General features: G+C 62.1%; 94 protein-coding genes and 5 pseudogenes. 58 read left to right on the top strand and 41 right to left on the bottom strand.

Annotated features, from left to right (window positions below):
* Nucleotides 1–107: 107 nt before the first annotated feature.
* Both VCJ09_RS05775 and yiaY read left to right on the top strand, forming a co-directional pair.
* A protein-coding gene (locus VCJ09_RS05775; RefSeq protein WP_324730598.1) for an IS3 family transposase occupies nt 108–1660 on the top strand; the annotation gives its coding sequence in 2 pieces (ribosomal slippage) (nt 108–570 and nt 570–1660; 1554 coding nt in all).
* 104 nt (nt 1661–1764) lie between these two features.
* Nucleotides 1765–2913 (top strand): L-threonine dehydrogenase, encoded by a 1149-nt coding sequence (yiaY, locus tag VCJ09_RS05770; RefSeq protein ID WP_324733508.1) that lies wholly within the window; start codon nt 1765–1767, stop codon nt 2911–2913.
* A gap of 113 nt (nt 2914–3026) precedes the next feature.
* On the opposite strand, the gene VCJ09_RS05765 is transcribed toward yiaY, so the two are convergent.
* Nucleotides 3027–3170, bottom strand: a complete 144-nt coding sequence (locus VCJ09_RS05765; protein ID WP_324733507.1) for a bacteriocin immunity protein — start codon at nt 3168–3170, stop codon at nt 3027–3029.
* Nucleotides 3171–3631: 461 nt separating this feature from the next.
* Nucleotides 3632–4258: a cysteine hydrolase family protein gene (locus VCJ09_RS05760; protein ID WP_324733506.1), complete on the bottom strand. Its 627-nt coding sequence runs from the start codon at nt 4256–4258 to the stop codon at nt 3632–3634.
* 120 nt (nt 4259–4378) lie between these two features.
* Here VCJ09_RS05760 and VCJ09_RS05755 point away from each other — a divergent pair, with 120 nt between their 5' ends.
* A complete protein-coding gene (locus VCJ09_RS05755) occupies nt 4379–5329 on the top strand; it encodes a helix-turn-helix domain-containing protein (RefSeq protein WP_324733505.1) in 951 nt (316 codons plus the stop codon).
* Between the two features lie 274 nt (nt 5330–5603).
* On the opposite strand, the gene VCJ09_RS05750 is transcribed toward VCJ09_RS05755, so the two are convergent.
* Both VCJ09_RS05750 and VCJ09_RS05745 read right to left on the bottom strand, forming a co-directional pair.
* Nucleotides 5604–6188, bottom strand: a complete 585-nt coding sequence (locus tag VCJ09_RS05750) for an HD domain-containing protein (RefSeq protein ID WP_324733504.1) — start codon at nt 6186–6188, stop codon at nt 5604–5606.
* A 1-nt stretch (nt 6189) separates the two neighbouring features.
* The gene (locus VCJ09_RS05745) at nt 6190–7317 is read right to left on the bottom strand and encodes a TauD/TfdA family dioxygenase (RefSeq protein ID WP_324733503.1); all 1128 of its coding nucleotides are present in this window, start codon (nt 7315–7317) and stop codon (nt 6190–6192) included.
* A 399-nt stretch (nt 7318–7716) separates the two neighbouring features.
* Here VCJ09_RS05745 and VCJ09_RS05740 point away from each other — a divergent pair, with 399 nt between their 5' ends.
* From VCJ09_RS05740 to betA, 3 genes are all read left to right on the top strand, one after another.
* Nucleotides 7717–8643 (top strand): LysR substrate-binding domain-containing protein, encoded by a 927-nt coding sequence (locus VCJ09_RS05740; protein WP_324733502.1) that lies wholly within the window; start codon nt 7717–7719, stop codon nt 8641–8643.
* A 649-nt stretch (nt 8644–9292) separates the two neighbouring features.
* The gene (gene betT, locus VCJ09_RS05735) at nt 9293–11371 is read left to right on the top strand and encodes a choline BCCT transporter BetT (RefSeq protein ID WP_324733501.1); all 2079 of its coding nucleotides are present in this window, start codon (nt 9293–9295) and stop codon (nt 11369–11371) included.
* Nucleotides 11372–11388: 17 nt separating this feature from the next.
* Nucleotides 11389–13080, top strand: a complete 1692-nt coding sequence (betA, locus tag VCJ09_RS05730; protein ID WP_324733500.1) for a choline dehydrogenase — start codon at nt 11389–11391, stop codon at nt 13078–13080.
* 844 nt (nt 13081–13924) lie between these two features.
* Here betA and VCJ09_RS05725 read toward each other — a convergent pair.
* The gene (locus VCJ09_RS05725; protein WP_324733499.1) at nt 13925–14839 is read right to left on the bottom strand and encodes a LysR family transcriptional regulator; all 915 of its coding nucleotides are present in this window, start codon (nt 14837–14839) and stop codon (nt 13925–13927) included.
* 236 nt (nt 14840–15075) lie between these two features.
* Here VCJ09_RS05725 and VCJ09_RS05720 point away from each other — a divergent pair, with 236 nt between their 5' ends.
* Entirely contained in the window at nt 15076–16458 is a 1383-nt protein-coding gene (locus VCJ09_RS05720) for an MFS transporter (protein ID WP_324734604.1), read from the top strand.
* A gap of 356 nt (nt 16459–16814) precedes the next feature.
* A complete protein-coding gene (locus VCJ09_RS05715; protein WP_324733498.1) occupies nt 16815–17549 on the top strand; it encodes a TFIIB-type zinc ribbon-containing protein in 735 nt (244 codons plus the stop codon).
* A 373-nt stretch (nt 17550–17922) separates the two neighbouring features.
* Here VCJ09_RS05715 and VCJ09_RS05710 read toward each other — a convergent pair whose 3' ends face one another.
* From VCJ09_RS05710 to VCJ09_RS05675, 8 genes are all read right to left on the bottom strand, one after another.
* Nucleotides 17923–18264, bottom strand: coding sequence for an FKBP-type peptidyl-prolyl cis-trans isomerase (locus tag VCJ09_RS05710; RefSeq protein ID WP_324733497.1), 342 nt, complete (start codon nt 18262–18264; stop codon nt 17923–17925).
* A gap of 326 nt (nt 18265–18590) precedes the next feature.
* Nucleotides 18591–18806 (bottom strand): hypothetical protein, encoded by a 216-nt coding sequence (locus VCJ09_RS05705; RefSeq protein ID WP_407693011.1) that lies wholly within the window; start codon nt 18804–18806, stop codon nt 18591–18593.
* A gap of 20 nt (nt 18807–18826) precedes the next feature.
* Nucleotides 18827–19126, bottom strand: a complete 300-nt coding sequence (locus tag VCJ09_RS05700; protein WP_324733496.1) for a ribbon-helix-helix domain-containing protein — start codon at nt 19124–19126, stop codon at nt 18827–18829.
* Between the two features lie 79 nt (nt 19127–19205).
* Nucleotides 19206–19787 (bottom strand): DJ-1/PfpI family protein, encoded by a 582-nt coding sequence (locus tag VCJ09_RS05695; RefSeq protein ID WP_079200976.1) that lies wholly within the window; start codon nt 19785–19787, stop codon nt 19206–19208.
* A gap of 135 nt (nt 19788–19922) precedes the next feature.
* Entirely contained in the window at nt 19923–21080 is a 1158-nt protein-coding gene (locus VCJ09_RS05690; RefSeq protein WP_324733495.1) for a phospholipase D-like domain-containing protein, read from the bottom strand.
* 123 nt (nt 21081–21203) lie between these two features.
* Nucleotides 21204–21542, bottom strand: coding sequence for an amidase (locus VCJ09_RS05685; protein ID WP_324733494.1), 339 nt, complete (start codon nt 21540–21542; stop codon nt 21204–21206).
* Nucleotides 21539–22657, bottom strand: coding sequence for a serine hydrolase domain-containing protein (locus VCJ09_RS05680; protein WP_324733493.1), 1119 nt, complete (start codon nt 22655–22657; stop codon nt 21539–21541). Before VCJ09_RS05680 ends, VCJ09_RS05685 begins: the two co-directional genes overlap by 4 nt.
* A gap of 214 nt (nt 22658–22871) precedes the next feature.
* Nucleotides 22872–23762 carry an acyl-CoA dehydrogenase middle domain-containing protein gene (locus VCJ09_RS05675; RefSeq protein WP_324733492.1) on the bottom strand — a complete coding sequence of 297 codons (891 nt, stop codon included), beginning with the start codon at nt 23760–23762 and terminating at the stop codon, nt 22872–22874.
* A gap of 151 nt (nt 23763–23913) precedes the next feature.
* Here VCJ09_RS05675 and olsB point away from each other — a divergent pair, with 151 nt between their 5' ends.
* The 3 genes from olsB to VCJ09_RS05660 all read left to right on the top strand — a co-directional run bounded on the left by olsB (nt 23914) and on the right by VCJ09_RS05660 (nt 28585).
* Nucleotides 23914–24672 carry an L-ornithine N(alpha)-acyltransferase gene (gene olsB / locus VCJ09_RS05670; protein WP_324733491.1) on the top strand — a complete coding sequence of 253 codons (759 nt, stop codon included), beginning with the start codon at nt 23914–23916 and terminating at the stop codon, nt 24670–24672.
* A gap of 78 nt (nt 24673–24750) precedes the next feature.
* A complete protein-coding gene (locus tag VCJ09_RS05665) occupies nt 24751–25521 on the top strand; it encodes a lysophospholipid acyltransferase family protein (protein ID WP_324733490.1) in 771 nt (256 codons plus the stop codon).
* Between the two features lie 340 nt (nt 25522–25861).
* Nucleotides 25862–28585 carry a cation-transporting P-type ATPase gene (locus tag VCJ09_RS05660; RefSeq protein ID WP_324733489.1) on the top strand — a complete coding sequence of 908 codons (2724 nt, stop codon included), beginning with the start codon at nt 25862–25864 and terminating at the stop codon, nt 28583–28585.
* 112 nt (nt 28586–28697) lie between these two features.
* Here the strand turns inward: VCJ09_RS05660 and VCJ09_RS05655 are convergent, their stop codons facing one another.
* Nucleotides 28698–29285, bottom strand: a complete 588-nt coding sequence (locus tag VCJ09_RS05655; RefSeq protein ID WP_324733488.1) for an acyl carrier protein phosphodiesterase — start codon at nt 29283–29285, stop codon at nt 28698–28700.
* Between the two features lie 129 nt (nt 29286–29414).
* Between VCJ09_RS05655 and VCJ09_RS05650 the strand changes: the two genes are divergently transcribed.
* Nucleotides 29415–29717, top strand: coding sequence for an ArsR/SmtB family transcription factor (locus VCJ09_RS05650; protein WP_324733487.1), 303 nt, complete (start codon nt 29415–29417; stop codon nt 29715–29717).
* Nucleotides 29718–29758: 41 nt separating this feature from the next.
* Complete coding sequence (locus tag VCJ09_RS05645; protein ID WP_324733486.1) at nt 29759–30808, top strand: alkene reductase; 1050 nt, start codon at nt 29759–29761, stop codon at nt 30806–30808.
* Between the two features lie 79 nt (nt 30809–30887).
* On the opposite strand, the gene VCJ09_RS05640 is transcribed toward VCJ09_RS05645, so the two are convergent.
* The 4 genes from VCJ09_RS05640 to VCJ09_RS05625 form a co-directional block, all read right to left on the bottom strand.
* On the bottom strand, nt 30888–31649 hold the full coding sequence (locus VCJ09_RS05640) for an amino acid ABC transporter ATP-binding protein (protein WP_079200967.1): 762 nt from the start codon (nt 31647–31649) through the stop codon (nt 30888–30890).
* Between the two features lie 11 nt (nt 31650–31660).
* Nucleotides 31661–32758, bottom strand: coding sequence for an amino acid ABC transporter permease (locus tag VCJ09_RS05635; RefSeq protein ID WP_324733485.1), 1098 nt, complete (start codon nt 32756–32758; stop codon nt 31661–31663).
* Nucleotides 32759–32768: 10 nt separating this feature from the next.
* A complete protein-coding gene (locus VCJ09_RS05630) occupies nt 32769–33953 on the bottom strand; it encodes an amino acid ABC transporter permease (protein WP_324733484.1) in 1185 nt (394 codons plus the stop codon).
* A gap of 99 nt (nt 33954–34052) precedes the next feature.
* A complete protein-coding gene (locus VCJ09_RS05625) occupies nt 34053–35081 on the bottom strand; it encodes an amino acid ABC transporter substrate-binding protein (RefSeq protein ID WP_324733483.1) in 1029 nt (342 codons plus the stop codon).
* 483 nt (nt 35082–35564) lie between these two features.
* Between VCJ09_RS05625 and VCJ09_RS05620 the strand changes: the two genes are divergently transcribed.
* The 5 genes from VCJ09_RS05620 (at nt 35565) to rhlB (ending at nt 41221) form a co-directional block, all read left to right on the top strand.
* The gene (locus VCJ09_RS05620) at nt 35565–36251 is read left to right on the top strand and encodes an alpha/beta hydrolase (protein WP_324733482.1); all 687 of its coding nucleotides are present in this window, start codon (nt 35565–35567) and stop codon (nt 36249–36251) included.
* Nucleotides 36248–38149, top strand: a complete 1902-nt coding sequence (locus VCJ09_RS05615; RefSeq protein WP_324733481.1) for an acyl-CoA synthetase — start codon at nt 36248–36250, stop codon at nt 38147–38149. The genes VCJ09_RS05620 and VCJ09_RS05615 overlap by 4 nt, the downstream gene beginning before the upstream one ends.
* A 77-nt stretch (nt 38150–38226) precedes the next feature.
* Nucleotides 38227–38445, top strand: a complete 219-nt coding sequence (locus VCJ09_RS05610; protein WP_324733480.1) for a GGDEF domain-containing protein — start codon at nt 38227–38229, stop codon at nt 38443–38445.
* Between the two features lie 35 nt (nt 38446–38480).
* Nucleotides 38481–39650 (top strand): dipeptidase, encoded by a 1170-nt coding sequence (locus VCJ09_RS05605; protein ID WP_324733479.1) that lies wholly within the window; start codon nt 38481–38483, stop codon nt 39648–39650.
* A gap of 104 nt (nt 39651–39754) precedes the next feature.
* Nucleotides 39755–41221, top strand: a complete 1467-nt coding sequence (gene rhlB / locus VCJ09_RS05600; RefSeq protein ID WP_407693010.1) for an ATP-dependent RNA helicase RhlB — start codon at nt 39755–39757, stop codon at nt 41219–41221.
* Nucleotides 41222–41441: 220 nt separating this feature from the next.
* Here the strand turns inward: rhlB and moaE are convergent, their stop codons facing one another.
* The 5 genes from moaE to dmeF form a co-directional block, all read right to left on the bottom strand.
* The gene (moaE, locus tag VCJ09_RS05595) at nt 41442–41897 is read right to left on the bottom strand and encodes a molybdopterin synthase catalytic subunit MoaE (protein ID WP_324733477.1); all 456 of its coding nucleotides are present in this window, start codon (nt 41895–41897) and stop codon (nt 41442–41444) included.
* A gap of 157 nt (nt 41898–42054) precedes the next feature.
* Nucleotides 42055–42303, bottom strand: a complete 249-nt coding sequence (gene moaD / locus VCJ09_RS05590) for a molybdopterin converting factor subunit 1 (protein ID WP_324733476.1) — start codon at nt 42301–42303, stop codon at nt 42055–42057.
* Nucleotides 42300–42776 (bottom strand): cyclic pyranopterin monophosphate synthase MoaC, encoded by a 477-nt coding sequence (gene moaC / locus VCJ09_RS05585; RefSeq protein WP_079200951.1) that lies wholly within the window; start codon nt 42774–42776, stop codon nt 42300–42302. The genes moaD and moaC overlap by 4 nt, the downstream gene beginning before the upstream one ends.
* Nucleotides 42777–42906: 130 nt before the next feature.
* On the bottom strand, nt 42907–44298 hold the full coding sequence (locus VCJ09_RS05580; protein WP_324733475.1) for a PhoH family protein: 1392 nt from the start codon (nt 44296–44298) through the stop codon (nt 42907–42909).
* A 307-nt stretch (nt 44299–44605) separates the two neighbouring features.
* Nucleotides 44606–45559 (bottom strand): CDF family Co(II)/Ni(II) efflux transporter DmeF, encoded by a 954-nt coding sequence (dmeF, locus tag VCJ09_RS05575; protein WP_324733474.1) that lies wholly within the window; start codon nt 45557–45559, stop codon nt 44606–44608.
* A 189-nt stretch (nt 45560–45748) separates the two neighbouring features.
* Here dmeF and yaaA point away from each other — a divergent pair, with 189 nt between their 5' ends.
* The 17 genes from yaaA (at nt 45749) to VCJ09_RS05490 (ending at nt 68225) form a co-directional block, all read left to right on the top strand.
* Nucleotides 45749–46528, top strand: a complete 780-nt coding sequence (gene yaaA, locus VCJ09_RS05570; RefSeq protein WP_324733473.1) for a peroxide stress protein YaaA — start codon at nt 45749–45751, stop codon at nt 46526–46528.
* 628 nt (nt 46529–47156) lie between these two features.
* Entirely contained in the window at nt 47157–48467 is a 1311-nt protein-coding gene (locus VCJ09_RS05565; RefSeq protein ID WP_324733472.1) for a nucleotide sugar dehydrogenase, read from the top strand.
* A gap of 98 nt (nt 48468–48565) precedes the next feature.
* Nucleotides 48566–50053 carry a mannuronan synthase gene (gene alg8 / locus VCJ09_RS05560; protein ID WP_324733471.1) on the top strand — a complete coding sequence of 496 codons (1488 nt, stop codon included), beginning with the start codon at nt 48566–48568 and terminating at the stop codon, nt 50051–50053.
* 43 nt (nt 50054–50096) lie between these two features.
* Nucleotides 50097–51263: an alginate biosynthesis protein Alg44 gene (locus VCJ09_RS05555; RefSeq protein ID WP_324733470.1), complete on the top strand. Its 1167-nt coding sequence runs from the start codon at nt 50097–50099 to the stop codon at nt 51261–51263.
* A 13-nt stretch (nt 51264–51276) separates the two neighbouring features.
* Nucleotides 51277–52665 (top strand): alginate biosynthesis TPR repeat lipoprotein AlgK, encoded by a 1389-nt coding sequence (algK, locus tag VCJ09_RS05550; protein ID WP_324733469.1) that lies wholly within the window; start codon nt 51277–51279, stop codon nt 52663–52665.
* Nucleotides 52666–52679: 14 nt separating this feature from the next.
* A complete protein-coding gene (locus VCJ09_RS05545) occupies nt 52680–54179 on the top strand; it encodes an alginate export family protein (protein ID WP_324734603.1) in 1500 nt (499 codons plus the stop codon).
* Nucleotides 54180–54189: 10 nt separating this feature from the next.
* Nucleotides 54190–55791 (top strand): mannuronan 5-epimerase AlgG, encoded by a 1602-nt coding sequence (gene algG / locus VCJ09_RS05540; RefSeq protein WP_324733468.1) that lies wholly within the window; start codon nt 54190–54192, stop codon nt 55789–55791.
* An 11-nt stretch (nt 55792–55802) separates the two neighbouring features.
* Complete coding sequence (locus VCJ09_RS05535; protein WP_407693009.1) at nt 55803–57227, top strand: alginate O-acetyltransferase; 1425 nt, start codon at nt 55803–55805, stop codon at nt 57225–57227.
* A 17-nt stretch (nt 57228–57244) separates the two neighbouring features.
* Entirely contained in the window at nt 57245–58345 is a 1101-nt protein-coding gene (locus VCJ09_RS05530) for a mannuronate-specific alginate lyase (protein ID WP_324733467.1), read from the top strand.
* A gap of 156 nt (nt 58346–58501) precedes the next feature.
* The gene (locus VCJ09_RS05525) at nt 58502–60046 is read left to right on the top strand and encodes an MBOAT family O-acyltransferase (protein ID WP_324733466.1); all 1545 of its coding nucleotides are present in this window, start codon (nt 58502–58504) and stop codon (nt 60044–60046) included.
* 12 nt (nt 60047–60058) lie between these two features.
* Entirely contained in the window at nt 60059–61201 is a 1143-nt protein-coding gene (locus VCJ09_RS05520; protein WP_324733465.1) for an alginate O-acetyltransferase, read from the top strand.
* 75 nt (nt 61202–61276) lie between these two features.
* Nucleotides 61277–61924, top strand: coding sequence for an alginate O-acetyltransferase AlgF (locus VCJ09_RS05515; protein ID WP_324733464.1), 648 nt, complete (start codon nt 61277–61279; stop codon nt 61922–61924).
* Between the two features lie 174 nt (nt 61925–62098).
* Nucleotides 62099–63538 (top strand): mannose-1-phosphate guanylyltransferase/mannose-6-phosphate isomerase, encoded by a 1440-nt coding sequence (locus VCJ09_RS05510; RefSeq protein WP_324733463.1) that lies wholly within the window; start codon nt 62099–62101, stop codon nt 63536–63538.
* Between the two features lie 145 nt (nt 63539–63683).
* On the top strand, nt 63684–64148 hold the full coding sequence (locus VCJ09_RS05505) for a multidrug transporter (protein ID WP_324733462.1): 465 nt from the start codon (nt 63684–63686) through the stop codon (nt 64146–64148).
* 326 nt (nt 64149–64474) lie between these two features.
* The gene (locus tag VCJ09_RS05500) at nt 64475–65305 is read left to right on the top strand and encodes an SDR family oxidoreductase (RefSeq protein ID WP_324733461.1); all 831 of its coding nucleotides are present in this window, start codon (nt 64475–64477) and stop codon (nt 65303–65305) included.
* A complete protein-coding gene (locus VCJ09_RS05495; protein ID WP_324733460.1) occupies nt 65306–65710 on the top strand; it encodes a hypothetical protein in 405 nt (134 codons plus the stop codon).
* Between the two features lie 292 nt (nt 65711–66002).
* The gene (locus VCJ09_RS05490; RefSeq protein ID WP_324733459.1) at nt 66003–68225 is read left to right on the top strand and encodes a sensor domain-containing phosphodiesterase; all 2223 of its coding nucleotides are present in this window, start codon (nt 66003–66005) and stop codon (nt 68223–68225) included.
* Nucleotides 68226–68426: 201 nt separating this feature from the next.
* Here VCJ09_RS05490 and VCJ09_RS05485 read toward each other — a convergent pair whose 3' ends face one another.
* Nucleotides 68427–69326, bottom strand: coding sequence for a DMT family transporter (locus tag VCJ09_RS05485; protein ID WP_324733458.1), 900 nt, complete (start codon nt 69324–69326; stop codon nt 68427–68429).
* A gap of 268 nt (nt 69327–69594) precedes the next feature.
* On the opposite strand from VCJ09_RS05485, the gene VCJ09_RS05480 reads away from it, so the two are divergent.
* Both VCJ09_RS05480 and VCJ09_RS05475 read left to right on the top strand, forming a co-directional pair.
* Entirely contained in the window at nt 69595–70083 is a 489-nt protein-coding gene (locus VCJ09_RS05480) for an outer membrane lipoprotein (RefSeq protein WP_324733457.1), read from the top strand.
* A gap of 174 nt (nt 70084–70257) precedes the next feature.
* Nucleotides 70258–70728, top strand: coding sequence for a hemerythrin domain-containing protein (locus VCJ09_RS05475; protein WP_324733456.1), 471 nt, complete (start codon nt 70258–70260; stop codon nt 70726–70728).
* Nucleotides 70729–71034: 306 nt separating this feature from the next.
* Here the strand turns inward: VCJ09_RS05475 and VCJ09_RS05470 are convergent, their stop codons facing one another.
* Nucleotides 71035–71514 (bottom strand): VOC family protein, encoded by a 480-nt coding sequence (locus VCJ09_RS05470; RefSeq protein WP_324733455.1) that lies wholly within the window; start codon nt 71512–71514, stop codon nt 71035–71037.
* Nucleotides 71515–71699: 185 nt separating this feature from the next.
* The gene (locus VCJ09_RS05465) at nt 71700–72320 is read right to left on the bottom strand and encodes an FMN-dependent NADH-azoreductase (RefSeq protein WP_324733454.1); all 621 of its coding nucleotides are present in this window, start codon (nt 72318–72320) and stop codon (nt 71700–71702) included.
* A 151-nt stretch (nt 72321–72471) separates the two neighbouring features.
* Between VCJ09_RS05465 and VCJ09_RS05460 the strand changes: the two genes are divergently transcribed.
* Nucleotides 72472–73371, top strand: a complete 900-nt coding sequence (locus VCJ09_RS05460; protein ID WP_324733453.1) for a LysR family transcriptional regulator — start codon at nt 72472–72474, stop codon at nt 73369–73371.
* Between the two features lie 118 nt (nt 73372–73489).
* On the opposite strand, the pseudogene VCJ09_RS05455 reads toward VCJ09_RS05460, so the two are convergent.
* Nucleotides 73490–73984, bottom strand: a pseudogene (locus tag VCJ09_RS05455) (transposase); the annotation flags it as partial.
* A gap of 51 nt (nt 73985–74035) precedes the next feature.
* A complete protein-coding gene (locus tag VCJ09_RS05450) occupies nt 74036–75142 on the bottom strand; it encodes an alcohol dehydrogenase family protein (protein WP_324733452.1) in 1107 nt (368 codons plus the stop codon).
* A 179-nt stretch (nt 75143–75321) separates the two neighbouring features.
* Between VCJ09_RS05450 and VCJ09_RS05445 the strand changes: the two genes are divergently transcribed.
* Complete coding sequence (locus VCJ09_RS05445) at nt 75322–76191, top strand: LysR family transcriptional regulator (protein WP_324733451.1); 870 nt, start codon at nt 75322–75324, stop codon at nt 76189–76191.
* Between the two features lie 409 nt (nt 76192–76600).
* Here VCJ09_RS05445 and VCJ09_RS05440 read toward each other — a convergent pair whose 3' ends face one another.
* Nucleotides 76601–77221, bottom strand: a complete 621-nt coding sequence (locus VCJ09_RS05440; protein ID WP_324733450.1) for a cell wall hydrolase — start codon at nt 77219–77221, stop codon at nt 76601–76603.
* A gap of 579 nt (nt 77222–77800) precedes the next feature.
* Between VCJ09_RS05440 and VCJ09_RS05435 the strand changes: the two genes are divergently transcribed.
* The 3 genes from VCJ09_RS05435 to VCJ09_RS05425 all read left to right on the top strand — a co-directional run bounded on the left by VCJ09_RS05435 (nt 77801) and on the right by VCJ09_RS05425 (nt 82734).
* The gene (locus VCJ09_RS05435; RefSeq protein ID WP_324733449.1) at nt 77801–78676 is read left to right on the top strand and encodes an AraC family transcriptional regulator; all 876 of its coding nucleotides are present in this window, start codon (nt 77801–77803) and stop codon (nt 78674–78676) included.
* 210 nt (nt 78677–78886) lie between these two features.
* Complete coding sequence (locus VCJ09_RS05430; RefSeq protein WP_324734601.1) at nt 78887–81520, top strand: DEAD/DEAH box helicase; 2634 nt, start codon at nt 78887–78889, stop codon at nt 81518–81520.
* 158 nt (nt 81521–81678) lie between these two features.
* Nucleotides 81679–82734 carry an Lnb N-terminal periplasmic domain-containing protein gene (locus VCJ09_RS05425; RefSeq protein ID WP_324733448.1) on the top strand — a complete coding sequence of 352 codons (1056 nt, stop codon included), beginning with the start codon at nt 81679–81681 and terminating at the stop codon, nt 82732–82734.
* A gap of 118 nt (nt 82735–82852) precedes the next feature.
* Here VCJ09_RS05425 and VCJ09_RS05420 read toward each other — a convergent pair whose 3' ends face one another.
* On the bottom strand, nt 82853–83356 hold the full coding sequence (locus VCJ09_RS05420; RefSeq protein ID WP_324733447.1) for a phosphate-starvation-inducible protein PsiE: 504 nt from the start codon (nt 83354–83356) through the stop codon (nt 82853–82855).
* A 250-nt stretch (nt 83357–83606) separates the two neighbouring features.
* On the opposite strand from VCJ09_RS05420, the gene VCJ09_RS05415 reads away from it, so the two are divergent.
* The 3 genes and pseudogenes from VCJ09_RS05415 to VCJ09_RS05405 all read left to right on the top strand — a co-directional run bounded on the left by VCJ09_RS05415 (nt 83607) and on the right by VCJ09_RS05405 (nt 85647).
* Nucleotides 83607–83783, top strand: coding sequence for a hypothetical protein (locus VCJ09_RS05415; protein WP_324733446.1), 177 nt, complete (start codon nt 83607–83609; stop codon nt 83781–83783).
* Nucleotides 83784–84131: 348 nt separating this feature from the next.
* Nucleotides 84132–84392, top strand: a complete 261-nt coding sequence (locus VCJ09_RS05410) for a YebG family protein (protein ID WP_324733445.1) — start codon at nt 84132–84134, stop codon at nt 84390–84392.
* Between the two features lie 221 nt (nt 84393–84613).
* Nucleotides 84614–85647, top strand: a pseudogene (locus VCJ09_RS05405) (IS110 family RNA-guided transposase).
* An 817-nt stretch (nt 85648–86464) separates the two neighbouring features.
* Here VCJ09_RS05405 and VCJ09_RS05400 read toward each other — a convergent pair.
* The gene (locus VCJ09_RS05400) at nt 86465–86761 is read right to left on the bottom strand and encodes an ArsR/SmtB family transcription factor (protein ID WP_324733444.1); all 297 of its coding nucleotides are present in this window, start codon (nt 86759–86761) and stop codon (nt 86465–86467) included.
* Between the two features lie 106 nt (nt 86762–86867).
* Between VCJ09_RS05400 and soxC the strand changes: the two genes are divergently transcribed.
* Nucleotides 86868–88151 (top strand): sulfite dehydrogenase, encoded by a 1284-nt coding sequence (gene soxC / locus VCJ09_RS05395; RefSeq protein ID WP_324733443.1) that lies wholly within the window; start codon nt 86868–86870, stop codon nt 88149–88151.
* A complete protein-coding gene (locus VCJ09_RS05390) occupies nt 88144–88704 on the top strand; it encodes a c-type cytochrome (RefSeq protein WP_324733442.1) in 561 nt (186 codons plus the stop codon). Before soxC ends, VCJ09_RS05390 begins: the two co-directional genes overlap by 8 nt.
* 75 nt (nt 88705–88779) lie before the next feature.
* On the opposite strand, the pseudogene VCJ09_RS05385 reads toward VCJ09_RS05390, so the two are convergent.
* Both VCJ09_RS05385 and folD read right to left on the bottom strand, forming a co-directional pair.
* Nucleotides 88780–89421: pseudogene (locus VCJ09_RS05385) on the bottom strand (2-oxo acid dehydrogenase subunit E2); the annotation flags it as partial.
* 60 nt (nt 89422–89481) lie between these two features.
* Nucleotides 89482–90396 carry a bifunctional methylenetetrahydrofolate dehydrogenase/methenyltetrahydrofolate cyclohydrolase FolD gene (gene folD / locus VCJ09_RS05380; protein ID WP_324733440.1) on the bottom strand — a complete coding sequence of 305 codons (915 nt, stop codon included), beginning with the start codon at nt 90394–90396 and terminating at the stop codon, nt 89482–89484.
* A 336-nt stretch (nt 90397–90732) separates the two neighbouring features.
* Here folD and VCJ09_RS05375 point away from each other — a divergent pair, with 336 nt between their 5' ends.
* From VCJ09_RS05375 to VCJ09_RS05365, 3 genes are all read left to right on the top strand, one after another.
* Nucleotides 90733–91017: a hypothetical protein gene (locus VCJ09_RS05375; RefSeq protein WP_324733439.1), complete on the top strand. Its 285-nt coding sequence runs from the start codon at nt 90733–90735 to the stop codon at nt 91015–91017.
* An 84-nt stretch (nt 91018–91101) separates the two neighbouring features.
* The gene (locus VCJ09_RS05370; protein ID WP_324733438.1) at nt 91102–91230 is read left to right on the top strand and encodes a hypothetical protein; all 129 of its coding nucleotides are present in this window, start codon (nt 91102–91104) and stop codon (nt 91228–91230) included.
* A gap of 202 nt (nt 91231–91432) precedes the next feature.
* Entirely contained in the window at nt 91433–92563 is a 1131-nt protein-coding gene (locus VCJ09_RS05365) for an aminotransferase class V-fold PLP-dependent enzyme (RefSeq protein WP_324733437.1), read from the top strand.
* Nucleotides 92564–92593: 30 nt separating this feature from the next.
* On the opposite strand, the gene VCJ09_RS05360 is transcribed toward VCJ09_RS05365, so the two are convergent.
* The 4 genes from VCJ09_RS05360 to VCJ09_RS05345 form a co-directional block, all read right to left on the bottom strand.
* Nucleotides 92594–93703 (bottom strand): dihydrolipoamide acetyltransferase family protein, encoded by a 1110-nt coding sequence (locus VCJ09_RS05360; RefSeq protein ID WP_324733436.1) that lies wholly within the window; start codon nt 93701–93703, stop codon nt 92594–92596.
* Between the two features lie 80 nt (nt 93704–93783).
* Nucleotides 93784–94770, bottom strand: coding sequence for an alpha-ketoacid dehydrogenase subunit beta (locus VCJ09_RS05355; RefSeq protein WP_324733435.1), 987 nt, complete (start codon nt 94768–94770; stop codon nt 93784–93786).
* Nucleotides 94763–95857 (bottom strand): pyruvate dehydrogenase (acetyl-transferring) E1 component subunit alpha, encoded by a 1095-nt coding sequence (pdhA, locus tag VCJ09_RS05350; RefSeq protein WP_324733434.1) that lies wholly within the window; start codon nt 95855–95857, stop codon nt 94763–94765. The genes VCJ09_RS05355 and pdhA overlap by 8 nt, the downstream gene beginning before the upstream one ends.
* A gap of 99 nt (nt 95858–95956) precedes the next feature.
* Complete coding sequence (locus VCJ09_RS05345) at nt 95957–96976, bottom strand: Leu/Phe/Val dehydrogenase (RefSeq protein ID WP_079200911.1); 1020 nt, start codon at nt 96974–96976, stop codon at nt 95957–95959.
* 179 nt (nt 96977–97155) lie between these two features.
* Here VCJ09_RS05345 and VCJ09_RS05340 point away from each other — a divergent pair, with 179 nt between their 5' ends.
* The gene (locus VCJ09_RS05340; protein ID WP_324733433.1) at nt 97156–97956 is read left to right on the top strand and encodes a SirB1 family protein; all 801 of its coding nucleotides are present in this window, start codon (nt 97156–97158) and stop codon (nt 97954–97956) included.
* A gap of 313 nt (nt 97957–98269) precedes the next feature.
* Here the strand turns inward: VCJ09_RS05340 and VCJ09_RS24710 are convergent.
* The 4 genes and pseudogenes from VCJ09_RS24710 to VCJ09_RS05325 all read right to left on the bottom strand — a co-directional run.
* Nucleotides 98270–98458: pseudogene (locus VCJ09_RS24710) on the bottom strand (response regulator transcription factor); the annotation flags it as partial.
* Nucleotides 98459–98656: 198 nt separating this feature from the next.
* Nucleotides 98657–100441: pseudogene (locus VCJ09_RS05335) on the bottom strand (hypothetical protein); the annotation flags it as partial.
* A 510-nt stretch (nt 100442–100951) separates the two neighbouring features.
* Nucleotides 100952–102322: a DUF1329 domain-containing protein gene (locus VCJ09_RS05330; protein WP_324733431.1), complete on the bottom strand. Its 1371-nt coding sequence runs from the start codon at nt 102320–102322 to the stop codon at nt 100952–100954.
* A gap of 28 nt (nt 102323–102350) precedes the next feature.
* Nucleotides 102351–104120, bottom strand: a complete 1770-nt coding sequence (locus VCJ09_RS05325) for a DUF1302 domain-containing protein (protein WP_324733430.1) — start codon at nt 104118–104120, stop codon at nt 102351–102353.
* Nucleotides 104121–104382: 262 nt separating this feature from the next.
* Between VCJ09_RS05325 and VCJ09_RS05320 the strand changes: the two genes are divergently transcribed.
* The 7 genes from VCJ09_RS05320 (at nt 104383) to gcvT (ending at nt 115156) form a co-directional block, all read left to right on the top strand.
* Nucleotides 104383–105789, top strand: a complete 1407-nt coding sequence (locus VCJ09_RS05320) for an NAD(P)/FAD-dependent oxidoreductase (protein WP_324733429.1) — start codon at nt 104383–104385, stop codon at nt 105787–105789.
* Between the two features lie 455 nt (nt 105790–106244).
* A complete protein-coding gene (gcvH, locus tag VCJ09_RS05315; RefSeq protein ID WP_079200905.1) occupies nt 106245–106628 on the top strand; it encodes a glycine cleavage system protein GcvH in 384 nt (127 codons plus the stop codon).
* A 10-nt stretch (nt 106629–106638) separates the two neighbouring features.
* Complete coding sequence (gene gcvP / locus VCJ09_RS05310; RefSeq protein ID WP_324733428.1) at nt 106639–109500, top strand: aminomethyl-transferring glycine dehydrogenase; 2862 nt, start codon at nt 106639–106641, stop codon at nt 109498–109500.
* Between the two features lie 233 nt (nt 109501–109733).
* Nucleotides 109734–111110 (top strand): alanine/glycine:cation symporter family protein, encoded by a 1377-nt coding sequence (locus tag VCJ09_RS05305; protein ID WP_324733427.1) that lies wholly within the window; start codon nt 109734–109736, stop codon nt 111108–111110.
* 60 nt (nt 111111–111170) lie between these two features.
* Nucleotides 111171–112424 carry a serine hydroxymethyltransferase gene (glyA, locus tag VCJ09_RS05300; protein ID WP_324733426.1) on the top strand — a complete coding sequence of 418 codons (1254 nt, stop codon included), beginning with the start codon at nt 111171–111173 and terminating at the stop codon, nt 112422–112424.
* Between the two features lie 116 nt (nt 112425–112540).
* On the top strand, nt 112541–113917 hold the full coding sequence (locus tag VCJ09_RS05295) for an L-serine ammonia-lyase (protein ID WP_324734600.1): 1377 nt from the start codon (nt 112541–112543) through the stop codon (nt 113915–113917).
* 117 nt (nt 113918–114034) lie between these two features.
* Nucleotides 114035–115156, top strand: a complete 1122-nt coding sequence (gene gcvT, locus VCJ09_RS05290) for a glycine cleavage system aminomethyltransferase GcvT (protein ID WP_324733425.1) — start codon at nt 114035–114037, stop codon at nt 115154–115156.
* Nucleotides 115157–115343 lie beyond the last annotated feature (187 nt).

The following is a 115343-nucleotide window of genomic DNA, read 5'->3' as shown; positions in this document are numbered from 1 at the left end:
GTCAATGATGACAATCAGACGAGCCTCACAGCCCCCCGGTGTCAGGCTAGTTGTCGCCTGAGCTGATTTATCAAAACGATAGATCGGGGGCGTCAAAGAGAGCTGTAATGTCGAGCTATTCACCTGAGCGTAAAGCTGCCCTTATCCGTAAATTACTGCCGCCGCAAAACATGTCCGTGGCCGAGTTGTCGCGTCAAGAAGGTATCTCCCAAGCCACCCTGTATGCTTGGCGCACGAAGCTCAAAGCGGGAGGCGCGGTAGTGCCCGGAGACAAGAAAAACGCCGATGACTGGCCGGCTGAAGCCAAGTTCGCAGCGGTATTGCACGCGGCCACCCTGAGCGAGATCGAGCTCAGCGAATACTGTCGTAGCAAGGGCTTGTACCCTGAACAACTCAACGCGTGGCGCCAAGCCTGCATCAGTGGCCAGCTGTCTGCCCAGGCACAGCGTCAGGCTGATCGAGAGCAGGCGCGCGCCGACAAGAAACGCATCGCCGAGTTGGAGCGTGAACTGCGACGCAAGGACAAGGCGTTGGCGGAAACCGCCGCCATCCTGGTGCTGCGAAAAAAGATGAATGCCTTCTGGGGAAACGACAGCGAGGACGTTTGACCTCTCTGCCAGAACGGCAACAACTCGTTGAACGCTTTAACCATGCCGTTGCTTCTGGTGCACGCAAGGCAATTGCCTGTGCAGAGATCGGGCTGTCGCTGCGCAGCCTGCAACGCTGGGCGCTGACACCTGTCATACAGGCCGATGTGCGTACGACCACACTACGTCCGCGACCGAGCAATGCCCTGAGTGCTGAGGAGCGCCGCACCATCCTGGATGCCTGCAACAGCCCGCCATTCGCCAGCTTGCCGCCGAGTCAGATCGTGCCAAGGCTGGCCGATCAAGGTCGCTACCTAGCCTCAGAAGCCACCTTTTACCGCGTGCTGAAAGCCGCTGATCAGCTGCACCAACGTGGCCGCAGCCATGCGCCGCACAAGCACGCCGCGCCGACCACGCACAGTGCGAGGAAGAGCAATCAGGTCTGGTCATGGGACATTACCTACCTGCAATCGCCGGTGCGCGGGCAGTATTACTACCTGTACTTGATCGAGGATATCTACAGCCGCAAGGCCGTGGGCTGGGAGGTTTACGAGCAAGAAAGCGGCGAGCGTGCGGCCGAACTGATGCAGCGTACCGTGCTCGGCGAGCGCTGCGCGGGCCAACCCTTGGTGCTGCACTCGGACAACGGCGCGCCGATGAAATCGGTGACGCTGCTGAGTAAGTTGTACGACCTGGGCATCACCCCATCGCGCGGACGACCGCGGGTGAGCAACGACAATCCCTACTCAGAGTCGCTGTTTAGAACCCTGAAATACTGCCCGCAATGGCCGCAGGATGGCTTTGCCGATTTGGACGCAGCACGCAGCTGGGTGCGCGATTTTATCCGCTGGTACAACCATGAGCACCGCCACAGCCGCATCCGCTTCGTGACCCCGGCACAGCGCCATCGTGGAGAGGATCAAGAAGTGCTAGCCAAGCGTCATGCGCTGTACCAGCAAGCCCGTCATAAACACCCGCATCGCTGGTCAGGTGCAACGCGAAATTGGCAACCTATCGGCGCCGTCACACTCAACCCGGAAAGGGAGCAGCCGGCACTGAAAATAGCAGCTTAAAAACACGGCTGACGCGACAACTACCTTGCAAAACGCCGCAGCCTGCGATATGAGTAGAAGACCTCACCTGATTTCCGGGTTTCCAGAATAAAAGAGGATTTATCATGAGCAGCACCTTCTTCATTCCATCCGTGAACATGATGGGCATTGGCAGTCTCGATGACGCGATGCTCGCAATCCGCAAATATGGTTTCCGTAAAGCCTTGATCGTCACTGATGCGGGCCTGGCCAAAGCCGGCGTGGCCGCCAAGGTAGCCAGCCTTCTGGCTCAGCAGGACATCAACTCCACCCTGTTTGACGGCGCCAAACCGAATCCGACGGTCAGCAATGTCGAGAAAGGCCTTGAGCTGCTTAGTCGCAGCGACTGTGATTTCATTATTTCCCTGGGCGGCGGCTCACCCCATGACTGCGCCAAGGGCATTGCCCTGTGCGCCGCCAACGGTGGGCACATCAGTGATTACGAAGGCGTGGATCAATCCGCCAAGCCACAGATGCCGTTGATCGCGATCAATACCACCGCTGGCACGGCGAGTGAAATGACCCGTTTTTGCATCATTACCGACGAAGTCCGGCACGTAAAAATGGCCATCGTCGACCGTAACGTCACCCCACTGTTGTCGGTCAACGATCCTTCGCTCATGGCAGGCATGCCAAAAGGCCTGACCGCCGCCACCGGCATGGACGCGCTGACCCATGCTATCGAAGCCTACGTGTCGACTGCCGCAACGCCGATCACCGATGCCTGTGCACTCAAGGCCGTGGAATTGATCTCGGCCAACCTGCGCACTGCCGTTGCCCAGGGTGACGACATGACCGCCCGGGAAAATATGGCCTACGCGCAATTTCTTGCCGGCATGGCCTTCAACAATGCTTCGCTGGGCTATGTCCACGCCATGGCGCACCAACTGGGTGGGTTCTACGACCTGCCCCACGGTGTCTGTAATGCGATCCTGCTGCCCCATGTCGCCAGCTTCAACGCCAGCGTATGCCCGGCCCGGTTTAAAGACATCGCCAACGCAATGGGCGTCGACACCCAGCATCTGGATGCGGAAAAAGGCGCCGCCGCGGCCATCACCGCCATCCGTAAACTGTCTTCGGATGTCGGTATTCCGAGCGGCCTCGCCGAACTGGGCGCCAAGGCCGACGATATCCCGATCCTGGCAACCAACGCCATGAAGGATGCCTGCGGCTTTACCAATCCGCGTCCTGCCAACCAGGACGAGATCGAGCAGATTTTCCATACCGCGATGTAACCGATGTGAAGTGACGCCAGCCAGATCAAAAGCCCCGCCTTCGGTTGAAGTGCGGGGCTTTTTTTGGTTCTTCACGGGTTACTCGACTTTGAACCCCGGCAAGCCCTAGTAGCTCACCATTCGATACCTTCGTCTGAATCGTCTTCTGTGCAGAAGATCAAGTCGGAGCCTGCTGGATGCTCACAGATACTGTTGAAGTGGTGCACAAGCTTGGTCGGTCTGCGCCTTGGACTCAAAGGCCGCTCTTGGCCGATCACTGTCGATCGTCACTGACAGCTATGGGTCCGGAGTGTGTAAAAACGCTTCGACAAAATTGAAGTGTGCGCGTCTACGTTAAACCTGAAATTTATCGGCAGGTGAGCAGATGTAGATTTTGCGTAGACGCGTGATTTTCAGCCTGGTTTTGGATAGCAGTCGCGCTGAAAAACGTTTTTACACCGCCTGGGTCGGTGGCTGGCAGTCACGAATGACAGTAGTCGACCCGAAGCGACCTGTAGTGATGGCCAGAAATCGATCAGGATCGGACGATAGGATACGAAAATAAATTTGTCCCCTTTTCCGCAATCCCGCGCTTCGCCGGGCAAGGCCTGGGTATCCATGCCAGCTAGAAGGCCGAGTCGGCCGAACTGGAAGCGTTGCAGGCGCGGCTGGCCCGGTCAGGCGCCTCGCCGGCTGAAGCAAGACCGCGCCCGGAACGTGCGCGGCCCGAGGATATGGCTCAGCGGTCGCGGATGGCGCGCTGGTTGGACAGGTAAATGTTGTCCGATTGCAGGATTTCGCCGCTGTCCAGGGCGGCCAGCCACTCATCGGTGCTGACCACTGCGGCGAAGCCGGTGTGCATGACGATGCTGAATACCCGGTGGATTTCCTCGGCGCTGGCCGCGCCCAGGTTGTTGCGGTAGGGCGGCGAGCCGGTGGCGTCGTGCAGCAGTTCAACCTGCCAGCCTTCGTGGTGGGCCTGGCGCACGGTCGAGTCGTCGCAGTGCTGGGTCATGTAGCCGACCACGCTCAGGGTGTCGATCTCATGCTCGCGCAGCCATTGGCCGAGATCGGTACCGACGAAGGAGCTGGCCATGGCCTTCTGGATCAGGTGGTCGCGCGGCCGTTCGGCCACCAGCGGGTGTAGCTCGGCGGCCTGGCTGCCGCGGGCGAATACCGGCGAGTCGGCGGCGGCGAAGTGCTGCACCACTATTACCGGAATGTTGGCGGCGTGGGCGGCGTCCATGGCCTTGGCGATGTTGCCCAGGGACAGCTCGATGTTCGGGTATTCGATACGCAGGTTGCCGCTGACGTATTCGTTCTGCACGTCGATTACGATCAGTGCGCGTTTCGGCTGTTGCTTCATGTCGCGATTCCTTAGTGGGTGGGCTGCGACGGATTGTTCTCCGGCGCCGGCACCGACCGTGAGTGGCCCGATAGTCAAACTGCGCTAAGATCGGGCCAAGTCTCTATCAGTGCCCCAGCCATGCAGCCCCATCGCGTCGCCGTGATCGCGTTCGACCAGATCAGCCCGTTCCACTTGTCTGTGCCTTGCCTGGTGTTCGGCGAGTCCTTGCCCGGCGAGCACCACTACCAGCTGTTGGTGTGTGCGACCGAGCCGGGCCGGCTGCGCACTACCGCTGGTTTCGAGCTGGCCGTCGAGCATGGTTTGGAGGTCTTGTGTGATGCGCAGACGATCATAGTACCGAGCTGGCACGACCCGGCCGTGCGTCCACCGCAGGCGTTACTCGATGCGCTGGTCGCCGCCCATGAGCGCGGCGCTCAGTTGGCGGGGCTATGCCTGGGCGCCTTCGTACTGGCCGAGGCTGGCTTGCTCGATGGCCGCCAGGCCACCACCCACTGGGCCTGGGCGCAGCAGTTCGCCGAGCGCTTCCCGGCGGTGCATCTGGATGCCGACGTGCTCTACGTCGACGATGGCAAGCTATTGACCTCGGCCGGCACCGCCGCCGGCATCGATTGCTGCCTGCATCTGTTGCGTCAGCACTATGGGGCCAAAGCGGCGAACAGGGTGGCGCGGCACTTGGTGGTGCCGCCCCATCGCCAGGGCGGTCAGGCACAGTTCATCGAGCAGCCGCTGCCAGCGACGGCCCGCGATGACCGCCTCAGCGATCTGCTTGACTGGGTGCGGGCCAATCTAGATCAGGCGCACAGTCTGGACAGCTTGGCGGACAAGGTGCTGATGAGTCGGCGCAGCTTCACTCGGCATTTCCGTCAACTCACCGGGGGCACGGTAGGCGACTGGCTGCTGGCCGAGCGACTGGCCCTGAGTCAACGCCTGCTGGAGAGCACCGAGCAGTCCATAGACCACATCGCCGCGTTGGCCGGTTTCGGTTCGCCAGTGTCCTTGCGCCATCATTTCGGCCGCTGCCTGGGTGTCTCCCCCAGCCGTTACCGGCAGAGCTTTAGGGAACGCTAAATCGACTTGCGCGTTTGGAAAAGCCGCGTTCTGCTGCTGTACAGAGTGGACAGGGTCCATGGATCTGCAGTAGTTGACGCATTCAACTTAGATAAAGGGGGCAAAATTATTTTTCTTACCGAATGCTCACTTTGGGTCGATCCCTGCCGGTATTCACCGGCAGCTTAGGGTCAGTAGAGCGACCATCATCGACTAAGCCAGTCAATTGCAGCCCTTACAAATTGAAGCCCTTCGGAAAAACGCTGCCGACACACTTGTCAGCAGCACTCCTCTCCTACTCCAACGAAAACTCCGTCATCAAGACTTCGGGGGCGAAAGGCTTACGAGCGAAAATACGCCTAAGCATAGGAGCGAAATACTCCAGAGGGGGGGTGGGGTAATCTGGATCGAAAGACGCCTGATCCCAGCGCTCACAGAAGTCCACGCACAGCTGAAAACAAGGATGATCTCTGTACTGATCTCGCTCATTTGGATCACCACCGAAATGGTGCGCATAGTAAAAATTTTGAAACAACCCGTGGTGATGCAACACCCACGAGACCTCTCCGCGTACATAGGGCCGGATAATCGAGGCGGCGTACTGGGAATGATTGTAAGGAGCCAGATCATCACCCAGGTCATGGATGAGAGCCCCAACGATCATGTCCTCATCGGCGCCATCAGCCTCAGCGCGAGCAGCTGTTTGTAACGAGTGCTCCAGCCGATTGACCTTGTAGCCGCTAAGCGTTCCGGCCAACCCCTGCAATGCATTCAAAATACGATCAGCCAGCCCTTTATTGAATTCACTCTCAAGATGTTCGAGGAAGTGATATTCCTCGAAAGTCCCATCTTTCATACGGATAAAATCGACCTGTTGCATCTTAAGCAGCCTCCTCGATTGACTTTAGTCGTTTAGCGATCTCGCTGAAGCGTTCACGCGGCCCATCTAGATCGATGTAGCACCCTTGCAGGTGACGGTGTCCTTCGGTGGGGTCGTAGCACGTCCGGCCGTGCAGGACTCGACTGTTGTCGAACAGCATCAGCTCACCGGCTTGCAGACGGAATTTGAGTTCGTAGTCCGGGTGATTGAACAACTCGGCAAGTCGCTTGCGAGCTTTGTGAAATGTTTTCACGTCACGCTCACCCAGCAGTGGCAAGCTATCGAGACGAGGACTGTAGTGCACCCCTAATGTTTTCCCCGCCTCATCGGTGTTGATCATTGGCCGTCGGGTTGTTAACTCAACGCCTTTGTCGACAAAGCGAAACCGGACAGGCGTGTTTTTAAGCAACAGGTAACCAGCCAAGTCTTCGCGCATCAGTGCATCAACGACCTTCACGCTGTCGACCAACGTGGATAGTCCACCCGTTGTCTCATTGACAAGGCAATGCAATAGCTGAATCCCAGGCACCGGGTCTCGATAAGGATTATCCGTATGCGGGCCTAATCGAACGCTGCTGTAGGCAAGATCAATAGCCAGTGGCTTTGAATAGACCTCGAAATATTTCCCGAAATTGGTTTCCTTTACATAACCAAACTTAGCGCCGACATCAAGCACCTGCTCAGGGGTGTTAGGCACGTTGTTTAGTATAATAAAACCGTACTTCAAGTACGCTGTAAGCGCCGCTTCGAACGCGCTATCGCTATCGAGCCCACGCCAATCATGCCGCACCAAGCGTTGATCAAGCCCACTGTCCCAACTGACGAGTTCTGGACAGTGATCATCGTCGTGGATTTCAGCCAACAGAACCGCAGTTGAATAAGTGGCGCTGTGGCCGTCACTGAACACTAGGCGCACTAATTCAAGTGAGATTTTCTCTAGGCTCACCAATTCGACCTCAGGATCAATGAGGTGGGAGTCAAAAAGGCGTTGTTTCGTGACCGCATCCGTTGAATCCACGTGCTGAGTTTTTTCTCGGAGCCATAACGCGGGAATGTCGAATTCGCTCGAGTCAGTTAAGAGCTTTACGGACGGAGGCGTTTGCTGGAATTTCAGTTCTGAGCGTTGCATGTCGGGTGTCCTGCGCGTTTGTATGCAGCCATTTTTGGAAAAAATGCAGTGGCCGGGAACGCCCCGAATAGGTATTCCAAGCATGAATTTTTCTAATACCGGTTACCTCAAATATCGAAGTGACCACGGGATGCGTGGCCCGGCATCACGAGCCGGAAAGGCACTGAAAGACGAGACAGTCAGTCCAGAAAACGCTAAACAAAGCAGGGCCTTATGCATGATTTTTCTCCGCGTACCGGTTAAATCGACGGTTGTTTGTTGGGGCGTGGCAGCGAACAAAATTGTGTGTGAGGATGACCGCACAGTTATTGTATTGGGTGTCGGTTCGAGCCCAAGACTAGCCAGCTACAGGGCTGGGGGATACGTACTAGAATCTTATGCGGGGCATGCAAAAAACTTATGAGCAGCGAGAAAAAAAGGGTTCCTGCAATGAAGTCGTTGCTCGCATTTGAGGCAGCGGTAAGGCTGGGTTCAATGACCGCTGCGGCAAAGGAAACAGGAACCACCCAGCCCGCAATTTCGCAGCAAATACGGAGCCTGGAGGAGTCTGTGGGCGGTGCGTTGCTGGATCGATCCGGCAATCAACTCAGGCCCACCGAAGGCGGCCAGCGTCTGTATCACGACATCTCGCCCTTGTTATCGAATCTGCATTCGGCGTTAGAGCGCGTCCAGTCCGGGTTCTCCAATCATGTGCCCTTGATCACGATTGCGGCTAATTTTGGTTTTTCACACCTCTGGTTGCTGCCTCGGCTACAAACACTAAAAGAGACCTTCCCTGGTTTGCGTTTCCAGGTGCTGCCGATAGACCAGCACGACAGCTCCAATCTTCACGATGTGGACATTGCTATCAGCTTCGGTAAGCGAAATTCGCATATGGGTACTGAGATCACACTTGCGCCCGAGTTAGTCTTTCCAGTCTGCAGTCCAGCGTTTGCCAGACGACATGGCTTGGGCCAGATTATTACCCGAAAGGACTTGGGGTCAGTCGTGCTGCTGCATATGGATGAACGCAATCCTCGATGGCTGGATTGGACAAGGTGGGCGGAGTCGGCTGGCTTTGGGATCATTGATGAGAAGAGCAGCTTCACTTTTAACAATTATCCCTTGTTATTAAACGCCGCCATACAAGGCCAAGGACTCACGCTCGCGTGGGGTGCATTGGTGGAACAAGCGGTAAATGATGGACTGCTACTGCGGTTGGGGCCCACGGTTTTGCGAGAGGATCACGGATATATCCTCCGCACACGCCACCAACAAAACTCGGTTATAAGGCCCGTAATTGAATGGTTCAAATCCTCATTGGAGGATTCGAACTCTACGGACTGATGCTGTTTGATCACCTGCGATTGCTTCTCCAATGCACGCACGGAACGCAGATAGTTAATAAGTTCATCCACACAGTATTGCTCTTGTTGACCGACCACCTACCGCCGGGTCGTTTCCGCTCATTGGTGACCGGGACTAACTCCGGATGCACCCTGGTAGATTGCTTCTGAGGCGATGGTTTCGTTATCGCGCTGCAGGATTGCTGAGCTGCGCCATACAGACGTCCCGCACGCATTCGCGCAGCCAGCGATGCGCTGTCCTTGTCTGGTTTCTGCACGAAGCGCAGCCGACATGTTTCCCCATGCTGTGCACCGATGCCGGGAGGTGCTGGCTTACAACCAAGGGCCAGCGTGGGTCACATGACTAAGGCGCTCCCGGTTTGAGCAGGGCGAGCTCTTCGTGTCTGCACAAGCTCTTGGCTCATGTTCTGGGTCGAAAATTTGCCGGCTTTCTAACTGCGAGTAGTACAAGCAACCCGCACGTGCCCGCGAGTCATTCGCCATGGCTGGATAATGTTGACTATCGTTAGGTCTGTTACCGGGCTGTCGTCCGGGGCGTTTTTCCGAGTGCCAGCGTGAGCCGATTTGACCTGACAACCGTTGGTCATGCCTAGGCTGCAGGGCACGGGCTGCTGCTTAGGGAGACTGGCATGTCGAACGAATCCGAGAGCACGCAAGCGACACCAGCTGAACCAAAGGACCGCATCAATCCGATCGTCTTCTATGGCTCTGCCATCGGGATCGTGGCCTTTGCCCTCTGGACCATGATGTTCACCCAGTCGGCCAATGCGGTGATCAATACCATCCTGGCCTGGATATCCGACACCTTTGGCTGGTTCTATTTCGTTTCGGTGGTGGCGTATTTGCTGTTCGTCATCTGTATTGGTCTGTCGCGCTTCGGTAATCTGAGGCTCGGCCCGGCCCACTCGACCCCTGACTTCAATGTGGTCACCTGGGCGGCCATGTTGTTCTCCGCGGGCATCGGCATCGATCTGCTGTTCTTCTGCATCGCCGAGCCGGTGACGCAATTTTTGGCGCCGCCAGTGGGTGAAGGCGGTACTGTCGAAGCCGCTCGCCATGCCATGGAGCTGACGTTCCTGCATTGGGGGGTTTCGGGGTGGGGTGTTTACACGCTGGTCGGTATGTCGCTGGCCTTCTTCAGCTATCGACATGGCCTGCCGCTGACCATCCGCTCGGCGCTATACCCGATCTTCGGTAAACGCATCAATGGTGTCATCGGCCACACGGTGGATATCGCCGCCGTGTTGGGTACGGTCTTCGGTATCGCGACCAGCCTGGGCATCGGCATCATTCAGCTCAATTTTGGCCTCAACTACATGTTCGATGTTCCCGAGGGCACGCTCACCCAGGCGGTGCTAGCGGTGCTGATCGTGGTGTTTTCCGCCATCTCGGCGGTAACCGGGGTCGATAAGGGCATTCGCCGCCTGTCCGAGTTCAACATGCTGCTGGCCATGCTACTGCTGCTGTTTGTACTGTTCTCCGGTAAAACCCTGTTCCTGCTCAACACCCTGGTGTTGAACGTTGGTGATTACATCAGTCACTTTGCCAGCCTGTCGCTGAACACCTACGCCTTCAATCCGCCAACCGACTGGTTGAATGCCTGGACGGTATTTTTCTGGGCCTGGTGGATCGCCTGGGGGCCTTTTGTGGGATTGTTTTTGGCCCGCATTTCCCGCGGTCGGACCATCCGCCAGTTTGTCGCCGGCACCCTGATCCTGCCGCTGACGTTCATGATGGCGTGGATGTCGATCATGGGTAATAGCGCTCTCGATCTGGTGATGACCGGTAGCGGCGTCGCGGAGTTTGGTGTGCAGGCGATGAACAATCCGGGCTCGTCGATTTATCTGTTTCTGCAGAGTTTCCCCTGGGCGGGTTTGACCACGGTGGTGGTGACCATTCTGGCCATCGTCTTCTTCGTCACCTCGGGCGACTCCGGCTCGCTGGTGTTGTCCAACCTGACCTCGGTGCTGCGCGACCCTAACAGCGATGCGCCGGCCTGGATGCGGGTGCTCTGGGCCGCGATCATTGGTGTGTTGACCCTGGCCTTGTTGATGGCCGGCGGCCTCGGCGCGCTGCAAGGCACCGTAGTGATCATGGGCCTGCCCTTTGCGCTGACGCTGTTTTTGATGATGCTGGGGCTGTACAAGGCCTTGAAGATCGAAGGGCTCAAGGAAGACAGTTTTCGCGGCAGCATGGCCGGTTACCTGTCTGGACGCACCATGCTCGATGAAGGCGGCGCGCATAACTGGCGGCAGCGACTGGCCCGGGCGATGAGCTTCCCTAGTCACGAACAGGTGCAACGTTTCCTGCGCGAGGTCGGCAAGCCGGCGATGGAGTCAATCCATGAGGTGCTGGCCGAGAAAGGCTTCAAGGTGGAGGTCGTCGAGGTGACGGGCGAAGACGAGCACCTTGAACTGAACGTGGACCTGGGCGGCGAGCAGGATTTCACCTACCAGATCTGGCCGCGGCGGTGTGCCATGCCGGCATTTGCCATGCGCGCGACCCGTGCCGGCTCGCACTATTACCGCCAGGAAGTACACATTGGCGAGGGTGGCCAAGGCTACGATCTGGCCGGTTATACCAAGGAGCAGGTGATCGGCGACATTCTCGATCAATACGAGCGGCACATGTTCTTCCTGCATACCCAGCGGGAGATGCCGGGCCGCGAGACCAGGATGCCCGACGATCCCGCCACTGCCGGTCGCTAACGCCAAGGAGCCAAGTCATGAGTGAGCAAGCCTTCGATCAGGTCTTCGATTACGTCATCGTCGGATCCGGTTCCGCCGGCTCGGTGCTGGCAGACCGCTTGAGCGCCGATGGCACCCACCAGGTGCTGGTGCTCGAGTTCGGCGGCAAGGACAACTCGATCTTCATTCAGATGCCCACGGCCTTTTCCATCCCACTGAATAAACCGCGCTTCGACTGGGAGCTGTACACCGAGGCCGAACCGGGCCTCAAGGGGCGCAAGATTCACCAGGCGCGTGGCAAGGTGATCGGCGGCTCTTCCTCGATCAATGGCATGGCCTACGTCCGCGGCTGCGCCGGGGATTACGAGGAATGGCTGGAGCTGGGCGCCGAAGGTTGGGGTTACGCCGACGTACTGCCTTACTTCAAGCGGGCCGAAGACTGTCTGTATGGCGCCGATCAGTACCGCTCCAGTGGCGGGCCGGTGGGGGTGTGCAACGGCAACAATATGCAGAACCCGCTGTATCGCGCCTTCATCGAGGCGGGTCGTCAGGCAGGCTATGGCCAGACCGAGGATTACAACGGCTACCGCCAGGAAGGCTTCTGCCGGATGGACATGAGCGTGCGGGACGGGGTGCGCAGCTCGACCGCCAATGCCTATCTGAAACCGGCCTTGAATCGGGGCAACCTGCACCTGCAGATGCATGCCCTGACCACTCGGGTGTTGCTGGAAGGCAAGCGGGCGGTTGGGGTCGAATATCGCCAGCAGGGCAAGACACTTCGGGTCCAGGCGCGGCGCGAGGTGATCCTCTGCGCCAGCGCCTTCAATTCGCCGAAGCTGCTGATGCTGTCTGGCATCGGCCCCGCCGAACAACTGCAGAAACATGGCATCGAGGTGGTTCACGACCTGCCTGGCGTCGGCGAGAACCTGCACGATCACCTGGAGGTCTGGGTTCAGCAAGCTTGTACCCAGAAGATCACCCTCAATGGTTGGCTCAACCCGTTCGGCCAACTGCTGATCGGTGCCCGTTGGTTCTTCTTCAAGAGTGGCCTGGGCGCGAGTAACCAGTTTGAGTCCAACGGCTATATCCGCAGCCGCTCCGGTCTCAAGTATCCAGACCTGCAATATCACTTCCTCGCCGGGGCCATCGCCTACGACGGTTCCAGCGCCGCCGAGGGTCACGGTTTTCAGGTGCATATGGGCGCCAACAAGCCGAAGAGCCGGGGCTACGTGCGATTGAAGTCCAGCGACCCGGCTGCCGCGCCGGAGATATTCCTCAATTACCTGGCTGAAGAGGAAGACAAGCAGGCCTTTCGCGCGGGCTTGCGCCTGACCCGGGAGATATTCGCCCAACCGGCTTTCAGGCCTTTCCTCGGCGAGGAGCTTTCGCCGGGCAAGCAGGTGCAGAGCGACGACGAGATTGACGACTGGCTGGCCAAGAGCGCCGAAACGGCTTATCACCCTTGCGGCTCCTGCCGGATGGGCACCGACCCGATGGCGGTGGTCGATCCCCAGTGCCGCGTCCACGGTATCGACAATCTGCGCGTGGTGGACTCATCCATCATGCCCGCCATCACCAACGGCAACCTCAACGCACCGACCATCATGATCGGCGAGAAGGCCGCAGATCACATTCTCGGCAGAGCGCTGCTCAAACCTTCGGATGCACCGGTATTCGTTGTTCCTGGGTGGCAAGAGAATCAGCGCGAACGAGGGCCGGTTGGCGGTTAGCCCGCAGGGCAAACTGATGTACTGGCCCAGGCAGGATCTCCCCGCCGATCATGCGCTGGCTTAACCGGGAATAGCCCTTGGGGTCAGTGTTATGCCCGGGCAGCGGCGTATGGGCTGACCGCGCCTGGGCTCCTCTGAGGGAGGCAACTTCAATCACAGCGGAGCTTTTCAGTCGTACTCAAGCAGGGCAGTCACAGGCGGATTTGGGCCGTTTAGTGACGGTCGCGAACATCGCTTTTTTCCAGGGTGTGTGACAACGCCTACGAGTAGCCGTCTGTGTTCGTTAACAGACAGACAGGCGCCAGCACGGCCTCCACATTTGAATACAACAGCAATCGAATCACGAGGTCACTATGGACATCCCATCCCCGAGGGGCACCCGCGATACGAAACGCCTGGAGCCGACCTCTACACTGAACTCATGCTTGAACTTGCTTGCCGTCGACGCGAGAACAGGGTGCGCCCAAGTGCCAGTCATACCGGCAAGGCAACCGCAAGCTTGCAAAGTGCACGAATACACACAGCAGCAGGTCAGTACCACTGGTCAGCTGGAGGCCGAAGCGCAACATACCTTCGAGCGACTAATCGTAGGCCGATCGGTATTCAGAAAAAGCTGGCGACTTGGGGTCATGCGAGAGCTTTTCAAGATCAAGGACGAACTGTTGAGCGCCCAGGTGAGGGGCAAACTCATCACCTTCCTCAAGGAAACTGAAAAACGAGGACAGATTTATTTATAGGACAGGCAAGCCACTTTTGGCCGGTTTCGCTCATTCGTGACCGGCTGCGACCGGCCAGACTAACTCTGGATGCGCCCTGGTAGACCCCTTCTGAGGCAATGGTTTCGTTATCGCGCCGCAGGCTTACTGAGCTGCGCCGTACAGACGTCCCGCACGCATTCGCGCAGCCAGCGATGCGCTGGATCGGCATTCATGCGCGGGTGCCAGAGCAGGGCAACCGTGATTTCCGGTGTGCTGAACGGCAAGGGAAAACTGAACATGCCGCCGCTCAGATTGCCGCTATGCCGTTCGGGGACGGTGGCGATCAGGTCGCTGGCGCGTGCCAGGGACAGCGCGGCGGACAGGCCAGCGACGATGCTGACGATCTGCCGCTGCAGGCCAAGCGCCGCTAGCGCTTCGGCAACCGGGCCGAGGTCCTGGCCGCGCCGCGAGACCAGCACATGACGACCCGCCGCGTAGCGGGCCGGCGTGATATCGCCCTGGCTCAGCGCGTGCCCCATGCGCACCACACCAATGAAACGGTCGCGAAACAGCGCCCGCGTGTGCAGTTCCGGGCTGGTCGCGGCGCCGACCACACCGGTATCCAGGTCAACGCTGCCTTCGCGCAGCAACGCGCTGTCCTTGTCTGGTTTCTGCACGAAGCGCAGTTGCACGCAGGGCGCCTCGGTCGCGATGCGGGCAATCAGGCGCGCCCCGAAGTTTTCCACGAAGCCGTCGCTGGTGCGCAAGGTGAATGTCCGTTCGAGCTGCTGCAGATCGAGTAACTCCACGGGGCGCAGCACCGCCTGCGCGTCCTGCACCAGCTGACTGACCCGCTCGCGCAGTTCGAGCGCCCGCGGCGTCGGCACCAGGCCGCGTCCAGCCCTGACCAGCAGCGGATCACCGGTGGTTTCACGTAGCCGCGCCAGGGCACGGCTCATGGCCGAGGGGCTCAGCCGCAGGCGTTGCGCGGCGCGCGCAACGCTGCCTTCTGCGAGCAGCACATCCAGGGTGATCAGCAAGTTGAGATCTGGCGACGACATAGATATCCCCCGGCACGCTTTCATTCTGACAAGGCGTCAAATGCACTAATTAACTGCAAATGCTGCGCCTTCCGCCACCCCAAATAGCGCATTAGACTCCTGACAGCAAGCTATCGGGAGTCGTCAGCATGAAATTCATAGCGAAGTCAGTCGCTGCGGGAACGGCTGAGACGGTCACTGAACATGGGCAACCCAGGGCGTCGGCGAGGTGGGCGCTGGTCAGCCTGTCACTCACCATGTTGCTGTCCTCGTTGGCCAGCAGCATCACCAATATCAGCTTGCCGACCCTGGCCCAGGCATTCGACGCAAGTTTTCACAGCGTCCAGTGGGTCGTCCTCGCCTATCTCCTGGCTATCACCAGCCTGATCGTCAGTGTCGGGCGGCTCGGCGACATGCTCGGCCGCCGACGGCTGATGCTGGCGGGAATACTCGTGTTTACGCTCGCCTCTGCCTTGTGCGGCGTAGCCCCCACGCTTTGGCTGCTGATCGCCGCCCGTGCGCTGCAGGGCCTCGGGGCGGCGATCATGATGGCCCTGACCATGGCGTTGATTGGCGAGACGGTGGCCAAGGAGAAAACCGGCAGCGCCATGGGCCTGCTCGGCACCCTGTCGGCGATCGGCACCGCACTTGGCCCGACCCTTGGCGGTGTGCTGATCGCCGGTCCCGGTTGGCGGGCCATCTTCCTCATCAACCTGCCGCTAGGTCTGCTGGCATTGATCCTGGCCGCTCGCCACCTGCCCGCCGATCGGCCGCTAGCGCTGGCCGAGCGTGTCCGTTTCGACCACCTGGGCACGCTGCTGCTCGTCCTGACACTCGCCGCCTACGCGCTGGCCATGACGCTGGGGCGCGGCAGTTTCGGCCTGCTCAATGCGGCGCTGCTGGCCGCGGCGGCGGTGGGCGCCGGCCTCTTTCTGCGGGTCGAAAGCAAAGCGGCTTCACCGCTGATCCGCCTGGCGATGTTCCGCGACTCGACGCTCGGAGCGAGCTTTGCGATGAGCGCCCTGGTCATGACGGTGATGATGGCAACGCTGGTGGTCGGTCCGTTCTACCTCTGCGCTGCGCTTGGGCTCGATGCGGCCCGGGTCGGACTGGCCATGTCATTCGGCCCGATCATCTCGGCGCTGACGGGCGTGCCCGCCGGGCGCATCGTCGACCGGTTCGGCGCACCGCGCATGAGCATAACCGGGCTCAGCATCATGGCGGCCGGCGCACTCATCCTGCCCGTACTGCCCATGAGTCTCGGTGTCCCGGGTTACATCGCCGCACTTATCGTCCTGACTGCCGGCTATGCGCTATTCCAGGCGGCCAACAACACCGCGGTCATGGCGAATGTGCATCCAGACCGGCGCGGCGTGGTCTCCGGCTTGCTCAACCTGTCGCGCAATCTCGGTTTGATCACCGGCGCTTCCGTGATGGGCTCGGTGTTCGCGTTCGGCGCGGCAACGACCGACATCAGCACCGCGCATCCCGAGGCTGTTGCACTCGGCATGCGCACCACCTTCGCCGTCGCCGCGATCCTGATTGTCATCGCTCTCGCCATCGCCATTGCCAGCCATGTCCTGGCGCCGCACATCGCTGCGGCAAAAGAGGGACAGGAACAGGGGCGCAGCGCTGGCTGAGCGCTGAGCAATTTGCGGCCGTTGACTGCATTAGCTGACTATCTGCAAGAGTTCGATAGTGGTCATTCCGGGCCGGCAGCCAGCGGCCAGGAGTAGGCGCTCTGATCCATAACTAGAACTGTGCCCTTTGCCGCTTTTCCCACGGTGTTAGCGTTGCACGCGGCAGATGAGGGGGACAGAGTCCGTGCCCTTCTTCGGGAAATGTCTTTCGCGGCGCCCGGCCCATACGAGCTACTTGCAGCCTTGGTCAGTCTGGTGCTTGGATACTTGCAGTCCTTCGCCCTGGGTTGATCGACTCGAGAGAAACCGCAACCATGCAGACAGAAACAACACTCAGCCAATAGACCCGTGAAGCCATGAACGAATGCCCCAAATGCGGTTACCTGCGCACCGCCAAAGATGCGCCCATTCACCGTGATATCTGCCCAGGTTGCGGTATTGCGATCAACAAGTGGTTGGCACGTGCCGACAGTGCAGCGGCGGATACGAGCGCCCTATCCATCGGCGAGCCACAGCGCATGGGTGCGCGCGAGCACTTCATGCAGCTGCCGGGGCGTGTCGATACAGCCAGTCTGTATGGCCGCGGCCTGTTGTCCGTGGCGTTGTCACTCTGGGCGCTGTGGTTCATGGCGCACGGTATCGATTGGGCAATTATCGGCGGCTCGTTCATGCACAACATCAATCTGCCGTTCCATGAGTTTGGCCATGTGCTGTTTTCGCCGCTGGGGCGATTCATGGCCATCCTCGGCGGTAGCCTGTTTCAGGTGCTGCTGCCGTTGATCCTGTTGGTTGCCTTCAGCTTCTTTCACCAGGACAACTACGCGGCCAGCGTGACGCTCTGGTGGTGCGGGCAGAGCTTGGTCGACCTGGCCCCGTATATTGCCGATGCGCCTTACCGGGCAATGCCGCTGGTGGGCGGTGGTGGGAAGGAGTCGCATGACTGGGGCAACCTGCTGAGCATGACGGGCACCCTGGATTGCGCCCAGACATTCGCCCGAATCAGCTTCGTATTGGGCATCGGCATCATGTTCGCTGCGCTGGTGTGGGGCGCGCGCTTGTTGCTCAAGCAACGCCGACAGCTGTCGGCGTAGGGGCTAAACGGGGCCGATTCATTCTGCGATCTAGCCGGCGGCTGATGGCCGAACCCTGCCAGTCAAAAGCAACGCCAGGTGTCCCAAGCAGACAGGCATAACGCCCAACGGCAACGCCTGCCTAGCCCAGTCTGTCTGTCCATCATCCCATTGCCGCGATCCATGCCAGGCTGGCGTTTACTTGCTCGCCGCCTCTAACCGCGTCGCGGCAAGCATTGCTCTGTGCATGGATTCTGGGGCGGCGGTTAGCCGTGATGGGTAGCGCTGCGCTCAATGCCATCCTGCATAGCTGGCGTCTTCGCCGGCTGGCTGGGCGAAGCTCGCCAGGCCGGGGATTGCTCACACCGGCAGAACGGAGCAGCGCAGGCGCCTATCAACCATCCCGCGTCAGCACTTCCAGCAGTTCGATCTCGAAGATCAGGTTGGAGTTGGGCTTGATATGGGGGCCGAACTCTCTTTCGCCGTAGCCGAGATGGGCCGGGACGAAGAGTTTGCGTTTGCCGCCGACTTTCATGCCCATCAGGCCTTGGTCCCAGCCTTTGATCACCCGTCCGGTGCCGATCACGCACTGGAAGGGTTTGCCGCGATCGTAGGAGGAGTCGAACTTGCTGCCGTTTTCGAGAAAACCGTTGTATTGGGTGGTGATCAAGGCACCCTTGACCACTGCCTTGCCCTCGCCCACTTGAATATCTTCGATTTGCAATTCGCCGCTCATCACCTGCCCTCCTCATTCGCCAGCCCGGCTAACCAGCCTGGGTTTACCCAGAAGTTGTGCTGCCTGGTAAACGAGTTTAATCCAGTCGGCGCCCGAGCGCTGTTGCCAGGTCGGTCCGTATCCGCTCGACAGGGGCGACAGGCCAAAGCATCGCGCCGGGTTCGGCACCGTGGATTGCCGGACGATGCGGGCAGCTGACTGATTATTGGGCATCGGAGCGATTTTTCTTGGTTGCGGAAGTCGCGTTAGCCTGCGCCCAGCAGCTCTGCCGCGACCTTACTCAGCATGCAGGTTTCGCGCTGGATGGACTGGCCCATGCTGCTTTCCTAGCGCGGCATCACCGCCTGGTTGTGGCCAATGGCCTCGTGCAGGTTGACCCAGCGCGGGCGCATGCCGTTGGCCAGTTCAGGGCTCTGCATCCTGACAGGCTGCAATTGCGCGGCGATGTCGCAGACAAACAAGTGCGGGGTCATGTGCATCAGGTCGTAGCCGGGCTTCCAGCAAGGCCGGTATTCCTCGATAACCCCATAGTTACGCCACACCTTGATCGCGCCGGCGCCCGCTACTTCTGTAGCCGTGGCAGCAGCTCGCGCACATTGCTCGGCCGCTGGCTGAGAAAACGCGTGCAGCTGACGCGCAGGAAGGAGGCGAAATTTACCACCTCGCCTCGGTAGTCCATGACTTCGTCGTAGAGCTTGCTGATCAACTGGTTGGTGCTCATGCCATCGACCGCCGCGATCTCGGCGAGGATGTCCCAGAACTGGTTTTCCAGGCGCAGGGTGGTGACCACACCGCGGATGCGCAGCGAGCGCGAGCGCGATTCGTAGAGAATCGGGTCGGCTTTGACGTAGAGCTCGCACATAGGGCGTCTTGCCTCGATCGGGGGACGGGTAATAGCGCCGGGCAGGCGCCAGTGCAGAGACGCCTGTCCGGGCGGCAGTCTACAGGCTGATCTGGGTGCCCAGCAGCTTGAGGAAACCGGCCAGCCAGGCCGGATGCGCAGGCCAGGCCGGGGCGGTGACCAGGTTACCCTGAACATGGGCCTGGTCTACGGCGATCTCCATGTAGCGGCCACCCGCCAGCTGCACTTCCGGCCCGCAGGCCGGGTAAGCACTGCATTCACGGCCGTCGAGCACACCGGCGGCGGCCAGCAGTTGGGCGCCATGGCACACCGCGGCGATGGGCTTGTTGGCTGCATTGAAGGCCTGCACCAGGGCCAGTACCTCGGCATTCAAGCGCAGGTATTCCGGGGCGCGGCCGCCGGGAATCAGCAGGGCATCGTAATCACCAGCCTTGACCTGGCTGAAGTCGAAGTTCAGGCCAAAGTTGTGCCCGGGCTTTTCACTGTAGGTCTGGTCGCCTTCGAAGTCGTGGATGGCGGTACGCACCGATTGCCCGGCGCTCTTGCCCGGACAGACCGCATGCACGGTATGGCCAACCATCTGCAGCGCCTGGAACGGCACCATCACTTCGTAGTCTTCGACGTAGTCGCCGACCAGCATCAGAATCTTTTTCGCAGCCATGAATTTTCTCCTGTAACGGGTTGAGGGAGCGATACAAGTATCCGCCCCGCATCCAGCGCGCAGGTAATAGCCTAGAACTACATCGCCAGGAAACACACCCGCACGTCGGGCTGCTGCATCCGGGCGAAAGGCGGCTTAGCGACGGCGGTCGAGCAGGTTCACCACCAGCCGATCCAGCCAACCCCACAGGCGTTCCTGCACGCGCCGCCACCAGGGCCGGGCGTGCCAGAGTTCCTGACTGATCTCGAGGCTATCGGCGAAATCCGCCTGGAAGCTGGCGGCCACGGCGGCAGTCAACTCCGGGTCGAGTGCTTCGAGGTTGGCGTCGAGATTAAAGCGCAGGTTCCAGTGGTCGAAGTTGCACGAGCCGACGCTGACCCAGTCGTCCACCAGCACCATTTTTAGGTGCAAAAAACGTGGTTGGTATTCGAATATCTGCACCCCGGCCCTGAGCAGCTTCGGGTAGTAGCGCTGGCCGGCAAAGCGCACCGGCTGGTTGTCGGTGTGGCGGCCGCTGAGCAGCAGACGCACCTCGACCCCGCGCTCAGCCGCCTTGCGCAAGGCGCGGCGGACTTTCCAGGTCGGCAGAAAATACGGCGTGGCCAGCCAGATGCGTTGCTTGGCGCCGTGCAACGCACGCACCAGCGACTGCAGGATGTCGCGATGCTGGCGGGCATCGGCGTAGGCCACCCGGCCCAGGCCCTGGCCCACTGGCGGCGATAGCGGCAAGCGTTTCAGCCCAGGCGTCGCTCTCGGCCGCCAGGCAAAACGGGTCTGCAGGGCATGCCACTGACGGTCGAATAACGCCTGCCAGTCCGTCACCAGCGGCCCGCCGATCTCCACCATGACCTCACGCCAGGTGCTATCCGCTTCGCCCGGCATCCAGAACTGATCGGTCGCACCGGTGCCACCGATGAAGGCCAGCCGACCATCGACCAGCAACAGCTTGCGGTGGTCACGATAGAAATTACGCATACCACGGCGCCAGCGCAGCGGGTTGTAGCGCCGTAGTTGCACGCCCGCAGCGCTCAGGCGCTGGCGGTCGGCCTGGTGCAGGGCCTGGGAACCGTAATCGTCGAACAGGCAACGCACCGCGACGCCGCGCTGCGCCGCCGCGCACAATGCTTGCAACAGGGCGTCCGTGCAGGCGCCACTGGTCACCAGGTACAACTCCAGCGCGACCAACTGGCGCGCAGCGTCGATGGCCTCGATCATCCGCGGGAAGAAGGTCGGGCCATCGTTGAGCAAGGCAAATTGGTTGCCGCTACTCCAGGGAAAGACCATTCCTGGCATCAGTGCGCAGCCGGCAACAAGGAGCAGGTAAGGCGGATTCGCATAAGGCCCCGTAGGTTGAGCGTCGAGGTCGCCACGATAGTCGCCCGTGGCGGCCTTGCAAAGCCCGCTGCATCTGGTCACTCACGGCGCTGACGGAATTGACGCCGCGGGTAGCAACTGACACCCCTGCCGCGGACCGAGCCAGACGGCGCTGTGGCTGCGACCCAGGCCACTGGCGCTGACCCGTTTGCGGCTCTCGTCATCGAGCAACTGGCTGACCGGCACATACTGGCTCACATAGCCTTCACAGTAGGCCGCGGGGTTGTTCATCACATAGCGGCAGGAACAATATTCCTTGGCCGTATAGGCGCTGATGATGTCGGGGAAGGCCTGCAGGTGCGCACGGTTCTGCCAGCCGAGCCCCACCAGCAGCAGGACGATCACCAGCAGCAGCGTGCGCAACGGACGACGACGGATCATGGCTGCACCTCGCGGGCAAAGGCGGCGGTCACCCGCTTGAGCAACTGGTTGTGCTGGAAACTGGCGTCACGATCATCGGCGTAGCGCACGATCACCAGTTTTTCCGCTGGCAACACATACAGCCCCTGGCCCCAGTGACCGAGGGCGGCGAAGGCATCAGCCGGGGCATCCGCCCAGGGTCTGGCCGCGCCTGGCAACTCGGCGTTCAACCACCAGTGCCCGCCCGGCACGGCGTCCCCCGCGTTGGCGGCATGCGCCTGGTAAGTGGCCAACGGCGTGCGGTTGAATGCGACCCAGGCCGGCGGCAGCAACTGCTGCTCGCCCCAGCGGCCATCGCGCAGCATCAGCAGGCCAACCCGCGCCAGATCACTAGCGCTCATGTAGGCGTAGGACGAGGCGACGAAGGTGCCGACGGGGTCGGTTTCCCAGACCGCCGAGGTGATGCCGAGCGGCTCGAACAGCGCGCTCCAGGGATAGTCCGCATAGGCCTCGGTACCGACCATGCCCTTGAGGGCGGCAGACAGCACGTTGCTGTCGCCGCTGGAATAACGAAAGCGTGTGCCCGGCGCGGCAGCGGCGGCGTGCGCGGCGGTGAAGGCGGCCATATCCGCGCGGCCGTGGGTATAGAGCATGGCCACCACCGAGGATTTCAGCGGTGCGTATTCGTAGTCTTCGCGCCAGTCCAGACCCGAGGCCCAGTTGAGCAGGTGGCCGACCTTGATCGCCGGATGCCTGGCGAACGGCGGGTAATACTGCGCCACTGGTGCATCGAGCTTGAAGCGGCCCTGGCCATAGGCGACTCCCAGGGTGGTGGCGAGCAGGCTCTTGCTCATCGACCAGGTCAGGTGCGGCGTAGCGGCTCGCGTCGGCCCGGCGTAGCGCTGGTAAACCACCCGCCCATCGCGGATGACCAGCAAGGCATCGGTGCGCACCCCGGCGCGCTTTTCATCGTCGCGGGCGGGAAAGGCATAGGCCTCCAGCGCGGCGATGGCCGGACTCGCAGGCACGACTTCCCGCGCCCACTCGACAGCCGGCCAGCTTTCGGCCTGGACGAGGCCAGCGCCGCTCGTAATGGCGAGGATCAAAGCGAACCGATGCAGCAGGGATACGGGCATTGCAGAGCCTCCGCGGATGACCACGTGGCACCCTAGCATGCCGTCGATGACGCTAAAAAGCGTGCGACCGCAAGCGTCCCCGACCGACTATTCGTTGCATTTCTGAGCGGGCGGCGCCCTACGCCCAGGCATTGATTTTCGCCTGGCGAGCGTGCGCAGCAGTACAGCGCAGGGTTGCAGCCGCGCCGCCTGCTGGTCGTATCCGATCGCGCCCCTACGAACCCAGGCCCAAGGCGGTCTGGGCTTTAGCCAGGCGCTTGCCGCGCGCGGAGGCGGCAAGCGCCAGCAGGCTGCGGTCGCGCTGCCACAAGGCCGCCCAATCCGCCGGCCCGGCAGCGAAGGCCGCGTGCAACTCGGCGTCGAGTGCGGCGAACTGGGCGAACAACCCAGCCAGCAGCAGGTGCGTGGCGGGTTGCGCCGGGCCTTGCCGGGCCACTTCGGCGCAGCCGGCGAGCAGGCCGAGCAGGCGCAACTGCAATGCCTGCGGCCAGTCCGAGTCCTGCCCCACGCCATACAGCCAGGCGCCCACGGCGGTCAGCACGTGCAGATCTTCGATGCTGCGAAACGGCTTCACGTAGTCGTCCCAACCATCGCCGGCCAGGCGCTCGCAGTGGGCGCCATCCAGATGCAGGCGGGCGTGGCCGATATCGGGCATCAGGGGCAAGCTCGGCAGCACCTCGACGCGCACCCCGGGATCGCCATTGCGCACCACGCCCAGGGCCAAGCGCACCGGTTGCGCCGGCGGCCCTTCGCGGGCGGCGACCAGCAGCCAGTCGGCGGCATCGCCTGCCGTGACGAAATCCTTGCGGCCATGCAACAGCAGGTCGCTTAGTCGGGTCTGCATATCCGCCGGGCGCACGCTTTTATTCTCGGTGACACAGAGCGCGCCCAGCGACCAGGGTGCGGACGGCCAGAGCCCCCGCAGGGCGCCTTGATAACCGGCGAGGAAGGCCAGCCCCGGCGTCGCCGCCAAACGCCCGCCGAGCAAGGCCAACGCGAAGGGCGATGGCCTGCCCAGCCGCGTCAAGAGCGCGGCATACCAGGCCTCCAGGCTGCTGGCGGCCGGCAGGCGTTGATGGGTTTGCAACAGGGTTTGCCAGGGCATACGCAGTTCCTCAACCGAGTGGGAGTCGCAGCGGCTGTCACACAAGCATCACCAAAACTTCACAGGGGTGACACCGCCGCTACCTAGCCTGAGCTTGCCCAACAAGATCGACCGGCTGCAAGACAATAAGCCGGCCAACGGAGATGACGGCATGACCCAGATGGCAATCACCCGCGACCGCACCACCCCAGCACGTCGCTTGCAGGCCGAGCGTCTAGTCGGCCCCGCTGCCCTGCGTGAAGCCCAGGCCCTGCGCTTTCGCGTATTCAGCGCCGAGTTCGATGCCAAGCTCAAGGGTGCCGAACTCGGTCTGGATATGGATGACTACGACATTCACTGCCAGCACATCGGCGTGCGTGACCTGAACAGCGGCCTGCTGGTAGCCACCACCCGTCTGCTCGATCATCAGGCCGCCGCCGGCTTGGGCCGGTTCTACAGTGAAGAGGAGTTCAGCCTGCACGGCCTGCCGCACCTGCAAGGCCCGGTGCTGGAAATCGGCCGCACCTGCGTCGATAGCGCCTACCGCAACGGCGCCACCATCGCCGTGCTCTGGGGCGAACTGGCCGAAGTCCTCAACCAGGGCGATTACCGCTACCTGATGGGCTGCGCCAGCATCTCCATGCAGGACGGCGGCATCCAGGCCCAGGCGATCATGCAGCGCCTGCGCGAACGCTACCTGTGCACCGAACACCTGCGGGCCGAGCCGAAGACCCCGCTGCCGGCCCTGGAGGTGCCGAGCAACGTCATCGCCGAGATGCCACCCCTGCTCAAGGCCTACATGCGCCTGGGTGCAAAAATATGCGGCGAACCGTGCTGGGATCCCGATTTTCAGGTGGCCGACGTGTTCATCCTGCTCAAGCGCGACGAACTCTGTCCACGCTACGCCCGCCACTTCAAGGCGGCAGTCTGAACCAGCATGACTTGCAGGAGCGCCCGGGTCTGTGTAGACAGGGCTGGGCGATGTCGTCCGCCCTGTCTGGAGTACCCGATGAACAAGCTGCGCCTGTACCTGCGAATGCTGCGCCTGCTCGCCATCATCGGCCTGGTCACCCCGCTGGCCGGGATGCTGAGTCTACTGGAGCGTTTGCTGGGGCATGAGCTGATGGGCCTGCGCCAGCGCATGAGCCGCTGGTTCTTTGCGCGCATGAGCAAGGCCCTGCCATTTCGCCTGAGCGTGCACGGCGAACTGCCGCAGGAACCGATGCTGTGGGTCAGTAACCACATCTCCTGGACCGATATCCCGCTGCTCGGCATGCTCGCGCCGCTGTCGTTCCTGTCCAAGGCCGAGGTGCGCTCCTGGCCGCTGGCCGGCTGGCTGGCACACCAGGCCGGCACCCTGTTCATCCGCCGCGGCGCGGGCGACAGCAATTTGCTCAACCAACAACTCGGCCACCACCTGGGACAAGGCCGACCGTTGCTGATCTTCCCGGAAGGCACCACCACCGACGGCCTGGCCCTGCGTACCTTCCACGGCCGCCTGCTGAGCAGCGCCATCGATACCGGGGTGGCGCTGCAACCGGTCGCCATCCGCTACCTGCGCGACGGCCAGCCCTGCATGACCACGCCCTTTATCGGTGACGACGACATGCTCTCGCACCTGTTGCGCCTGCTCGCCAGTGACCCGATCGACGTGCAGATTCGTCTGCTGCAACCGATTGCCAGCGCCACGCTGAATCGCAACCAACTGGCACGCCGTGCCCACGCCGCCGTGGCCAGCGCCCTGGCGGCGGACAGCGAGGCGCCAGCTCAGGCCGCATGAATAACGCCCTGCGACCGACTACGGGTCTGTTCGCCAGTTGTTGCGTTTGCTCATTGAGCAAGGTCGCGTGGGCGACGAAGTCCTCGGCCGCGTCGTCGACTACTTGGCTCAAGGCCCAGCCGCCGCCCCTGTTTTCCTAGCCACTCGATGGCACGCTGCACGGCCTGTGCCGAAGGCGGGGAAAGGGCGGTTGCCACCAGAAGCTTGATCATCTCGCTGACTTCACCAACCCATGCTGGTGCGGTTATTCAACCGCGAGCAGGCCCTATGGTTTTGATCCAGATCAGACCACGTTCGGCGAATAAGACTACTGTGCCTCCACACGTATGGAGATGCCCGAATGGACACACCGCCACCTGTCCACGCCGAAACGGCCTGGCACACCCTCGACGCGCAGCAGGCCCTGGATGCCCTGCACAGTAGCCAAAGCGGCCTCGCCGAGGGTGAGGCGGCGCAACGCTTGCAACGCTACGGGGCCAATCGCCTGCCACCGCCCAAACGGCGCAGCGCGCTGCTACGTCTGTTGCTGCAATTCCACAACCTGTTGCTGTACATGATGATCGCGGCGTCTGCGGTCACCGCCCTGCTCGGCCACTGGATAGACACCGCGGTGATTCTCTCAGTGGTTTTGATCAATGCGCTGATCGGCTTCATCCAGGAGGGCAAGGCGGAGCACGCCCTGGATGCCATTCGCGACATGCTGTCGCTGCATGCCATGGTCGTGCGCGCTGGCGAACGCCGGGAAATACCTGCCGAACAACTGGTGCTGGGGGATATCGTCAGCCTGGTTTCCGGGGACAAGGTACCGGCCGACCTGCGCCTGCTCAGGGTAAAAAACTTCAACGTCGAGGAAGCCGCGCTGACCGGCGAGTCGGTGCCAGTGGAGAAATCCATCGACCCCAACAAAGCCGACGCGGTGCTCGGCGACCGCCGCTGCATGGCCTACTCGGGCACCCTGGTGAGCAGCGGCCAGGCCCTCGGCCTGGTGGTTGCCACCGCCAGCGCCACCGAACTGGGGCGCATCGGCAGCATGCTGCAACAGGTGCAGACGGTATCCACGCCACTACTGCGGCAGATCGACGGTTTCAGCCGCTGGTTGACCGTGGCCCTACTGGTCTTCGCCATCGGCACCTTCGCCCTCGGCACGCTGTGGCGCGGCCAGGATCCGGCCGAGATGTTCATGATGGTAGTGGCGCTGACCGTCGCCGCGATTCCAGAAGGGCTGCCGGCGATCATGACGGTTATTCTCGCCCTCGGTGTGCAACGCATGGCCCGCCACAATGCCATCGTACGGCGCCTGCCGGCGGTGGAAACCCTTGGTTCGGTCACAGTAATCTGCTCAGACAAGACCGGCACCCTGACCCGCAACGAGATGACCGTGCAGCGCCTGGTCAGCGCCCAGCGGATCGTCGATGTGAGCGGTGTCGGCTACGCCCCCGAGGGCGGATTTCATCTCGCTGGCCAGCCCCTGGCAACCGATCAGGCCCTGCTCGACATCGGCCGCGCAGCCCTGTTATGCAACGATGCTCGCCTTGAGGAAGACGCCGCCGGCAACTGGGTGCTGCATGGCGACCCCACCGAGGGCGCGCTCGCCACCCTGGCCTTGAAATGCGGCCTGGACCCTCTGACCCTGCAGGCAGAACTGCCACGTAGCGACGCCATTCCCTTCGAGTCGGAACACCGCTTCATGGCCACCCTGCACCATGACCACAGTGGCCATGGCGTGATCTACCTGAAAGGCGCGCCCGAGCGGCTGCTGGAAATATGCAGTAAACAGCGCACTGGCGACGGCGACCAGCCGCTCGACCCGGATTTCTGGCGTCGCCAGGCCACTGACCTGGCCGCCCACGGCCTGCGCCTGCTGGCCATTGCCAGCCGCCCGGCCGACGCCGAGCAACGCAACCTGAGTTTTGCCGATGTCGAGCAAGGCTTCACCCTGCTGGCCCTGTTCGGCATTATCGACCCGCCGCGCGCAGAGGCGATCGCCGCAGTGGCCGAGTGTCGGCGCGCCGGCATCTCGGTGAAGATGATCACCGGCGACCACGTCGAAACCGCCCGCGCCATCGGTGCGCAACTGGGCATCGGCATCGACCGCCCGGCCCTGACCGGCGCCGAAATCGAGCTGCTCGACGAGCGCAGCCTGCGCGAACTACTGCCCAGCATCGAGGTGTTCGCCCGCGCCAGCCCGGAACACAAGCTGCGCTTGGTGCAGGCCATGCAAGCCAACGGCGAAGTGGTGGCAATGACCGGTGACGGGGTCAATGATGCGCCAGCACTGAAGCGCGCGGATGTCGGCGTGGCCATGGGCCACAAGGGCACCGAGGCGGCCAAGGAAGCCGCGGCAGTAGTACTCACCGACGACAACTTCGCCACTATCGCCAATGCCGTGCGCGAAGGCCGCTCGATCTACGACAACCTGAAGAAATTCATCCTGTTCGTCCTGCCGACCAACGGCGGCGAAGCCTTGATCGTGATCGCCGCGATCCTGTTCCAGTTGACCCTGCCACTGACCCCGGCCCAGGTGCTGTGGATCAACATGGTCACCTCCATCACCCTGGCCCTGGCACTGGCCTTCGAACCGTCCGAACAGGGACTGATGACGCGCCCGCCGCGCCCCCCAGGCGAACCGCTGCTCTCGGGCTTTTTCGTCTGGCGCGTGCTGATGGTGTCACTACTGATGATGGCCGGCGCCCTCGGTTTATTTCTCTGGGAACTGCAGCACGGGAACAGCCTGGAAGGTGCCCGGACCATGGCGGTGAACACCGTGGTGATGTGCGAGATGTTCTACCTGCTGAACAGCCGGCATATCTTCGACTCGGTGCTCAATCGTCAGGGGTTGCTGGGCAATCCCAAGGTGTTGTTGGCCATCGCCGTGTGTCTGCTGCTGCAACTGCTGTTCACCTATGCAGCGCCCCTGCAGCGAGTATTCGGCTCCATCGGCCTGACTGCCGCTGAATGGTTGCGGGTGCTGCTGGCCGGTTTGCTGCTGTTCAGCGTGGCGGAGCTGGAGAAAGCCGTGATCCGCCGTTTTCGCTTGCATCCCCAGGCGTTGAAGCGCCAGTAGGCTGATGGGGGCGCTTAACGGGAGCGCCTGGGCGACGTTCCGCTGCAGCTGCGAATTTTGCGATGCACAGCAAAAGCTTCGCGGCTGCAGCCGCTCCTAACTCGGCGGCAGGCTATCTGCCTGCCGCCGTCAACTGTGTACCCACGAACTCGAGCAACTCGGGGTAGAAGGCGCGAAAGTCCGCACTCAGCGGCACATACAGACGCTCCAGCTCGAGCAGGCTGCCATCCAGCACACCGGGCCGTGACAGCCGCCGGCCCATACCGGCAATCACCTGCTCCAGCACGGCGAAATCGCGGTAGCTGCCGAGCCAGTCCTGGGCCGCCATGCGCGGCGCAATCAGGGCCAGGCGCTCGGGCAAAATCGGCTCGTCGGCCAAGATCTGATACACCCGCCCGGTGAATTGCGCCAGCGGCTCGTCGGCGTAATCCGGCCAATTCAGCGCCAAGCAGTGGTCGAAGAACAGGTCCAGGAGGATTCCGGCATAGCGTCGCCGCTCGGCGGGAAAGCGCGCCCGGGCCTGGGCCAGCAGCGCATGGCTGTCGGTAAAGGCATCGATGCGCCGGTGCAGGACGATCGCGGCTTCGATATCCGCGGGCCACTGCCCGGCCAGCCGGCCTTTGACGAAATCGCCATACAGGCTGCCAAGCAGTTGCGCCGGCGCGTCGCCGCCAAGATGCAGATGAGCGAGGTAGTTCATAGCTCAGAGCTTACACATCAGTGCGGGCAATGAGCACTATCGGCGTAAACGATCTGTGTATCGCCGCGCACCGATATACAGTTCGTCCCATCGCGATTTGGCGCTACAGCAACCCTGGAAACTGCACACATGCCCATCGACATCGATGACGTGATCAAAGCCCTGGCCCACCCGGTGCGCCGCGACATCCTGCACTGGCTGAAGGACCCACAGGCGTACTTCGCCGACCAGGACCACCCGCTGGAGAACGGCGTGTGTGCCGGCAAGATCGACCAACGCACCGGATTGTCGCAATCGACGGTATCGGTCCATCTGGCGACCCTGCAACGGGCCGGCCTGGTGACCAGCAAGAAGGTTGGCCAGTGGCACTTCTTCAAACGCAACGAAGAAACCATTCAGGCGTTTCTGCGCCATCTCAGCCAAGAGCTCTAACCACTCCTACATTTCTGCTCCCCACGACCGAGGAATACTCAATGCCTACGCTTTTCGACCCGATCAAGATCGGCGAGCTGGAGCTCGCCAACCGCATCATCATGGCGCCGCTGACCCGCACTCGCGCCGACGCAGGGCGCGTGCCCAACGCGCTGATGGCCGAGTACTACGTGCAGCGCGCCTCCGCCGGTCTGATCATCAGCGAGGCCACCGCGGTCACGCCGATGGGCGTTGGCTACCCGGACACCCCCGGCATCTGGTCCGATGCGCAGGTACGCGGCTGGAGCAATATCACCAAGGCAGTGCATGCCAATGGCGGCAAGATCGTCCTGCAGCTGTGGCATGTCGGGCGCATCTCCCACCCCAGTTACCTGAATGGCGCCGCCCCGGTTGCGCCCAGCGCCATCGCACCGGCCGGCCATGTCAGCCTGGTGCGTCCAATCACTGAATACGTCACCCCGCGCGCCCTGGAGACCGAGGAAATCGCCGATATCGTCGAGGCTTATCGCCAGGGTGCGGAGAACGCCAAGGCCGCCGGGTTTGACGGTGTGGAAATCCACGGCGCCAACGGCTACCTGCTCGACCAGTTCCTCCAGGACAGCACCAACCAGCGCAGCGACCGCTACGGCGGCTCCCTGGAAAACCGCGCGCGACTGATGCTGGAAGTCACCGATGCGGTGATTTCGGTGTGGGGCGCCGGCCGGGTCGGCATGCACCTGGCGCCGCGCGCAGACAGCCACGACATGGGCGACAGCCAGCGCGCCGAAACCTTCACCTACATTGCCCGCGAACTGGGCAAGCGCGGCATCGCCTTTATCTGTGCCCGCGAGAAGGAAGCCGATGACAGCCTGGCTTCGAGTCTCAAGCAAGCCTTCGGGGGCGTGTTCATCGCCAACGAGCGCTTCACCAAGGCGCAGGCCAACGCCTGGCTGGAAAGCGGCAAGGCCGATGCCGTGGCCTTCGGCATTCCCTTTATCGCCAACCCGGACCTGCCCGCCCGCCTCGCCGAGGACGCCGAATTAAATGAACCGCAGCCGGCAACCTTTTATGGTTCCGGGCCGGTTGGCTATATCGATTACCCACGGTTGTAACGATGTCGGGCGCGTGATGCCTGACCCACTGAATGAAAAAAGGAGCCCGAGGGCTCCTTTTTTTATTGCCGCGGGTTCTTCAGTGCAGGATCTGGCTGAGGAACAACTTGGTACGCTCGTTCTGCGGGCTGTTGAAGAAAGTTTCGGGGTCGGCCTCTTCGACAACCTCGCCCTTGTCGAGGAACAGCACGCGGTTCGCTACGGTGCGGGCAAAGCCCATCTCGTGGGTTACGCAGAGCATGGTCATGCCGTCTTCGGCCAGACCGACCATGGTGTCCAGAACCTCCTTGACCATTTCCGGGTCGAGTGCCGAGGTCGGCTCATCGAACAACATGATTTTCGGCTTCATGCACAGCGCACGAGCGATGGCTACCCGCTGCTGCTGACCACCGGAGAGTTGCCCCGGAAATTTATTGGCCTGCTCGGGAATCCGCACACGCTCGAGGAAGTGCATGGCAACCTCTTCGGCCTGACGTTTGGACATCTTGCGCACCCACATCGGCGCCAACGTGCAGTTCTGCAGCACGGTGAGGTGCGGGAACAGGTTGAAGTGCTGGAACACCATGCCCACTTCGCGCCGAACCATCTCGATGTGCTTGAGGTCATGGGTCAGTTCGGTGCCATCGACCACGATACGCCCTTGCTGGTGCTCTTCCAGGCGATTGATACAGCGAATGGCCGTCGACTTGCCGGAGCCGGATGGACCGCAGAGGACGATACGTTCACCCGGTTTGACACTCAGATTGATGTCCTTGAGCACATGGAACTCGCCGTACCACTTGTGCACGCCTTCCATCAGGATCATCGCTTCAGCGCTGGTTTGTTTGTTTGCTACAGACATTGAAAGGGCTCCTAACGCTTATGGCCAGTCTCGAGCTTGCGCTCCAGGTGCATGGAGTAACGGGACATACCAAAACAGAAAATCCAGAAAACCAGGGCGGCGAACACATAGCCTTCTGTGGCCATACCCAGCCAGACCGGGTCGGTGGTGGCTTGTTTGATACTGTTGAGCAGGTCGAACAGGCCGATGATGATCACCAGGCTGGTGTCCTTGAACAAGGCGATAAAGGTGTTGACGATACCTGGAATCACCAGTTTCAACGCCTGCGGCAGAATCACCAGGCCCATCATCCGCCAGTAGCCCAGGCCCATGGCCGCAGCCGCCTCGTACTGGCCTTTGGGGATGGCTTGCAAGCCGCCACGCACCACTTCGGCTACATAAGCCGACTGGAACAGGATCACCCCGATCAGTGCCCGCATCAGCTTGTCGAAGTTCATCCCTTCCGGGAGAAACAGCGGCAGCATCACCGAAGACATGAACAACACGGTGATCAACGGCACACCACGCCAGAACTCGATGAAGGTCACGCAGATCACCCGGATCGCCGGCATATCCGAACGCCGGCCAAGCGCCAGCAGGATGCCCAGCGGCAAGGCGCCAGCGATGCCGACAGAGGCAATCACCAGCGTCAGCATCAGGCCACCCCAACGGGTGGTAGATACCGTGCTCAGACCGAAGTAACCACCATGCAGCAGCCAGTAGGCCAGCAATGGGTACAGCACCAGGAAAGCCAAGCCGTACAGCGCCTTGCGTGGCATTTGCGGGATGAACAGAGGCGACGCACCAATCACCGCCATCCATAGCGTCAGGTCGACACGCCAGCGCAACTCGGTCGGATAGAAGCCATACATGAACTGGCCGAACCGCTGCTGAATGAACACCCAGCAGGCACCTTCACCGGTGCAATCTGAACGGGTGGTGCCGACCCAGTTGGCATCGATTAAAGCCCACTGGATCATCGGCGGAATAATCAACCAGACCAGGTAAGCGGAAAACAGGGTTAACAGGGTATTGAACCAGCTGGAGAACAGGTTGGCGCGCAGCCAACCGAGCACACCAACGCTGAGCAGCGGTGGTGGTAGATCGGGTTTGAACGTATGGGTTTGCATGGGCTGCTCCTTACCGCTCGATCAGCGCAATGCGCTTGTTGTACCAGTTCATCAGCATGGAAATGCTGATACTGATGGCCAGGTAGACGCTCATGGTGATGGCGACCACCTCGATGGCCTGGCCAGTCTGATTGAGCACTGTGCCGGCGAACAACGAGACCATGTCCGGATAGCCGATACCGGCCGCCAGCGAAGAGTTCTTCGCCAGGTTGAGGTATTGGCTGGTCAATGGCGGAATGATTACTCGCAGTGCTTGCGGGATGATCACCAGACGCAGGGTCTTGCCGGCGGGCAAGCCTAGGGAGCGAGCGGCTTCGGTCTGACCATGGCTGACCGAAAGAATCCCGGCACGCACGGTCTCGGCGATAAAGGCCGCGGTATAGATAGTCAGTGCCAGGGTCAGCGCCATCAGCTCGGGGATCATCACCCAGCCACCGCGGAAGTTGAAACCGCTCAGCTCCGGCGTAGTCCATTGCAGCGGATTACCCGTCAGCAGCACGGCCAGCGCGGGCAGCCCAAGCAGTAAAGGCACAGCCCCCAGCGACACGGGAAAGTACTTACCGGTCGCCTCGAACCGCGCCTTCGACCAACGCGACAACAGCACGATACCGATGACCGCCACCACTACGGCGCCGAAAAAGGGCATGAAGCTGTCGGTGGCGCTGGGTGACGGCATGTACAGGCCGCGGCTATTGAGGAAGAACGTCTGGCCAATATCCAGGCTCTGCCTCGGCCCGGGAAGCGAGAGCATCACCGCGAAGTACCAGAAGAAGATTTGCAGCAATGGTGGAATATTGCGGAACGTCTCGATATAGACGGTGGCCAGTTTGCTCATCAACCAGTTGGGCGACAACCGCGCCACGCCGATAATGAAGCCAAGAATAGTCGCACCGATGATACCGATCACCGACACCAGCAGGGTATTGAGCAGACCGACGAAGAAAACCCGTCCGTAGGTATCGCTCTCGCTGTAATCGATCAGGTGCTGGGCAATGCCGAAGCCGGCACTGTTATCGAGAAAGGCGAAACCGGAGGTGATCCCGCGTTTCTCCAGGTTGGTCTGGGTGTTGTCGAACAGATACCAGCCGAGCGCCACGACGACGATAACGGCAAGAATTTGGAATAGCCAGGCACGCAACTTGGGGTCGGTCCAAACCGAACCACTTGGGCGCGAGGCATGTTCAGGAGTTTGCATAGAAGCCCTCTAGGAACCCCCATGCCCATGTGGGCGGGCATGGGGTTCACGTCATCTAGAACATGCCGAAACCCCAGGACAGGGTTCCGGCAAAGACGATCAGCGCACCGGCGGTGCGTATTGCAGACCACCTTTGTTCCACAGGGCGTTAAGGCCGCGTTCGATCTTCAGATCACTGCCGGCGCCGACGTTGCGGTCGAAGCTCTCGCCGTAGTTGCCCACTTGCTTGACGATCTGTACCGCCCAGTCTTTCGGCAGTTTCAGGTCCTTGCCGAACTCACCCTCGCCACCCAGCAGTCGGGCGACATCCGGGTTCTTGGTGGATTTAGCCAGATCTTCGACGTTAGCCGAGGTGAGACCCAGCTCTTCGGCGTTGACCATGGCGAACAGGCTCCAACGCACGATGTTGAACCACTCGTCATCACCCTGACGCACAACCGGGCCCAGCGGCTCTTTCGAGATCACTTCCGGCAGTACCACATATTCCAGCGGCGCAGACAGCTTGATGCGCTGAGCATAGAGCTGCGACTGGTCGGAAGTCAGCACGTCGCAACGGCCGGCTTCCAGCGAGGTAGCGCTCTCGTCGGAGGTATCGTAAGTGATTGGGGTGTACTTCAGGCCGTTCGAGCGGAAGTAGTCGGACAGGTTCAGCTCGGTGGTGGTACCGGCCTGGATGCACACGGTAGCGCCGTCGAGTTCCTTGGCGCTGGTAACGCCGAGCTTCTTGTTAACCAGGAAGCCCTGACCGTCGTAATAATTGACGCCGGCAAAGTTCAAGCCCAGACCGGAGTCGCGCGAGCTGGTCCAGGTGGTGTTACGCGACAGCACATCGATTTCGCCGGATTGCAGCGCGGTGAAGCGCTCCTTGGCAGTCAACGGGCTGAATTTGACCTTGGTCGCATCACCAAACAGGGCAGCTGCCACTGCGCGGCATACATCGACGTCGAGGCCGAAATAATTGCCTTTTTCATCGGCATAGGAGAAGCCAGGCAGACCATCGCTGATACCGCACTGAACAAAACCTTTCTTCTGTACCGCGTCCAGGGTGGCGCCAGCATGCACGAAGCCGCTGATGCCTAGAACGGTTGCGGTAGTCAGAATAGCCAGGGTGGATTTCACCATCTTCATTAAAACCTCCAGTTGCTTTTGTTGTGTTTGGAGTCTCGGCCCTACATCCGTACCCTTATGGGGCACGTCGATCGTGTCGGCAGCAACGCGATCAACCGGGGATCAGACCTCAGCGAGAGTCTAGTAGCCGATTGTTTCATCGGCCATAAAAAACGCTCGCTCGCCCATTGGTCAAATGGGCTAGAGACGGAGAGCGATTCGCTTATCGTCAAACATGCAGCGTTTGACGAGTCTTGTGGAAACCCCCATCAAATGGCTTCCCGTCTGTTCCGTACCCGGTTTAGTAGCAGTGTTACCGTCCCGGGCGACAGCATCAGTCCCGGTTAGTTATAGCAAAGCCCGTACCAAAACTTCGCTCTTAGTACGATACGGACAGGTCAAGAGCAAAACTTGTAACCTTGCGACATCTTATTCACAGAATAGCCACTCACTGAAATTTCAGGTGCACTAAAAGATGCGCACTGCACCACTCTGGAGCTACCCATGAGCGACCCGTTGATTCTTCAGCCCACACTCGCCGCCGACGCCTGCGTCATTTGGTTGCACGGCCTGGGGGCTGATCGCTATGACTTTCTGCCCGTGGCCGAGGCCCTGCAAGAACAACTGCGCAGTACGCGCTTTGTCATGCCGCAGGCACCAACCCAGCCGGTGACCATCAATGGTGGCATGGCCATGCCCAGTTGGTACGACATCCTGGCCATGAGCCCGGCACGGGCAATCAACCGCGACCAACTGGAAGCCTCGGCCCAGCAGGTGATCACGTTGATCGAAGCACAGCGCGACAGCGGTATCGACCCTGCGCGGATATTTCTCGTCGGCTTCTCCCAGGGCGGCGCCGTGGTGCTGCATACAGCCTTCCTGCGCTGGCAATGGCCGCTCGGCGGGGTCATCGCACTGTCTACCTATGCGCCAACCTTCAGTGACGAAATGCAACTGGCGGACACACAAAAACAACTGCCGGTACTCTGCTTGCATGGCCGATTCGACGATGTTGTGCAGCCCGCCATGGGCCGCACGGCTCACGACCAACTGACCGCCTGTGGCGTCGCCGTGCAGTGGCGCGATTATCCGATGGCCCATGAGGTGCTGCCGGAAGAGATCCGCGACATCGCCGACTGGCTCGCGCAGCGGCTCAGCACGCCAATGCCACGAGCCGAGAACAATCAATGACCAACCAACCCATCATTCGCGGTTTAGCCGATATCGAGCAGATCGAAGCCACCCCACTGGCCGAACGCAATCTGCCGCCCAGCACCTACGAGCTGATCCAGCGCACGGCCCAGGCGCAACCGCAGGCACCGGCACTGTCCTTTATCCTCCAGGGCACAGCCGACGAGCCGGCCTATCGGCTTAATTACCAGGAACTGCTGGGCAAGATCACCCAAACCGCCAACGCCTTTCACCGTCTCGGCCTGCGTCCGGGCAAGGCGGTGTCGTTCCTGCTGCCCAACCTGCCGCAAACCCACTTCACCATCTGGGGCGGCGAAGCGGCCGGCATCGTCAACGCGATCAATCCGCTGCTCGACCCCGAGCATATTGCCGAGCTGATCCAGGCCTCCGACTCCGAGTTTCTGGTGACCCTGGCGCCCTTCCCCGGCACCGACCTGTGGGCCAAGGTCGAGTCGCTGCGTGGCCAGCTCCCCGGCCTCAAGGCAGTGATCTGCGTGGACATGGCCAACCTGCTGCCCGAGCCGCAGCGCAGTGCGCTCAAGGCGCAACGCGGACCGCTGCCGGACGGCGTGCTCGACTTCGACGAACTGATCGGCGCCTGCCCGGCCGAGCAACTGGAGAGCGGCCGCCAGTTCCACCCCGATGACATCGCCAGTTATTTCCACACCGGCGGCACCACCGGCACGCCCAAGCTGGCCCCGCATAGCCACGCCAACGAAGTGGCCATGGCCTACAGCATGAATCTGGTGACCCGCTTCGCGCCAGGCGACGTGACCCTCTGCGGCCTGCCACTGTTCCACGTCAATGGCGTCATCGTCACCGGCCTGACAGCCTTCGGCGGTGGTGCCGAAGTCCTGCTGGCCACCCCGCAGGGCTATCGCAACAGCGCACTGATCGAGAATTTCTGGAGCATCATCGAGCGCCACAAGGTCAGCTTCTTCAGCGGCGTGCCGACCATCTATGCCGGCCTGCTGCAAGTGCCCAGCGAGGGCCACGACCTCAGTTCGCTGAAATATGCCCTGTGCGGCGCCGCGCCCATGCCAGTGGAGCTGATCCGCCAGTTCGAGGCCAAGACCGGCCTGACCCTGATTGAAGGTTATGGCCTCACCGAAGGCACGTGCGGCACCTGCGCCAATCCGCCAGCTGGCGAGCGCCGCCCCGGCTCGATCGGTCTGCGCATGCCCTACTGCGAGGTGAGCATCAAGCTGCTCGACGAACAGGGCCGCTATCTGCGCGATGCCGCAGCAAATGAAATCGGCAACCTGTGCATCCGTGGCGCCACCGTGTTCAAGGGCTACCTGCAAGCCAGCAAGAACGTCGGCATCTGGGTCGATGGCAACTGGTTCAACAGCGGCGACTTGGGACGCATCGACGCCGACGGCTACATCTGGCTGACCGGGCGCAGCAAGGACCTGATCATCCGCGGCGGTCACAACATCGACCCGCAGATGATCGAGGAGGCCCTGCACAGCCACCCTGCCGTGGCCTTGGCCGCCGCAGTCGGCAAGCCCGACGAGAAGGCCGGCGAACTGCCAGTGGTCTATGTCCAGCTCAAGCCCGGCAGCCAGGCCAGCGAAGCGGAACTGCTGGCCCATGCCGCCGCGCATATCCCCGAACGCGCCGCCGTGCCCAAGGACGCCTGGATCATCGACGCCATCCCGGTCACCGCGGTTGGCAAGACCTTCAAACCGACCCTGCGCTTCGATGCCATTCGGCGTGTCTATCAGGCGGCAATGGCCGAACTGGATAGCGCTATCCGCGTCGAGGTACTCAGCGACGAGCACCTCGGCCAGCTCGCCCATATCCATCTACCGTGCCGCGACAGCCAACTGGAGCAGACTGTGAACACGCGCCTGGCAGGGTTCGCGGTGCCCATCCAACTGCACTGCAGCGACTGATTAACCCCATGAGCGCCAGGGTAATCCGGAGCGAGCCTCCCGGATTGCGCCTGGGCGAACCAGGCTAAAAAGCTGCTTTGCAGGAAGCCCGCCAACTGCGACTGTTCAAAAATGTCGCAACCAGCAGCGTCAACCAGGTGCTCAAGGCATTTCGCGCCTGCGACCTGGAGCATGACGTCACGGTGTCCATAGGCCTGGCACCAATGGACCCGAAAGCCAGCCTGCAGAGCCTGATTGCCCGGGGCGACAGCACGCTCTACAGAGCCAAGCAACAAGGCCGCAACTGCCTCTGCTAGAGTCGTTGCCTGACGACAGCCGGATATCGCCACACATGCGCACACGCACGTTACTGCTTGCCCTGCCGCTGCTTGCGCTGATCGGCGCGGGGATTTTCTTCAGCTTGCCCAACCTGCTCGACCGGCGCATGAACAGCGTCGAGGCGCCCGCGCCCTATCCCGCCAGCGCAACCGCCCTACAGGTGCATGACAAGCTGTTTATCGCCGATCTGCATGACGATGTGCTGCTCTGGCAGCGTGACCTGCTTGAACGCCATAGCTACGGCCACTCGGACCTGCCGCGCATGCTCGAAGCGCAGGTCGGCTTGCAGGTGTTTTCCACCGTAACCAAGACCCCGCGCGGCATGAACACCCAGCGCAATGGCGCCGACAGCGACAACATCACCCTGCTGGCGATGGCCCAGCGCTGGCCGCGCGCGACCTGGGACAGCCTGCTGCAACGCGCCCTGTATCAAGCCGAAAAGCTGCGCCTGGCTGCCGCCAACAGCGACGGCAGGCTAGTACTGATCAGAACACGGGGCGATTTGGCCGCCTTTCTCCAGGCCTGGCAGCAAGATCCACAGCGCGTTGCGGCCCTGCTCTCGACCGAGGGCCTGCACCCACTCGAAGGCCAGCTGAGTAACCTGGACCGCCTGTATGACGCCGGTTTTCGCATCACCGGCCTGACCCACTTCTTCGACAACGAAGTCGGAGGCTCGGCCCACGGCCTGACGAAGGGCGGCCTTACCCCGTTCGGTCGTCAGGTGATCAAACGCCTGCAAGAAAAATCCATGCTGATCGACCTGGCCCATGCCTCGCGGCCGCTGATCGACGACGTGCTGGCCATGGCCACGCGCCCGCTGCTGGTCACCCATACCGGCGTCGAAGGTACCTGTCCGGGCCCGCGCAACCTTAGCGACAAGCACCTGCAAGGCATCGCCGCCACCGGCGGAGTGATCGGCATCGGTTACTGGGATACGGCCGTGTGCGCCACCTCGGTCGCGGCCATCGTCAAGGCCATTCGCTACACCGCCGACAAAGTCGGAGTCGACCACGTCGCCCTCGGCTCGGACTTCAACGGCACGGTCCACACCCCTTTCGATGTCACCGGCTTGGGCCAATTGACCGAGGCGCTGCTCGAGGCCGGCTTCAGCCGCAGCGAGATTGCCGCGATCATGGGTGGCAACGTTCAGCGCCTGCTACTCGCCAGCCTGCCGCGAGACTGAACACCCCGGATCCGGCGGCCGCGGACAAGGCCAGCCACGGCACTTCGCCGCGCCAGCTTCTTGCTTTACACTGGCAACCGTTCACTCCTTAACCAATTGATGAGATGACCGTGCTCAAAGCACTCAAGAAAATGTTCGGCAAAGCCGAGGGCGAGCAGCCCAGCCCAACCAGCACGTCTGCTTCGCCAACCACGCCGCGTAGCGGCGACACCAACCACGAGCAACCCAACCGCACGGCCAAGATGCACCACCCGGCCAGCGATAGCGGCAGCGCATCTGCGGTGCTGGTTAACCAAGAACAACCAGCCGTCAAGGCCGAAAAACCCCGGCGCCAGCGTGCAGCCAAGCCGGTGGACACCTGGAAATTGGAAGACTTCGCGGTCGAACCGGCCGAAGGCAAGACCCGCTTCCATGACTTCAAGCTCTCCCCCGAGCTGATGCATGCGATCCACGACCTGGGATTCCCCTACTGCACGCCGATCCAGGCTCAGGTGCTCGGCTTCACCCTCAGAGGCCAGGATGCTATTGGCCGCGCCCAGACCGGTACCGGCAAGACCGCCGCCTTCCTGGTCTCGATCATCACCCAGCTGCTGCAGACCCCGCCGCCGAAAGAACGCTACATGGGTGAACCGCGCGCACTGATCATCGCGCCGACCCGCGAACTGGTAGTGCAGATCGCCAAGGATGCCGCAGACCTGACCAAATACACCGGGCTCAATGTGATGAGCTTCGTCGGCGGCATGGACTTCGACAAACAGCTGAAGCTGCTCGAGTCGCGCCATTGCGACATTCTGGTGGCCACCCCGGGCCGTTTGCTCGACTTCAACCAGCGCGGCGAAGTGCACCTGGACATGGTCGAGGTGATGGTGCTCGATGAGGCCGACCGTATGCTCGACATGGGCTTTATCCCCCAGGTGCGGCAGATCATCCGCCAGACCCCGCCGAAGAACGAGCGCCAGACCCTGCTGTTCTCGGCGACCTTCACCGAAGACGTGATGAACCTGGCCAAGCAGTGGACCACTGAACCCGCCATCGTCGAGATCGAATCGGAAAACGTCGCCAGCGATACCGTCGAGCAGCATGTCTACATGGTCGCCTCCAGCGACAAGTACAAGCTGTTGTACAACCTGATCGCGCAGAACGACTGGATCCGGGTGATGGTCTTCGCCAATCGCAAGGACGAAGTGCGGCGCATCGAAGAACGCCTGACCCGTGATGGCATCAGCGCCGCGCAAATGTCTGGCGACGTGCCGCAGCACAAGCGGATCAAGACCCTCGAAGGCTTCCGCGAAGGCAAGATTCGGGTAATGGTCGCCACCGATGTAGCCGGCCGCGGGATTCACGTCGAGGCCATCAGCCACGTGATCAACTACACCTTGCCGGAAGTACCGGACGACTACGTGCACCGCATCGGTCGTACCGGTCGTGCTGGCGCCAGCGGCACCTCGATCAGCTTCGCCAGCGAAAACGACGCCTACGCCCTGCCACCGATCGAACAACTGCTGGGGCGCAAGATCAACTGCGAAATGCCACCGGAAGTGTTGCTCACGCCGGTACCGCACAAGCGCTAGGCGCAGCGCTGCAGGCAACATGAAAAAGGCGAAGCCAAGCGGCTTCGCCTTTTTTATTGGCGAGGTCCCCGTTATGCGCTGCTAGCGGCCCCGGTCAGTGGATAGGCCGGACCGGGACGTCGGTCGCTCAGGGGCGTCGCGACGAACAGTCCGCCGTTTACTGGAAGGCGAAGGACTGCTTTGCGGGTACGCATTAACCGCAAAATGGATCGCCAGCAAGCTACGGCTTGTGCCAGCGCTCGGCGGCGCTCCGATCGCTTTGCCGGCCCTCGACCCAGCAGGAGCCCTCGGCCGTGTCTTCCTTCTTCCAGAACGGCGCGCGGGTCTTCAGGTAGTCCATGACGAAGGCACACGCCTCGAACGCCGCCTCACGGTGGGCGCTGGTGGTGCCGACAAAGACTATCGGCTCGCCCGGTTCCAGGCGGCCAATGCGGTGAATGACCTGCAGGTTCAGCAGCGGCCAGCGCTGCCCGGCCTCGACCGCGATTTTGGCCAGGGATTTCTCGGTCATGCCGGGGAAGTGCTCGAGGAACATACCGCCGACTTCGCGGCCCTCGTTGAAATCGCGCACATAGCCGATGAAGCTGACCACCGCACCTACACCGACGTTCGCCGCATGCAGCGCGTTGACTTCAACCCCCGGATCGAAGGTCTCGATCTGCACTCGAATGGTCATAAAAAATTGTCCTCAAAGCGTAAACGGGGAAGACGTAGGCCGGGTTAATGATGCAGATCCGTAGCCAGAGCCATGGACACGGCCTGTCGCGGCTAAAGCCCCTCGCACAAATGTGTGGCCACTTGTGGGAGGGGCTTTAGCCGCGATGGCAGCGAACTCAGCCGCCGGTCACGGTGGGAAAGAAGGCCACTTCATCGCCCTCCTCCAGCGGCTCGTCGAGGCTGCACAGCTCCTGATTGCGCGCGCACATCAGGTTCTGCTCGGCCAACACCTGCCACACCCCACCACGAGCCAGCAGGTGCTGGCGCAGGTCATCAAGGGTGGCGAGTTCCAGGGTATGGCTCAGTTGCTCACCATCCAGGCCCAGCGCCTCGCGGTAACGGGCGAAATACTGCACATGAATCATTGCTCGTCCTCGGCCTTGTAGTGACCACTCTTGCCGCCCAGCTTCTCCAGCAGGCGCACGCTTTCGATGACCATGCCGCGATCCACCGCCTTGCACATATCGTAGATGGTCAGGGCGGCGACACTGGCGGCGGTCAGGGCTTCCATTTCCACCCCGGTCTGCCCGCTCAGCTTGCAGCGCGCGGTGATCTGCACGGCATCATCGCCATGGGCGAGCAATTCGACCTTGACGCTGCTCAACATCAGCGAATGACAGAGCGGGATCAGGTCAGCGGTCTTCTTGGCGGCCTGGATGCCGGCGATACGCGCCACGGCGAACACATCACCCTTGGGATGCGCGCCATCGACGATCATCTGCAGGGTCTGCGGGCGCATACGCACTAGGGCTTGAGCCACGGCCTCACGGACGGTCAGCGCTTTATCGCTGACATCGACCATAGTGGCGTGACCTTGGGAATCGAGATGGGTTAGCACAGGTTTACTCCAGGCAGGGATCGGCCGATTGTAAACCCAGCAGTCCAGATATGGCAGCAGCAAGCTGCAAGCCTTGCTGCTACGCGTTCAACTCGCAGCTTAGGGCTTGCAGCTTGCCGCTTACCGCCTCCTACATATGGGTTTCGGCAAATTCCGCCAGGATCGAGCGCGGCACCCCTTGCAGGGTGATGTGCACGCCGTGGGAGAAGTCCTTGAAGCGTTCGGTGAGGTAGGTCAGGCCCGAGCTGGGCGCCGACAGGTAGGGCGTATCGATCTGCGCCAGGTTACCCAGGCAGATCACCTTGGAGCCAGTGCCGGCACGGGTGATGATGGTCTTCATCTGATGCGGAGTGAGGTTCTGACACTCGTCGATCAGGATCAGACTCTGCTGGAAGCTGCGCCCACGGATGTAGTTAAGCGATTTGAACTGCAGCGGCACCTTCTGCAGGATGTAGTCGACGCTGCCGTGGGTGTTCTCGTCATCCATGTGCAGCGCTTCCAGGTTGTCGGTAATGGCGCCGAGCCAGGGCTCCATCTTCTCCGCCTCGGTGCCGGGCAGGAAGCCGATCTCCTGGTCCAGCCCCTGTACGCTGCGCGTGGCGATAATCCTCCGATAGCGCTTGCTGACCATGGTCTGCTCGATGGCCGCAGCCAGGGCCAGGATGGTCTTGCCCGAACCGGCGGCACCGGTCAGGTTGACCAGGTGGATGTCTGGGTCGAGCAAGGCGAACAGCGCCAGCGCCTGGTGAATATCTCGTGGGCGCAGACCCCAGGCCTCCTGATGCAGCAAAGGCTCCTGATGCAGATCGAGGATCAGTAATTCATCGGCCTCGATGCCCTTGATCCAGCCGACGAAGCCCTGCTCGTCGATGATGAACTCGTTGATATGGACTGCCGGCAGGTTATCGATCAGTTGCACCCGGTGCCAGGTTCGGCCGTGATCCTGACGGGTGTCGACCTTACTGACCCGGTCCCAGAACGAGCCACTGAGGTTGTGATAACCCTTGGGCAGCAGCGAGATATCGTCGACCAACTGGTCGGTGTGGTAGTCCTCCGAGTCGATACCGCAGGCGCGCGCCTTCAGGCGCATGTTGATGTCCTTGGTCACCAGCACCACGGACATGTCCGGGCGGCGAGCTTTCAGCTCGACCAGCTGGTTGATGATCTTGTTGTCGTTGAGATCCTCTGGCAGCCAGGTAATGGGCGAGGCACTTTTAGTCATGAGAATCGAGAGAAAACCACAGGGCCCGCTCTTCTCACGCTGGATCGCGACACCATGCTCCACTTCCTCGGGCGTGGCACTACCCAGGATCTTGTCGATCAAACGAATAGCCTGCCGGCACTCGGCGGCGACGCCTTGCTTGCCGGTTTTCAGCTTGTCCAACTCCTCCAGCACGGTCATCGGGATGGCGACGTGGTGCTCCTGAAAATTCAGCAGCGCATTGGGATCGTGGATCAACACATTGGTGTCGAGGGCGTAGAGGGTTGGAGCGGTGGGCTTGAAGCTTCCGTGGTCATCCATACTCGGTCACCTTCTTATAGGAGCCAAGCGACGGAATGCCTGAGCAGCGCTCCGCCGCGGGGACCACCGACCGCTCAGATGGGGACTGAGCTGATGCAAGCAAGGTGAAGGGTCGCCACCTGTCTGCAGGGTTCGGCGGTCTGTCTTTTAGATACTCCAAAAACCATGACAGGCGAATGTTTTTTTTATTTATTTCAGTTTATTCGTCGCCGCGACGAATAGCGCTTGGCGACCCGCAAAAGCGCCGCTAAAGTCAGGAGTTCTACCCGCACTCGCGGCGAAAAAAAATCCCGCATCAGTAGCGCCATCACCACTCGTTTTCAACACAACGATTGACTTCAATAGTCACGTGCACCAACTCGCCGATCCCCGCTAGTCGGGCCTTATAGCGATCCGCAGAGATATCGCCATGGGTCACCACGCTGATAATGCAGGCGTACTGCGCGCGGCCGACTCGCCACAGGTGCAAATCCGCCAGTTCGGTGTCCGCTTCCTGCGCCAGGGCGCTGCGCACACGCACCACCACGGGGCTGTCCATCTCCCGATCGAGCAACACCGTGGCGGTGTCGATCAACAAGCCCTTGGCCCATACCGCGATGATCAGCGCACCGATCACGCCCATCAGCGGATCGAGCCAGCTCCAGCCGAACAGCAGGCCACCGAGCAGGGCAATGATCGCCGCCACCGAGGTCAGCGCATCGGCCAGCACATGGATAAAAGCGGCATGCCGATTGAGGTCTTTTCCGGCAATCAGGGCCGAGTGATCGTGATCGGCATGAGCATGCCCGTGGCCATGCGCGTGCTCATGTTGGTCGCGCAGCAGCCAGGCCGACAGCAGGTTGACCAGTAGACCGACCACCGCCACCCACAGCGCCACGTCAAAGGCGATCACCTGCGGCTGCCACAGTCGCCACAACGACTCGAACGCCAGCATCGCCACCACCACCAGCAACAGCAGCGAACTGGCGAAACCAGCCAGCACCTCGATCTTCCAGGTGCCGAAGGCGAAGCGCGGATCATCGGCGTAACGCCGCGCCAACAAATAGGCCAGGGCCGTCAGGCCGATGGCGAGCATGTGCGACGCCATGTGCCAGCCATCGGCGAGCAGGGCCATGGAGTTGAAGGCATAACCGGCGGCGATTTCCACCAGCATGGTCACCCCGGTCAGCGCGGCCACCAGCCAGGCTTGGCGTTCGGTGCGGGTTTCCAGCGGTCGGTAATCGTGGGCGGGTTGCCAGCGCGAATGATTGCAGGCAGTCATGGTGGCTCCTTGAAGGATTCGACCTGGGCAAACTACAACCCCGTGGCGGCCCCCAGGTCAAGCGCAGCGGTATCCGGGTCGGGATGCCCACCCTCACTAAGCAATTTCATGGGTAGTCTGGCCGTCCTAAGCGTCTGGAAGCCTGGCGGGCTGCTAGAATCGCGGCCAAGACTTTCAGGAGCAGACTTTATGCTGATGGTTATTTCCCCGGCCAAGACCCTCGATTACCAGACGCCGCCGGTGACCCAGCGCTATACCCAGCCCGAGCATCTCGACCACGCCCAGGATCTGATCGCCCAACTGCGCGACTTTACGCCCCTGCAGATTGCCGAACTGATGCACCTGTCGGACAAGCTCGCCGGCCTGAATGCCTCACGCTTCGGCAGCTGGACGAAAAATTTCACCCCGGAAAATGCCAAGCAGGCACTGCTGGCGTTCAAGGGCGATGTCTACACCGGGCTGAACGCCGAAGACTTCAGCGAAGCCGACTTCGATTTCGCCCAGACCCACCTGCGCATGCTCTCTGGCCTCTACGGCGTGTTGCGGCCACTGGACCTGATGCAACCCTATCGCCTGGAGATGGGCACCAAGTTGGCCAATCCGCGCGGTAACAACCTCTACGACTTCTGGAGTGAGCGCATCAGTGGCTGGCTGAATGACGCGCTGGTCGCCCAGGGTGACAACGTACTGCTCAACCTGGCCTCCAACGAGTATTTCAGTGCGGTGAAACGCAAGGTGCTCAACGCGCGAATCATCGACACCGAGTTCAAGGACCTGAAAAACGGTCAGTACAAGATCATCAGCTTCTACGCCAAGAAGGCCCGCGGCCTGATGGCGCGCTATGTGATCAAAGAGCGCCTGAGCAATGCCGAGGATCTCAAGGACTTCGCCGCACAGGGTTACCGCTACTCGGCAGAGCACTCGAAAACCGACAAACTGGTGTTTCTGCGCGACCTCCCGCAAGACTGATCCCGCCTCCATGCCCCCGCTACGGGCCGCCGCACGGCCCGTTTGCACCCCACCCGCCGACAATCCAAATACCCGCACAATCAAACTGATTAATTAATTAACCCTGCGCATTGAACTTTCCGAACGCTTAATACACCGCGCAAGCATTGCCAATGCCGCCACTATAAATGGCTACCCATGGGCAATTACTTGCCGTTATTCAAATAATCCCCTCCATTTAAAAAAAAGACCAGCGGCAGGAACTATAGGGAAAAGCGCGCACTCCTATCAACGTAACATGCTACTTAATTAAACTTTTTCGCGAACCGACCTGCTGCTAATTGCCGGACAACAGTCCGCCAGGTTATTTCAATCAGATTAACGTTGTAGCGAAATCACAGGAGCACTTCCACCGTTCAAATGACCTACCGAGACCCAAGAGCCAGAGCCTCCTAGGCCAGCAGCTGCTTGGCTCGGTAGCAGAATAGGGCACGCTGCATACTAAACGCCCAGTTCCGGCCTCCTCTTGCGGAGGCCAAATATTTCTCATACCTAAATTAATTCAGTCGCCCCGTCGACATGAGTTAACCGAATGATTGTGGTCAATAAGCCACTATTAAATTGTGCAATAAATCGACGAGGTAATACGATGCGAATCAGTATCTTTGGTTTGGGTTATGTGGGTGCCGTGTGTGCCGGTTGTTTATCGGCCCGCGGCCATGACGTGGTCGGTGTAGACATCTCGGCAGCCAAGATCGACCTGATTAACAATGGCAAATCGCCCATAGTCGAACCCGGCCTGGAAGTATTACTGCAGCAGGGTCTGAACTCTGGCCACCTGCGCGGCACCACCGATGTTGCCGACGCGATTCGTGACACCGAGGTCTCGTTTATTTGCGTCGGTACGCCGAGCAAAAAGAACGGCGATCTGGAACTGGATTACATCGAAGGCGTGTGCCGCGAAATCGGCTTCGCCATGCGCAACAAGCCCGAACGGCATACCGTGGTAGTCCGCAGCACCGTGCTGCCGGGCACCGTGAAGAATGTGGTGATTCCGATCCTCGAAGACTGCTCGGGCAAGAAAGCCGGTGTCGATTTCGGCGTGGCGGTGAACCCCGAGTTCCTCCGCGAAAGCACCGCGATCCAGGACTACGATTTCCCGCCTATGACCGTGATCGGCGAACTGGATACCGCCGCCGGTGACCTGCTGGAAAGCATCTACAGCGAACTCGACGCGCCGGTGATCCGCAAGGACATCGATGTCGCCGAGATGATCAAGTACACCTGTAACGTCTGGCACGCCACCAAGGTGACCTTCGCCAACGAGATCGGCAACATTGCCAAGGCGGTAGGGGTCGACGGCCGCGAAGTGATGGACGTGATCTGCCAGGATCACAAGCTCAACCTCTCCAAGTACTACATGAAGCCCGGCTTCGCCTTCGGTGGCTCCTGCCTGCCGAAAGACGTGCGCGCCCTGTCCTACCGCGCCGGCTCGCTGGACGTCGAAGCGCCGCTGATTGGTTCGTTGATGCGCAGCAACGTGGTCCAGGTGCAGAACGCCTTCGACATCATCTCCAGCTACAACAAGCGCAAGGTCGCCCTGCTCGGCTTGAGCTTCAAGTCCGGCACCGATGACCTGCGCGAAAGCCCGCTGGTAGAGCTGGCCGAAATGCTCATCGGCAAGGGCTTCGAGCTGAGCATCTACGACAGCAACGTCGAATATGCCCGTGTCTATGGCGCCAACAAGGAGTACATCGAATCGAAGATTCCGCATGTCTCCTCACTGCTCAACAGTGACTTCGATGCGGTAGTCGACAACGCCGAGATCATTGTGCTCGGCAATGGCGATGTGCGCTTTGCTTCCCTGGCGCAACAGCCGCTCGATGGCAAGCACGTAGTCGACCTGGTCGGCTTCATGCCAACGGCCTCCCGTACGGGTGCCGAAGGTATCTGCTGGTAAACCAGCCTGTCAGCCAGTTGAGCCGAACCCTGGGCGCGCGAGCAGCACACTCGCCCCGGGTTCTTCCGGCGCTTCCGGCGCACACGATGGATATGCATATGCAAACAAGCACGCTAAAAACCGGTCTCCTAGAGGCCGCAGGTTGGCTGTTCTACCTATCACTGCTGATGTTGCTCGCGTTGGCGCTGCCCAGGAGCGTGTTCGACCCTGAGTCGCGCGACTATCTCCTGCTGATCGGCGCAGTGGGCATCTGGCGTTATTCCATGGGTGCGGTGCACTTTCTCCGCGGCATCCTGTTTCTCTATGTGGTTTACCCCTATTACCGCCGCAAGGTGCAAAAACTCGGCACGGACGCCGACCCTTCTCAGGTGTTCCTGCTGGTCACCAGCTTCCGCATCGACGCGTTGACCACCGCCCAGGTGTACCGCTCGGTGATTCGCGAGGCGATTGACTGCGGCTACCCGACGACGGTGGTGTGTTCCATCGTCGAGCTGTCCGATGAACTGCTGGTGAAGAACCTCTGGGCGCGGATGAACCCGCCAGAGCATGTCAAGCTGGACTTCGTGCGCATTCCCGGTACGGGCAAGCGTGATGGCCTGGCCTATGGTTTTCGCGCCATCTCCCGGCAAATTCCGGATGCGAACGCGGTGGTCGCGGTGATCGATGGCGACACCGTGCTGGGTGCAGGCGCGGTACGCAAGACCGTGCCCTGGTTCAAGTTGTTCCCGAATGTCGGCGGCCTGACCACCAACGAGTTCTGCGAGGTGCGCGGCGGCTACATCATGAGCGAGTGGCATCAGCTGCGCTTCGCCCAGCGCCACCTCAACATGTGCTCGATGGCGCTGTCCAAGCGCGTGCTGACCATGACCGGACGCATGTCGGTATTTCGCGCCGAAGTGGTGACCAACCCTACGTTCATCGCCGATGTCGAAAGCGATCACCTCGACCACTGGCGTCTTGGCCGTTTCCAGTTCCTTACCGGCGACGACAAGTCGAGCTGGTACAGCCTGATGAGCCTGGGCTACGACACCTTCTACGTGCCGGATGCGGCGATCAATACGGTCGAGCATCCGCCGGAGAAGAGCTTCATCAAGGCCAGTCGCAAGCTGATGTTCCGCTGGTATGGCAACAACCTGCGGCAGAACGCCCGCGCCCTGCGCCTGGGCACAGGCCGTCTGGGCTGGTTCACCAGCGTGGTGCTGTTCGATCAGCGCGTATCGATGTGGACCAGCCTGCTCGGCCTGAGCGTGGCGATTATCGCCAGCCTCAAGTACGGCGCCGGGTTCTTCCTTGCCTACCTGCTGTGGATCGGCCTGACCCGGCTGGTGCTGACTCTGTTGCTGAGCGTCAGCGGCCACCGCATCGGCCCGGCCTACCCAGTGATTCTCTTTTACAACCAGATCGTCGGCGCGATGGTGAAGATCTACGTGTTCTTCCGCCTCGACCAGCAGTCCTGGACCCGTCAGCCGACCAAGCTCGATCGCGGCCTGGTGAGTTTCCAGCGTTGGTTCAATACCTGGTCCTCGCGTTCCATGACTTTTGCTGCCGGCAGCGTGTTTATCGCTGCGCTTCTGATACTGGTGTGACCGGAACCCGACCGGAACCTTTTTCGAACAGGAAATTGCAACCATGAATACAGCTGTCAACGTCAATGTGGTCCATGAATCAGAAGCCCAGCGCCAGCACGCCCGGGTCAAGCTCCCGGCCGTGCTGCGCTACCTGACGAAAAACCGCGAACGCATCGAAGCCAACACCCTCGATATCTCCGCCGGTGGCTTCAGTTTCAGCGCCAACAATCAGTCGGCGCAGGTCGGCGACTTTCATAAAGGCCGCCTGCAGTTCAGGCTGGACAGCCTTGACCTGGGCATCGACATCGAGTTTCAGGTGCGTTCGGTTGATACCGAAAACGCCCGCGTCGGCTGCCAGTTCCACAACATCAAGCCACGCGAGCTGGCCACCCTGCGCTACCTGATCAGCTCCTTCCTCGGCGGCGAACTGGTCAGCACTGGCGACCTGCTGAGTACCTTGCAGCGGGAAAATTTCACCAAAGCGCGCAAGAACGGCGCGGGTAACTCCGGCATGGGCGCGCTCGGTCGGCTCAAGGCCGTGAGCTTCAGCCTGGCAATTTTCCTGGTCGGCCTGGCCGCCTTCGGATTTATTTTCAAGTCGGTCTACGGCATGTATTTCGTGACCCACGCCCAATCGGCCCTGGTCAACGTACAGAGTCTGCAAGTGACCATGCCGCGTGAAGGCACCGTAGAGAGTCTGTTCGGCCCGGACGGCATGGTCGAGAAAGGCGCGCCCATCGCGACCTTCTCCGCCAGCATGCTGGAGATGCTCAAGGGCCATCTGGATAATGAACAACTGTCTCCCGCCAATGTCGAAGACCTGTTCGGCAAGCAGATGAAGGGCACCCTGACCAGCCCGTGCAATTGCAAGGTGGCACGTCAGTTGGTGGCCGACGGCCAGTTTGCCACCAAAGGCGATGTGATCTTCGAGCTGGTGCCGCAAGACACCAAGGCCACAGTGCTGGCCAGCTTCCCCTATCGTGACTTCTCCCGCGCTCGCCCTGGCAGCCGTGCCAGCTTCTGGGTGGCCGGTGAAGACACTCCGCGCTACGGCAAGATCATCAGCAGCAGCCTGCATCAAGGCGGCTTGTCGGCAGATATCCGCGTCGTGATCGAGCCGGAAGAGAGCCTCGATAGCCGCCTCGCCGGCCAGCCAGTGGAAGTCACCCTCGACCGCGGCCCGTCGTTCGACTGGATGTTTGACAAGGCCGTGGCGAAAGGTCTCTAAGGAGGACGTAACAATGGCGACTATCGACCCCCGTCTCATGCACGCAGCGCCCCTGCTGGCGCTCTCCCTGGCCATGACCCTGGCCGGTTGCGCCGGGCTGCCGGACGAGCGCCTGGCCGCCGAAGCGCTGAAGCGCGGCGACACCAGTACCGCCGAGCAGAACTACCGCCAACTGGCTGAGTTGGGCTACGTCAAGGCGCAGGTCGGCCTGGCCGATCTGCAATTGGCCAGCGGCACGCCGGAAGACCTGGAGAAGGCCGAACAGACCTATCGCCTGGCCCTTGACCAGTCGCCGCGGGCCCGGGCGCGTCTGGGTAAATTGCTCGCGCGCAAAGTGGACGCCAGCAAGGCCGAGCGCCTTGAAGCGGCCGAGTTGCTGAATGACGCATTCACCGCGGGAGAGCAAAGCAGCCTGTTGCCGCTGGTCGTGCTCTACCTGCAATACCCACAGGATTTCCCCGGTATGAACGTGCAAGAACGCATCTCCACCTGGCGCGAGCAAGGCCATACCCAGGCCGATCTGGCACAAATCCTGCTCTATCGCACCCAGGGCAACTACGACCAGCACCTGGGTGAAATCGAACAAATCTGCCAAGGCCTGATTGCCGAAGCCGATGTCTGCTACGTCGAACTGGCCACCGTGTATCAGAAGCAAGACCAGGCCGACAAACAGAAAGCCCTGCTGCAACGCCTGATGGCGGGCTACCGCAGCGCTGTCGTGACCCCGCAACGGGTGGATGACGTCGCCCAGGTGCTGGCCGACGCCGAGCTGGGCACGCCGGATGAAGAGCGAGCCCAGGAACTGCTCGAAACCATCGCCCCGACCTATCCGGCCGCCTGGGTCAGCCTGGCGCGCCTGCTCTATGACTACCCGGGCCTGGGCGACATCGACACCATGATGGGCTACCTCGACAAAGGTCGCGCCGCGGCGCTGCCGCGCGCCGAACTGTTGCTCGGCCGCCTGTACTACGAAGGCAAGCTGGTAGCACAGGACCCACACAAGGCCGAAGAGCATCTGCGCAAGGCCGCGCCCAGCGAACCCAGCGCCAACTACTTCCTCGGCCAAATCTACCTGCGTGGCTACCTCGGCGACATCTACCCACAGAAGGCCCTGGATCATTTGCTCAGCGCCGCTCGTAACGGCCGGATCAGCGCCGACTTCGCCCTCGCCCAGATGTACTCGCAAGGCAAGGGCGTGATTCCCGACCCGGTCAATGCTTTCGTCTTCAGCCAACTGGCGCTGCCGAAGAACACCCCGCAGGCCACCGAACTGGCCCGTCTGATCGAACAACAACTGCAACCGGCCCAACGTACCCGAGCCGAACAACTGCTGCGCGATGAACGTCAACTGCGCGGCATCGCCGGGCAAGAGCAAAACCTGCGCCAGGCGCAAACCCAATGAACAAGGACTACGCGATGACACTCAACAGGATCACCGCAGGCTTGGGCCTGAGCGTCTCATTACTCTCCGCCAGCTCGGTATGGGCAGTGCAGATGAGCGACGACAACTTTGGCCTCGACATCAAGATCACCGCGCAATCGGAAGATGACCGCGACCTCGGCACCCGCGACGGTGGCGACGTCAACGGTATCGCTGCCGACCTGCGCCCCTGGCTGTATGGCCAACGCGGCAACTGGAGTGCCTTCGCCATGGGCCAGGCGGTGGTCGCCAGCGACATTATCGAGACCGACACCCTGGAGTCGTCCGACACCGAGCTGTCCAGCGATACCCAGCAAGACGGCCGCGAGCGGAAAAAGAACTACCTGGCGCTGCGTGAATTCTGGGTCGACTACGCCGGACTCACCGACTATCCCGGCGAGCACCTGCGTCTGGGTCGGCAACGCCTGCACAACGATGACGGGCAATGGCGCGATACCAATATCGAAGCGCTGAACTGGACCTTCGACACCACCCTGCTGCGCGCCAGCCTCGGCACCGCGCAACGCTTCAGCGACTACCGCAGCGACATCGACGAATTGGCCCCGGAAGACGAAGATCGTCTGCACGTATTCGGCGATGTCGAGACCCAGTGGCGCCCAGGACATTGGGTCGGCCTCAACGCCCATCACTCTGACGATAACGGCAAACTGGCCAACCCCGGCGAGCCGATCGACGCCCTGGACAAGCGCGCCACCGGCAAGCTGACCTGGCTCGGCGTGCAAGCCAACAGCGATGCCTACAACTTTCGCAACCAGAAACCAGTCAACTACTGGGCCAGCCTCACCTCGTTGAGCGGTGACCGCGAAGACCTGTCGCGTGGTGTCGTCAACGGCCAGGAAGTCGCCACCGGCAAAAACAGCGACAACGTCAACGCCTGGGCCACCGACCTGGGCCTGCGTTTTCGCCTGGACCCCAGCTGGCAAGTCGGCGGCGCCTATGCCCGTGCCAGTGGTAGCGGCGATGACAACGGTAACGGCACAGGCAACTATCGCCAGACCGGCCTGCAAAGCAACCGCTCAAACTTCACCGGCACCCGTTCCAGCGTGCACCGTTACGGTGAAGTCTTCCGCGGCGAGCTGAGCAACCTGCAGTCGGCCACCCTGTTCGGCTCCTGGCAGATGGCCGAGGATTATGACGCCAGCCTGGTCTACCACAAATTCTGGCGGGTCGATGACCAGCAGCAGATCGGTAGAAGCGGGATCAACGCAAGCTTCGATGACCCGCTCTCAAACGCTATCCCTGCCCCCCAGGTCGACCTGGTGGATGGCGAGAAAGACCTCGGCCAGGAGCTCGATCTGGTGGTCACCAAGTACTTCAAGCAGGGCCTGCTGCCTGCCTCGATGAGCGAAGCGATCGACGAGCCGGCGGCGCTGGTACGTTTTCGCGGTGGCGTGTTCAAGCCCGGCGATGCCTACGGCAGCGACACCGACTCGATGATGCATCGCGCCTTCGTCGACGTTATCTGGAAATACTGAGGACAACGCCATGACGCAACGACCAGGCAAACTCAAACAAGGCTGTGCAGTAGGTCTGCTGTGCAGCGGCCTACTGTTCGGCGCGCTGCAGCTGGCGGCGCCCTGGGTGCAAGCGGCGCAAGTGCTTGAAAATACTAATGAACCGACCCAGACGCTCAAGGAAACCAACAACTACACGATAACCAGCGTACCGGTCGAGCAGCTGCATCTGGATACACCCACCCTGCCCGATCTCAGCGGCTACACCGCTGCCGCCGTCGAGGCCAAGATCCAGCGCAAGCCCGGCGGCAAGGTAGTGGTGCGGCGCATGGTGCGCCAGGATGCCCTGCAGGACTTTGTCGGCGGCAACGGGCGCCTGCGCGAATGGGTCGAGCGGCAGAACGGCATGCCCCAGGCGATCTTTATCGAAGGCGGTTACATGACGCCCAAGGATCTCGCCCGCAGCCTGCCGGATAGCCAATTTCGCGAGGTCAAGCCGGGCGTCTACCTGGCGCGCCTGCCGATCGTCGTGGCCCAAGGGGCAACCCTGCACGTGGGCAAGGACACCAAGGAACTGCGCCTGTCTCAGGAACGTGGCAGTTTTTTGGTCAACGACGGCCAGTTATTCTTCACCGACACCAAGCTCACCGCCTGGCGTGAAGCGGACAACGGCCCGGCGAGCTTTCGCAAGGCCGATGAGTTCCGCCCGTTTCTGGTGTCCTGGGGCGGCAGTGAGCTGTACATCTCCGGCAGCGTTTTCACCAGCCTGGGTTACAGCAACAGCAAGTCCTACGGCGTCAGCATCACCCAGTACACCCCCAGCATGCAGGCTCGCCTCAAACGCCCGGAACCGACCGGCTGGCTGATCGACTCGGAGTTCGTCGACCACTGGTACGGTTTCTACTGCTATGAAGCCGAGAACGTGGTGCTCAAGGGCAACACCTACCGCGACAACATCGTCTATGGCATCGATCCGCACGACCGTTCCCATGGCCTGATCATCGCCGAGAACACGGTGCACGGGACCAAGAAAAAGCACGGCATCATCATTTCCCGCGAAGTCGACGACAGCTGGATCATCAACAACAAGAGCTACGACAACAAGCTCTCCGGCATCGTCCTCGACCGTAACAGCGTGCGCAATCTGGTGGCCTACAACGAGGTGTACCAGAACCATTCCGACGGCATCACCATTTACGAGAGCTCGGACAACCTGCTGTGGGGCAACAAGGTGTTGAACAATGCCCGCCACGGCATTCGCCTGCGCAACAGCACCAATATTCGCCTGTACGAGAACATCTCGGCGGCCAACGGCCTGACCGGCATCTACGGCCACATCAAGGACCTGTCTGACACCGACCGCAACATCGAACTCGACCCCTTCGACACCGAGGTGTCGATGATCGTGGTCGGCGGCACGCTCGCCGCCAACGGTTCCAGCCCACTGTCCATCGACTCGCCGCTTTCCGTGGAGCTGTACCGCGTGGAAATGCTCGCGCCGAGCAAAAGTACCGGCATCAGCTTCTCCGGCATCCTCGGCGAAAGACAGGATGAAATTCTCGACTTGATGGTGCGCCGCAAGCTGGCAGTGCTCATCGACCCGGTCGAAAATCAGACCGAACTCCAGGATTGAGGAACTACAACGTGATCAAACGCCACTTCAATTTCCGCCAACTGGCCCTCGCCAGTGCCCTGCTGGGCGCTGCGGGTAGCGCCATGGCCGAGCCGCAGTACCAGGTGCAGCGGGTTGGCCCTCTGTGTCCGATCGCCCAGGACCCGAGCCAGTACAACACCAAGTACCTGAGCTTCTTCACCGCGCTGGTGCAGGGCCAAGGCGATTGGCTGTTCCGTAGCGGCAACGACCTGCGCACCGATTTTGGCACCACGCCCGCCGGCTACCGCCAGTTCAAACGCCTGCGCGACACGCTCAAGCGCAAAGGCATCGAGCTGATGGTGGTCTATCAGCCGACCCGCGGCCTGGTGAACCGCGAGCAGCTGAGCGCGCAAGAGAAAGCCAACTTCAACTTCGAGCTGGCCAAGCGCAATTACCTGCAAGCCATTGCCGACCTGCGCAAGACCGGGATCTGGGTGACCGACCTGTCGCCGCTGTTCGACGAACAGGACGTGGACACCGCCTACTACTTCAAGGCCGACCACCACTGGACGCCGGCTGGCGCCCAGCGCACCGCCGAACTGGTGGCCGAAACCCTGAAGCAAATGCCCGGTTTCGACGAGGCGCCAAAGAAAGAATTCGCCAGCAAGGTGGTCGGTCTGCTGGGCAAGGCCGGCACCCTGCACAAGACTGCGGCCACCTTCTGTGGCGCCACCTATGCCACCCAATACGTCGAGCGCTTCGAGACCGAACCGGTGGGCGAAGCCGATAGCGCCGGCCTGTTCGGCGACGAAGCCGACCCGGAAATCGCCCTGGTCGGCACCAGTAACAGCGGCCCGGCTTACAACTTCGCCGGTTTCCTGCAGCAATACAGTGGTGCCGAGGTACTCAATAGGTCGGTCAGCGGCGGCGGCTTCGACAGCTCCCTGCTGCAATACATGTCCAGCCAGGAATTTCACGAAAATCCACCGAAGATCCTCATCTGGGAGTTCGCTACCCATTACGACCTGGGGCAAGCCAGCTTCTACCGCCAAGCCATACCACTGGTAAACAACGGCTGCCAAGGCCGCCCGGCAGTGATGAAGAACAAGGTCACGCTCAAGCCCGGCGCCAACCAGGTCCTGGTCAATGGTGAGAACCGACCACTGCTGGATCTGCGCGGCGGCGACTACCAGGTCGACCTGACTTTCAGCGACCCCAGCGTGCACAACTCCAAGGCCACCCTCTGGTACCTCACCGGTCGCCGCGAGAACTTCAAAATCGAACAGAGCGACCGTGCCGGTACCGACGGACGCTATGTCTTCGAACTGCGCAACGAAGCCGATTGGGTCGACCTCAATCTGCTCGCCCTGGACATTCACAGCCCGGAAAACATGCCGGCAAATCTCAGCGTCGAGGCAACCCTGTGCAAACGCCCCGCCGCTAGCGACAAAGCCGTCACGGCACAAGCCCAGTGACGGTTATAGGAGGCACGATGAAACGCCCCACTTGGATACTCGGCCCCTGCCTGCTCGGCGCGGCCCTGTTCGCCCAACCGCTGCTCGCCGCCAGCCTGGTGCCGCCGGCTGGCTACTACGCGCCAGTGCCGGTCACCGACAAGAAGGCGAGAGCCTGTCAGGCAGCGCCACAGCCCTACACCGACAAGCTGGTGTTTCGCAGCAAATACGAAGGCTCGGGCAAGGCCCGCGCCACCCTCAATAAGGAGTCGGAAAAGGCCTTCCGCGACAAGACCGCCTCCATCACCGAACTGGAGCGCGGGGTCGGCAAACAGGTCACGTACTACATGCGCGAAGGCCAACCCGAGCAGCTCGAATGCACCCTGCAGTGGCTGAGCGAATGGGCCGAGGCCGGCGCCTTGCTCAGCAGCGATTACAACCACACCGGCAAATCGGTGCGCAAATGGGCGCTGGGCAGTCTGTCCTCCGCCTACCTGCGCCTGAAATTCTCCGAGTCGCAGCCGCTGGCAGCCTATCCGCAGCAAACCCAGCAGATCGAAGCCTGGTTCATCAAGATGGCCGAGAACACCGTGCATGACTGGAGCAATCTGCCGCTGAGGAAAATCAACAACCACAGCTACTGGTCTGCCTGGTCGGTGATGGCCACGGCCGTCGCCACCGACCGCCGCGACCTGTTCGACTGGGCGGTGGAGCAGTTCCGGGTGGGCGCCAACCAGGTCGACCCTGACGGCTACCTGCCCAACGAACTGAAACGCAACCATCGCGCGCTGGCCTACCACAACTACGCAATGCCGCCGCTGATGATGCTCGCCGCCTTCGCCCAGGCCAACGGCGTCGACCTGCGCGAAGAGAACCAGGGCGCGCTCAAGCGTCTAGCCGAGCGGGTGCTGGACGGGGTGGATGACCAGGACGACTTCGCCAGCAAAACCGGCGAGAAACAAGACATGAAAGAACTGAAGAAAAACAGCAAATACGCCTGGCTGGCGCCCTACTGCACGCTCTATGCCTGCACGGCCGACACCAAGGCACTCAAGCACAAGATGGGCTCCTTCAATAATTTCCGCCTCGGCGGCGATGTGAGCCAGCTGTTCGACCCGAAGAAGCCCAAAGACAGTTGAGTCACCTCGAACGGTGAACGCTTTACCGGGCTGGACGCAATAGCCCCAGCAAGCTTGCAAGCCCGTCCACGGACGGTGTGAAACACCCTCCCGCTCGCGGGGGGTAAGGGGGGCTTGCGAGCCCCGGAAGAGTTGTAACTCACCGGAGATCTACGGATGGTCTTTTCATCCAACGTATTCCTGTTCCTGTTCATGCCGATCTTTCTCGGCCTGTATTACTTGAGCAGTAATCGCTATCGCAACCTGTTGATCCTGATCGGCAGCTACGCCTTCTACGCCTGGTGGCGGGTGGACTTCCTCCTGCTGTTCGTCGCAGTCACCCTGTGGAACTACGGTTTCGGCCTGCGCATCTATCGCGCCGGAGTGCGCAGCAAGGCGGCGCAGCGCTGGGTGATCGGCGGCGTGGCCGGCAACCTGGCGACCCTGGGTTACTTCAAGTACGCCAACTTCGGCGTGGAAAACATCAACAAGGTGTTGGAAGGCGCCGGCTTCGAGCCGTTCCTGCTGACCCATGTGATCCTGCCGATCGGCATCTCCTTCTATATCTTCCAGTCGCTCAGCTACCTGATCGACGTGTACCGCGGCGACACCAAACCCACGGAAAACCTGATCAACTTCGCCGCCTTTATCGCCCTGTTCCCGCAGCTGATTGCCGGGCCGGTATTGCGCTACAAGGATCTGGCCGACCAGTTCACCGACCGCACCCATAGCCTCGACAAGTTCTCCGAAGGCGCCACGCGCTTTATGCAGGGCTTCGTCAAGAAGGTGTTCATCGCCGACAGCCTGGCGCCGCTGGTCGAGCAGATTTTCGCCCTGCAAGACCCCAGCACCGGCGACGCCTGGCTGGGCATGATCGCCTACACCGCGCAACTGTATTTCGACTTCTCCGGCTACAGCGACATGGCCATCGGCCTCGGCCTGATGATGGGTTTCCGCTTTATGGAAAATTTCAACCAGCCCTATATCAGCCAATCGATCACCGAGTTCTGGCGACGCTGGCACATCAGCCTGTCGACCTGGCTGCGCGACTACCTGTACGTGCCGCTGGGCGGCAACCGCAGCGGTACCTTCAACACCTACCGCAACCTGTTCCTGACCATGCTACTCGGTGGCCTGTGGCATGGCGCCAACTGGACCTTCCTGATCTGGGGCGCCTGGCACGGCATGTGGCTGGCGATCGAACGCCTGTTTGGAGTGAACGCCGCACCCAAGGTGATCAATCCGCTGAAGTGGCTGTTCACCTTCTTCCTGGTGATGCTCGGTTGGGTGATCTTCCGCGCCGAGAACCTGGACATCGCCTGGCGCATGTACAGCGCCATGTTCAGCCCGGCGCTCTTCAGCAGCCAAGGCTTGCAGCTCAGCGAACTCAACAGCGCCAGCATCAGCGACCTGCAGATCGCCACCCTGGTATTGGCCTATGCGGTCATGGCCTTTTGCGGCTTGCGTCAGTTCTATCGCCACAAGGCGCTGGATGCCCGCGCCGATGGGCCGGCGACCGACCTGTCGCGCATGGTCAAGGCCGTGCCTGGCGATGAGCAGGGGCTGCTCGTTGGCAGCGGCGGAGTGCTGGTGCAACAAGCCACCTGGAGCGCCGCCGTACCGCGCTACCTGGTCCGGGGCGCGTTGCTCCTGCTGTTCTGCGCTTCGGTGTTGAAGCTCTCGGCGCAGAGCTACTCCCCCTTTCTTTATTTCCAATTCTGAATGAGGCCGAGCATGACGCGTCCATTACGCAAACTCTACATCGCCCTGTTCCTCGGCGTGCTGACCCTGCTGCTGCTCTGGTCCATGCGCGGGGTCCTGAGTTACCAGGCCCCCAACCAGTTCAGCGTGCTCGACGGCAACCTGGCGACAAGCTTCGAGAGCCATTACGACAAGCAATTCCCGATCAAGCAGCTCGGCACCAATGTCTGGGCCGCGCTGGACTACGTGCTGTTCAACGAAGGCCGCCCCGGGGTGGTGATCGGCAAGCACGACTGGCTGTACTCGGATGAAGAGTTCAACCCGGTGGCCGACGGTCAACAGAATCAGCGCGACAACCTGGCGCTGATTCAGGGCGTGCGTGACCAACTGGCGCAACACGATGTGCTGTTGCTGCTGGCGATAGTGCCGTCGAAGTCGCGCCTGTACCCGGAGCACGTCGGTGACAACCCCATCAGCAGCCAGCGCAAGGATCTCTACCAGCGCTTTCACAGCGCGGTGCGCAGCGCCGACATCGCCGCACCGGATTTGCTCGCCAACCTGCAGGCCGAGAAGAACAGCGGGCAACTGTTCCTGCGCACCGACACCCACTGGACACCGCTGGGCGCGGATCTCGTCGCCCGCCAACTGAGTGAAACCGTCAGCCGCTCGCTAGCCCTCAACGGCGAACCGCAGGAGTTCGTCACCCAGGCCACCAAGCAGAAGCCACTGCTCGGCGACCTGACCAGCTTCCTGCCGCTGGCGCCGCTGTTCGAGCAACTGCTACCCGAACCCGATCAGTTGCAGCAGTACCAAACCCGTGCCGCGGACCAGGTCAACGGCACCGATGCGCTGTTCGCCGACAGCGACATGCCGGTGGCGCTGGTCGGCACCAGTTACAGCGCCAACCCCAACTGGAATTTTGCTGGCGCCCTGCGCCAACACCTGCAACGCGACCTGAGCAACCACGCCGAAGACGGCCAGGGGCCGATCGTGCCGATGCTCAAGTACCTACAAAGCGACGAATTTGCCAACGCCACACCGCAGCTGCTGATCTGGGAATTCCCCGAACGCTACCTGCCGATGGCCAACGACCTCAGCAACTTCGATCAGGCCTGGATAGCCGAGCTGAAAAGCAACAGCAGCCAACAACGCCTGGCCAGCAGCAACAACAATTGAATCAGCCGTCCGTTCTGAGGTCTCACCCCCACATGGTCGACAGATCATTTTGTTAAATCACATGGAGCACTACCCATGAACAGACCAACCAAATACAGCTGGATGTCGTACGTCGGCGCCATCGCCCTGGGCTTCAGCGCCCTGCACGCACACGCCGGCGAAGGTGGCCTCTACGCCCCCATCGCGCCCAAGGGATCGGCCTTCGTCCGCGCCTATAACGCCGGCAACAGCGAGCTCAGCGTCAGCGTCGGCAACACCGAGCTCAGCGACGTTGCGCCGCTTGGCTCCAGCGACTTCAGCTATCTCCCGGCCGGCAGCTACAGCGCCCAGGTCGGCAGCAGCAGCCTGCCGGTGAAACTCGACGCCGACCGTTACTACACCCTGGTCAACCAGCCGGGCGCAGAACCCAAGCTGGTGGAAGAAGCCGCATTCCAGAACAAGCAGAAAGCCCTGCTCCGGGTACAGAACCTGTCCGACAGCACGCTCAGCCTGAAGACCGCCGACGGCAAGGCCGCGGTAGTCGACAACGTCGCCCCGGATGGCAACGGCGAGCGCGAAGTCAACCCGGTCAAGATCAGCCTGGCGCTGTTCGACGGCAACAAGAAAGTCAGCGACCTCAAGCCCGTCACCCTGGCGCGCGGTGAGGTAGTCAGCCTGTACATCACCGGCAAGGCCAGCCAGCTCTCGCCGGTGTGGGTCAAGCGCCCAGCCAAGACCGATTAAGCAACCCGGACAGCAGCCAAGCTCGGCAATAGACCGACCTGCAATTAGCGCCTTCATGAGGAGGCGTTTTGGAGTGATGCCCCCAGAGCTGTTCGCTCAGCCTGGGTAACTGGACCTCCCGCCAGAGTGCGGGAGACGTCCAACCGAGTGCATAAACGCTTTAGGAGTACAGACATGATTCCAGTAATTCTTTCCGGTGGTAGCGGTTCGCGCCTATGGCCCCTCTCGCGCAAGCAGTTCCCCAAGCAGTTCCTCGCCCTCACTGGCGATGACACCCTGTTCCAGCAAACCATCAAGCGCCTGACCTTCGACGGCATGCAGGCGCCGCTGCTGGTGTGCAACAAGGAACACCGCTTTATCGTCCAGGAACAACTGCAAAGCCAACAACTGGAGTCCCAGGCGCTCCTGCTCGAGCCCTTTGGCCGCAATACCGCGCCGGCGGTGGCCATCGCCGCCATGAAGCTGCTCGCCGAAGGCCGTGACGAGCTGCTGCTGGTCCTGCCCGCCGACCATGTGCTGGAAAACCAGCAAGCCTTCCAGGACGCCCTGGCGCTGGGCAGCAAGGCCGCCGAAAAAGGCGAAATGGTGCTGTTCGGCATCCCGGCTGTGCGTCCGGAAACCGGCTACGGCTACATCAAATCGATTGCCGACCCCCTTCTGCCAGAAGGTGTGATTCGCGTGCAGTCCTTCGTCGAGAAACCCGATGAAGCGCGCGCCCGGACATTCGTCGAGTCCGGCGACTACTTCTGGAACAGCGGCATGTTCCTGTTCCGCGCCAGCCGTTACCTGGAAGAACTGAAGAAGCACGACGCCGACATCTACGACACCTGCCTGCTGGCCCTGGAACGTAGCGAGATCGAGGGTAATATCGTCAATATCGACGCCGCCACCTTCGAGTGCTGCCCGGACAACTCCATCGACTACTCGGTGATGGAAAAGACCACCCGCGCCTGCGTGGTACCGCTCGATGCTGGCTGGAACGATGTCGGCAGCTGGTCGTCGATCTGGGACGTGCACGACAAGGACAAGAACGGCAACGTCACCAAGGGCGATGTCATGGTGCACGACAGCCGCAATTGCCTGGTGCATGGCAACGGCAAGCTGGTCTCGGTGATCGGCCTGGACGACATAGTCGTGGTGGAAACCAAGGACGCCATGATGATCGCCCACCGCGACCACGTGCAGGACGTCAAGACCGTGGTCAATCAGCTCAATGCGCAAGGCCGCAGCGAAACCCAGAACCATTGCGAGGTCTATCGGCCTTGGGGTTCCTACGACTCGGTGGACATGGGCGGACGCTTCCAGGTCAAACATATCTCGGTCAAGCCTGGCGCCACCCTGTCCTTGCAGATGCACCATCACCGTGCCGAACACTGGATCGTGGTATCAGGCACCGCCGAGGTGACCTGTGACGACAAGGTGTTCCTGCTCACCGAAAACCAGTCCACCTACATTCCCATGACCGCGGTGCACCGCCTGAGCAACCCCGGCAAGATCCCGCTGGAAATCATCGAAGTGCAATCGGGCAGCTACCTCGGTGAAGACGACATCGAACGCCTGGAAGACGTCTATGGTCGCAGCCAGGCAACACCGCTGAGCATCGTCGCCAACTAAGTCGACTTTAAACCCGCGGCAAACAGACGCCGGCCCTTGTCACAGACAGGGCCGGCGTTGCTTTTTTCGACATCCGCCAGCAGGGCGCATGTCGCCCCAGCCTTGTGTAGGATAAAGCCCTGTTTTATCCACCAAGGTTCCCCCTATGTTATTCGGCGCGATACTGGTTCTGAGCTGGCTGGTCCTGCTGATCCGCTACCCGAGCAAAGCCCTGCCTATCTCCCTTGCCGCCTTGATCGGCCTGGGCCTGGTGGCTAGCTGGGTGCTCTGGCAGGAAAGCCGCGAGATGCGCCACCTGGCGCATATGCAACTGCGCCTGGTCTACGATCCGCAAAACTGCCCAGCCAACCGCCCCCTGGCCCTGACCCTGAAAAACGGCAGCGACGCCGCCCTGCTCGAACTGCACTGGAAGATCGCCGCCAACCGCCCCGGCGACAGCGTCAACCTGGTCGAACGCCTCTACGAATCCCCCCGCTACAGCGGCCCCGGCGAACTGCTGCCAGGCGCCACCTGGCAGGACTGCCTGCCCGTGCCGACCCTGCGCAGCGGCTACCGCGCCAGCACCCTGGAATTCCGGGCCGAACGCCTGCAAGGCAGCTTCAGTCACTGAAAAACTACCTGTATTGGCCCTCTTCTTGAAAAGATAAGGGCGTTAAAAACAGGCTCGGCAAGCCGCTTGCGGCTAACGCGCTTCAGCGCGACCCGAAGGGCGAGTGAAACGAGTAATGCTCATTTACAGTAGTAAACTCGCGTGCGAGCCCAGTCCGCTTGATTCGCTGCGCTCACCCTGCGGGTCAGCCGTTGGCTGTTACTTCACTGCGCTACGTTTCTCGCCGCTTTGATCAGCCGAAGGCTGTTTCTACATAGCGCCTTGTCTTGCCTGCCTCGCCTACGTTTTTTAGCGGCCTAATACGTATAACAACCAAGGATGCCCGCATGACCCAGCCCACCGCCCTGATTACCGGTTGCTCCAGCGGCATCGGCCGCGCCCTGGCCGACGCATTCCAGCAGGCCGGCTATCAGGTGTGGGCCACGGCCCGCCAAAGCGCCGACCTCGCCACGCTCAGCGCGGCCGGGTTTACCGCGGTGCAACTGGACGTCAACGACGGCCTGGGCCTGGGTCAACTGGCCGAACGCATGCAGGCGCAAGTCGGCGGCCTGGACGTACTGATCAACAACGCCGGTTACGGCGCCATGGGCCCGCTGCTCGATGGCGGCGTCGAGGCCATGCGCCGGCAGTTCGAGACCAATGTGTTTGCCCTCGTCGGCGTGACCCGGGCGCTGTTCCCGCTGCTGCGGCGCAACAAGGGCCTGGTGGTGAATATCGGCAGCGTTTCCGGGATTTTGGTTACCCCCTTCGCCGGGGCCTACTGCGCCTCGAAAGCCGCCGTACATGCGCTGTCCGATGCCTTGCGCCTGGAGCTGGCGCCCTTCGCCATCGAGGTCATGGAAGTGCAACCCGGCGCCATTGCCTCCAGCTTCGGCGCCAATGCCAGTCAGCAGGCCGAGCAGCTGATCGACGAAGCTTCGCCCTGGTGGCCACTCCGTGCGGGTATCCGCGCCCGCGCCAACGCCTCCCAGGACAACCCCACGCCCGCCAGCCACTTGGCCCGCAACCTGCTCGCTGCCGTGCAAAGCGCCAAGCGCCCGCGCCTGTTGCGCCTGGGCAACGGCAGCCGGGTCCTGCCGCTGATCGCGGCACTGGTGCCAAAAACCCTGCTCGATGCGGTCCTGAAAAAACGTTTCGGCTTGAACCGGAGTCTCTGAATGCCTGCCTCAAATGATCTGACTTCGCGCCCTGCCGCCGTGCCCGTCGCCCGCCTGGCCCTAAGTGGTGTAGCCGCGGTGATCGTGCTCAATCTGCTGCTGCGCACCTTGGTCAAACTGGGCGGTCTGCTGAGTACCTTATTGATCGCCATGGTTGTGGCCGGCGGCATGGCCCTGTGGTTTGCGTGGCGCAACAGCCGCGCGCCGCTGCCGAGCGAACGGCGGCATCTGGTCTGGCTCTATGGCGGGGTACTGGCGCTGCTCTATCTCGGCCTACTGGGGCTGATGACGCTCAAGGACGACCCCAGCCCCATGGCCCTGCTGATCCTCGCCCTGCACTACCTGTGCTATCCGCTGTTCGCCCAGCTGGTGTTCTCCGAGCGGGTTTTCGCCAAGTTTCGCTAGCGCCTGCTGGCCTGCACCGTTCAGCCGGCGGAACCCTGCGCCGCTGTGCAACTCTATACTCAAGGCAGATCGTGCATGAGTCGGAGACGAACTGTGCCAGCGCCAAGCTCCACCAACCAGGAACACCCGTACCTCAACCGCGCGTTGCGCACTTTGAGTGGCTGCAATCGGGCGTTGCTGCGTGCCGAAGACGAGGCCACCCTGCTCCAGGCGATCTGTCGGGTGATCGTCGAGCAGGCCGGTTATCGCCTGGCCTGGGTCGGCCGCGCCGAGCACGATCCGTGCGAAGACAGTGTCCCCCCTGGCCCATGCCGGGGTCGACCAGGCCTATGTCGACTCGCTGAACATTTCCTGGGCCGACAACGAGCGCGGCCACGGCCCCTCCGGCACCGCGATCCGCACCGGCCAGCTGAGCCTGACCCACAACCTGCTGACCGACCCCGACGCCGCACCCTGGCGCGAGGGCGCCATCCAACACGGCATCGCCTCGGTGCTGTCGCTGCCGCTACGGGTCGACGGCGAGATCTTCGGTGCTCTCGGCATCGGTGCCCCGGAGCCCGATGCCTTTGCCGCGCAAGAAATGGAACTGCTGAGCGAAGCCGCCGAGGACCTGGCATTCGGCATCGAAACCCTGCGCAGCAAGGCCCGCCGCGCGCAGGCCGAGCAGGAGATCCAGCGCCTCAATCGCGCCCTGGCGACGCGGGTGGCGGTCAACCATGCACTGATCCATGCCAGCGATGAGTCCGACCTACTCGAGGAAGTCTGCCGGGTGCTGGTGGCCGAATGCGGTTACCGCCTGGCCTGGGTCGCCTACCGCCAGGAAGACCCCGCCGAGCCGGAGCGCCAGGTTGCCTACGCCGGCAGCGATCACGGTTTCCTCGCCCGCGCCGATACCTGGGCCGCCGGCGCCAAGGGCAAGGCCTACATCCAGCGCTTCGCTGCCGAACTCGAGGCCGGCCGACCGCTGGTTATCCGCAACCGCCTCGACGAACCGATAGATGAGCTACTGGACGAGGCCATCGAGCACGGCTTCGCCTCGGCCATCGTGCTACCACTGAGCGTCGACGAGCAACTGATCGGCAAGCTGGTGATCATGGCAATGGAGGCCGACGCCTTCGACGAGCAGGAGGTCGAGCTGCTGTTCGCCACGGCCAAGGATCTGGGTTTCGGCATCGCCACCCTGCGCACCCGCGCCAAGGCGGCGCAGGCGGAAGCGACCATCAGGCGCATGGCCTATTTCGATGCGCTGACCGAACTGCCGAATCGCCTGAATCTGCGCGAACAGCTGGAGGATGCGATTGCCAGCGCCAAGCAGGAGCACCGGGCGCTCGGTCTGTTGCAACTGGAAGTCGGCCGCAACCAGGCAATCAACGAGACCCTCGGCTACCCCGAAGGTGACCGCCTGCAGCAAGCCATCGCCGCGCGCCTGGTGCAGGCGGTGAGCGCGAGCAGCACGGTGGCGCGCATCGGCGAGAGCGAATATGCCGTATTGATGCCCAGCGGCGGTGCCGAACAGGCGTCGCAACTGGCGCAGAAGATCCTGGTGGCGCTGTATGAGCCGATCGACCTGTCCGGGCTGCTCCTCGATGCCCGCGCCAGCATCGGCATCGCCCTCTACCCCGGCCACGGCACCGACTCGGACGCGCTGATCCGCCGCGCCGGCAGCGCCATGGATCAGGCCAAGCGCTCCAGCGCCGGCTATGCGCTGTTCCAGGGCGGTCTTGACAGCGAATGCGCCCAGCACCTGACGCTGATGAGCGAACTGCGCCGGGCGATCGATGGCAACCAGCTGCTGTTGCACTACCAGCCAAAACTGCAGATCGCCACCAACAAGGTGTGCGGCAGCGAAGCCCTGGTGCGCTGGCAGCATCCGCAACATGGCCTGCTGCCACCCAACGACTTCATCAAGTTGGCCGAGAGCGCCGGGCTGATCACCCCGCTCACTTACTGGGTGCTCGACGCGGCGCTGGGCCAGAGCTATGCCTGGCACGAGGAAGGCGACGCGCGACCCATCTCGGTCAACCTGTCGGCGCACGACCTGCGCGACCCCAAACTGCTCGAGCGGATTCGTGGCGCCTTTGCCACCTGGGGCGCCCAGCCCAACTGGATCGAGTTCGAGCTGACCGAAAGCGCGCTGATGGAAGACCCAGTGGCGGCCCTGCAGACCCTGACCCAACTGAGGAACCTCGACACCCGGCTGACCATCGACGACTTCGGCACCGGCTACTCCTCGCTGGCCTACCTGCAGAAACTGCCGGTGGACTCACTGAAAATCGATCAATCCTTCGTCACCAACATGCTCAGCGACGACGATGACTCGGCGAAAATCGTGCGTTCGATCGTCGAACTGGCGCACAACCTCGACCTCGAGGTGGTTGCCGAGGGCGTGGAAAGCCGCGAAACCCTGACCCGCCTGGGCAACTTCGGTTGCGACATCGCCCAGGGTTTCTCGATCAGCCGGCCAATTCCCGGCGACAGCTTCCGTGCCTGGGAAGCGCTGTCGACCTGGCATTGAGGGACGCACACCAGTGTCGCGTCACAGATCATTTGTCGTGGCGTCCCATGCGCCCTTAGCCATCGGCTTCTTGTAGGAGCCGGCCATGCCGGCGATTCGCACGCATGGCGTGCTCCTACAGGTTTGCGACAGTTGAACCCTGTCGTGACACTAGGGTGCGCCGCGCGCACCGGCTGTAATGACCCAGCGCCCCCTACCGCTTCAGCCCGCAGCCCGCGCCAGCTGCGGCACCGCTTTCGGCTTGCGAAACACCAGCACGTTGCCGAGCATCACCAACACCAGGCCGAACAATGCCGGCGCGGTCCACTGGTAACCCTCGACGAACACCGAGATGTTCAGCGCCACCACCGGGAACAGCACGGTGCAGTAAGCCGCCCGCTCCGGCCCCATGCGCCCGACTAGGGTCAGGTAGGCGGTGAAGCCGATCACCGAACCGGGAATCGCCAGGTACAACAGCGAACCGACGTAGCGCGTGCTCCACTCGAAACCGAACGGCGTGCCGTTGACCAGGCAGATCGCCACCAGCATCAAGGCGCCGTAAAGCATGCCCCAGGCGTTGGTGGTCAGTGGCTTGAGGCCGGCCTTCTGCTGCATGCTGGAGAGCAGATTGCCGGCGGAAAAACACAGGGTGCCAATCAGCGACAAGCCGATGCCCAATAGGGTTTCCCGGCTGGCCGCATGCCCCGCCAATTCGGGCCAGAACAGCAAGCCGAGGCCCGCCAGCCCCAGGGCGCCACCGGCCAGGACATTGGCGGCGATCTTCTGCTTGAAGAACAGCCGCGCGTTCAGCGCATTCCACAAGGTTGCCGTGGAGAAAATCACCGCAACCAACCCGCTGGGGATCCACTGACTGGCGGTGTAGAAACACAGGAAATTGATGCAGAACAGGCACAGGCCCTGGAGCAGGCAGATCACCTGGCCACGTCTATCGAGCGTCTGCAGGCGGCCGCTGAGCAGCAACACGGCAAACAGCACCGCCGCCGCCAGGGCAAAGCGATAGGCAATCGAGGCGGCAATCGCCACCTCGCCCATCTGCAGCTTGATGGCGATCCAGGTGGTGCCCCAGATCAGCACGGTCAACAGGTATAGCGACAGGTTCATCGGACGACTCCCAGTGGATGGCGCCAGTCTGCGCCGCGCCTGCTGTCGGCACTTGCATAAAGTTGCGGGTTTTGAGCATCAGCAGAAACACTTGCTCCACTCTATCGGCACTGACCAACTGCATGTGTGCTGGCGCACCGACCGGGAATGGCATTGCGCACAGTCTGAATCGAGGACTGGGGCTCGCGGTCAAACCGGACTTTTCCCTCCTGGCGAGGTCCATATGGGAGAGATTGCCGGCAACAGGCACCACAAGAGGAAACTGCTTATGACCACGATGAAGAAATTCGGCCCCATGCTCGGGTTCGCCGGTGTTCTTGCGCTCAGTGCCTGCACGCCCACCAACCCGCCCACCACGACCAACTACCCGCAGGGCGGGTATCAGAATAGCCCGACACCAGGAGGCATCTATTCCGGCTACGGCCGAGTGGAGTCGATTGACAGCACCCCGCAGGACTACCAGGGCGTCGGTGGAACCGGCTTCGGCCTGGGCTCCGTGGCTGGCGCGGTGATCGGCGGCGTAGCGGGCAACCAGGTGGGTTCTGGCAGAGGCAACACGGCGGCGACAATCGCCGGGGCAGCCGGCGGTGCTTATATAGGCCACCAAATTGAGAAACGCAAACAGGCCGAGAACGCCTACAGAGTCACCGTGCGCATGGAAAACGGCTCCTATCAAACCCTGACCCAGCCAAGCATCGGCGACCTCAGGGTCGGCGACCGCGTGCGCATCGAGAATGGTGCCCTGCAGCGCTACTAGTCAGCCGACTTGGTCAGTTCGAATAGTCAATTTCGGCGCCTGAGGTCCTGATACGGCGTTGCCGCTCCTCGCCCCAGAGCCTCAGGTATCTGAACATCAGGATTTGTCCGGAGGGATGCGTACTGTCCTATGCTTGATTAAAAGCATCAGGACAGTGACCTGTGAGGATTGAACATGCACCCCTTGTTAGAGGAACTTCACCACTATCACCAGACTATTTCCGCCACCATCGACCAGATGACAAAACCACTCGGAAAACTCGAAAAAGATGCCTGCGACGCGACTGATCGTCAGCAACTTTTTGCGCTACTGGAGTCTCTGCATGGTGAGGCCGAAACCCGCCACCACCAGAACGAAGAACTTATTGGCCGCCTGTTATTAACCACCCTTGCCCCCGTGCATCCGCGCGTACTGGATATAGAGCGCGACCATCAGGGTTTTGCGCGCATTGCCAGCCAGCTCAAGGCGCTCGAGCACTCAAGCCTTACGCCCAAAGAAACAGCCACCTTCATCAAGGATTACATTGAAAAATATTATGACCACCTGGACAGCGAGGAAAATATCCTCTTCCCCCTGGCGGATAAATGGCTAAGCGACAACCAATGGCAGGCAATCAAACAGCAGTGGCAGAAACCCGGGTCGTAGGGCGGCTTCGGAGCGAAGCGACAACCCGCCAGCTTTGTGCCGCGCCGGTGAACCAATGGTGTACAGCCTGCGGCGAGTGCCCCCATCGGGATCGATATCCCGGTAGCGGTCTGACATGGGTGAATCCTGTGACGATCAGAGTATTCGCTCGACCCTGCCCGAAGCCCGGATGAATGACACGACTGTCGAGCGTGCGAGCTGCGACACTTGCCTGAACGTGCGCTTTCTCGACGGCATAGCTGGCAGATCGCCGGGCGCGCAGTAGCATGGTGTGAAGCGGACGTTAATGACGTCCGGCTGTACTGGTTAAGCCTTCAACGCAGCTTCGATCGTAGCGATGTCGATCTTTCTCATGTTCATCATGGTTTCAAACGCGCGCTTGGCCGCCGCTCGATCAGAATTGGCTATCGCGGCCGTCAATGCGCGTGGCGTGATCTGCCACGACAGTCCCCATTTGTCCTTGCACCAACCGCATGCGCTTTCCTCGCCTCCGTTTTCGACAATCGCGCGCCACAAGCGGTCCGTTTCGGCTTGGTCGTCAGTGGCAACCTGGAACGAGAAAGCCTCGTTATGCTTGAAGACTGGCCCTCCGTTCAGTCCGAGACAGGGGATGCCCATCACCGAGAAATCAACCGTCAGGACATCGCCCTGCTTGCCCGCAGGATAGTCGCCAGGCGCGCGATGGACTGCTCCTACCGCGCTGTCTGGGAACGTCTTGGCGTAGAACGTCGCAGCGTCCAACGCGGTGCCGTCGTACCAGAGGCAAATCGTATTTTTGCTGATCATCTTGGCTCTCCAAGATTGGGACTGACCCGTGGATTCTAGCCTCGAAGGTAGCCTGGAGCGGCAGCAGAGCATTCTTGCGGCCTGCTATCGACCCAATATAGCTGCCGTTGGCGAAAGGCAGAAACCGGCCAAAAACGGACTTTCGAAGTTGGAACGTAATCTGAATCTTTTTTGCTCCTGCTGCGTTATATGTACTGGCTTGCCCGTTCGATCTGATCATCAAATCTGCTCAAAAATTCGTCGCGTCCTACTTCACCAAGATCCACCGCTTTGGCGCCTCCTGCAGCGATGAACGTAACGTCGGATATTCCAATGACGTTCAAAATAAGTCGCAGATATTGAGTGGCGATGTCACGATCCTGAATTGGTGAGCCTTCGGTATAAATGCCGCCAGAGGCTAGGAGCACGGTCGCTTTCTTGCCAAGTACAAGGCCTTTGCCATCATGGCCTAGAGTCATGCCCTTGCGCACGATGTGATCTACCCAAGCTTTGAGAGCGGCTGGAATGTTGTAGTTGTAGACAGGTGTTGCGATCACCAAATGGTCAGCTGCAAGCAGCTCTGCCACAAGGTCGTTGGAGAGCTGAAGTATCTCTTTCATTGCGGTCGAATGTTGATCAGGCGGCGTAAAGTAAGCCTGCAGCCACGACTCATTGACGAAAGGAAGTTTGCTGCTCATCAGTTCGCGCTGAACTACCACGCCAGCAGGATGAGCCGTTTGCCACGCCTTAACAAAACGATGGGTAAGGTTACGAGAAATAGAAAAATCGCCTCGTGGGCTAGTCTCGATAACAAGAAGTGTCGACATGGGAAAATCTCCTGATGGGTTGCGAGGATTGCAAGCCGAAAGCGGGCTTTGGGTTGCGGGATTCAGCCGCGGTCCACACAATCTAAGTTATTCGAACCTTCACTAGGAGTGATTAAAATATGATGATATCTATCTGTTTAAGTGATTGAGCATGATTGGAAGTCTTAGCCTCGATCAGCTTCGCGTCCTCGTGACGATCGCCGACACGGGTAGCTTCTCGGCTACGGGTCGTGAGTTGCGACGCGTACAATCCGCCATAAGTCAGTCAGTAGCGACGCTTGAAAACATGCAGGGGGTCCAGCTCTTCGACCGTAGTGGCCACCGACCCCGCCTCACTGATATTGGCCGTGTTCTGGTCGCCCAAGCGAGGCTGGTGCTGGCAAGTGCCTCACAGTTTGAAGCGATTGCTGCCAGTACTCATGCGGGCATCGAGCCGGAGCTGGCTTTGGCAATTGATCCTCTAGTGCCGACCGCGCCGCTCATTGAAAGCCTGCGCGCGCTACGTGAAACCTTTACGCACTTAACGGTTACGTTCTCAACCGAAGGTCTGGGCGGCGCGGAGCGGCGAATTCGCAGCGGCGATGCGGCGCTGGCGCTTTGTTTGCTGCTTCCAGCAGTGCCGAATGATATTGCAGCCTTTCCGCTGCTAGCTGTTGGCCTCACGCCAGTTGTTTCTGCACAGCATCCGCTTGCGTTGCTTGATCGTGCTGTAACGCGTGGAGACCTGGAGCAATTTGTACAACTGGTACTCTCGGATCCAGTTGATTTTGACGGCCCTAACTATGGCTTGGCGGGCGGAGCTCTATGGCGATTTGCCGATTTGGGTCGACGACTGGATTTCCTGCTCGCAGGGTTTGGATGGTGCCGAATGCCAGAGCATTTGATCGTAGATCATATTGCAGCAGGGCGACTCGTACCGCTTAAGCTTGCCTTGGAACTCACCAGCTCCCCCAGCATCGTTACCATCTATGCGGCGCACATGGAAAACCGCCAACTGGGAGTTGCGGGGCGGTGGTTACTGGATGATCTGACAACTCGCTTATCTGCGTGACGCACTTTCTGCCAGATGAGAGGGGAACGGGGGCAGAGAAGAAACGGCGCAGATTTATTTAACGCGCTTTATCAATGGGGTCAGTGATCAATGAGGTCAGTGTCATTGATTTTCCTGATTATGTCCCTATCTCAGCCAGCGCCGTGATGTCCCTTCTGGAACAAGGAGTTGCCCGCATGACTGCAATGGCTAAGCGAGGCACCATCGCCGCCAGATCGTACCGTCGATTGAACCGGTACTGCGCATCGGCCAGATAACGCGGTGCGTATTTGGCAAATTTGAAGGCGTGATGGGTGCCACTCAAAGACGTCTTTAGGTTGCCAAGCAAGACATTCAACCACCGATACGGCTCAATCTCTGTGCTCGCTTTGCCTTTCGAGGCCATTATCACTTCATGCTGAAAGCCTAACTGCTGCAGTACCGAAAACCCCGCTAAACCATCTGAGATCACATGACTCCCTGGGGCCAGCGCCTGCATCGCCCAAGGTGTCAGTGCCGCGAAGGAAAAGCCTGCTACGGCATCAAAACGTACGCGATGCGGACGGCCTTCATGCACCTCCACTGCCGCCACAAATAAATCCGTCCCGTTTTTTCCGGCCTCTTGCGCTTGCGACCGGCGGCCCGAAGCTGCCCTTGAAAAAGCCCGTTTCGGCCAGTGTTGTCTCTAAACTTCAGCGGGCGGGACCAGCACCAGCTTGCCGATGAACTGCTTGGCCATGAATTCCTGCTGGGCTAGCACGATATCCGCCAAGGGGTAGGTCTTCGCCACCAAGGGGCGGATTTCGCCGCGTTCGATGTATCCGACCAGGTTTTCGAACACCAGGCGCGGCTGGTAGGTGCAGCCAAAAAAGCTGAGGTCTTTGAGGTAAAGCGTGCGTACGTCCAGTTCGACCAGCGGTCCGGCAATGGCGCCCGCAACGGCATAGCGTCCACCGCGACACAACAGCTTGAGCAGTACGGGCCACTGCGGACCGGCAACCAGATCAACCACGACCTCCAGGCTGTCGCTGCCCAGCTCGGCAAGGAGGTCCGCGCTGCGAGAGATAACTTGATCAGCGCCCAGCTGTTGCAGCTGCTCGATCTTTTCCGCACCGCAGATAGCGATTACATAGGCGCCGCGCCGTTTGGCCAGTTGTACTGCCGCAGAGCCCACGCCACCGGAGGCGCCGGTGATCAGCACGCGCTCGCCGGCCTTGAGCCCGACACGTTCGAGCATGTTTTCGGCGGTTGAGTAGGCGCAAGGGAAGGACGCCAGCTCGACATCACTGAGCGCGCAATCCACCGGAAAGCTTTCGCTGGCTCTCACAGTGCAGTACTGGGCGAAGCCGCCATCGCGCTCGGAGCCGAAGGTTATGCAGTTGAAAGCGTCGGTTGTATCCGGCGATTGCTGCATGGGGCGCACGATGACTCGCTCGCCTATCCGTGCGGGGTCGACATTCGCCCCGACGGCAACGATCGTGCCGCAACAGTCGGCGCCCTGGATACGCGGCAATTGCAGCGTTCCTCCCGACCAGGTGGCATCAGCTTCCTCGACCGTGGCAAAGCCATGCGAGCCACCGCTGTTGGTGTCTCCGCTGACGCCTTTGGAGTACCAGCCGATGCGGGTGTTGATGTCGGTGTTGTTGAGCGCGGCGGCACCGACCTTGATCAGTACCTCGCCGTCTGCCGGGTGCGGAACTGGCAAATTCTCCTGGTAATGCAGCTTGTCTAGTCCGCCGTAGCCGACCATCTGCACGCCAGCCATGGTTTGTGGAAGCTTGTGAGGGTTCATATCGTTCTCCGCCGTTGCGCCCGAATTCAGGGCGGGTAGTAATGAGATCAAGCGATCACTTGATGGCTACCTTAAGGGCATCATGATGTTCATTCAAACGAATTAACGTGGCCATATAATTCAATTAATATGAACTACATGTAATAATCGGATTCCGAACTTTACGAACAGGTGCTGCCATGGAGCCCTTGCTGGATCTGGAATTGCTGCGGACTTTTGCCGCCGTGGTCAAGGCGGGGGAGTTGAAAAAGGCCGCCGGAACACTCTTCCGCTCCCAGGCGGCAGTGAGCATGCAGCTCAAAAGGCTTGAGGAGCAGCTTGGCAAACGTTTGCTTGAACGTAATAACCAGGGCATCACCCTGACCCGGGATGGTGAAACCTTGCTCGGTTATACCGAGCAGCTATTGCGCCTGAGCAACGCTACCCTGACGGCGTTGGATCAGAGGCAGCTGACCGGCAAGATACGCTTCGGCATTTCCACTGATTACGCTCAGGACTTTTTGATTCACTTCATGCCGATCCTGCTGCGCGAGTTGCCGCACCTTGATGCCCGTATCACTTGCGATCGCAGCCGCAATCTGCGCAAGCTGGTAGCGCGGGGTGATCTGGACGTAGCGATAGTCGCCGGTGAAGCAGACAGCGAGGGCGAGGAATTGCTCTGGTCCGAGCGGCTTATCTGGGCCGCCGCGATAAGCTTTCGCCTGGACGAGCATGACAAGCTGCCAGTCGCGTTATACGAGGACGATTGCATCGTGCGTGAGCTGTGTCTGGCGGACCTCAAGCGCTCCGGCATCACCTATCAAAAGGTCTTCAGCAGTCCGGTGATGGAGAATATCGCTGCTGCGGTGCAGGCTGGAATGGCCGTGTCTCTGCTGCCGGAGTCGCTGCTCAAGCCCGGGCAGACACGACCTTTACCGAGGCAGCTGCTCAACAGCGATGTCATCATGAAGATGAACCTGATTCGTTCTCCGCTTATCGCCACGCCCATACTCGAGAAACTGGCCGACTGTTTGCGCGAGGCTGGCGGGAGGCTAAACCGCAAAGGCTGAAGACAGTGCCCCGTGCGTCTGAGCAAAAACAAGTCATCAGGGGATGGGCGCCAAGAGCGATGTGAATCGCCACTTGCTATGCAGCTAGGTTCAAGCAGTGGCTGCTGGCCGATCCCTGCCTGTCTCGACCGACGGCATCCGACCGATTCTGTTGAAAAAGTCGGCAAAACTAATGGGGTCGGAGTGAATTGATAATTTCATAGTCGCCACTGGCTGCTTCGGGTCCAGGCTGTGTGAAAACGTTTTTGAGCGCTATGGGTGCCCAAAATAGGACTGAAAACTCGTTTCTACGTAAAATCTAGGTCTGCTAATCAGCGGGTAGATTTCAGATTTCGCATAGAAGCTCGAACTACAATTTTTGCTCAGGGTTTTCACACAGCCTCGGTCGAAACCGGACATTCACGATTGCCTATCGCGCCGCCTCGTCATGGGGCCTATAGAAAAGAAAATTCCGGGTTTCGGCCGTCTTGATGTATGCCTTCGCCCAGGCAGGCTTCACACTCCTGTCGTGAAAATACAGAGCGCCATGGGATCGGTCCGTGAGCTGCTTGTTGAGTGCCTTTCGCGCGACTTCCTTGGCAAGGGCGTACTGGTCGTCTTCCTTTGCCTGATCCGTACGCCCGTCACACCACCACGAAAACTGGCAGGCGTGCTTTTCAGAATCTTGCTTGACCACCGCGCACACCGTGTCAGGAAAGCCTTCATGGCCCAGCCGGTTGATGACCACGCTGGCGACGGCTTCCATCTCGACAACCGCCCCTCCTTTGGCTTCCCAGTAGATGCTGCGTGCAAGACAGGTGATTGCATCGTCCAGAGGCGCTGCGCCTGCGGGATCGACCGCCTGCGCTTCGGAGGTGGTGATGGCCTCGGATTTGGGGGCAGGTGTCTCGCTGCCCTTCTCCACCACTTTCTGTTCCAGGACCTGCGCCTTGCCTTCAGCTGCTTCCTTTTTTTGCTCCTGGTCAGTCGCCAATACCTGACTGCACAGAAAGGTGATTGCGAAACAGGTGGCTACCCATTTAAATCGCATGATCGACCCTTCTGCTGATACTGGTTTGAGCAATGAAACGGCGACGTTGTAGCGCTAATTTGACTTGATTGTAGTCGCCATACGTCATTCCAGCCGCCGCACCGGGGGCACGCACACAGGGTTCAGCATCTACGATCAACAGGGCTTTGGTTGACCGAGTTGCCCTGTACATGCGGGCAGGTTTTACGCGCATGTCCATCAGCCATATCGGCCCCTGAGCAGTGCCATCCATCTGAAGGTCCGCTCCTGGCCCAGGCTGTGGAAAAACGCGCCGATGTTTTGAGGGCTGGCCTGCTACGTGAAACCTGCCAGCGTGAGGCTAATCAGCAGACGCGGAATTTGCGTAGAGGCGCGATTTTCGTACTGACTCTGCCCCACAAACCTGCTCAAAAACGTTTTTACACAGCCTCGGTCGAACGCAGATTTTCGTGACCGGTCGCTCCTGGCCGCTCCATGTCATCCAAGCAAAACATGGCCACTGCCACTAATCCCCCTCTTGCCTGAACTTGCGCTTTTTTCGGCGGCGTAGCTGGCAGATCGCCGCGACCGCGGTAGCATGGCGCGGAAGAGGAAATACCCATGTCACAGCTCGAGCAAAGCCAGGTCTTTCAGGTCATGGCCAGTTCACCCAATTCCAGGCTGTTGCACAGCGCCGAGCTGGGCGATGGCTTGGCCGCGGCGCTGTGGAGCAACTGCCACGATACTCGCGACTACCAGGCGCCGAGCCACCACACCCTGTCCTGCTACCTGGCGGGCGGCACCGGCACCTTTCGCCGCGAGCGCCCCGAGAGCAAGGGCGCACCGGACAAGTTGTGCATCCTGCCGGCCGGGCATCAGTCGGCCTGGGTGATCAACGGCGAGATCAATCTTGCCCACCTGTATGTCAGCCAGGAGCAATTTGCCCTCGGCGCCGTGCGTCTGCTCGACCGCGAGCCGCGCGAACTGCAACTGCGCGAAGCCACCTTCCTCGACGACCCGCAGCAGGCCCAGCGTTTTCGTCAGCTGAGCCGACTGAACTGGCTGGAGCCTGGCGAGCGCCTGCTGACCAGCAGCCTGGCCCACGCCCTGCTCAGCCATGCCTTGCTGTCTCAGGTTGGCCGGCGCGATGGCCTGCGTCTGACCGGCGGGCTGGCGCCGGCGCAACGGCGGCGGCTGCGCGAATACATCGAGGAGCATCTAGCCGAGCCGCTGAGCCTGGGTCAGCTGGCCGGGCTCTGTGCGTTATCCGAGTACCACTTCGCCCGGATGTTTCACCTGAGCGTCGGCCTGCCGCCACACCGTTATCTGCTGGCGCGCCGCCTCGAACGCGCCCGGCAGTTGCTGCACAGCAGCCACCTGCCGCTGGGCGAGATCGCCCTGGCCTGCGGTTTTGCCAGCGCCAGCCATTTCAGCAACCGCTTTCGCCAAGCCTTTGCCGCGACACCAGGCCAGTACCGCATGGCGTTCGGCGCCTAACCGGCTGCCGTTTGCCGGGAGACGGCGTACTGCTGCGCGAGTACGCCCGACCCGCCGCCTGACAGGCTGCGGGGCCGCTTGCCTGGCCGGCGCTGGCTAGATTGCGCAAGCGCCTGCTAATCCAGCGCCAGCTGTGCCAGAATCATCGGCTTTGCACCCACCCGGCATTGCCATGTCCAGACTCGCCCCCACTGCCGCTGATTTGCCATGATGGCCCTGGATGTTCTGCATCTGCGCCAGGCCGACTGGCGCCCGGCATTCCGCGCCAGGGACTTCACCCGTGGGCTCGGCTATGCCGAGCAGGGCCGCAGCACCCTGCTCAGCCTCAAGGGCGAGACCCTGCTGGCCAGCTGTCGCGGCTCGGGCGCGCAGACTTACCAGCAGCGCATCAACCTGCAGTCCTTCCCCCAGGGCTGGAGCGTCAACGGCCAGTGCAGCTGCCCGGTGGGGTTCAACTGCAAGCACGTGGTCGCCGCCCTACTGACCCTGGAGCGCCAGCAACTGGCGGGTATCGACCTCAGCCCGCTGATAGAGACCCCGGCAGATGTCGTCGAACAGCGCCTGGAGGGCACCCCGCCGCAACCCGTACTGATGCTCGGCAGCCACGTGCGGGTGCATTTCGATGCGCGCAAGGCACGCATGCTCGAGCAGACCCAGCACCGCGCCGCTCTGGCCTTCGATTACCAGGGCCAGCTGGCCTATGGCAAACCGGCGAAGGACCTGCTGGTGCGGCAGAGTCCGAGCCTGACCCTGCGCATCATCCGCGACGCCGCTGCCGAGGCGGCGCTGCGCCAGCGCCTGGAAGACGCCGGCCTGCAGGTCGCCCTGCGCCAGAGCGAGGCCCTCGCCGAGCATCCCGGCGAACACTTCGAGCTGCCCGGCGAGACGGCCTGGTTAGGTTTCGTCCAGCAGCAATTGCCGCTGCTGCGCGCGCAGGGTTGGCGGATCGAGCTGCAAGCGGATTTCCGCTACAACCTGGCGCAGGTCGACGACTGGTACGCGGCAATCGAAGAGACGCCCGGGCACGACTGGTTTGACCTGGAACTGGGGATCGAAGTCGAAGGCCGGCGCATCAGCCTGTTGCCGATCCTGCTGCAGGCGATTCGCCACAAACCCTGGCTGCTCAATGGCGACGCCCTGGCCCAGCGCCAGGATGAAGAAATGCTGCTGGTCAGCCTACCGCAGAGCAACAAGCACATCGCCCTGCCCTTCGCCCGCCTCAAGCCCTTGCTGGCCACCCTGGGCGAACTGTTTTTCCGCGAGTCGGGCGAATCCAGCCAGCGTTTACGCCTGCCACGCGCCGACGCCGCTCGCCTGAGCGAACTGGAGCAAGGCCCGGCGCTGAACTGGCAGGGTGGCGAGCAGCTCCGCGGCTTTGCCCAGCGCCTGCAGGCGCACACCGTGCAGGAGGTCAACCCGCCAGCGGATTTGCAGGCCACCCTGCGCCCCTATCAACTGCATGGCCTGGCCTGGATGCAGGCGCTTGGCGAACTGGAAATCGGCGGGGTGTTGGCCGACGATATGGGCCTGGGCAAGACCCTGCAGACCCTGGCGCATATCCTCAGTGAGAAACAAGCCGGGCGCCTGGACCGGCCGGCGCTGATCGTCATGCCCACCAGCCTGATCCCCAACTGGCAGGACGAAGCCGCGCACTTCACCCCGCAGCTCAAGGTGCTGGCTCTGTACGGGGCAAAACGCCGCCCGCTGTTCCAGTTGATCGGCGATCACGACATCGTCCTGACTACCTACGCCCTGTTGCCGCGCGACCTCAAGGCGCTGGCGGCGCAGCCGTATCACCTGCTGATTCTCGACGAAGCGCAGAACATCAAGAACCCGCGCAGCAAGGCCGCACAGGCTGCCGGGCAATTGCAGGCACGCCAACGCCTGTGCCTGACGGGTACCCCACTGGAAAACCACCTGGGTGAACTCTGGTCGCTGTTCAACTTCCTCATGCCCGGCTGGCTCGGCGACAGCAAGAGCTTCACCCGCGACTACCGCACCCCCATCGAGAAGCAGGCCAATCAGCAGCGCCTGGCGCACCTGCGCGGGCGGATCAAACCCTTCGTGCTGCGCCGCACCAAGGAACAAGTGGCGCGCGAGCTGCCGCCCAAGACCGAGGTGACCCACTGGATCGAACTGACCGCCGCCCAGCGCGACCGCTACGAAACCCTGCGCCTGGCGATGGACAAGAAGGTCCGCGATGAAGTCGCTCGCCAGGGTCTGGCCCGCAGCCAGATCGTGATCCTCGAAGCGCTGTTGCGCCTGCGTCAGGCCTGCTGCGATTTACGCCTGCTCGGCGATGACAATGCACAACTGAAAAGCAGCGACTCGGGCAAACTCAGCGCCTTGCTGGAGATGCTCGTAGAGCTGGTCGAGGAAGGCCGCAAGGTGCTGCTGTTCTCCCAATTCACCTCGATGCTGGCGCTGATCGAAACCGAGCTGCAGGCACGCCGGATCGGCTACACCAAGCTCACCGGCAGCACCCAGGATCGGCGCACCCCGGTGCAGCAGTTCCAGGCCGGACAGTTCCCGGTGTTCCTGATCAGCCTGAAAGCCGGCGGCGCCGGCCTCAACCTCACCGCCGCCGACACCGTGATCCACTTCGATCCGTGGTGGAACCCTGCCGCCGAGGCCCAGGCCAGTGACCGCGCCTACCGCATAGGCCAGGACAAGCCGGTGTTCGTCTACAAATTGATCGCCCGCGGCAGCGTCGAAGAAAAGATCCAGCACCTGCAACAGGCCAAGGCCAACCTGGCGCGCGGCCTGCTGGAGGGCGGCAGCCAGGAGCAGTGGCAGATGAGCGAAGATGACCTGGCTGGGCTGTTCGCACCCTTGAGCGACTGATACCCGCCGCTAAAGCATGACCTTTGCGGACGGCTGCAGCGTGGCCGCTGATGACCTGCAGCAGCGGCAAAACTGACGAGCGATCACGCTCGCGGCGCAGCCCGCATGTACGCAGGTGTGCTATATGCCCTTCAACGCACCATCAACAGGCGCCCGCCATGAGAAAACCCCTGAGCCGCTACGCCATTACTGTCATTCGGCTACTGCTAGGTTTGCTGATTGCACTGGCCGGTGGCTGGGGCGTGTTGCTCATCATCTTTGCCGGGCCGCCAGACGCGCTGCTGCGCTACAGCCTGGCTGGCGCAGTTGCCGTCGTCTCGCTGGCCGCCTTGATTGCCTTGGGTCGGCGCCGCTGGCGCTGGCGCACCCTGGCAATCTATCTCGTTCAGTTCGCCGGCCTGCTGGTCTGCTGGTACCGCCTCGAACCCTCCAACCAGCGCGACTGGCAGGCGGACGTGGCGGTGCTGCCTTATGCGACCATCGAGGGCGACCTGGTTACCGTGCACAACATCCGCAACTTCGACTACCGCAGCGAGACCGACTTCACGCCGGCCTGGTACGACAAACGTTTCGACCTGGCCAAGCTACAAGGGGTGGATCTGGTCACGTCCTACTGGATGGGCCCGACCATCGCCCATGTGTTTCTCAGCTTCGACTTTGGCGACGGCGATCACCTGGCCATGTCGATCGAGACGCGCAAGGAAAAGGGCGAGAGCTTCTCCACCCTCAAGGGTTTCTTTCGTCAGTATGAGCTGTATTACGTGGTGGCCGACGAGCGCGACGTGATCCGGCTACGTACCAACTATCGGCGCAACCCGCCCGAACAGGTCTACCTCTACAAGCTGCATGCCCCCATCGAGCAAGGCCGCCAGTTGTTCCTGGAGTACATGCAGCGCATCAACGCGCTGCATCAGCAACCCGAGTTCTACAACAGCCTGACCACCAACTGCACCACCGGCATGTGGCTAAATTCTCGCGTCAACCCGCAGCACCTAGGGTTCGACTGGAGAATAATCGCCAGCGGCTATGTACCGCAGCTGCTCTACCGGCACGGCTTGCTCGACAGCGCCGGCTTGTCGTTCGCCGAGGTCAAGCGGCGGGCCCATATCAATACCCGCGCCCAGGCCGCGGACGGCGCCGCGGATTTCTCCAGGCGCATCCGCACGGACGACTCGACGCAGCCCGTCGGCATGACCGAGCAGGCGCAGCACTAGCGGCCGAGTAAGCCGGCGCATTGCCCGCCTACTGCTCACCCCCTGCCAAGCTTCCCCCTGAGGGGCTTGAGCAGAGGCGCTGCGAGTCGAATCACCCTATCTAGCGGCTGCTCGCCGCTCAATCGTCGCCCTGGACATCATCTTTTTCCGCCGCTTCATCGGCAGGATTGGTTCTTTTGCGCGGACCCAAGCTCTGCACCGAGGGGAACCGTGCGGAGGCGTAGCGCACCACCAAAATCGCCAGCGCCAGCAACAGGATCGCCCCGGAAACCATCACCACGCCTATGTCCGGGCGATGATGGTGCGAGACATCGGAAATCAGCAGCCGGGTCAACGCGGTGATCGCCACATAGATCAAAAAGCGGATCGGCATGTGGTTGGTCTTGAAGTAGATCCCGACCATCGCGCCCAGTTCGAGGTAGATGAACAGCAGCAGGATGTCATCGACCGTGATATGCCCCTTGTCGAGCATGCCGATAAAAGCCACTACCGCGGCCCAGGCCGTGACCGCGCCAATGGCAAACAACGCCAGGTAATGAAAGGTCTCCACCAGCAGGTTGCCTAACGATTCAGCCAAGTCATGCATGTGTTCGCGCAGGCTCTCGGCCCAATTCATTTTCACCTGTTGATCTCCCGGGATAGCGTCGAGCAGCGATGATACAGCGCCACCATGACATTCCGGTATGCAGGAACAAGACCAGCACGCTGCGCCCCGCCGGCACACCACTCGCCAGCGGGTAACTTAGCCATGGGTCACTGAGCGACAACGTCGTACGTACTGGAGCAAAACAACCATTCCACGCCTAACCGCTGAACGGACCCTGGCCAGCGCCGCGCAACCTGCCAAGCCCGAGGCGGTGATCGAGTTCGACATGGACAGCACGCAGGCCCTGGCACGCCGGCAGAAAATCTTCGCCGACCCGGCCCACGCCAAACTCAGGGTCGCAGGCGCACACATGCCCTTCCCCGGCATCGGCCATGTACGCGACGAAGGCAGCGGCTATGCCTGGGTGCCAGGCGAATTTGGCCCCATCCGCAACGACCGATAGTTATGGCTATGTATCAGTTAGATGTTGAGACTGGCCGCAGTCTCGTGGGAGCGGCTTTAGCCGCGAAGTTTTGTTGGCGTATCGACGATTTTCGCGGATAAATCCGCTCCCACAAACGCCCTGTATCTCTTGCAACACCTAACAGGGACATAGCCTAGTTATTTGCCATGCCGCCTGGCGACTATGTCCAGGCAGTGCATCCGCATGTGGCTGCCTGCATTCGATGACTTTCCAACGCCATGACACAGTTGCCGCTGTTCAAATGGGTTAGAGTTCTTTATGCTCGCAACCACTGTATAAATAAACAGCTTATAGCAATCCAATAGCGTGAAGGCGTAGAGGTGATGAATGGCCGTCGAAGTGGTGTACCGCAGCAGTCGGGATCTGGAGCGTTTATTTATGGATAAGGCCGAAGCCGATCGTCATGACAAGATGCTCGAACTGGCCGAGCTGCTCACCGAGGTGTTGCAGAAGGCCGTGCCCTCGCTGAATGAGCAACAAGGCGAAGAGCTGGGTATTTACATGGCGAAGAACCGCGAGATCTTCGCCAAGGCCTTCAAGAACCAGCCGGATGCATTGAGCGAACTGGGCCAAGCCGCGGCCGAATAACGACGACTGTCATGGGAGCGAGGGCGATGCCAAGGCCCTTGCCCGCAAACGCTTATCTTCCCAAGCATCGCGGGCAAGGCCCTCTCTCATCAAACTAAAAATAACTCGTTGTTTTATATATATAAATTTAATCAGCACGGAACCCTTAATGAAATGGTTACCCCCGCCTACCCGGTGATCGTGCATTACGCTTCACCGGGTACCTATTGGAGACCATTGCCATGAAACCTGCAGCGATTGTCAGCATTGATTTGGGAAAACAGACCTTCCACGTAGTCGCTCATGATGAGCATGGGCACGAGCTTCATCGTAAGAAGCTCAGCCGCAAGACATACCCCAAGTACTTTACCAACCTTCCAACCTTCCACCCTGCATCGTGGCAATGGAAGCCTGTGGCGGGTCGCATTTCATGGCCCGAGAGATGGTCAGGTTCGGGCATCAGCCCAAGCTGATCGCGGCTCAACACGTGCGACCCTACGTCAAAAGCAACAAAAACGACTACGCCGACGCTGAGGCTATTTGCGAGGCGGCGGGCCGTCCCAGCATGCGCTTTGTGGCGCCCAAGTCCGAGGCGCAGCAGTCGCTCGCGATGCTCGGTGCAGTGCGTGAAAGTTACATCAAGGACCGCACTGCTACTTCCAACCGCATCCATTCGATGTGCCTGGAGGTCGGCATCGGCCTGTCTCCCGGATACAAATCGATCAGGGAATTGCCTGTTGTGCTTGAAGATTGCACCTTTCATCCGGCCATCAAGTCGCTGCTGATGGAGCTGCACAGCCACTTCATCTACCTGGACCAGAAGCTCAAGGTCATGGATCGACAGGTCGAATGCCAAGCCGCTGAAGATGACCTGGCTCATCGTTTGATGACGATCCCCTGCGTTGGCCCGGTCATCTCCACCGCCCTGGCTGCGGAGTTGGGCGATGGTCGTCAATTCAAGTGCGGGCGGGACTACGCCGCCTCGATAGGGCTTGTGCCCAAACAGCACACTACCGGCGGCAAGCCGGTGCTGCTGGGTATCAGCAAACGAGGAGATCGAAATCAGCGACGACTGCTGATCCAGTGCGCTCGGGTCTACCTGATAAACCTGGAGCGACAAAAAGGCCAGTTGGCAGACTGGGTCCGCCAACTGTTAAGCAGCCATCACGCCAACAAGGTAGCGTGTGCGCTGGCCAACAAGATAGCGCGTATCGCCTGGGCGATAGCCGCAAACCACAGCGAATATGATGCAGGGCCAAGCGCGATGAACGCCTGACCCTGCTGTCACCCAAGCACCACCCACCTGGTTTTGCGATGCTGGATAACTGATGACGTGAACGGCCAACCGGCCCGACGAAGACCCTGGGCTCCTACGAGGCTTCTTGAAGCCGTCCCCCTATAAAGGATCGTCGGGCGCGATTTTCATCAAGGCGCGGGCATACACCCAGACGCCGGATAGATTGACGCAAGCCAAACACGCATCGCATTCAGTATTGCAGAAAAGGGGGTAACCATAGATGTAGGAGCCAGCTTGCTGGCGATCTTTGTAGATCAAAAGCATCGCCAGCAAGCTGGCTCCTACACGGTTTGCTGCGCGACAGCGCCCCGTCGCAGACGGCGGGCAAACTCCTACCTATCAGCCAGACCGATGGGGCGTACTGCGTAGAGTGAAACCCGGGGCAGCTCATCGCCTGCCAAACCGCTCCCGGATTGCACCAAGGCCGTTGAAAAATGTAGCGAGCGAAGCGAAGTAACAGCCGAAGGCTGGCCCGCAGGGCGAGCGTAGCGAGTCAAAAACGCAGTTTACGTGGTGTAAATGAGCCCTTTATTCGCTTCGCTCATCTCTTCGGGGCCGCGCTGAAGCGCGTTCAATGCGTCGCTTTTGTGAGGCCGATTTCAACGCCGCATAGCCGAGCGCAGTAGTTTTTCAACGGCCGGCTAAAAGCAATGGCCGGCGCCGTTGTGCACCGCAGGGAATAGAGGGCCGCCCCAGGAATTACCCCAGACGCGCCCATTGGGCGCGTTAACCGAAGCCCGCCGATCCAAGGGGTTGCGGACAAGCCCACTCGAAAGGCATCGCCCTCCCTACCGCCTTAGACTTGCCGGTCGTCCTGGCAACATTCGGCCATGACGAACTGCAGAGCCTGCTGCAACCTCGCGAAGTCGATACGGTTAATAACCTCACGCCCGTCCCGTTCCTGGCGGAGCACGCCGGCCTGCACCATGGTGTTGAGGTGATGGGCGAGCGTCGAGCGCGGGATGCCGATACGCTCCTGCAGTTGGCCGAAGTTGAGTCCTTCCGGGCCGCTGCGCACCAGGGTGCGGAAGACTTGCAGGCGCACCGGATTACCCAGTGCCTCTAGGCAGAATGCGACGTCGTTGAGTTCCATGGGCCTAAGGATAGACAGACGTTCAAGCGCGTGCAACCATATAACTAGTTTTCTAGTTATATGGTTATTTAGCATTGGAGGCGGCGCCGCCGCCAGGGAGCCCGCCATGAACAAGTCAGCTCTGCACTTCGTCGCCGGCAACGGCCTGCTCGATCGCCGCGCCTTTCTCAAAAGTGGCTACGGCCTGACGATTGCCACGGCCATCGGCCTGTCTGCCACTGGCCGAATACTGGCAGAAACCGAGCCGGCCATGCCGCCCTGGATGACCAGCCTGGGCACTGTCGATACTGGCTACGGCAGTCCCTCGCCGCATGAAGGCCAGGTGCTGCGGCAGCTACAGCCGAGCACACCGCAGACAGCTGGTTTCAGCATCTGGCACTCACCGCTACAACACCAGCGCGGCATCATCACCCCCAACGGACTGCACTTCGCGGTTCACCACAACGGTATCCCGGCGATCGAGCCGGAGCGCCATCGCCTGCTAATCCATGGCCTGGTCGAACGGCCGCTGCAGTTCGATCTGCAACGACTGATGCGCTATCCCATGGTTTCGCGTATCCAGTTCCTCGAGTGCGCAGGCAACACCGCAGCCAACGCCCTCTCACCAACCGCCCTCGATGGCGACTGCCAGGCGCTGTTCGGCCAGGTCTCCGGCTCGGAGTGGACCGGCGTACCCTTGTCCTATTTGCTGCGCGAGGCCGGGGTGAAGCCCACGGCACGCTGGGTGATCTGCGAGGGCGCCGACGGCGGTTCGCACAGCCGCAGCCTGCCTCTGGCCAAACTGATGGACGACGCCATCATTGCCTTCTACCAGAACGGCGAGCGCCTGCGGCCCTCCCAGGGCTACCCGCTGCGGCTGTTCGTGCCGGGCTGGGAGGGCAATGTCAGCGTCAAGTGGCTGCATCGTCTGGAGGTCAGCGACAGCCCGGCCTTCAGCAAGGACGAATCGGGCCTCTATACCCGGGTTCTCAGCGACGGCGACATCCTCGCCTTTGGCTTCCCAATGGAGGTCAAGTCGGTGATCACCCACCCGTCCGGTCAACAGCTACTACCCGAACTCAAGGGCTTCTACGAGATATCCGGCCTGGCCTGGTCCGGCCGAGGACGGATCGCCAAGGTGGAGATCTCCGCCGATAACGGCCGTAGTTGGGCGGCGGCGCAGTTGCACGGTCCGGTGCTGGACAAATCACTGACCCGCTTCAGCATTCCCTGGCAGTGGACCGGCACCGCCACTACCCTGCTGAGCCGAGCCAGCGACGAGCACGGCAACACCCAGCCGACCCGCAGCGAATGGCGCAGCCGCTATGCGGCCCACTCGTTCAACCACTACAACGCCATCCAGGCCTGGCGGGTAGGACGTGACGGCGCCGTGGAGAACACCTATGCGTAGGCTCTGGTGCAGCGTCTGGCTGCTGCTCGCGCTCGACAGCGCCGCGGCAGCGCAACCGCAGATTGGCCTCGGCCAACCCTTGGCGCCGGAAACCATCCGGCGCTACGCCATTACGGTGTTCCCCGATGGCCGCGACCTGCCCCCCGGAGCGGGCAGCGTGGACACGGGGCGCAGGCTCTATGCCAGCCGCTGCGCGGGCTGCCACGGTGCCAAGGGACGCGAGGGACCGGCCGCGCGCCTGGTCGGCAGCGACGGTTTCTTCAGCCTCGACGACCCGCTGCGCATCCTGCGAATCCGCGACCAGCCGCTGTTACTCCTGTCGGTAGGTGGGCTATGGCCATACGCGACCACGATCTTCGACTACACCCGCCGGGCCATGCCGCACCATTCGCCCAAGAGCCTGAGCAGCGATCAGGTCTATGCCCTGACCGCCTATATCCTCTACCGCAATGGGTTGCTGGAGGAGACTGCCGTGCTCGACCGCGAGAGCCTGCCGCGGATCGAGATGCCCGGCCGCGCACGCCTGCGCTGGGCCGAGCAGATGCCGCAATGAGCGCCGCCGCGCTTTTCGTCCATGGCCCGACTCACGCCCATGGATGGGCCTACGCCTCTGCTTGACCACTGTGGCTCAGGCTTCGGCCTGTTCCTGCGCCTTGAGAAAACGCGCGGCCTCGCCACCGGTGAGCGCGCGGTGATCGACGGTCAGCGACAGCGGCAGGATGGGGTGCACCTGCACCTTGCCGTCCACCGCCACCGGCTCGTCGCGGATACCGCCAGCGCCGATGATCGCCACCTGCGGCGGCATGACCAGCGGATTGGCGTAACGGCCAAACAGGGTGCCAAAGTTGGACAGAGTCAGGGGCGCGCCCATCATTTCCTGCGGTGGAATCGAGCGCGCCTTGACGTCGGCGCGCAGACGCGCAATGCCTTCTTTCAAGTCTTCGGCGCTGCGTGCACCGACATTGCGCAGCACCGGCACGAACTGACCGTCCGCAGTATCCACGGCGATGCCCAGGTCGAGTTGCGCGTGGCGCTTGAGCGACAGGCCCTTGCCGTCGAACCAGCTATTGAGCACCGGTTCGACCTGGCAGGCGGCGGCGATGGCCTGGGCCAGGCGCACCAATGGATCCTGCGCCTGCGCCAAGCGATGCAGATCGGCGTCGCCGACAATGAACACCGGCACCACCTCGGCCTCGACAAGCGGCACAATATCGAGCGCACGGTCAGCACCCTCGCGTAAGCGCCGGGGCAGATAGCGCGCGCCTGAGCCGTTCACCCTGCCGCGCTGGATCTGCAATAACACCGCTACAGATCGATCACCACTCCGGCGTTATTGGCCCCGCGCCTTAGCGCGATGCTGGGCGGCGGTGAGGGTATTGCGTAGCAAACAGGCGACGGTCATCGGGCCAATACCTCCGGGTACCGGCGTCAGCGCGCCGGCGACGACAGACGCCGCGGCAAAGTCGACATCGCCGACCAGGCGCGCCTGGCCCTGGCCATCCTCGATGCGGTTGATCCCGACGTCCAGCACCGTCGCTCCGGGTTTGATGTGCTCGGCGCCGATCATCCCGGGCCGGCCCACCGCTACCACCAGAATATCGGCCTGACGACACTCTGCGACCAGGTTGCGGCTGCGCGAATGCACCGTGGTCACCGTGCAATGCGCATTCAACAGCAACTGCGCCATCGGTTTGCCGACGATATTCGAGCGCCCGACCACCACCGCCTTGAGTCCCGAGAGGTCACCGAGACGGTCCTGCAACAGCAGCAGGCATCCCAGCGGCGTGCAGGGCACCATGGCCGGCTGACCGCCACTCAGGCGACCGACGTTGTACGGATGAAAGCCGTCGACATCCTTGGCCGGGGCGATCGCCTCGATCACCGCCGTCTCGTTGATCGACGCCGGCAGGGGCAACTGCACCAGAATGGCATCGACCAGGTCATCGCGATTCAGCGCTTCGATCAAGGTCAGTAACTCGGCCTCACTGGTATCGGCTTCGAGCAGGTGGGGAAAAGACGCAATGCCCACCTCGGCCGCCTGACGCATCTTGGTCCGCACATACACCTGGCTGGCCGAATCGTTACCGACCAGCACCACCGCCAGCCCGGGCTGACGCCCGCGCACATCGGCAAACTCACGGGCATCGACTGCCACCTCGGCACGCAGTTTCTCGGCGAAAGCCTTGCCATCGATCCGCTCGGCCTGGGGCAGATCGTGGCGGGTGTCTTCTGCCAGTTTGCTCATCAGTGTTAGTCCTCGATATTGGAAAACCAGGGTAGGCGCCCCATGCTGAACTACCAGATGAAACCTGGGCAGCAACGGCCTGCTAGACCTGCGGCGCCAGCGCCTTACCCGTGCAGGTAATCGCTAGAAAATGGCCGCATAGACTACCGCACTGACCGCGACGATCTATGCCCAATCGAGCCGCGACACGACCTGCGGTATCCCGTTGCTGTCGATACCCTGGCAGATGCCTGCTGACTGCACCTTGAACATCCCAGCAAAGCACTAGGTCCGCAAGCAGAGGTCAAAACCAGTGATGCGTTTCCTGCACCGCCCCCATTACCAGGAGATTGATCGATGGTTACTCATTACAAGGTCGCGGGACATCTCGCCTGCGGCAGTCATGGCAGTCACCTCGCCTCCACCAATAAACTGACGGGCGTGAAATGTCGTAACTGCCGCAACACCGAGGTGTTCAAGGAGGCCAAAAAACACGCGCGAAACGCTGCGCGCCGTGCAGTTCGTCGAGCCAAGGCTGCTCATGTCTCGACTGACTGGCGCGCAGCTTGGCGAGATAAACTCACCGACATGCCAGGGCTGCAGCGACTCCCGAGAGGCTTTGGCGGTCAGCCCTACGTCTAGCAATGTGTAAGAAGAGTACTCAAGGGGGGGGCGCCCCCTTGAGCCTCGGAACACCACGGTACGCAGCCCATTCTGGAGCACCCGGTGAGACACGTGATAGTTCACAGCCCGAGCCAGCGCCTGAGCTTCCATGTCACGCCCGACCTGGGTCAGCCGCCGCGGATCATGGGCGCGGTCTACCGGCTCGACCATCTGCTCGATGATTACCCGTAATCGGCCTTCCTGCTCCGGCTTGTTTTCCTTGGTCACCGGCAGATGAATGTATTCGATGCCCTCATGCTCGGCCCTGCCACGTAGGCCTTCGTGATGGGAGACGATGGCAGTGATTGCGCGGGCTTGCTCGCCGGCAACCTTGTCATTTAGCCAGGCTTCGGGCAGGGTCATGACACCAGCAACCTTGCTCCTGGAGTCACTCATGTCAGCCCTGTACCCAAGTGTCGATCCCGATGGTCTGGTCGAATATTCAGTCGTCTACACCGACCGTTCCCTCAACCATATGTCGCAGTCGTTCCAGCGCGTGATGAATGACATATCCAGCACCCTGAAACAGGTCTACAACGCCCACGCAGTGGCGATAGTGCCCGGCAGCGGCACCTTCGGCATGGAAGCGGTGGCCCGGCAGCTGGCGACCGACAGGAAGTGCCTGGTGATCCGCAACGGCTGGTTCAGCTACCGCTGGACGCAGATATTCGACGCCGGCCAGATCCCGGCATCATCCCAGGTGCTGAAAGCCCGTCCAGTCGAAGCCGGCCGCCAAGCCGCCTTCGCCCCGCCACCGCTCGACGAGGTGCTGGCGAGCATTCGCGCGGAAAAGCCGCACCTGGTCTTCGCCGCCCATGTCGAAACCGCCTCGGGCATTCTTCTGCCTGACGACTACCTGCGCGCCGTCGCCGACGCCGTCCATGCGGTCGGCGGCCTGTTCGTGCTCGACTGCATCGCCTCGGGTACCCTCTGGGTCGACATGCAGGCCAGTGGCATCGATGTGCTGATCAGCGCACCGCAGAAAGGCTGGAGCGCGTCCCCCTGCTGCGCCCTGGTGATGCTCAGCCCACTGGCCTGCGCACGGGTCGACGAGACCCAAAGCAGCAGCTTCGCCTGCGACCTGAAAAAATGGCTGCAGATCATGCAAGCCTATGAACAGGGCGGCCATGCCTACCACGCGACCATGCCCTGCGATGCGCTGGCGCGCTTTCGCGATGTCATGCAGGAAACCGCAGGCTACGGCTTTGCCAAGGTTCGCGCCGAGCAGCAGGCGCTGGGCCAGCGGGTGCGCGCACTGTTGGCCGCCAAGGGCTTCAAGAGTGTCGCCGCAGCAGGCTTCGAGGCCCCCGGCGTGGTGGTCTGCTACACCGACGACGAGCAGATCAAGAACGGCAAGAAGTTCGCCGCCCTGGGCCTGCAAGCCGCCGCTGGGGTGCCCCTGCAATGTGATGAGCCGGCCGATTTCCAGACCTTCCGCATCGGCCTGTTTGGCCTTGAAAAGCTGAACAATATCGAGCGTACTGTCGAGATCCTCGAGCAGGCGCTGGACAAGATGCCGCGCTAAAGCGTGGGTCTAAGGGCTGTGCGGCCTGGATCAGCCCTCGACCTGTTCCAGTGCCTGCACCAGTGCCTTGAGAAAACGCGCGGCCTCGCCACCGGTGACCGCGCGGTGATCGAAGGTCAGCGACAGCGGCAGGATGGGGTGCACCAGCACCTTGCCGTCCACCGCCACCGGCTCGTCGCGGATACCGCCAGCGCCGATGATCGCCACCTGCGGCGGCATGACCACCGGATTGGCGTAACGGCCAAACAGGGTGCCGAAGTTGGACAGGGTGAGGGTCGCGCCCATCATTTCCTGCGGTGGAATCGAGCGCGCCTTGACGTCGGCGCGCAGACGCGCAATGCCTTCTTTCAAGTCTTCGGCGCTGCGTGCGCCGACATCACGCAGCACCGGCACGAACAGACCGTCCGCAGTATCCACGGCGATGCCCAGGTCAAGTTGCGCGTGGCGCTTGAGCGACAGGCCCTTGCCGTCGAACCAGCTATTGAGCACCGGTTCGACCTGGCAGGCGGCAGCGATGGCCTGGGCCAGGCGCACCAATGGATCGCGCGCCTGCGCCCAGCGGTGCAGATCGGCGTCGCCGGCGATGAACACCGGCACCACCTCGGCATGCGCTCGCGCCATGTTGATCGCCATGCTGCGCCGCACCCCACGCAGCTTGTCGCCGCCGAACTTGTCGCGGGCGGACTGGGTCGCGGCCTCGACATCGCCACGGGTAATCAGACCAGCGCTACCGGAACCGACCAGGCCACTCAGATCGACCCCCAGTTGGCGGGCCAGTTGACGCACCGCCGGGGTCGCGCGCGGCGCCAGATGCTCGCGGGTCGAAGGCGCGGCACCGACGCAGAAGCTGTCCGCCTGCGCCTCGCCACCACCTTCCAGACGGCCGACCACGGTGCCGGAATCGGCTTCGCCCTCGTAGGCCAGTAGCGGCTCGCCGACATGCAGGATGTCGCCCTCGGCGCCGAAGGTCTTGGCCACCACGCCGTCGTAGGGCGCGGGAATATCGACGATGGCCTTGGCGGTTTCCACCGAGACCAGCAACTGATCGGCCTTGACCTCCTCGCCGGCCTTGACGTGCCACTCGACGATTTCCGCTTCCTGCAGGCCTTCGCCGAGGTCGGGCAGTTTGAAATATTTCATCACCGCGTCTCCTTGGTCGGTAGGGCGGGTGCAACCCGCCACCCTCTCAGGGCGGGTTGCACCCGCCCGACGAAAAAGGTTCAGGCGTAATCCAGCACCGCATCGCAGGCGGCGAGGATGTCGGCGACGCCAGGTATATACAGTTGCTCCAGGCGGTACAGCGGCGGCGGGATATCCGGCGCGGTAACCCGCTGGATCGGCGCCTGCAAATCCAGCCAGGCGCGCTCGTACAGGCTGGCGGCAATCTCCGCGCCGACCGCGCAACTCTTCGGCGCCTCGTGCACGATCACACAACGGCCAGTCTTGCGCACCGAGGCTTCGAGGGTATCCAGATCCAGCGGTTTGACGCAGGCGACGTCGATCACCTCGGCGGACACCCCGCGCTCCTGCAGTTGGGACGCGGCTTGCAGGGTCTCGTGGACACTGGCGCCCCAACTGATCAGGGTCAGGTCGCTGCCTTCGCGCAAGGTGAAACAGCTGTCCAGCGGCAGCCGTTTGCCGTCGTCATGCAGCACCTGCGGGTTCATCCGGTACAGCCGGGTGGGTTCGAGGAAGATCACCGGATCGGGATCGTCGATGGCCGCCAGCAGCAGGCCATAGGCGCGCGCCGGCGAGGACGGGATGACCACGCGCAGGCCGGGAATATGGGCGAACAACGCCTCGGTGCTTTCACTGTGGTGTTCCGGCGCGCGGATACCGGCGCCCATCGGTGTGCGCAACACCATGGGGCAGCTCAAACGGCCGCGGGTGCGATTGCGCAGGCGACTGGCATGCGACACCAACTGGTCCAGCGCCGGGTAGATGAAGCCCATGAACTGGATTTCCAGCACCGGTTTCAATCCTTGCGCGGCCATGCCGACTGCCAGTCCGGCGATCATGGTCTCGGCCAGTGGCGTGTCGATCACCCGCTTGAAGCCGAAGGTGTCGCGCAGACCGGCGGTGGCGCGGAACACGCCGCCGTTGACGCCGACATCCTCGCCCAGCACCACCACATTCAGGTCCTCGTACATGGCCCGGTGCAGGGCCAGGTTGACCGCCTCCAGCAGGGTCAGCTTGACCTCACTCATGATTGGCCTCCTCACGCCGGGCGACGCGTTCCAGCAGCATGTCGCGCTGCTCGGCCAGGGCCGCCGGCCACTGCGCGTAGACGTAGTCGAACAGCGCGTCGGGCGGCTGCTTGCCGGCCTGTTCGAAGGCGTCCACCGCCTGCTGCACCAAGCCCTGACACTCGCCGATCAGCGCCTGCTCACGGCTTTCGTCCCACACGCCCTGGGCGGCGAGAAAGGCCTGCAAACGCTTGACTGGCTCTTCCTGCCAGGCCTGCTTGACCTCCTCGGCACTGCGGTAGCGAGTGGCATCGTCGGCGGTGGTGTGGTCGCCGAGGCGGTAGCTGAGGCACTCCAGCAACACCGGCCCCTTGCCGTGCCGGGCACGCTCCAGGGCGATTTGCATGCGCTCATAAACGGCAATAATGTCGTTGCCGTCGACCTGCTCGCCAACAAAGCCGGCACCTATGGCCTTCTGCGCCAGGGTCGGCGCGCCGCACTGGATGCGCCGCGGTACCGAGATCGCCCACTGATTATTGTTGACCACGAAGACCACCGGCAATTGCCAGGCTCCGGCGACGTTGAGCGCTTCGAGAAAGTCGCCCTTGCTGGTGGCGCCATCGCCGCAGGTGGTGACAGCGACCCGGTGCTCACCGCGAATTTTCATGGCCGTGGCCACGCCGCAGGCATGCAGGGCCTGGGTGGCGATCGGCACGCAGAGCGGGAAGTCCTGCGCCACCGCCGGGTCGACATAGGCGCTGCCACGCTCGTCGCCGCCCCAGTAGAGGAGGATTTCCTCCATCTTCACCCCACGCATCACCTGCACCGCGGTGTCGCGGTAATAGGGCACCAGCACGTCCTCCGGCTTCATCAAGGCACCGATGGCTACGCCTATGGCCTCCTGGCCGATGGTCGGCGCGTAGGTGCCGATGCGCCCGGTGCGCTGCAGGGCCACGGCCTTCTGGTCGAACAGCCGGGTCAGGACCATCTGCCGGTACAGGCGAATCAGCAAGTCGAAGTCGTCGGCCCACGCCGGCAAGGCACCGAGCAGGCGACCCTGCGGATCGAGGTAGCGGGTATAGGGTATGTCGGGGTTGAGCGGAATCATGGACGTTTCCTCGGCACCTTGTGAGTGTGCTTACAACGGCCGACGCTTGTGGCATCGGCTAAGGCTGGTCGGCGGCCAGGAGCAACAAGAAAAGCAGGGTCAGCCGTACAGCAAACGCTCGGCCAGGGCGTCGGCAACCCGCGCGGGTGAGCGCTTGTCGGCCTGGGCGTGGGCGTAGATCTCGGTCAGGCGCAGGCTGATCTGGCGCAAGTGCGTGGTGATCGCCGCCGGGCTCTCGCCACGGTGCCTGAGGGCGACGTAGATCAGCCCGCCGGCATTGATCACGTAATCCGGCGCATAGAGAATTCCACGCGCTTGCAGGATGTCGCCAATGTCGGCGCTGGCCAGTTGATTGTTAGCCGCACCGGCCACTGCCGAGCAACGCAACTGACCCGCTGTTTCGGCATTCAGCACGCCACCGAGGCCGCAGGGCGCGAGGATGTCGCAGGGCGTGGCGAGCAAGGCGTCGCTGGCCACCGGGTGCGCACCGAGTTGCTCCACCGCCAGTTGCACGCGGCCGCCATCCAGGTCGCTGACCAGCAACTCGACACCGGCCGCGTGCAGCTGCTCGGCCAGTGCATAGCCAACATGGCCAAGCCCCTGAACGGCCACTCGCAGGCCCTCCAAGTCGTCGCTACCCAGGCGCGCCAGCGCCGTGGCACGAATCCCGGCGAATAAGCCCATGGCGGTGTGCGGCGAAGGATCGCCCTCGCTGGTGGTGCTGGTGACGTGCTGGGTGTGCTGGGCGATGCAGTCCATGTCGGCGCTGGAGGTGCCGCTGTCCATCGCGGTGATGTAGCGGCCATTGAGCGTCTCGATAAAACGCCCGAACGCCTCGAACAGGGCGCCACGGTTGTCGACATGCGCCGGGCGGATGATCACCGCCTTGCCACCACCCTGGTCGAGGCCGGCCAGCGCGGCCTTGTAGCTCATGCCCTGGGCCAGGCGCAGCGCATCGCGAATTGCGCTCTGCTCGTCGGGATAAGCCAGGTAGCGGCAGCCGCCCAGAGCAGGACCCAGACGCGTGTTGTGGATGGCGATAATCGCCTTGAGGCCCGTGACCGGATCCTGAGTGAGGTGCAAGGCCTCAAGTCGGGCGGCTTCCATCATGGCGAACATGCTGTGGCTCCCTTACTTCTGGTTACAGCCAGTATAGGTGCAGACCCCGAAAACGCCCGGACAGGCCGGTATAACCACAGGCGTGAGTAAAGCCAGGCCGTATAAGCAGCAAACCCGGGCACAACACTGGACGCCGCCCCACCAAGGCGGTTACAACCGAGTCTTGCGCAGAGGTGATCATGAGCCCACGTCAGACCTGTCTTGCCTGCCTTGAGCGAGCGCCGCCCGCGCTTTTCGAGGCGGCGCTATGGATTGCTGCCGAACACGACCCGACCCTGCAACCGGCCGAGGTGCTGCGTGAGCTCAGCACGCTGCAGCAGCAAGTCAGCCTCGGTTTGCCCGCCTTGCCGCCCCAGGAACTGGCACAACCGCTGCTGCGGCGCCTGAGCGAACTGGATTTTCGCGAAGACGACAGCCCGCCACGTCCGCAAGTCGCCTTGCTGCATAAGGTTGTCCAGCGCCGCCGTGGCCAGCCACTGTCGCTGGCATTGATCGCCCTGGAACTGGCGCGGCGCCTGGATATCCCCTTGCAAGGGGTGAACTTCCCCGGGCATTTCCTGTTGCGGGTAGCGGGGGCCGACCACCTGCTCGACCCCTGCGGCGGGCGGCGTCTGTACACCCGTGACTGCCGCGAACTGCTGAGCCGCTACCAGGGCGCCCAGGCCGAGCTCAGCGCCAGCTACATGCGCGCCTGCGATGGCCGCAGCATGTTGCAACGGCTATCGCGCAACCTGTATCACCTGCACTTGCGGGAAGAGGACTACCTCGCGGCATTGAAAGATGCCGAACGCGTGTTGCTACTGGGCACACCTACGGTTGCCGACCACCTGGCCCGTGCCGAGCTGTATCAGCGCCTGGAGTGCCCCCAGGCCGAGCGCTTCGATGTGCAGCACGCCCTGCTGCTCTGTGACGACCCGGCGCAACGCATGCTGCTCGACGAGCGTCTGCGCCAGCTCGCCACGCCGCCGGCGCTGCATTGATGCGCCCTTATGGTTGTGGCGACCCAGCACAATCTGTTCTGCCGAGCCATGTCGGTTGAACGCCACTACTTGTTGTAACCACTAACAGGGATTTCCCATTTACGTAGGACGGCCCAGGCGGCGTTCCGTTCGGCGCGCAGCGGCAGCTTGCCAGAATTTGCGCCGCGCCGATCAACCACGGTGCACTGCCTGCGGGTAGGCCGGCCTCGGAGCGCAGCGACAGCCCGCCAGCTTTTGCGCCGCGCCAATCAACCACGGCGTACTGCCTGCGGCGATTAGCGCCCGACGCTGTGACGGCGTGATATTCCCCTGCTTACAACAGCCCCAACGTCTTGGCCTGCGCCACTGCCTGGGTGCGCCGGGCGACGCCGAGTTTGCCGTTGATCCGCCGCGCATGGGTCTTCACCGTATGCAGGGAAATAAACAGCTGTTCGGCGACTTCCTGATTGGACAGGCCTTGGGCGATCAGCTGTAGCACGGTCAGCTCGCGGCAGCTGAGGCAGGCATCTGCCGCCGGCACCTCGTCGGTTGCCGCCAGGGGTAGCTCGTCGGCGGCGAACCATACGCCCTGGTAGTTCAGACGCTGACGCATGCTGTGCGCGGTCTGACGGGCCTGGTTCGCCGCCGGCATATCGGCGCAGGCACTGCAGGCCTCGGCATAACTTGCCCAGAGTTCACTGGCGAACGCCTGGCGATCCTCTCCCACGGCCTGGTCGAGCAACTGCTGCAGCGCCTCGCGGACATCGGCGCCACGCGCCAGATCGAGGCACAGCAATAGATGTTCCAGGCGCAGGAACAGCTCGGGGAAATTTGGCGGCGGCACGCTGCTCTCTAGTCGGTGACCGAGCACTCGGGTCAAGGCTTCGCGAGCACGCTCGTGGTGCCCCTGATAGATCCACAGGCGACTGCTGGCCAACAACAGCACGCCGCGATACAGGCCGTCGCTAACCCGATGGCGTTGCATCCAGCGCTCGGCTTCGCCCAGGTGGGTGAAAGCGGCGGGAATATCACGCCGGCAGGTAGCCAGTTCGGCCAGGCCCAGATAGCCATGAAAGGCCCCCGGGTCGTCCTCGGCCAGCGCGCCCTCGAGTCCGAACTGTAAGTGGCTCTCGGCTTGCCCGATGCAACCCTGGCGCAACGCCAGGCGTCCCAGACGTAGCAAAATCCGACCGCGCACCGGAGTCCGGGGCAGCGACTGCGCGTCCATCTGCTCGAGTACCCGCTGCAACAGCGCCTCGGCGCGGGCGAATTCGCCGCGCGCCTCCAGCAGCAGCGCATGGTCAAGTTCCAGCAATGCCTCGAATACGGCACTACCGCAAAGCCGCGCCTGCTTTAGCACCTCGTAGCTGAGGTGTTGCGCTTGTTCCAAGTGACCTTCGCCAATGGCGATCTGGGTCAGCACCGAACGGCACAGCAGGGCCTGGGCCCAGGCGGCATCCGGTAATGCCGGCAGCGCCTCAAGCAAATGCGCGCGCGCCTCTGTCCCATTCCCACGACCGTAGGCGGCAATCCCGCGGATCGCTTGCCACTGGGCAAACAGCTCAGTCAGGCGTTCGGCATCGCCTCGCGGCTGAAAGCGCGCCAGCTGATCGACGCAGACCTGCGCCTCCTCCGGGCGCCCGACCAGCAACAATGCCCAGGCGTTGAGCAAAATCAGGCGTGGCGTGCTGGCCAACAGACTCTCGGGCAGCTCGTTGCGCCAATGCAGAATCAAAGCCAGGTCCTGGCCCTGGAGCAACTGTTCTTCAGTGAAGCGTTCGAGAAAACTGGCCGCGACTTCCGGCTGGCCGCCCTTGAGCGCATGCTCCACCGCCGCGCGCACTTCGCCGTGGGCGGCGAACCACTGGCTGGCATGCAGGTGCAGGCTGGTGCAGGGTGCGGCCTTGGTCCGCTGCTGCAGCAGCTGGGCCAGCGGCGGGAAGACTTCAAGCCAGTCCGCCGCACCCTCCACTTCATTGATGAATAGGCCGCGGGCGCGCAACGCCTGCAACCAGGCCGCCCCCTCCCCCACGCCGAGCAAGTGTTCGCAGAGTGCCTCGTTGAAACGCGGAATCTGCGCCAACTGGCAGAGTGCGTGGCCCAGTTCAGCAGGCAGGCCCTGCAGCACCTCATGCTCGATATAATCGCGCAGCAACGCGTTATGTTCCTCACACAACAGTGGCCCCGCTCCCTCGCGCTCGCCCTGGGCAGCCAGCAGACGCAGGGCCGCCGGCCAGCCACGGGTCAGGCCAAACAGGCTGTCCGCGCGGCTGGAGCGCAGCGTATCCACATCCTGCAACCAGGCGCCAACCTCGCCCGGAGTGAAGGCCAGGTCTGCGCCGCCCAGTTCGAACAACTCGCCCTCCAGCAACAGGCGCGGGAAGTTGCATAGCGGCCGCCGCCGACTGCCAAGCCACCAGCAGAGGTTGGCCGGCGAAGCGCAGAGCAGACGATCAAGACAGGCATCGAGTTCGCCATCGGGCTCGCGCGGATAGTCGTTGAGCATGATCCACAGCGCGCGTTCCTCCTGCTGCAGCGCCGCCAACAGATCCACTTCACTCAAGCTCGACGGATAGCCCAGGGTGACCGCCAGTAGCCGGCAGAACTGCGCTGGCGAGGCTAGCTGCCCTGCGCAGTTGAGCCACAGCGGCGAGTATTCGGGCGGGCATTCGCGGGCGCAGTCGGCGAGCAGCACCGACTTGCCGAACCCTGCCGGGGCGACCAGCAAACGCAAGCGACAGTCCTGGGCGAGCAAACGGCGCTGTAGCTGCTCACGCTGAACATGCCCTGGCGGTTGGCGCGGTAACAGGCCCTTGGCGCAGGATGGCAATGCGATGGGCGGAGATGGCGCGTAGGCGGTCATGACGGCTCTTATTGATTTTGTATGGGAGCAGTCCTATCGAGGCTAGACCTGAGTGCAGGTATGCAATAGCAACATCAGCATTGCTGATAGCCAACAATAAAAAGGGCGGCCCGAAGGCCGCCCAATTATGCAGGAGCGATGACTCTGCCGGCCTTACCGCACGCCGGAGCTGCGCAGGGCTGCCGGGGTGTAGTCGGCGGCACTGGCCTCAAAACCGAACACGTAGGAAGACTTCTCCTCGTTCTTCATGCCCAGGGCCAGGTAGCGCCCAGCGACGACGTCGTACAGCGCCTCCAGGGTGTAAGCCGTCATCTTGTGGTTGTAGTAGCTCTGGGTATGCCCCTCGGCAATACGCCACAACTGGCCGCGGCCGTCGTAGTGGTCGACCAGGGCCAACTGCCAGCTGTCCTCGTCGAAGTACATATGGCGTTTGGCGTAGATATGCCGCTCGCCCGATTTCAGCGTGGCTTCCACTTCCCAGACCCGGTGCAGCTCGTAACGGGTCAGGTCCTGGTTGATATGCCCGGCCTTGATCACGTCGTCGTACTTCAGGCCGGGCGAATCCAGCTTGTAGCTGTTGTAGGGGATGTACATCTCCTTCTTGCCCACAAGCTTCCAGTCGTAACGATCCGGCGCCCCGGAGAACAGGTCGAAGTTGTCCGCGGTGCGCATGCCATCGGAGGCGGTACCCGGACCGTCGTAGGCCACCTGCGGGGCGCGGCGCACGCGGCGCTGGCCGGCGTTGTAAATCCACGCCAGGCGCGGTTCCTTGACCTGATCGATGGTCTCATGCACCAGCAGCACGTTACCGGCCAGGCGCGAAGGTGCGGTCACCCGCTGCTTGAAGTAGAGCAGGATATTGCTCGCCTTGACCGGGTCGACATCGGGCATGTCGGCGGGGAAGGCAATTTCGTCCTCGAACTTGACCAGGCTGTAGGAGCCATTGGTTTGTGGCGTGGCCTGGGTGATGTAGCGGCGGACGTTGCCGCCGCGGTAACGGGTGATGTGGTTCCACACCACCTCGACCCCGTTCTTCGGGATCGGGAAGGCGTAGTAGCGGCTGTCACTGAAGTTCTGCAGACCGTTACCGCCGTCCACTGTAACGGTGTTGAGGGCGCTCTGCTTCGCCGCGGCATAGATCTCATCGGGCAGCGCAACACTGCGGTGGGTCGGATAGACCGGGATCTTGTAGGAGTCGGCATAGCGCTTGAGCATCGCCATTTGCCCGGGGGACAGCTTGTCCTTGTACTGCTCGGCATTGGCGGCGGTGATGGTGAACAACGGCTGCTCGCTGGCGAACGGGTCAGCGAGGAAGCCCTTGCCGTCGACCGCGCCAGCGTTGGCTGGCAGGCCACCCGTCCAGGCCGGGATGCTGCCATCGGCGTTGCCGGCCATTTCCGCGCCAAGCGGCGTCAGACTGCTGCCCAACTGGGCGGCCTCCTGCTCGGAGACCGCCGCCATCACGCTGCTGGCCAGCAAGGTCAGGGCCAGCGCTCCGGTTTGCAGGATTCTTGTAGTTTTCATCATGTACGGATCCTTTGCGCGTCGTTGATCAGAAGTTCATACCGAAACTCAGGGCCACGAAGTCACGGTCGGTGGTCGTGTTGTAGTCGCCACCGAAGAAATCGGTGTAGCTGAGGCTGGCGTTGTAAGTGTTCTGGTAGTCGGCACTCAGACCGAGGCTGACGGCCTTGCTGCCTTCGTTGAAGTTCGGGCCGTAACCATCGACGTCATGCGACCAGGAGACACTCGGGGTCAGGTTGATCCCGGCCACCACGTTGCTGTAATCGGCACTGGCGCGCAGGCGGTAGCCCCAGGAGCTACTGGTGTAAAACCCATCGCCCTGGCACTCATCGGGATTGGCCGAGTTGAACGCGGCGCACACACCCGGCGCGCTGAACTCGCCCGCGCCGAAGATCGGGTCACGACCGAAGCGCAGTTCGCCGACATCGTCGCTGATGCCGCTGATGTGGTTATAAGCGACCTCTCCGATCACGGTCAGGCGGCTGGCGCCGAGTACCCGGTCGAAGAACTGCAATGCGGTGATCTGCGCCTGGGTGAACGGCTTGCGCTCGTAGCCGTGGATATCACCAGCAGAAACGTTCTGCGAATTGCCGCTGGTAAATACTGGCGAAACAGGCAAACCGAGCGCAGCGAAGGACAGATCGGTGGAGTTGATCTGCATCGGCATATTCGGCCGGTAGCTGAGTTCACCGGACAATGCGGTGCCGCCGACATTGGTCTGGAAGCTCATGCCGTAGAGACGGATGTCTTCCGGGTACTCGATGAAGTAGCGGGCGTTCGACGAACCAGGGATGAAGGCCGGCGACGGGGTGGTGGTGCGGATGGTACTGAATACCGGGCCGCGGCTATGGTAGTTCAGGGCGTAGAGGCCGAACTCGGTGTTGTTCAGCTGCTCGGCGAACCAGCGCAAGGCCAGGCCGTACTGACCGCTGTCACGCGCATCGCGGTCGCCGGCGCGCGGAATGTAGACGTTTTCGCCTGGCGCAAAGCTGTTGTTCGACTCGCCCGGCGGCAGATCCGGGCCGAACACCACCAGGCGATCATCGCAACCATCGGCGATCACATCGGCGGTGGAGAAGAAGGTGCCGCAGTTGTCTGCGACGGTCTGGTCCCACTCCAGCTGGTAGAAGGCCTCCATGCTGAGGCTGTCAGTCAGGCTCTGCGACAGGTAGAGCATGTTGACCGGGATCAAACCTTCCTTGATCTCCGCGCCGGGACGACGGAAAGCGGCCGCATCAACCGGGTTGATCGAGTTGATCGAGTTCTGCACAAAGGTGCTCTCGCCCCAGCTGACCACCTGCTTACCGACCCGCACACTGCCCGGCAGATCGCCGATGCTGTAGTTGTGGTAGATGAACGCATCGAGAATCTGCGCGCCGGAAGACTGCGCCGCCTCCTTGCGATTGTGGTCCTGGATGTCATAGAACTGCCGGCTTTCGTCCTTGGTCTCGAAGTCGTACCAATACTTGCCACGGATAAACACCCCGGTGTCGCCGTACGTCACCTGGAGGTCATGAATACCCTTGAAGATCTTCGAAAAGGTTTCGCCTTTCTTGAAATTCAAGCGCCCGTCGTCAGAGGTCCGCGAGGAGGCCTTGCCGCCACTGGCGACCGAGACGAACTCCGGATCGGCAGCGCGCACACCCCAGCTGGCACCGACCGACAGCGCGGAATCGAACTGCGCTTCGAGTTCGCCGACATTGAACGTGATCGCCTGGACCGGCGCGACACAGCCCAGAGCGACGGCAACTGCCAGTGCGCACGGCTGGAAGATTGCATGCCTTGTTTTTGTTGTCATGCGGCTCTCCTGGAAAGCATGGTTTCGTGTTGAGCCCCCAAGCTACCCAGCACCACCCGTGCGGATAAGCGCCCGAAAGAGGGATTTAGCCTGTCAACCGAAAGAGTGAATGCCGCTCTACTACGCAGCATGCCCGCCGCCCCATGAGCCGGCTCGATGAGCTGCCATAGCGCCGGTGAATGGCGCCCGCAACGGACGCGCCGGGACAAGACGCCTTGCGTCGGCTAGGCTGGCGGCGCATGTACACCCGAGGATAGACATGATGTCGCCACACCCGCCCATCAGCCTGTGGATGGATCAACTCGACCAGCCCCTGACGCCGCGCCCGGCGCTGCAGGGCCGCCTGGAGGTCGATGTGGCGATCATCGGCGCCGGTTACACCGGCTTGTGGACCGCCTACTACCTCAAACGCCAGGCGCCCGAACTGCGCATCGCCGTAGTCGAAGCCGAGTACGCCGGCTTTGGCGCCTCCGGGCGCAACGGCGGCTGGCTGATGGGCAACCTGCTCGGCGAGGACCGCCTGCTCGCCGGTTTGCCCGCCGAACAGCGGCGTGATGCCTTCGACCTGCTGCACGGTATTCCCGACGCAGTCGCCGAAGTGCTGCAACGCGAAGGCATCGCCTGTGACTACCGCAAGGGCGGTGTGCTCTATTGCGCGGCGCGTTACCCGGAGCAGGAGCCTCGCCTGCGTTCCTGGCTCGACTCGCTGTACGACGAAGGCCTCAGCGCAGCCGACTACCGCTGGCTGACGCCGGGCGAACTGAACCAACAGCTGCGCATCAACGGCCCGCTCGGCGCCATCCACAGCCCGCACTGCGCGACCATCCAGCCGGCCAGACTGGTGCGCGGCCTGGCCCAGGCGGTCGAACGCCTCGGCGTGCAGCTGTTCGAGCAAAGCCGCGTGACGCATTGGCAGCCGGGCCTGCTGCGCACCGCCCAGGGCGAACTGCACGCCGACTGGGTGGTGCCGGCGCTGGAAGGTTATGCCGCCGAATTGCCGCTGCTACGGCGCTATCAGCTGCCGGTGCAAAGCCTGTTATTGGCCACAGAACCGCTGACGGTCAGCCAGTGGGACGAGATCGGCCTCGATCGCGGCCAGGCCTTCAGCGAATTCAGCCGCCAGGTCACCTACGGCCAGCGCAGCGCCGACGACCGCCTGGTGTTCGGTGCCCGTGGCGGCTACCGCTTCGCCGGCAAGCTGCGCCAGGACTTCAACCTGAATGCCGAGGAAATCGGCCTGCGCCGCTACCTGTTCGGCGAGCTGTTCCCGCAGTTGCGCAACGTCGCGATCAGCCATGGCTGGGGCGGCAACCTCGGCATGGCGCGGCGCTTCCAGCCGCACATGCTGCTCGACCGCACCAACCGCATCGCCCTCTCCGGCGGCTACGGCGGTGAAGGTGTCGGCGCCAGCAACCTTGGCGGGCGCACCCTGGCCGACCTGATTCTCGGCCGTAGCAGCCAGTTGACCAGGCAACCCTGGGTGCTCGGCGAACGCCCCCTGTCAGCCCTCAAAGCCTGGGAGCCGGAACCCTGCCGCTGGCTCGGCTACACCGCCATCATGCACAGCTTCGCCGCCGAAGACCGGGTGCTCGCCAACCCGCACAGCCCTGCCTGGCGCCGCGCCCTGGCCGCCAGGCTGGCGGACCTGCTGGAAGGACTGATGCGCTGAGCGACCGCTGCTGTCCATGGCCGGCCAGGTCGAGGGGCGAGCGGCGATCCGGGCTGCAGCCCACCCACCACCAATAGACGCTGGTGCTGGGCTGAAGCGAACCGCCGCCCGGCCCACCCGACTGCCTGCCTGCCTGCCTGCCGCGAGCCATCCGTAGCTAAATCAATACAGCGTAACGAAAGCAACACACGTACGACATGAACCTGCCAACCCGCGACATCAAAGGCCTTGCCAGGGCGTTTTTGCACCCACCCGCCTCATCCGTATCGAATTCGCTACACAGGCATTTCTCCCAACCGCCGCCTATAAATCATAAGTTATTGATTTAATTCATAAAAATTACAGTGGCATCGCACTTGCTAAGGTCTCTACCCAAAGCGCTCGCTGCCTGGCACGAGCACCTTGATCATCGCCCAAACAAGAATCGGGCGAGTCTGACTACTTGAGGAATCCACATGAGCGAGTTGCGTTTTACTGTCGATCACGAATGGCTGCGTCAGGACGCCGATGGCCTGGTTACCGTTGGCATCACCGCTTATGCCCAAGAAGCACTGGGTGACGTGGTGTTCGTGCAGCTGCCGGACGCGCAGTCCTATGCCGAAGGCGCCGAAGTCGCCGTGCTGGAGTCGGTCAAAGCCGCCAGCACCATCGCCATGCCCCTTGCAGGCGAAATCGTCGAAGTGAACGCCGAGCTGGAAGCCAGCCCGGAGCTGGTCAACGAAGACTCGCAGGGCCAGGGCTGGTTCTTCCGCTTCCGTCCGGACAACGCCGGCGCCGTTGCCGAGTTGCTCGACCAGGCCGGCTACGACCGCCTGCTCAAAGCCAATGACGACGCCTGAGGTAGCTGGCATGACTGACGCAATCGACCTAAGTACCGCCAACGAATTCATCGCTCGCCACATCGGCCCGCGTGACGCCGACGTCGCCGCCATGCTCGATGTGCTCGGCTACGACTCGCTGGACACGCTGATCGCCAGCGTGATCCCCGAGAGCATCAAGGGCAGCAGCGTGCTCGAGCTGACCGATGGCTTGAGCGAGGCCGACGCCCTGGCCAAGATCAAGGCCATCGCGAGCCAGAACCAGCAATTCACCACATACATCGGCCAGGGCTATCACGGCACCCACACGCCGTCGCCGATCCTGCGCAACCTGCTGGAAAACCCGGCCTGGTACACCGCCTACACCCCCTACCAGCCGGAAATTTCCCAGGGCCGCCTGGAAGCGCTGCTGAACTTCCAGACCCTGATCAGCGACCTGTCCGGCCTGCCGATCGCCAACGCTTCCATGCTCGACGAAGCCACCGCCGCCGCCGAGGCCATGACCTTCTGCAAGCGCCTGTCGAAGAACAAGGCCAGCAACGCCTTCTTCGCCTCGCAGCATTGCCACCCGCAGACCCTCGACGTGCTGCGCACCCGCGCCGAACCCCTGGGCATCGAGGTAGTGGTCGGCGACGAGCGCACCATCACTGACGCCAGCGCCTACTTCGGCGCCCTGCTGCAGTACCCGGCGAGCAACGGCGACATCTTCGACTACCGCGAGCTGGTCGAGCGCTTCCACGCCGCCAAAGCCCTGGTGGCCGTGGCCGCCGATCTGCTGGCCCTGACCCTGCTCACCCCGCCGGGCGAATTCGGCGCCGACGTAGCCCTGGGCAGCGCCCAGCGTTTCGGTGTGCCGCTGGGTTTCGGTGGCCCGCACGCCGCCTACTTCGCCACCCGCGATGCCTTCAAGCGCGACATGCCGGGCCGCCTGGTCGGTGTTTCGGTCGACCGTTTCGGCAAGCCGGCCCTGCGCCTGGCTATGCAGACCCGTGAGCAGCACATCCGCCGCGAGAAGGCCACCAGCAACATCTGCACCGCCCAGGTGCTGCTGGCCAACATCGCCAGCATGTATGCCGTGTACCACGGTCCGCAGGGCCTGACCCGCATCGCCAAGCGCGTGCACCAGCTGACCGCGATCCTCGCCCAGGGCCTGACCCAGCTGGGCTACGGCGTCGAGCAGACCAGCTTCTTCGACACCCTGACCCTGGCCACCGGCAGCAAAACCGCCGCGCTGCATGCCAAGGCCCGCGCCGCCGGGATCAACCTGCGCGAGATCGACGCCGAGCGCCTCGGTCTGTCCCTCGACGAGACCACCACCCCGGCCGGCGTCGCTGCGCTCTGGGCGGTATTCGCCGACGACCAGAACCTGCCGGTCTTCGCCGAGCTGGCGTCCAGTGTCGCCGCGCGCCTGCCGCAAGGCCTGCTGCGTCAGTCGGCCATCCTCGCCCACCCGGTATTCAATCGCTATCACTCGGAAACCGAGCTGATGCGCTACCTGCGCAAGCTGGCCGACAAGGACCTGGCGCTGGATCGCAGCATGATTCCGCTGGGTTCCTGCACCATGAAGCTCAACGCCGCCAGCGAGATGATTCCGGTGACCTGGGGCGAGTTCGGCAACCTGCACCCCTTCGCCCCGGCCGAGCAGAGCCAGGGTTACACCCAGCTGACCACTGAGCTGGAGGCCATGCTCTGCGCCGCCACCGGCTACGACGGCATGTCGCTGCAGCCGAACGCCGGCTCCCAGGGCGAGTACGCCGGCCTGCTGGCGATCCGCGCCTATCACCGCAGCCGCGGCGACGAGCAGCGCGACATCTGCCTGATCCCGCAATCGGCCCACGGCACCAACCCGGCAACCGCCAGCATGGCCGGCATGCGCGTGGTGGTGACCAGCTGCGACAGCCTGGGCAACGTCGACATCGAAGACCTGCGCGCCAAGGCCATCGAGCACAAGGATCGTCTGGCCGCGCTGATGATCACCTACCCGTCCACCCACGGTGTGTTCGAGGAAGGCATCCGCGAGATCGCCCAGATCGTTCACGACAACGGCGGCCAGGTGTACATCGACGGCGCCAACATGAACGCCATGGTCGGCCTCTGCGCCCCGGGCCAGTTCGGCGGCGACGTTTCGCACCTGAACTTGCACAAGACTTTCTGCATCCCCCACGGTGGCGGCGGTCCGGGCGTCGGCCCGATCGGCGTCAAGGCGCACCTGATCCCCTTCCTGCCCGGCCACGCCAACATGGCACGCAAGGAAGGTGCGGTCAGCGCCGCACCGTTCGGCAGCGCCAGCATCCTGCCGATCACCTGGATGTACATCACCATGATGGGTGGCGAAGGCCTCAAGCGCGCCTCGCAGCTGGCGATTCTCAACGCCAACTACATCGCCCGCCGCCTGGAAGAGCACTACCCAGTGCTCTACACCGGCAGCAACAGCCTGGTGGCGCATGAGTGCATCTTGGATTTGCGTCCGCTCAAGGACATCAGCGGCATCAGCGTCGACGATGTGGCCAAGCGCCTGATCGACTTCGGCTTCCACGCCCCGACCATGTCCTTCCCGGTGGCCGGTACCCTGATGGTCGAGCCGACCGAGAGCGAAGCCAAGGAAGAGCTGGATCGTTTCTGCGACGCCATGATCGCCATCCGCGAGGAAATCCGCGCGGTGGAGCGTGGTGAGGTGACGGCCGACAGCAGCCCGCTGAAGAACGCGCCGCACACCGCGGCCGAGTTGGCCGGCGAGTGGACCCACAGCTACAGCCGCGAACAGGCGGTGTACCCGCTGGCCTCGCTGGTCGAAGCCAAATACTGGCCGCCCGTCGGCCGGGTCGACAACGTGTTCGGCGACCGCAACCTGGTCTGCGCCTGCCCGTCAATCGAAGCCTATCAGGAGGCCTAAGCAATAACGCCCTCTCTCTCGGCGAGAGAGAGGGCCAGGCGTTTTTGACCTGCGCGGTGCGCGCCCTGTGTCGGCGCTCATGGCGTTCACCGCGCAGGCCAGGAACACAGTTCACCATTCACGCGGATTCAGCATAACCCTCTACAGGTTTTTCCTTCGCGCTACACGCGCGCACCAGCCCTTATCTGACGCGGGTCAACCCGCGCACTTACAACAATAAAGAGGTGCTCCAGATGGAATTCATCAACAACCTAACCAATCAAATCAACGGACTGGTCTGGGGTCCACCGATGCTGGTGGCAATCCTCGGCACCGGTCTGTTCCTCATGCTGCGTCTGAAATTCATGCCTCTGGCGAAGATAGGCGCGGGCTTTCGCCTGTTGTGGCAAGGGCGCAAGAAAGACGACGAAGCCAGCGGCGAAATCAGCCCGTTCCAGGCGCTGATGACCTGCCTGGCGGCGACCGTCGGTACCGGTAATATCGCCGGCGTCGCGACCGCTATCTTCCTCGGCGGCCCAGGCGCGCTGTTCTGGATGTGGTGCACGGCCCTGGTTGGCATGGCCACCAAATACTGTGAAGTGGTCCTGGCGGTGCATTACCGCGAGACCGATGGGCGCAAGGAGCACGTCGGCGGGCCGATGTACGCGATCAAAAACGGCCTGGGCAAGAAGTGGCTGTGGCTCGGCACCGCCTTCGCCATCTTCGGCGGTTTCGCCGGCTTCGGCATCGGCAACATGGTCCAGGTCAACAGCATGGCCCATGCCCTGACGGACACCTTCGGCATACCGTCCTGGGTCACCGGCCTGGTGGCCATGGTCTTCGTCGGCCTGGTGATCCTCGGCGGTATCAAGCGTATCGGTAAAGTCGCCGCGACGCTGGTGCCGGCCATGTGCGTGATCTATGTCGCCGCCGCCATCGTGGTCCTGATCGTTAATGTCGACGCCATTCCGGGCGCCTTCGAGCTGATCTTCACCCATGCCTTCACCCCGACCGCCGCCACTGGTGGCTTCGCCGGTGCAGCAGTGATGGCGGCGATTCGCTTCGGCGTAGCGCGCGGCATCTTCTCCAACGAGGCGGGCCTCGGCACCGCCGGTATCGCCCAGGCCGCCGGCACCACCCACAGCTCGGTACGCTCGGGTCTGATCGGCATGCTCGGGACCTTTATCGACACCCTGGTCATCTGCACCCTGACCGGTCTGGCGATCATCTCCTCGGGTGTCTGGACCAGCGGCGCCAGCGGTGCCGGCCTGTCGGCGGCGGCCTTCGAATCGGCCATGCCCGGTTTCGGCGGAGCGATCCTCAGCATTGCCCTGGTGGTCTTCGCCTTCACCACCATCCTCGGCTGGAGCTACTACGGCGAGAAGTGCTGGGAGTACCTGGTCGGCACCAAGTCGATCCTGCCGTTCCGCATCGTCTGGGTGCTGGCCGTGCCGTTCGGCGCCGTCGCCCAGCTGGACTTCGCCTGGCTGGTCGCCGACACCCTCAACGGTCTGATGGCGCTGCCCAACCTGCTGTCGCTGCTGCTGCTCAGCCCGGTGGTGGTCAAGCTGACCAAGGAATATTTCGCCCGCGACGGCCGTGTCACCGGCGACGCACCGGCGCAACGCTAAACCATACCCCTCTCGGCGCGACCGCTAGGCGGTCGCGCCCTTAGTACAGGATTGATCCCGATGTTCCATAAAAGCCTGACCCTGAACAGCTACGACCCGGCCCTGGCCGAAGCCATAACGGCGGAAGAGCGCCGCCAGGAAGACCATATCGAGCTGATCGCCTCGGAAAACTACACCAGCCCGGCGGTGATGCAGGCCCAGGGCACCGGCCTGACCAACAAGTACGCCGAAGGCTACCCGGGCAAGCGCTACTACGGCGGCTGCGAGCACGTCGATGTGGTCGAACAGCTGGCCATCGATCGGGCCAAGCAACTGTTCGGCGCCGACTACGCCAACGTCCAGCCGCACTCCGGCTCCTCGGCCAACAGCGCGGTATACCTGGCCCTGCTGCAGGCCGGCGACACCCTGCTTGGCATGAGCCTGGCCCACGGCGGCCACCTGACCCACGGCGCCAAGGTCAGCTCCTCCGGCAAGCTGTACAACGCCGTGCAATACGGCATCAATAGCGAAGGCCTGATCGACTACGACGAAGTCGAGCGCCTGGCCGTCGAGTGCCAGCCGAAGATGATCGTCGCCGGCTTCTCCGCTTACTCCAAGACCCTGGATTTCCCGCGCTTCCGCGCCATCGCCGACAAGGTCGGTGCCCTGCTGTTCGTCGACATGGCCCACGTCGCCGGCCTGGTTGCCGCCGGCCTGTACCCCAACCCGCTGCCTTACGCCGACGTGGTCACCACCACCACCCACAAGACCCTGCGCGGTCCGCGTGGCGGCCTGATCCTGGCCAAGAGCAATCCCGAGATCGAGAAGAAGCTCAACTCAGCAGTCTTCCCTGGCGCCCAGGGCGGCCCGCTGATGCATGTGATCGCCGCCAAGGCCGTGTGCTTCAAGGAAGCGCTGGAACCGAGCTTCAAGGACTACCAGGCGCAGGTGATCAAGAACGCCCAAGCCATGGCCGAAGTGTTCATCGGCCGCGGCTATGACGTGGTTTCCGGGGGCACCGACAACCACCTGTTCCTGCTCAGCCTGATCAAGCAGGGCTTGACCGGCAAGGCCGCCGACGCGGCGCTGGGCACCGCGCATATCACGGTAAACAAGAACGCGGTGCCGAATGACCCACAATCGCCGTTCGTCACCTCCGGCCTGCGCATCGGCACCCCGGCAGTGACCACCCGCGGCTTTAAGGAAGGCGAGTGCCGCGAGCTGGCCGGCTGGATCTGCGACATCCTCGCCGAGTTGGACAACCCCAGCGTGATCGAACGGGTTCGTGGTCAGGTCACCGACCTTTGCGCGTCTTTCCCGGTCTACTCTGCATAAGCAACGCACTGGTTCAGTGCCGACTGTAGGAGCGGGCCATGCCCGCGATAGTCGTGGGCATGGCCCGCTCCTACAGACAAACCGTACCGCGGCCTGACCAGAAGCCGGAGATCAGCATGTCACTTAGCGTTTTCGATCTATTCAAAATCGGCATTGGCCCGTCCAGTTCGCACACGGTCGGGCCGATGCGCGCCGCCGCTCGCTTCGCCGAAGGCTTGCGCCGCGACGATCTGCTGGCGAGCACCGAATCGGTAAGAGTCGAGCTGTACGGCTCGCTCGGCGCCACCGGCAAAGGCCACGGCAGCGACAAGGCGGTGATTCTCGGCCTGCAAGGCGACCAGCCGGATACCGTCGACATCGACAGCATTGCCGAGCGCCTGGAGACCTTGCGCAAAACCGGCGAACTGCAACTGCTCGGCGAAAAACCGATCCGCTTCGTCGAGAAAGAACACCTGGCGATGATCCGCAAACCGCTGGAGTTCCACCCCAACGGCATGATCTTCCGCGCCTTCGACGCCGCCGGCCTGCAGATCCGTTCGCGCGAGTACTACTCGGTGGGTGGCGGTTTTGTGGTCGATGACGATGCCGCCGGCGCCGACCGTATCGTCGAAGACCAAACCGCCCTGGCCTACCCCTTCACTACCGGCAAGCAATTGCTCACCCACTGCGCCGAACACAAACTGTCGATCAGCCAGGTGATGCTGGCCAACGAAGCGGCCTGGCGCCCGGAAGCCGAGACCCGCGCACGCCTGCTGGAAATCTGGCAGGTGATGCAGGACTGCGTCACCGCCGGCTGTCGCAACGAAGGCATCATGCCCGGCGGGCTCAAGGTCAAGCGCCGTGCCGCCGCCCTGTACCGGCAACTGTGCCAGCACCCGGAAGCCGCCCTGCGCGACTCGCTCAGCGTGCTCGACTGGGTCAACCTCTACGCCCTGGCAGTGAACGAGGAAAACGCCAGCGGCGGCCGCGTGGTCACCGCCCCAACCAACGGCGCGGCCGGCATCGTGCCGGCGGTGTTGCACTACTACACGCGCTTCATCCCCGGCGCCAACGACGACGCAGTGGTGCGCTTCCTGCTCACCGCCGCCGCCATCGGCATCCTCTATAAGGAGAACGCCTCGATCTCCGGCGCCGAAGTCGGCTGCCAGGGTGAGGTCGGCGTGGCCTGTTCGATGGCCGCCGGCGCCCTGTGCGAAGTGCTCGGCGGCAGCGTGGCGCAGGTCGAGAACGCCGCCGAAATCGGCATGGAACACAACCTCGGCCTGACCTGCGATCCGATCGGCGGCCTGGTTCAAGTGCCCTGCATCGAACGCAACGCCATGGGCTCGGTCAAGGCGATCAACGCCGCACGTATTGCCCTGCGTGGTGACGGTCAGCACTTCGTCTCGCTCGACAAGGTCATCCGCACCATGCGCCAGACCGGTGCCGACATGAAGAGCAAATACAAGGAAACCTCGCGCGGCGGCCTGGCGGTGAACATCATCGAATGCTGATGCCCCTCATCAATCCCGTAGGAGCGGGCCATGCCCGCGAAAAGCCTTCACACAAAGCATCGTGGGCATGCCCCGCGCCTACAGATCGCAGCTATTTTTTAGACTTGGAGTAACCGCATGACCAGCGAAACCCTGGCGAAAACCCCGCTACACGCCCTGCACCTGGAACTGGGCGCACGCATGGTGCCCTTCGCCGGCTACGACATGCCGGTGCAATACCCCCTCGGCGTGATGAAAGAACACCTGCACACCCGTGAAGCGGCCGGCCTGTTCGACGTCTCGCACATGGGCCAGATCATCCTGCGTGGCCCGAATGCGGCAAAAGCCCTGGAAAGCCTGGTGCCGGTCGACATCATCGACCTGCCAGTGGGCATGCAGCGCTACGCCATGTTCACCGATGAGCAGGGCTGCATTCTCGACGACCTGATGGTCGCCAACCTGGGCGACGACACCCTGTTCCTGGTGGTCAACGCCGGCTGCAAGCACCAGGACCTGATGCACCTGCAACTGCAGATCGCCAGCCAGTGCCAGATCGAACCCTGCTTCGACCGCGCCCTGCTCGCCCTGCAAGGCCCGAAGGCGGTCGACGTGCTGGCGCGCCTGGCCCCGGAAGTGGCGAAGATGACTTTCATGCAGTTCGCCCCGGTGCGCCTGCTCGGCGTCGACTGCTTCGTCAGCCGCTCCGGTTACACCGGCGAAGACGGCTATGAAATCTCGGTGCCGGCCGACCACGCCGAAACCCTGGCGCGCAGCCTGCTGGCCGAGCCGGAAGTCGCGGCCATCGGCCTCGGCGCGCGCGACTCACTGCGCCTGGAAGCCGGCCTGTGCCTGTACGGCCACGACATGAGCACCAGCACCACGCCGATCGAAGCCAGCCTGTTGTGGGCTATCTCCAAGACGCGCCGCGCCGATGGCGCGCGCGCCGGTGGCTTCCCCGGCGCCGAGCGGATCTTCGCCCAGCAGCAACAAGGCGTCGCCAACAAGCGCGTCGGCCTGCTGCCGCAGGAGCGCGTGCCGGTGCGTGAAGGCGCGGAAATCGTTGATGCCGATGGCAACGTAATCGGTTCGGTCAGCAGCGGCGGCTTCGGCCCGACCCTCGCGGCACCAGTGGCCATGGGTTATGTGCAGAGCAGCCACATCGCCGTGGACAGCGAAGTCTGGGCCATGGTGCGCGGCAAGCGCGTGCCGATGAAAGTCGCCAAGACCCCGTTCGTGCCGCAGCGCTACTATCGCGGCTAAGGCCCTGGCCAGCGCAGGCTGCGGCGCAATCCGCAGCCTGCGCTCCCGCTAGCCCGGGTGCAATCCGGGAAATTCGAAACGCCCTCTCCTACCCCGCTTGCATCCCGACTACCTGTAGAAGGCGCGCCCCGCGGCGAATGCAGCCTGCAGGGCTGCCGGGTTGTGCGGTTGCGGTACAGACAAAGGC

Origin of the sequence: Pseudomonas paeninsulae (assembly GCF_035621475.1) — a bacterium.
GTDB classification, from domain to species: domain Bacteria; phylum Pseudomonadota; class Gammaproteobacteria; order Pseudomonadales; family Pseudomonadaceae; genus Aquipseudomonas; species Aquipseudomonas paeninsulae.
Note: the sequence above shows the minus strand (reverse complement) of the source record. Positions and strands in the feature narration are given on the sequence as shown.

Coding starts and splice junctions, on each gene's coding strand:
- yiaY (WP_324733508.1), top strand. CDS start 1,765: ATGAGCAGCACCTTCTTCATTCCATCCGTGAACATGATGGGCATTGGC.
- VCJ09_RS05760 (WP_324733506.1), bottom strand. CDS start 4,258: ATGAAGCAACAGCCGAAACGCGCACTGATCGTAATCGACGTGCAGAAC.
- VCJ09_RS05755 (WP_324733505.1), top strand. CDS start 4,379: ATGCAGCCCCATCGCGTCGCCGTGATCGCGTTCGACCAGATCAGCCCG.
- VCJ09_RS05750 (WP_324733504.1), bottom strand. CDS start 6,188: ATGCAACAGGTCGATTTTATCCGTATGAAAGATGGGACTTTCGAGGAA.
- VCJ09_RS05745 (WP_324733503.1), bottom strand. CDS start 7,317: ATGCAACGCTCAGAACTGAAATTCCAGCAAACGCCTCCGTCCGTAAAG.
- VCJ09_RS05740 (WP_324733502.1), top strand. CDS start 7,717: ATGAGCAGCGAGAAAAAAAGGGTTCCTGCAATGAAGTCGTTGCTCGCA.
- betT (WP_324733501.1), top strand. CDS start 9,293: ATGTCGAACGAATCCGAGAGCACGCAAGCGACACCAGCTGAACCAAAG.
- betA (WP_324733500.1), top strand. CDS start 11,389: ATGAGTGAGCAAGCCTTCGATCAGGTCTTCGATTACGTCATCGTCGGA.
- VCJ09_RS05725 (WP_324733499.1), bottom strand. CDS start 14,839: ATGTCGTCGCCAGATCTCAACTTGCTGATCACCCTGGATGTGCTGCTC.
- VCJ09_RS05720 (WP_324734604.1), top strand. CDS start 15,076: ATGTTGCTGTCCTCGTTGGCCAGCAGCATCACCAATATCAGCTTGCCG.
- VCJ09_RS05715 (WP_324733498.1), top strand. CDS start 16,815: ATGAACGAATGCCCCAAATGCGGTTACCTGCGCACCGCCAAAGATGCG.
- VCJ09_RS05710 (WP_324733497.1), bottom strand. CDS start 18,264: ATGAGCGGCGAATTGCAAATCGAAGATATTCAAGTGGGCGAGGGCAAG.
- VCJ09_RS05700 (WP_324733496.1), bottom strand. CDS start 19,126: ATGTGCGAGCTCTACGTCAAAGCCGACCCGATTCTCTACGAATCGCGC.
- VCJ09_RS05695 (WP_079200976.1), bottom strand. CDS start 19,787: ATGGCTGCGAAAAAGATTCTGATGCTGGTCGGCGACTACGTCGAAGAC.
- VCJ09_RS05690 (WP_324733495.1), bottom strand. CDS start 21,080: ATGCCAGGAATGGTCTTTCCCTGGAGTAGCGGCAACCAATTTGCCTTG.
- VCJ09_RS05685 (WP_324733494.1), bottom strand. CDS start 21,542: ATGATCCGTCGTCGTCCGTTGCGCACGCTGCTGCTGGTGATCGTCCTG.
- VCJ09_RS05680 (WP_324733493.1), bottom strand. CDS start 22,657: ATGCCCGTATCCCTGCTGCATCGGTTCGCTTTGATCCTCGCCATTACG.
- VCJ09_RS05675 (WP_324733492.1), bottom strand. CDS start 23,762: ATGCCCTGGCAAACCCTGTTGCAAACCCATCAACGCCTGCCGGCCGCC.
- olsB (WP_324733491.1), top strand. CDS start 23,914: ATGACCCAGATGGCAATCACCCGCGACCGCACCACCCCAGCACGTCGC.
- VCJ09_RS05665 (WP_324733490.1), top strand. CDS start 24,751: ATGAACAAGCTGCGCCTGTACCTGCGAATGCTGCGCCTGCTCGCCATC.
- VCJ09_RS05660 (WP_324733489.1), top strand. CDS start 25,862: ATGGACACACCGCCACCTGTCCACGCCGAAACGGCCTGGCACACCCTC.
- VCJ09_RS05655 (WP_324733488.1), bottom strand. CDS start 29,285: ATGAACTACCTCGCTCATCTGCATCTTGGCGGCGACGCGCCGGCGCAA.
- VCJ09_RS05650 (WP_324733487.1), top strand. CDS start 29,415: ATGCCCATCGACATCGATGACGTGATCAAAGCCCTGGCCCACCCGGTG.
- VCJ09_RS05645 (WP_324733486.1), top strand. CDS start 29,759: ATGCCTACGCTTTTCGACCCGATCAAGATCGGCGAGCTGGAGCTCGCC.
- VCJ09_RS05640 (WP_079200967.1), bottom strand. CDS start 31,649: ATGTCTGTAGCAAACAAACAAACCAGCGCTGAAGCGATGATCCTGATG.
- VCJ09_RS05635 (WP_324733485.1), bottom strand. CDS start 32,758: ATGCAAACCCATACGTTCAAACCCGATCTACCACCACCGCTGCTCAGC.
- VCJ09_RS05630 (WP_324733484.1), bottom strand. CDS start 33,953: ATGCAAACTCCTGAACATGCCTCGCGCCCAAGTGGTTCGGTTTGGACC.
- VCJ09_RS05625 (WP_324733483.1), bottom strand. CDS start 35,081: ATGAAGATGGTGAAATCCACCCTGGCTATTCTGACTACCGCAACCGTT.
- VCJ09_RS05620 (WP_324733482.1), top strand. CDS start 35,565: ATGAGCGACCCGTTGATTCTTCAGCCCACACTCGCCGCCGACGCCTGC.
- VCJ09_RS05615 (WP_324733481.1), top strand. CDS start 36,248: ATGACCAACCAACCCATCATTCGCGGTTTAGCCGATATCGAGCAGATC.
- VCJ09_RS05605 (WP_324733479.1), top strand. CDS start 38,481: ATGCGCACACGCACGTTACTGCTTGCCCTGCCGCTGCTTGCGCTGATC.
- rhlB (WP_407693010.1), top strand. CDS start 39,755: ATGACCGTGCTCAAAGCACTCAAGAAAATGTTCGGCAAAGCCGAGGGC.
- moaE (WP_324733477.1), bottom strand. CDS start 41,897: ATGACCATTCGAGTGCAGATCGAGACCTTCGATCCGGGGGTTGAAGTC.
- moaD (WP_324733476.1), bottom strand. CDS start 42,303: ATGATTCATGTGCAGTATTTCGCCCGTTACCGCGAGGCGCTGGGCCTG.
- VCJ09_RS05580 (WP_324733475.1), bottom strand. CDS start 44,298: ATGGATGACCACGGAAGCTTCAAGCCCACCGCTCCAACCCTCTACGCC.
- dmeF (WP_324733474.1), bottom strand. CDS start 45,559: ATGACTGCCTGCAATCATTCGCGCTGGCAACCCGCCCACGATTACCGA.
- yaaA (WP_324733473.1), top strand. CDS start 45,749: ATGCTGATGGTTATTTCCCCGGCCAAGACCCTCGATTACCAGACGCCG.
- VCJ09_RS05565 (WP_324733472.1), top strand. CDS start 47,157: ATGCGAATCAGTATCTTTGGTTTGGGTTATGTGGGTGCCGTGTGTGCC.
- alg8 (WP_324733471.1), top strand. CDS start 48,566: ATGCAAACAAGCACGCTAAAAACCGGTCTCCTAGAGGCCGCAGGTTGG.
- VCJ09_RS05555 (WP_324733470.1), top strand. CDS start 50,097: ATGAATACAGCTGTCAACGTCAATGTGGTCCATGAATCAGAAGCCCAG.
- algK (WP_324733469.1), top strand. CDS start 51,277: ATGGCGACTATCGACCCCCGTCTCATGCACGCAGCGCCCCTGCTGGCG.
- VCJ09_RS05545 (WP_324734603.1), top strand. CDS start 52,680: ATGACACTCAACAGGATCACCGCAGGCTTGGGCCTGAGCGTCTCATTA.
- algG (WP_324733468.1), top strand. CDS start 54,190: ATGACGCAACGACCAGGCAAACTCAAACAAGGCTGTGCAGTAGGTCTG.
- VCJ09_RS05530 (WP_324733467.1), top strand. CDS start 57,245: ATGAAACGCCCCACTTGGATACTCGGCCCCTGCCTGCTCGGCGCGGCC.
- VCJ09_RS05525 (WP_324733466.1), top strand. CDS start 58,502: ATGGTCTTTTCATCCAACGTATTCCTGTTCCTGTTCATGCCGATCTTT.
- VCJ09_RS05520 (WP_324733465.1), top strand. CDS start 60,059: ATGACGCGTCCATTACGCAAACTCTACATCGCCCTGTTCCTCGGCGTG.
- VCJ09_RS05515 (WP_324733464.1), top strand. CDS start 61,277: ATGAACAGACCAACCAAATACAGCTGGATGTCGTACGTCGGCGCCATC.
- VCJ09_RS05510 (WP_324733463.1), top strand. CDS start 62,099: ATGATTCCAGTAATTCTTTCCGGTGGTAGCGGTTCGCGCCTATGGCCC.
- VCJ09_RS05505 (WP_324733462.1), top strand. CDS start 63,684: ATGTTATTCGGCGCGATACTGGTTCTGAGCTGGCTGGTCCTGCTGATC.
- VCJ09_RS05500 (WP_324733461.1), top strand. CDS start 64,475: ATGACCCAGCCCACCGCCCTGATTACCGGTTGCTCCAGCGGCATCGGC.
- VCJ09_RS05495 (WP_324733460.1), top strand. CDS start 65,306: ATGCCTGCCTCAAATGATCTGACTTCGCGCCCTGCCGCCGTGCCCGTC.
- VCJ09_RS05485 (WP_324733458.1), bottom strand. CDS start 69,326: ATGAACCTGTCGCTATACCTGTTGACCGTGCTGATCTGGGGCACCACC.
- VCJ09_RS05480 (WP_324733457.1), top strand. CDS start 69,595: ATGACCACGATGAAGAAATTCGGCCCCATGCTCGGGTTCGCCGGTGTT.
- VCJ09_RS05475 (WP_324733456.1), top strand. CDS start 70,258: ATGCACCCCTTGTTAGAGGAACTTCACCACTATCACCAGACTATTTCC.
- VCJ09_RS05470 (WP_324733455.1), bottom strand. CDS start 71,514: ATGATCAGCAAAAATACGATTTGCCTCTGGTACGACGGCACCGCGTTG.
- VCJ09_RS05465 (WP_324733454.1), bottom strand. CDS start 72,320: ATGTCGACACTTCTTGTTATCGAGACTAGCCCACGAGGCGATTTTTCT.
- VCJ09_RS05460 (WP_324733453.1), top strand. CDS start 72,472: ATGATTGGAAGTCTTAGCCTCGATCAGCTTCGCGTCCTCGTGACGATC.
- VCJ09_RS05450 (WP_324733452.1), bottom strand. CDS start 75,142: ATGAACCCTCACAAGCTTCCACAAACCATGGCTGGCGTGCAGATGGTC.
- VCJ09_RS05445 (WP_324733451.1), top strand. CDS start 75,322: ATGGAGCCCTTGCTGGATCTGGAATTGCTGCGGACTTTTGCCGCCGTG.
- VCJ09_RS05440 (WP_324733450.1), bottom strand. CDS start 77,221: ATGCGATTTAAATGGGTAGCCACCTGTTTCGCAATCACCTTTCTGTGC.
- VCJ09_RS05435 (WP_324733449.1), top strand. CDS start 77,801: ATGTCACAGCTCGAGCAAAGCCAGGTCTTTCAGGTCATGGCCAGTTCA.
- VCJ09_RS05430 (WP_324734601.1), top strand. CDS start 78,887: ATGGCCCTGGATGTTCTGCATCTGCGCCAGGCCGACTGGCGCCCGGCA.
- VCJ09_RS05425 (WP_324733448.1), top strand. CDS start 81,679: ATGAGAAAACCCCTGAGCCGCTACGCCATTACTGTCATTCGGCTACTG.
- VCJ09_RS05415 (WP_324733446.1), top strand. CDS start 83,607: ATGGACAGCACGCAGGCCCTGGCACGCCGGCAGAAAATCTTCGCCGAC.
- VCJ09_RS05410 (WP_324733445.1), top strand. CDS start 84,132: ATGGCCGTCGAAGTGGTGTACCGCAGCAGTCGGGATCTGGAGCGTTTA.
- VCJ09_RS05400 (WP_324733444.1), bottom strand. CDS start 86,761: ATGGAACTCAACGACGTCGCATTCTGCCTAGAGGCACTGGGTAATCCG.
- soxC (WP_324733443.1), top strand. CDS start 86,868: ATGAACAAGTCAGCTCTGCACTTCGTCGCCGGCAACGGCCTGCTCGAT.
- VCJ09_RS05390 (WP_324733442.1), top strand. CDS start 88,144: ATGCGTAGGCTCTGGTGCAGCGTCTGGCTGCTGCTCGCGCTCGACAGC.
- folD (WP_324733440.1), bottom strand. CDS start 90,396: ATGAGCAAACTGGCAGAAGACACCCGCCACGATCTGCCCCAGGCCGAG.
- VCJ09_RS05375 (WP_324733439.1), top strand. CDS start 90,733: ATGGTTACTCATTACAAGGTCGCGGGACATCTCGCCTGCGGCAGTCAT.
- VCJ09_RS05365 (WP_324733437.1), top strand. CDS start 91,433: ATGTCAGCCCTGTACCCAAGTGTCGATCCCGATGGTCTGGTCGAATAT.
- VCJ09_RS05360 (WP_324733436.1), bottom strand. CDS start 93,703: ATGAAATATTTCAAACTGCCCGACCTCGGCGAAGGCCTGCAGGAAGCG.
- VCJ09_RS05355 (WP_324733435.1), bottom strand. CDS start 94,770: ATGAGTGAGGTCAAGCTGACCCTGCTGGAGGCGGTCAACCTGGCCCTG.
- pdhA (WP_324733434.1), bottom strand. CDS start 95,857: ATGATTCCGCTCAACCCCGACATACCCTATACCCGCTACCTCGATCCG.
- VCJ09_RS05345 (WP_079200911.1), bottom strand. CDS start 96,976: ATGTTCGCCATGATGGAAGCCGCCCGACTTGAGGCCTTGCACCTCACT.
- VCJ09_RS05340 (WP_324733433.1), top strand. CDS start 97,156: ATGAGCCCACGTCAGACCTGTCTTGCCTGCCTTGAGCGAGCGCCGCCC.
- VCJ09_RS05330 (WP_324733431.1), bottom strand. CDS start 102,322: ATGAAAACTACAAGAATCCTGCAAACCGGAGCGCTGGCCCTGACCTTG.
- VCJ09_RS05325 (WP_324733430.1), bottom strand. CDS start 104,120: ATGACAACAAAAACAAGGCATGCAATCTTCCAGCCGTGCGCACTGGCA.
- VCJ09_RS05320 (WP_324733429.1), top strand. CDS start 104,383: ATGTCGCCACACCCGCCCATCAGCCTGTGGATGGATCAACTCGACCAG.
- gcvH (WP_079200905.1), top strand. CDS start 106,245: ATGAGCGAGTTGCGTTTTACTGTCGATCACGAATGGCTGCGTCAGGAC.
- gcvP (WP_324733428.1), top strand. CDS start 106,639: ATGACTGACGCAATCGACCTAAGTACCGCCAACGAATTCATCGCTCGC.
- VCJ09_RS05305 (WP_324733427.1), top strand. CDS start 109,734: ATGGAATTCATCAACAACCTAACCAATCAAATCAACGGACTGGTCTGG.
- glyA (WP_324733426.1), top strand. CDS start 111,171: ATGTTCCATAAAAGCCTGACCCTGAACAGCTACGACCCGGCCCTGGCC.
- VCJ09_RS05295 (WP_324734600.1), top strand. CDS start 112,541: ATGTCACTTAGCGTTTTCGATCTATTCAAAATCGGCATTGGCCCGTCC.
- gcvT (WP_324733425.1), top strand. CDS start 114,035: ATGACCAGCGAAACCCTGGCGAAAACCCCGCTACACGCCCTGCACCTG.